The organism is Bradyrhizobium sp. AZCC 1693, assembly GCF_036924745.1.
In the GTDB taxonomy this organism is placed as follows: domain Bacteria; phylum Pseudomonadota; class Alphaproteobacteria; order Rhizobiales; family Xanthobacteraceae; genus Bradyrhizobium.
Genome location: NZ_JAZHSD010000001.1, coordinates 6,130,936 through 6,245,477 on the forward strand (window position 1 = coordinate 6,130,936; position 114,542 = coordinate 6,245,477).

Consider the following 114,542-nt stretch of genomic DNA (forward strand, 5'->3'; position numbering starts at 1 on the left):
GGACATCAGGTCGTCTGTATCGACAGCAACGCGGAGAAGGTCGACCGCCTCAACAACGGCGAGATGCCGATTCACGAGCCGGGATTGGCCGAACTGGTCGCGCGAAATGTCGGCCAGGGCCGCCTTTCATTCGCAAGCGATCTGAAGTCGGCGGTCAGCGAAGCGGAAGTGGTGTTCATTGCGGTGGGCACGCCGTCGCGCCGCGGCGACGGCCACGCCGATCTGTCCTACGTCTACGCGGCGGCGCGCGAGATCGCGAGCGTGCTCCCCGAGCGAGCGGTGGTGGTCACCAAGTCGACGGTTCCGGTCGGCACCGGCGACGAGGTTGAGCGCATCATCCGTGAGGAGAATCCCTCAGCCACAGTTGCCGTCGTGTCGAATCCGGAGTTCCTGCGCGAGGGGGCGGCGATCCGCGACTTCAAGCATCCCGACCGGATCGTGATCGGAACGGAAGACGCACGCGCCCGCGGCGTCATGGCCGAGGTGTACCGGCCGCTTCACCTCAACGCCTCGCCGATCCTCTATACGGATCGCCGCACCGCGGAGCTGACGAAATATGCCGCCAACTCCTTTCTTGCCACCAAGATAGCCTTCATCAACGAGATCGCCGATCTTGCCGAGAAGGTCGGCGCCAATGTGCAGGAAGTCGCGCGCGGCATCGGCCTCGACAACCGGATTGGCCAGAAGTTCCTGCACGCAGGCCCGGGCTTCGGCGGCTCCTGCTTTCCAAAGGATGCGATGGCGCTGATCAAGACCGGCCAGGACCATGAATCGCCGGTGCGGATCGTGGAAACGGTGGTTGCCGTCAACGACCAGCGCAAGCGGGCGATGGCGCGCAAGGTCGCGAACGCATTCGGCGGCAATCTGCGCGGAAAATCGATCGCCGTGCTCGGCGTGACCTTCAAGCCCGATACCGACGACATGCGCGACGCGCCGTCGATTCCGCTGATCACCGCGCTGCAGGACATGGGCGCCGAGGTGCGGGTTTTCGATCCCGTCGGCATGGAGCAGGCGAAGAAGGTGTTCGAGAACGTCACCTTCTGCGACAACGCCTACCGTTGCGCCAAGGGATGCCATGCGCTCGTCATCGTCACGGAATGGGAACAGTTCCGGGCGCTGGATCTGAAGGAGTTGTCCACCATTATGGCCTGCCCCGTCATCGTCGATTTGCGCAACATCTACTCTCCGGAGGAGGTGGAGCGGAACGGCTTTCTGTATTGCGGCGTGGGCCGGCCGAAATCGATGGCGTACTGAAAGGATGCAGGCACAATGTCCGATCAGCCAATTTTGCTAACGGGAGCCGCGGGCTTCATCGGATTCCACGTGGCGCAGCGATTGCTTCAGTCCGGTCACCGCGTCATAGGGGTCGACAACCTGAATGCGTATTACGATCCGCAGCTGAAGGCCGCGCGGCTCGATATTCTCCGTAACGACCGGCGCTTTCAGTTCGAGCGACTGGATCTGGCGGATCGCGTTGCGGTTCCGGAATTGTTTGCGCGGCATCGGTTTCCCGTCGTGATCCACCTCGCTGCGCAAGCCGGCGTGCGGTATTCGCTCATGGATCCTCATGCCTATGTGGATGCGAACCTGGTCGGCTTTACCAACATTCTGGAGGGATGCCGGCACAATGGCTGCCGTCACCTTTTGTTTGCGTCCTCGTCGTCGGTGTACGGAGCCAACCGGAAGCTGCCGTTTTCGGTGCAGGACAACGTCGATCATCCGATCAGCCTTTATGCCGCAAGCAAGAAGGCGAACGAGTTGATGGCGCATTCGTACAGCCATCTCTACGGGATTCCCTGCACCGGCCTGCGGTTCTTTACGGTGTATGGCCCATGGTACCGGCCCGATATGGCCCTGTTCGTGTTCGCCGAGGCGATCGCCCGCGGCGATCCGATCAGATTGTTCAACGGCGGCCGGATGCTCCGTGACTTTACTTACATCGACGATGTGACGGACGCGCTGGTCCGGCTGATCGGTCGTGCGCCGCAAGGAAAGCCGCAGCGGTTGGGGGAAGCCCCGGATCCGGGATCAAGCGCCGCGCCATGGCGCATCTACAATATCGGCAACAGCAAGCCGGAGGAGTTGCTGCGCGTCGTCTCGCTGCTGGAGCAGGAACTGGGACGCACGGCGACAAAGGAACTGCTGCCGATGCAGCCGGGCGATGTGCCGGCCACCTATGCCGATGTCGATGATCTCTCGCGTGACGTGGATTTCCGTCCCGCCACCTCCATCGAGGAAGGCATCCGCAGGTTCGCTGCGTGGTATCGCAGCTATCGCGAAGATCAGTCTGACGGCGGAATTCAGGCCACTTCCAGCGCGCGCGCATAGGCGTGGCCGGAATTGGTGATGTGCACGGTCATCAGTTTCGTAAAGCCTTCGAACTTCCCCCGCTCGAACAGGTCAAGCAACTCGCGGTGTTGATCGAATGACGCCGGCGTCCGGACGTCGAGCGGCGAACTCAAATTGGTGCGCAACGCAGCGACGCGCCCTGCGATGAGCTGATAGGACTGCATCAAATAATGATTGCCGCAATGGACAAACAGGGCGTCGTGGAACGCGGTGTCCGCCGAGCCGTAGGCGAGCGTGTCCTTTGCCGCCACCGCCTGCTTCATGTCCGCGACCGCCGCCGTCAGCGCTTTCAACGCGCCGTCGCGATCATGGCCGTGAGCGAGTTCGGCTGCCTTGGGCTCGATCAGGATGCGGAACGTGCAGAGTTCAACGATGTCGGCGGCGCTCGGCGTGAAGACGAAGCTGCCGACCTGCGGCTTCACCACGACGAGCCCATGGGCCTGCAGCAGGCTCATGGCTTCGCGCACCGGCGTGCGGCTGACGCCAAAGGATTGCGCGAGCCTCTCCTCGGCGATGACGGCGCCGAGCTTCAGTTCGCCTTCGATGATCGCCTGGCGCAACCGCAGCATCACCTTCTGCGACAGCGATTTTGGCGTATCGAGTTTGAATGATTTCATGGCGTGATCGCCTGTTGCCTCTCACTGTGCCGCCTGCGACCTGCGGATCGATCAGATCACCTTTCCTGGATTGAGCAGGCCGTCGGGATCAAGGGCGGCCTTCAGCGTGCGCATCAGCGCAATCTCGGCTTCGCTGCGCGCGTAACCCAGCCATTTCTTTTTCAGCGTGCCGATGCCGTGCTCGGCCGAGACGCTGCCGCCCATCTCGCGGACCAGGCCGTAGACGATCTGGTCCATTTCTTCCTTCGGCTGCTCCTCGACGGATAGCCCCGGCACCCACGACACCAGGTGCAGATTGCCGTCGCCGATATGCCCGTAATAGACACTGTCGCAACCGGGAATGCCGGATGCCAGTGCCGCCTTGCAGCGCCGGACGAATTCGTCCATGCCGGCAACGGCGAGGCCGATATCGTAGGGGATGTGCGGGCCGAGCACCTGGCCGAATTCCGAACAGATGTCACGCACCGCCCAGAAGGCTTTCGTCTGCGCGACCGATTGCGACACCGCCGCATCGCTCAGCATCCCGCGTTCCAGCAGCTCCGCAAGCCAGGTCTCGAACCGCGGCGCATCGCGCGCTTCGTCGGTACCCTGCGCCTCGACCAGCACATAGAGGCCATGACCGGTGCCGACCGGCGAGCGAACGCCGGCACGATTGGTGATCACATCCCAATAGTCGGGCCACATCACCTCGAACGCCGACAGCAGCGGACCGAGCCCGCTGCGCGCTGCGTTCAGAAGCGCAAGCACCGCCGCATAATCCGGAACGGCGCAGAGCGCGGCCATGGTCGAGCGCGGCTTTGGAAGTAGCTTGAGCACCGCGCGGGTGATGATGCCGAGCGTGCCCTCGGACCCGACAAAGAGATGCTTCAGATCATAGCCGGCGTTGTTCTTGATCAGCTTGTTGAGGCTGGTCATGACCGTGCCGTCGGGCAATACCACTTCGAGACCGAGCACGAGTTCGCGCGTCATGCCATAGCGGATCACGCGATTGCCGCCGGCATTGGTGGAGAGGTTGCCGCCGATCGCGCAAGATCCGCGCGAACCGAGATCGAGCGGGAAAAACATGCCGCGTTCGTCGGCCGCGTTCTGAATGGTTTCGAGCGACGTTCCGGCGCGCACCGTCATGGTGGCGCCTGCCGGATCGATTTCCTCGATGCCGGTCATGCGCTCCAGCGAGATCGCAACCCAACCGGCCTCCGGGGAAGCGCCGCGGCACAGGCCGGTCAGTCCACCCTGTGGCACGTAACAAAGTCCCGCCTTTCGGCAGGCGAGAACCGCTTCCGATACGCCGCTGGCGTCGATCGGCCTTACCACCGCGAGCGGCGCCTGCGGCAGGCTGGCGCTCCAGTCATTGCCATTGCGGGCAGGTACGTCGTCGCCGAGCAGAACGGCCTGGGCGCCGAGCTTTCGCTGCAACCGGCTGAGCGCTTCCTGAACTTGGTCGCGTTTGATGGTGTGCATGGCGTGCCCGTTCTCCCAGCGCGGCCGAGCCGATAAGTGCCTGATTCCAGCCGTGGAAATCGTTTGAGTTATTCTTGTATGTAAGATACAACACAAGTCAACAGCGCGCTGGACGCAGGGACACCGGCGACGATGATGAGGGAGCAATTTGATGACTGATCCTATCCGTGGCTTCTGGGTAGCAACGCCGACGCCATTGTCGGCGGACGGCTCGGTGGATCATGTCCGGCTGACGCACCACGTGCTTCAGCTGTTCGCCAAGAGCGCCGACGGTGTGGTGTTGTTTGGCACCACCGGCGAGGGGACCTCGTTTGGCGCGGCGGAGCGGCTGGCAACCGTCGAATCGCTCCTGAAGGCAGGCATCGCTGAGCAGCGGATAGGTTTGGGCAGCGGCTTTGCGGCGGTGACCGACAGCATCGCGCTGACCCGCTCGGCGCTGGCGCTGGGGTTGCGGCACGTGTTGATGCTGCCGCCGTATTTTTATCGGGACGCGACCGCAGAAGGAATTGAGGACGCGTTCGCCGCGATTCTCGATGGCGTCGCCGACGATCGGCTGCGGGCCACGCTCTATCACATTCCGCAGACTTCCGGCGTCGGCGTGCCGCCGTCGGTGGCGGCCCGCCTGCGTGTGCGCTACGGCGCTGTCGTCGCCGGCCTCAAGGACTCTAGCGCCGACTTCAAGCAGTTTGAGGCGTTCCGTGCAGTGGCGCCGGAGCTGGCGATCACCGTGGGCAACGAAGTCGATATCGCCCGCGCAGTTGCTCAGGGCGGCGCCGGCACGATCTGCGGCCTTGGCAACATTGTCCCCCATCTGATCCGGGCCATGCTCGACGTCGGCGCGGAATCGCAGATGCGCGCGGTGCAGTCTGTTTTCGCCGATGAACCTTTTACGCCGGCGCTGAAGGCGGTCCTTGCCGCACGAAGCGGCCATGCCGGCTGGCTGCGAGTTCGCCCGCCGCTGCGTGCGGCATCCAACGGTGTCGCACTCACGGCAAGGCTGGATTCGCTGTTGCGGCCCGTTGCCGCCTGATCAAAGGCAAAGCGCTACGCTCCGCGCGCGCGAAAGTCGCGCGGCGTGGCGCCAAATCTGTTCTTGAATGTGCGGGTCGCGTGGGCGCCGTCGGCGAACCCGCACTGATGCGCAAGCCCCGCAATCGGAACGCCGGCCAGCAAAGGCTGCCGCAGCAGATTTCGAAACAGCTCGACACGCCGATGAAGAACATGCCGTTCGAATGTGGTTTCGCGGTCGGCAAAGATGCGATGAAACGTCCGCTCGGAGATGCCGAATTCGGCGGCAAGCGCCGGCGCAGACCGGGCACTGGCGATATTTGCCCTCAGATGGATGTCGATCAGGCCAAACAGCCCCGGACGGGTGAGTTGATGGCTGGCGCCGGCGGCAAGGCGCAGCAGGGCCGATAGATAGGCTGCGATATCAGGCTCGTCCCGTTTTGCCGGCCCGGATGAACTGGAGATTACGTCGCGGACCAGGGCGGCAATCGAGCGGGCCACCGTTCCGGACAATGGGATCGGTCTTGCACAAAGCCGCTCCGCCTCGGGAACGGATCGCAACAGGGACGCGGCGGGCACGGTCGCGATCAGCAATTCCGCACGCTGCTCGGGACCGAACAGCCGGTCCTCGAACGGACGCCGCGCATCGTAGAGCACGCCATATCCCGGATTGATGGTGCCTTCGTTGCCGGCCTGCACCATCGCGCTTCGCCCGCGGCGCTGGAAATCGAACATGAATTCGTCGGAGCCGGCCCGGCTGACGAGCCTGGCGTCGCGGGTGTAGCATTGCGGGCTGCTGTCGAAGCGGACAAGCTTGGCGTCGCCGATCTCGACGAACTCGAAGTGGCCACTGACGATCGCAGAGCCGAGCGGCCTGGTCTCGACATTGGCGAATGACCGGCAGATCGCCTCGGTCCAATAGGCGGTCCGCTCGGTCGGACGGATCGGGTCGGTGGAGACGCTGATGGGCATCGTGCAGACGAGGTCCGGCTTGTGATGCCCCAGCGTCGCCCAGGACCGGTAGCTCTGGCAAGGGCCTGACAAGCGTCTGACATGGCAGGCTCATTCAAGACGCCGTGCCAGCGCTGTCATAGCCTGCGCCCATAGCTCGGGAATCTGGTTTGACATGATGCGCACAAAACCTGCCGCCGGCATCGATGCCGGCCATCCGCTCGATCCGCTCAGCGAAGCCGAGGTCGCACTGGCGTCCGAGATATTGAGAACCGCCAAAAATCTCGGGCCGGATACGCGATTCACCCATGTGCAGCTCGAGGAACCGGCCAAGTCAGACGTGCTTGGATGGGAACCGACTTCAAGGCTTCCACGGTGCGCGGCCGCGACCCTGTTCGACAGCAGGACCGGCGCCGTGCACGTCGCCACCGTCGATATCGGATCGAAGACGGTGACAGCGTGGCGCGAGCAGCCGACCAGGGATCATCCGTATGGCCAGCCGCCGATCACGATCGAGGAGGTCTTCAAGGTCGGCGACATCGTCAAGGCCGACGCAGGCTGGCTTCGTGCGATGAAGCGCCGCGGACTTGATGACAAGGACATTGAGCTGGTCCAGGTCGATCCGTTCTCGGCCGGGTACTTCGACCGGGAGGCCGAGAAAGGCCGGCGGCTCGTCAGCGCCGTTTCCTATTGGCGCAAGGACCTCAAGGACAATGGCTATGCCCATCCGATCGAAGGCGTGGTCGCGCTCGTCGACCTGATCGAGAACAGGATCGTCCACCTGGTCGATGAGCCCGACATCGTTCCGATCCCGAAAAAATCGCGCAACTACGACCGCGCCTCGATCCCCCAGAAGCGCAAGGACGTCAAGCCGCTCGACGTCGTGCAGAGGGACGGCCCGAGCTTTACGGTCGATGGATGGAAGGTCGATTGGCAGAACTGGTCATTCCGCGTCGGGTGGACGGCGCGCGAGGGCCTCGTGCTGCATCAGATTGCCTTCCGCGATGGCGGGCGCGAGCGGCCGATCATCTATCGGGCCAGCGTCACCGACATGATCGTTCCCTACGCCGATCCGACCGCCAACCATTTCTGGAAATGTGCGTTCGACGCCGGCGAGTACGGGCTCGGCAAGCTCGCCAACGCGCTCGAACTCGGCTGCGACTGCCTCGGTCATATCAATTATTTCGACGTGCCGGTTGCCGACGATTACGGCAAGCCGGGCGTCATGAAGAATGCGATCTGCCTGCACGAGGAGGATTACGGCATCCTCTGGAAGCATTATGAATTCCGCAACGAGACGTTCGAGGTGCGGCGCTCACGCCGTCTCGTCATCTCGTTCTTCACGACGGTTGGAAACTACGACTACGGCTTCTTCTGGTACTTCTACCAGGACGGCACCATCCAGCTCGAAGTCAAGCTCACCGGCATCATCCAGACCGCGGCGATCGCCGCGGGCAAGCCGTATCCGTGGGGTGGCATGGTTGCTGAGAATCTCGGCGGTCCCACCCACCAGCATTTCTTCAACGCCCGGCTCCATATGATGCTGGACGGCGAGGGCAATACGGTCACCGAGCACGAGTTCCGGCCGCGGCCATGGGGCACCGACAATCCATACGGCAACGTGTTCGATACCACGTCGCGGGTTCTCTCGCGCGAGCGCGACGCCGTCCGCGAGGCTGACGGGCGGACGGGACGCTACTGGAAGATCACCAATCCCAATCAAAAGAACAGTGTCGGCGGGCCGACGGCCTACAAGCTCCTGGCGCACAGCGCGCCGGTGATGCTGGCGCAGGAGGGCTGCTACATGACCTCGCGCGGCGGCTTTGCGACCAAGCACATCTGGGTGACGCGCTACGCCGCCGACGAACGCTACGCGAGCGGCGAATTCCCGAACCAGCACGCGGGCGGCGACGGCCTGCCGAAATACGTAGCGCAGAATCGCCCGATCGAAAACCAGGACATCGTGGTCTGGCACAGCTTTGGGGCGACGCATGTCTGCCGTCCCGAGGATTTTCCGGTGATGCCGGTCGAGTATGTCGGCTTCACGCTGAAGCCGAACGGCTTCTTTGCCGAGAATCCGGCGATGGACTTGCCGCCCGACCGAAACAGCGCGAGCCGGGACAATCGCGACAGGGATTCATGCTGCGGGTGATATCCGCTCTTTCTTTCACCGAGCAAGGGAGACTGACCATGAACCGCAGAAAACTCCTCAAAGCCGCAAGCCTCGCTGTTGCCTCTACCGCCATCGCCGCGCCCGCCGTCGCGCAATCCGCGCCGGTCTTGCGCTGGCGTCTTGCCACATCCTTCCCCAAGAGCCTCGATACGCTCTATGGCGCCTGCGAGATGTTTGCGAAAGCGATCGGTGAACTCTCGGACCAGAAATTCCAGATCGGCGTGTTCGGTCCGGGCGAGATCGTGCCGGCGTTTCAGGTCTTCGATGCGGTGGCGAACAATACCGTGGAGATGGGAAACAGCGCCTCCTACTACTACATCGGCAAGGACCTGGCGTTCGCCTTCGGTACCGCTGTTCCGTTCGGCCTCAATACGCGACAGATGAATGCCTGGCTCACCTATGGCGGCGGCCTCGATATGCTCAACGAGCTCTACGGCACGTTCGGCATTTTGGGCTTTCCGTTCGGCAACACGACCGCGCAGATGGGTGGATGGTTTCGCAAGGAGATCAAGACGCTCGACGACATGAAGGGTCTCAAATTCCGGGTCGGCGGCGTGGCGGGGCAGGTGCTGAGCCGGCTCGGCGTCGTGCCGCAGCAGATCCCGCCGGGCGACATCTATCCCGCGCTCGAAAAGGGCACGATCGACGCCGCCGAATGGATCGGCCCCTATGATGATGAGAAGCTCGGCTTCCTGAAAGTGGCGCCCTATTACTATTATCCCGGCTGGTGGGAAGGCTGCGCCAACGGCTTCCTCTATATCAACAGCGCGAAATGGGCCGAGCTTCCGAAGCTGTATCAGAACATGGTGACGATCGCGGCCGGCCAGGTCGCGGCCGACCTGACGGCCAAATATGATGCCCGCAATGCGTCCGCCATCAAGCGCCTGGTCGCGGCCGGTGCGCAACTGAGGCCGTTCTCGACCGACATCCTCGACGCGTCGTTCAAGGCGACGAACGAACTCTTTGCCGAGGTTTCGGCAAAGAACGCGAAGTTCAAGGCGCTATATGAATCGACGATCGCGTTCCGGAACGAACAGTACCAGTGGCATCAGGTCTGCGAGGCCACCTACGACAACTACATGATCAGGCGGATCCGCGCCTGACCGGTCGCTGCTGCTTGCCAAACCTGGGAGCTTGACTTGGACATTCGCACCGGGCGGCCGGTTACGCTTGCGCCAAACGGCATGGTGACGTCGCCGCATTCGCTCGCCTCCGCGGCCGGCGTGGATGTGCTTCGGGCCGGCGGCTCCGCCGTCGATGCGGCGATTGCGACCAGCGCGGTGCTGTCGGTTGTCTATCCGCACATGACCGGTCTCGGCGGCGATGCCTTCTGGCTCATTCACGATGGCGCCAGTGGCGAGGTTCGTTACCTCAATGGCGGCGGCAAGGCTGCGGCCGGTGCCACGCTGTCGTCCTTTGAGAAGAAGGGACTGAACGAAATCCCGCTTCGCGGCATAGTGCCGGCGACATTGACAGTGCCGGGCGCGGTGGCGAGCTGGATCGAAGCGCACGACAAATATGGGCGGCTGCATCTCCGTCGCGTGCTGGAAAGCGCCATCGGGTATGCGCGCGACGGATTTCCGGTCACCGGCCGCCTTGCCAGCTTCATCGAGATGGCGCGCGATGATCTGGTGCGGGATCAAGAGGCCGCAGGGCTTTTCTTTCCCGATGGGGCAGCGGCGCAGCCGGGCACGAAGCTTGCCAACGCAAACCTTGTCCGGACGCTCCAATCGATTGCGGATGACGGGTGGTCTGGATTTTATGAAGGGCCGGTCGCCGCCGAGATGGCGCGCTTCTCGGAAGCGGCGGGCGGCCTGTTTCGCCTTGCCGATTTGGGCAGGCAAAAGGCCGTCTGGGGTGAGCCCGTTGTTGGCCGTTACCGCGACGTTACGGTCTTCAACACGGCCCCGCCGACGCAGGGCTTTACCGTGCTGGAAATGCTCAACCTTGTCGAGCCTCACGAACTGCACCGAATGGATTTCCTCGGGCCCGACCATGTCCATCTCCTGGTACAGGCCAAGCAGGTCGCCTACCACGATCGCGATCAGCTGCTCGCCGATCCCTCGTTTGCCGACGTGCCGGTCGAGCGGCTGATATCGAAGCCATATGCAAGCGAGCGGGGCCGGCTGATCGATCTGCAGTCCGTGCTGAAGTGGGATACCGTGCCGTCATTCGGCAGTCTCGCAGGCGATACCGTCTATGTCGCGGCGGTGGACCGTGACGGCAATGCCGCGTCGCTGATCCAGAGCCTGTATGGCGCGTTCGGCTCCTGCGTGGTTGCGGGAAACACGGGGGTGATCTTGCAGAACCGCGGCGCCTATTTCTCGCTCGACCCGGATCACCCCAATCGCCTCGAACCCGGCAAGGTCCCATTGCACACCCTGATCGCCTCCATCGCCAAGCGGGACGGCAAGCTGTGGAGCGTGCTGGGTTGCATGGGCGCGGACGGCCAGCCGCAAATCCAGCTCCAGCTCTATTCCGCCATGGTCGATTTCGGTCTCGATATCCAGGAGGCGATCGAAATGCCACGGTTCCTGTCCGGCCGCTTCGCCCTCGGCGAGGCCCGCGACACGCTGCACATCGAGAGCCGCTTTCCCGAAGGCACGATCGACGCGCTCGCGCTACGCGGCCATGCGATCAACCGCTGGGACGCCTGGAACGAAATGGCTGGTCACGCGCATGGGATTACGATCGATCGGCGGAACGGCATGTTAAGCGGCGGTTCCGACCCGCGCAGCGATGGGGCGGCGATCGGGTTTTAGCAGCTCGCCGTTCCCGCATTGGCGCGCCCTCTCATTTTGCGCTACCACTCCTCCCGACAGGAGCACGCCGATGCCGCTATGGACCTGCGAACAATGCGGCGCCCAGTTTCCCGAAAGCGCCGAGCCGCCGCAGGCCTGCCCGGTCTGCGAAGACGAGCGGCAATATGTGAACTGGAAGGGGCAAACCTGGCTCACGCGCGAGGAGCTGACGAAACGTTACAAGCTCGTCTGGCGTGACGACCTCGACATTCCCGGCATCAGCATGCAGCCGGGTTTCGCGATCGGGCAGCGCGCGCTGCTGGTGCCCGAGGCCGATGGCTGCGTGATGTGGGATTGCGTGCCGCTGGCCACCCGCGAAGCCATCGACTACGTCCGCTCGCTCGGTGGCCTGAAGGCGATCGCGGTCTCGCATCCGCATTACTATGGCGCGGTCGCCGACTGGAGCGAAGCGTTCGGCGGCGTACCCGTCTATCTGCATGGCGACGATCGCGCCTTCGTCACGCGGCCGCATCGGGCCATCGTGCCATGGACCGGCGACAGTCACCGGATATCGGACGATATCCTTCTGATCCGGACCGGCGGACATTTTGCCGGCGGCACGATCCTGCACTGGCGCGCGGGCGCGCAAGGGCGGGGCGCGCTGCTCACCGGCGATGTCGCGATGGTGGCGATGGACCGCCGCTCGCTCAGCTTCATGTACAGTTTTCCGAACTACATTCCGCTCAATGCGCCGGCGGTGCGCCGGATCTGGGCTGCGGTCGAACCGCTGGCGTTCGATCGCATCTATGGCGCGTGGTGGGGCCGCAACATCGCCGACAATGCCAAGGCGACGTTCGACATGTCCGTCCGGCGGTATATCGCGGCGATCTCCGACTGAACGGCTGGTCAATCCAAGCCGTTGGCTTCTCCCTCCGGTGCATTGTTGGCAGGCTGAATGCCAACAGGAAACGGGGGAAGCACGATGCCATTGCCGCCTTTGGCCTGCTGCTGGCTCCCGCTGCGTGACCATTGCCCGCTAGCGATTGCCGGCGCCTACCGCGGCTACGCCTCGCGGCATCGGCGCCGCCTTTCGCGCCGGTTGCGGCGGGATAGTTCCGCTTTTGGGCTCATTCAGCCAGCCGGTGAGGCGCGACATCAACCCTGACTGTTGTTCGGCGGTCCGCGGCTCCTGCACGAAGGGGTCGGTGTAGCACCTTGCGCCCGCGGCCTTTGCGATCCGCGCCACCGCATCGGTCATCGCCGGCGCGCCCGCGGTATAGACCACATCGTCCGGCGACAGCTTTGGCAGATGGTCGGTCGGCCGGCCGCTCTGAATCGCGTGCGAGATTTGCTGCGGCTCCGACACCATCGGGATCAGCCTGACATTGGGAAACAGCGCCAGCCGGCATAGCGCGGCATGCATGTAGAGCGAGCGGATGCTGCGGGCCTGCACGATGAAGACCATTTCGCGCTGCGGCTGCTCCATGATCGCGGCGACCGCGACCGACCACATCGGGGCGAAACCGGTGCCGCTGGCGACGAGAACGATACGGCCGGCATGGCCTTGCCTGAAAAAGGCGCGGCCATACGGTCCCATCAGCTTGACGCGGTGCCCGGGGCGGATTTCGCGGCCGAACGCCGAGGAAACCAGTCCGTCCGTGACCATCCGGATGTGAAAGTGCAGCAGGCGATCGTGCGGAGCGCCTTCCAGCGGAAAGGTCGGACTGTAGGACCTTGCCGGAAATCCCTGAAACTGCAGCTTGCAATACTGGCCGGGAAGGTAGTTGAGCGGCTTCGGCAACTCGATGTCGACGCCCACCACGTCGGGCGCGAGCTGAACGGTCTGCGCCACTTCCGCCGACAGCGCCACCGGCTCAGGCGCGGCCTCGATCGCGATCTCGAGGTCGGAGACGATCCGGGCCTGGCAGGCATGGATCATGTCGTCGCCCCGGCTATGGCCGCCGAACACCGTGCCGTCGACCAGGCGCACGCGGCAGGCGCCGCAGATTCCGGAGCGGCAGTCGTGCGGAAGATCGACACCGTTCATCAACGCCCAATCGAGCAGAAGCTCGCCGCGATTCGCCAGAAACGGCTCGTCGTTGATCGTGACTTTGCAAATCTTTGACATTTATTCCACCTCGATACGAATCGGCCGAACGTGCCGTGTATGTCTGATCTGGCTGTGGTCGAAAGCGGCGACCCGCATGAAGACGCCGCTTCTGATCGGCACGTCAAACTGGCTTGTGGTGTCGAGCCGGCGTTTCACCTCGAGCGCCCAAAGGCCGGAGGCCCAGCGGGCCGCACTTCGAACGTCGGCGCGATCGCCTGAAAATTCGCCGCCCACGATGACGCCCGGGATCACGGTCCCGGTCGGGATGCGGCCATCGACATCGGTCGAATAGGGCACTGAATCCTTCTCGGTCATGAACCAACGCGCGCCGTCGCTCTCGCCGTGGTTGGGATCGAGGTCGATATCGCCCAGCGCGTCCGTCGTGGCGGCGACGGCTTTGGGCAGGCGCAGCGGGGCGACCAGGCGGCTGCGGCGCGGACCGCCTGACGTGTCGGCCTCGACCGTGAAATTGTCCCGGTAGTTCGCCGTTCCCGGGTCGGGCGCGAAGCCGCCCTTGTACGGAACGACGTTGGCCGCCTGCATCGGGGTCGGATCGAGCGGCGGCCCGAAATGGGCGTCGTCCATCCATCCGGTCGCGCCGCTGGTCGCCTTCCACTGCCAGACGTCGGCGTAGCCTGTTGCCGTGTAGTGCAGTCCGCGGCCGCTCATGGTGGCCGGCGCGCCGGCGACCGGCTGCGGCCCTGGATGAAAGGTCCGGCCGCCGGCCAGCGTGACGTCCGACGTGGTCAGCAGCACCGAAAACTTGTCTTCGTTGTATTGATGCTCGTCGCCGAGCTGAAAGCCGGAATGAAGCAGGTGCCATCCGTCGGATTCCTTGACGAGCGGCAGGTGCTTCAGCGAGCGCGTCGAGTCTTCCCAGGTGAAGAGGAAATACGCATAGGTGCCGTCGTGCACCGCGCGGATCTCGATTCTGGCTTCTCCCTTGCCGTCGAAATTTCCGCCTTCTCCGGTCAAAAGCGAGAACGGCTTGACGCCGCGCCATGCCCGATCGGAAGTGTCGCCGTCGAGGATCGGTGCGTCGGCGGGATTGATGCGGCGAATCTGAACGCTGTCGACCGCCAGCCGATCGGTTGCCACGATCATCGAAGCGCCGGTGATCGCCGCGGCGGCTGCCACGACGAACGCATTGGCCTGCAGGGTCGGGTTTCGCGATCGCGCAGGTCCGGTCTTGGGTCGCGGTGCCGGATCCGGCTCGTGCGTTCGGTCGTGGCGCGCCTCGTTGCGCGGCTGCAGCGGATGGGATGAGACCTCCGGCGGTGCCTCGACATTTTCGGTCTCCGGCAAGCGCACCGACTGCTCGGCAAGCATGCCCAGCAGTTCGATGGCATCGAGCCGCGGCGGCGGCGCAGGCAGCGGGGCGGGACGAAAGATGCGCAGCAATTGCGAAGCGCCGCCGCTCTTGAACTGGGTCAGGACATGCAGGACGACAAAGGCGAGGATCACCCAGGTCCCCACCCAGTGCAGCATCGCCACGTCGTAACCGGAATAGAAACCGAAATAGAGCAGCCCGCCGCTGATCAACAGCCCCGACATCGTGACAAAGAAAATCCAGTACATCAGGGCGATCACGGCGCTCAACCTTGCCTGCCCGCGGCCGAACAGTCCGCGCAGCCGAACCTTGTCGAGCTGGACGCGGCGACCGAGGCCGGAGCGGAGCATATAGACGACGTAGCCGATCGCCACCGCGACCAGGACGATCGCGGCTTGCATATGGGCGAGCCAAACGCTGTCACGCGGCAGCACGGCATCGAACCAGTTGATCCAGGTCCGGTCGGGCGTTTCGGTCGCGATGCGCAAACCCGTGACGAGCGCAACAGCGAATGCCGCGACGAACGTCCAATGTAGAATGATGGTCCCATAGTCCGTCTTACGCTGCCTCACGCATACGCCCCGCTACTTCACTTACCGAACAGCAACCGCGCCGATTCCACCAACCGCCGATGTCGCTGCCGTACTAATGATGGTCCCCAGAGCCGTCGTTGGGGCCATCGTCTAAAGATCGTCCTTTGCGGCGCAGGCCGGCGATAACCTCTTCTCTGCACCCGCTGCGTGAGCCGGATCGGCGAACGCGTTTCTTGCTTGATGTATCGGCCTCCAGCATCCCCGGAGCATCGGGGACGCTGGAGGTCGCGCCGCGCGCCGCTATCCCCACATGTGATGCAAATGTTGCAATTCGGGCGCCGGCGAATGGTCGTGGTCCGCGACCCCGGCGGGGATGTCGGTGGTCGCAATCGTCATCGGCTCGACGCTGGCGGTCGGGGCCACGGCGTGTGGCGCGGCCGGGTCAGCCGCCGCGACGGTGGCGGCCGGGGTTTCGGGGGCGGGCGGCGTCTCCGCGACCGGTGTCCCCAGTACCCCGGCGACCGTCACGCCGTCCGTGTTGTAGGTGCCTCCGGTAGCGGGGACATTGTGGTCGCCGGCATCGGCCGCGTTTCCGTGCATCTGGTCCGCCGCCGCTGTGACCAGGGTCGCGTCGCCGGTCTGCAATCCCTTGATCATCGCGGCGATCTCAGCGCCGAGCGTGCCGGTCGCGCCGAGCAGTTCGTTGCCGCCCTCGGCCGCGCCGAAGTCGGTGACATACTTCTCGAATGCCTTGAGGTTGTCGATCAGCGTGGCAATGGCCTTGGTGTCACCGCTGCCCACGAGGTCGATGGCCTGTTGTCCATACGAATTTGAATAGGCGATGAAATTGGCCAGGAAGACCGTCTGTGCTCCGTTGTCGAGGTGTATCGGCGTCGGATTTTCGGCATCCGGAAACGGCGAGAAGCCGCTGATGCCGCCTTGCGTCGCCATATCAGCCAGATTGGCGTCGCCCTGGATGATATCGATGATGTCGAGGATGTTGTCGGTGCTGGCGTGTCCCGCATCGGGGCTGATGCTGGGGTCGTTGATATAGGTGAGTTCGAGCTGGAGCTGGCGTACGACCGCGTCGGCATGGACGCCGGTCAAGCCCTCGAACGGTTGCGGGTTGGCGTTCATCAACGCCTCCATGTCCGTGATCACGGCATTGATGTCGTCGGTGATCTCCTGCCGGTTGCCGTCATTGACGCCGCCGAGGATCTTATCGGCCGCGTCATTGAAGATCGCACCGATCTCCGCGAGATTGGCGTGCGGCGCGTTGGCCGCCGTGGTCCCCTCTGGCAGGGTGCCGGGCACCGTCGCAGGCCCGTTAGCCGCGAGGCTGCTTAGCGCGGGATCGGTCTTGACGGTATTGATGATATCGAGATGGCTGGCGCGGAGCGCCTGTTCTGCGGCAGCCATGCCGCCGACCGCGCCGCCGCCGTTCGCCGAGGCGTTGGCCACCGAAATCGCGGTGTTGATTTCGGACAGGATCGCCTGCACGTGGCCGAGTGCGGCCCCGGAAAACTGTCCGGCATTGACCTGCGCCAGCAGGCCGTTGTGCACCATGGTGAGATCGTTCGCATTGTGGTTGATGCTGCCAAGCCCTTGGCCGCTTTCCTCGACCGGGTTTTGCCCCGGGCTGACCACCGGCGCCGGGATGGCATTGTTGAGGATAGCGCCGAGGCCGGAGGAGCTCGGCACGATGGACGGTGAGGCCGAGGGCGTCTCGGTGGGCGGAGGTGTTTCCTCCGGCGGCGTCGTGGATGGAGGAGCGGGGGCGACCGGCGGGCTCGGGGCCTCGTCGATCGGCGGATCGAGATCGACGTGGCGGTGAGTGAAGCGAGCCATTATTCGTCCCCTGTTACCCTTCATGACGAGTGCTCGCACGCATCCGCCGGGAAGCAGGATGGGCGCACGATGAAGGATCAGTTAGCTTCGTGGCGTCATTCGGCCGACACCGCGACCATTGAGCGCCGAAGCAAGGTTATAGACCGACGAATCCATGACGCGCGCCGCACCGAAAAACGGCGGATTAGACGCGCTCGAAAGAAGGATATCGCAGCCGCTGTCGGCGCCAGTCGCGCGAATCCGGGACGCCGGGTCCTGGGTGCCGGAATTCTGCTGATCGCACCGGCGACAAAACGGCCTTTGCCACCGTTCTACCCTTGAGCGAACTTGAACAATCGGCATTCGTCGCATTGTTGCCGAAAAATGGTCTGCATCGCGCGTCAAGGAGACTTGCAGGGAGACCCGGTCGACGGGTCGAAGGGCAGTTCAATGAGTATCGCTCAGGGGCAGGCACAAGGCCGAGCGCGGGCAGCACCGACGCCCCGCGCGATTTCCGGCCTGTTGTCGACGCTGGCTGCCGATGATCCCGTCGCGAGCGCGATGCGCGCGAGCGCGCGCCGCATGATCGGCGTTGCTGTCTTCAGCGGCGTCATCAACATCCTGATGCTGTCGGGCTCCCTCTATATGTTGCAGGTGTACGACCGGGTGATTCCGAGCCGCAACCTCGCGACCCTGTTCGGCCTGTCCTTGATGGTGCTGATCGCCTACCTGGTGCAGGGATATTTCGATGCGATGCGGTCGCGCATGCTTTGCCGGATCGCCACGCTGTTCGACGGCGCGCTGCAAGGATCGATCCATTCGGCGCTCGCCACCTTGCCGCTGCGCGGGGTGAAGCCGGTCCTGATGCAGCAGCCGCTGCGCGATCTCGACCAGGTGCGCACCTTCATGTCGGGCATGGGGCCGACGGCGTTCCTGGACATGCCGTGGATCCCGGTCTTTCTGATCGGGCTGTTTCTGTTTCACCCGCTGATCGGCTTCACGGCGCTGCTTGGCACCGCGGCGATCGTTGCCATGACATTGGTGACCGAGCGGATCTCGCGCGGCGCGACCAAGGCGGCGATGGACCTGAACGCGCAGCGCCAGGTGCTGGCGGATGCGACGCAGCGCAACGCGGAAATCGTTCGGGCGCTCGGCATGACGGATCGGCTGACGGCGCGCTGGTCGCAGGCCAACGAGCGGTATCTGCAGGAAAACATCCGCGCGACCGACGTCTATGCCAATCTTGGCTCGAGCGCGAAGGTGCTGCGCTACATCCTGCAATCGGGAATGCTGGGGATGGGCGCCTATCTCGTCGTCGCCGACAAGGCGTCGGGCGGCATCATGATCGCGTCCTCGATCCTGATGGGGCGCGCGCTCGCGCCCGTCGAAATCGCGCTCGGCACCTGGAAGCAACTGGCCGCCGCCCGCCAGGGCCTCGCGCGCCTGCGCGACATCTTAAAGGCGACCGCACAGCCTCCGACGCCGCCGGTGATGCTGCCGCGCCCCTGCCGCGAATTGTCGGTGCAGAATCTCGCGGTGGCAGCACCCGGCTTCGACATGCCGATCGTGTCCGGTGTCACGTTTTCGCTCAAGGCCGGCTCGGGGCTGGCGCTATTGGGCGCGAGCGCGTCGGGCAAGACCTCGCTCTCCAAGGCGCTGGTTGGAATCTGGCCGGCGCATCGCGGCGCCGTGCGGCTCGACGGCGCGTCGCTCGATCAATGGCGCAACGAGGATCTCGGCCGGCACATCGGCTATCTCCCGCAGGACGTCGGCCTGTTCGACGGCACCGTGGCGGAGAACATCTGCCGCTTCGACGAACATGCGAGCTCGGATGCCATCCTGAAGGCCGCGCAGATCGCAGGTGTCCACGACATCATCCTGCGCCTGCCGGAGGGCTATGCGACGCGAATAGGGCAGGGTGGCATGTCGCTGTCGGCCGGCCAGAAGCAGCGGGTAGGGCTGGCGCGGGCGGTGTTCGGCGACCCCTTCCTGCTCGTGCTCGATGAGCCCAACGCCAATCTGGATGCCGACGGTGAGAACGCCTTGACCCGCGCCATCGGGATCATGCGCCAGAACAAATCCATCGTCGTCGTCATCTCGCACCGCCCGAGCGCGCTCTCCGCGCTGGATATGACGATGGTGCTCTACGAAGGCAAGGCGATCGCGTTCGGCCCGAGCGCAGAAGTGTTCGCGCGCGTCCGCAACGCCGGCGGCAAGGGACCGCCGGGATCGCCGCAGTCTCCGCCGCAGGCCAAGGCAGAACAGCGGGCATCACTTGCCGAGAGTGTTTCATCATGAAGAGTTTTGATCACGTGCATGCCGATGAAAGAGGTGCGCGCCACCGGATGGGCGGGACGGATGAGGACGTTGCGGCGCCGCAAGGCCAGGCGCTGATCCTCGAACTGCAGCGATTGCGGCAGGCTTTCGAGCACGACAACCGGCAGGATCAGCGGTCGCCGCTTCGCCGCCCGGCGAATGACGAACCAGGTCCGGGCGGGCGGCGTTCGCGTCAGGCCCGGCCGAAGCGGTCGAAGAAAAAGGGCAAGATGGGACGGGTGCTGGATTGGCTCGGTCCCTTCGGATCCCAGTCCGAGGTTTTCGATCCCGAGCCTCCGGCGCCGCGCGGCCGACGCAGCGCGCGTGAGCCGCAGTTCATGACCCCGCCGCCGGCGAGCGGCATGCGCGGCCCGGCCGGCAATGCTTCGGCAAACAATGCTCCCTCAGGCAATTTCTGGCGGAATGAACGGCAGGCGCGCGGTCCGATCATCGCGCCCGACGATCCGTCGCTCATGAACATGCCGAGGTCGCGGCCGGAAGTTTTGTCGATCGACGACACACGGCTGCCGCCGCGCGTCGAGGCTCCCCAACTGGCGCCGCCAAGCCCGGCGGGCCCGGTGCCGCGCGATCGTTCCGTGACGGGGGTAGTCCGCAATGGCCTCACCGCGGGGGTGGCATTCCTTGCCAATCGCGATGGATCGACGGATATGGCGGGCGCGCCCGGCGAAAGCATCGTGCTGCGGGCGGCGCGCGCCTTTGAGGGCGAATTGCGCACGGGCTTGCGGGCGCTGCTCGTCGTCGGCGGGTTGGCCGGTGGCTGGATGGCGCTGGTGCCGTTGTCGGGCGCCGTCGTGGTGCCGGGCAATCTGGTGGTGCAATCCAACGTCAAGACCATCCAGCATCCGACCGGCGGCGTGGTCGCGCAGATCCCGGTCCATAACGGCATGCGGGTCAACGCCGGCGATCTGCTGCTGCGGCTGGACGCGACGCAGGCGCAGGCCAGCCTTCAGGTGGTCAGCAAGCAACTCGACGAAGTGCGGGCGAAGATCGCGCGGCTGGTCGCCGAGCGCGACGCTCTGCCCCGGCCGGCGATCCCGCCGGAAATGTCGTCCCGGCTGGACGATCCCAACGTCAAGACGCTGCTCGCCTCCGAAGCCTCGCTGTTCAGGGCGCGGGTGACGGCACGCGACAGTCAGAAGGAGCTGCTCAAGAGCAAGGTATCGCAGCTCGGTGAGGAGATCGTGGGCCTCGAGGCGCAGGTCGCGTCCAAGGCCAAGCAACTGGAGCTGATCACGGGCGAGCTCACGGGCGTGCAGGAGCTGTTCGACAAGCGTTTGGTGCCGCTGGCGCGGCTCACGGCCCTGCAGCGTGAGAGCGCCAGGATCGAAGGCGAACGCGGCCAGTTGATCTCCACCATCGCCGAGACCAAAACCAAGGTCGACGAGGCGAAGCTTCAGACAGTCAGGCTCGACCAGGATGTCCGCACCGAGGTCGTCAAGGATCTCGGCGAGGCGCAGGGCAAGGAAGCCGAACTCAGCGAACGAAGCGTCGCGGCGCGCGACGTCCTCGAACGCATCGAGATGCGCGCGCCGACCTCGGGCGTGATCCATCAATTGAACGCGCACACCATCGGCGGCGTGATTCGCGCCGGCGACGCCGTCATGGAGGTGGTGCCGGATTCCGATGATCTGCAGATCGAGGCGCGGTTGCAGCCGAATGACATCGACCAGGTACGCAAAGGCCAGCAGGCTTTTGTCCGCTTCTCGGCCTTCAACCAGCGGGTAACCCCGCAGTTGATCGGTCAGGTGTCGTATGTCTCGCCCGACACCACCCGCGACCAGCAGACCAGCATGTCCTATTTCACGGTCCGCATCATGCTGCCGGAAGAAGAGCGCCGGCGGCTGGCCGGGCTGCAGCTCTCCTCGGGCATGCCCGCGGAAGTGTTCATGCAGACCGGCAGCCGGACCATGCTGAGCTATCTGTTCAAGCCGATCCTGGATCAATTCCAGCGCGCTTTTGTCGAGCGCTAAGGGCAGCGGGAACAGGCACTGACGTCTCAACGGGGCGTGGCAAATCTTGCCACCCCGGATGATATCGCTATATCAGGGCTTTCCTTTGGCCCTGTTCCCTGCGAGCCCCCGTATGACCACCACCACCGCCCCCGAATCCCAGCCGTTCCAGGCCGAGGTTGCCGAGCTTCTGAACCTGATGGTGCACTCGGTCTATTCGGAGACCGACATCTTTCTGCGCGAGCTGATCTCGAACGCTTCCGACGCCTGCGACAAGCTGCGCTATGAGGCGATATCGGCGCCCGAACTGATCGCCGACGGCGCGCCGCCCAAAATCCGCATCGCGCCGGACAAGAAGGCCAATACGCTTTCCGTCGTCGACAGTGGCATCGGCATGGACCGGCAGGAGCTGATCGACAATCTCGGCACCATCGCGCGATCAGGCACGAAGTCCTTTCTTTCGCGCCTCACCGAAGCCAAGGACGGCACCAATCTGATCGGCCAGTTCGGCGTCGGCTTCTATGCGGCGTTCATGGTCGCCGAGCGCATCGTGGTCACCAGCCGCCGCGCCGGCTCCGATCAGGTCTTTGTCTGGTCGTCCTCGGGCGGCAGCGGGTTTGAAATTGCGCAAGTTAGCGAGGAAGACGCCGCCCGTGTCACGCGCGGCACCGAGATCGTCTTGCATCTGAAAGAGAATGCGGCGAAATATCTCGAGACCCACGAGATCGAGCGCATCGTCCGCGCCTGGTCCGACAACATCCAGTTCCCGATCGAACTGGTGCCGGAGGAGGGCGAGCCGCGCCAGATCAATTCGGCCAGCGCGCTATGGCAGCGGCCGAAATCGGAACTCTCGCCGGAAGACTACAAGCAGGCCTACCAGCAGATCGCCGGCGCCTTCGACGAGCCGGCGATGACGCTGCATTACCGCGCCGAGGGCCGGCAGTCCTATGCGGTGATGCTGTTCGCGCCGTCGACCAAGCCGTTCGACCTGTTCGACCAGGCGCGCAAGGGCAAGGTCAAGCTCTATGTCCGCCGCGTCTTCATCGCCGACGACGCCGATGTCCTGCCGGCTTATTTGCGCTTCATCCGCGGCGTGATCGACAGCGAGGATCTGCCGCTCAACATCTCCAGAGAGATGCTGCAGAACAATCCGCAACTCACGCAGATCCGCAAAGCGGTCACCGGCCGCGTGATTTCGGAGCTGGAAAACCTCGGCGAGAAGGAGCCGGAAGCGTTCGCCAAAATCTGGGACGCGTTCGGCCCCGTGATCAAGGAAGGCATCTGGGAGGATTTTGAGCGCCGCGAGAAACTGCTGGGCTTGTCGCGCTTCACCACGACCAAGGGCGAGAAGCGCGCGCTCAAGCAATATGTCGAGGATATCAAGCCGAACCAGACCGACATCTATTACCTGACCGGCGACAGCATCGAACGGTTGAAGGCGAACCCGAAGCTGGAGTCGGCAACCGCCCGCGGCATCGAGGTGCTGCTGTTGACCGATCCGGTCGATGCGTTCTGGACCTCGGCGCCGCTCGATTTTGGCGGCAAGCCGCTGAAGTCGCTGAGTCAGGGCGATATCGATTTCGCCCTGATCCCGCTGCTGGATGACAAGGCCGAGGACAAGAAGGACGAGGCCGGCGCGGACGAGGCCACGACGATTGCGCTGATCAAGGACGCGCTCGGCGAGCGCGTCTCCGACGTGCGCGCCTCGCAGCGGCTGACCGCGAGCGCGTCGTGTCTGGTTGCCGGCGGCGACGCGCATGACCGCATGCTCGAACGCCTGCTGGCGATGCAGAACAAGGCTCCCACCACCAGGCCGATCCTGGAGATCAACATGCGCCATCCCCTGGTCGCTGTGATCGCCGGCGACAAGGATGCGGCCAAGGATCTGTCAAAGGACCTGTCGTTCCTGCTCCTGGAGCAGGCGCAGATCCTCGACGGCGAATTGCCGGAAGATCCGGCGGCGTTTGCCAACCGGCTTAACCAGCTCGTGTTGCGGGGAATCGCGAAAGGGTAGGACGTCCCGCTGCGGCGTGAACCGGATTCCAAAATCGACCGTATCTGCTAGATAAGGTGAGAACCCGGGGTAGCCCAGATCGCCATGACGACGCCCGACGGTACCGATATTTTCTACGGCGCGATCCCGGTCTTTCGCGGCTTTGGCAGCCTGATGGACCCGGCGATGTATTCGCCGTTGCCTGATGACTGGACCGTCGGCGTCGCCGACATCGTGGAATCGACCAAGGCGATCGCGAACCAGCGCTACAAGGCGGTCAACATGGCCGGCGCGGCCGTGATTGCCGCCGTCACCAACGCGCTTGACGGACGCGAATTTCCGTTCGTGTTCGGCGGCGATGGCGCCAGCTTTGCGGTGTCGCCCTCAGACCTCGCGCGCGCCCGCGACGCGCTGGCGGCGACGGCGGCATGGGTCCGCGAAGATCTCGATCTGGTGATGCGGGTGGCGCTGGTGCCGGTCAGGGATATCCGCGCGCAGGGCCTCGATATCAGGGTGGCCCGCTTCGGCCCGTCGGCCAATCTGTCCTACGCGATGTTTTCCGGCGGCGGTCTGGGGTGGGCGGATGCCGCGATGAAGCGCGGCGAGTTTGCGGTGCCGGCGGCAGCGCCGGGCACGCAGCCCGATCTGTCCGGGCTTTCTTGTCGGTTCGAGGAAATTCCCTCCACGCGCGGGCTCATTCTGTCGGTGCTGGTGGTGCCGGCCAGGGGTGCCGATCCGCGCGCCTTCCGCAAGGTGATCGAGGACATCATCAGGCTGGTTGAACAGTCGCCGGATGCCGGGCGGCCGGTGCCGCCGGGCGGGCCGCCGCTGCGTTGGCCGCCGGCCGGCGTGGAGTATGAAGCGCGCGCGGCGCGGGGCGGGCCGCTGTTGAAGCGGCGTACTGTCGTACTTGCGGTGACGCTGTGGGCCTATGTCGTGATGCGGTTCGGCATCAAGGTCGGCAATTTCGTGCCGAAGAATTACGTGCAGCAGGTGGTGGAGAATTCCGACTTCCGCAAATATGACGACGGCCTGCGCATGATCATCGATTGCACCGAGGAACTGGAGCGCGCGCTGGCGGCGCTTCTGGCGAAGGCGGCTTCAGAGCGGATCGTGCGCTATGGCCTGCACCGGCAGGACGCGGCGATGATGACCTGCTTCACGCCGTCGGTGATGCGCAGCGATCACGTCCACTTCATCGACGGCGCCCGCGGCGGATATGCGTCGGCGGCCTCCGCGCTAAAGGCGATGGCGGCATAACCGTCGTCATTGCCGGGCTTGACCCGGCAATCCATCTCGCTTCGTAAAACTCTTTCTCAAGAACGATGGATACGCGGGTCAAGCCCGCGTGTGACTTGCCTACCGTCCCACCCGCGTCCAGGTCTCCCCGCCGCACAGCGCGCCGACGCAGCCTTCGACGCGCAGCGTATCGGACCCCGCCACCGAGACGCTGCTCGCATAGGTGCCGCCGTCATCGGCATTGTAGATCTGGCCCGACCATTTGTTGGGAGCAGTGCTCTGCATGCCGCTGAACAGCGGCAGGCCGATCATCGGCCGCTTCTTTAAGCCCGGATTGGGATTCTTGTCATCGACCTGAGGCTTGCCGGTGGCCGGATCGATCGGCTCTTTCAGGCCGACGACCACGCCGCAGATACCGCCGCCGCATTTGCTGACCTTTACCCGCGCGTCGCCGGCCTGCGTCTGCCAGACGCCGGTCGGATCAGCGGCGCCTTGCGCGAAGACGGATGGGGCGGTCAGCAATGCCGCCGAAATCGCGATGATGAAAGCCGTTCTGCAAGCCATGAATCATTCCTTCGAAAAAGCAGGCTTGCATAGCAACAAATCAGATTTGTGCAACTTCACATTAAGTTCGGTTTACAACCTGGACGTTTATTTGCCCCAGCAGGTGAGGCGGATCGACAGCGCCGTGCCGAGGCCGTAAACGACCATCGCCGCGCCCACCAGCGCGAACAATGTCCATGCCGGCGCGCCCATCGAGGCCAGCCACGCGCCGCCGCCGCCGACGATCAGCAATCGCGTGGTGCCGGCCATCACGGGACCGCCGACCTTCGCCGCCCCCTGCGACGAGAAATAGAGGCAGGCGCCCATCCCGAAAAAGGCGAACGCCGGGCCTGCCCAGACCAGATAGGAAGAAGCCGCGGCGGTGACGCCGGGGTCGCTGGTGAACAGCGAAACCCAGAGCGACGGCATCGCGGCAACGATCAGTCCGATGGCGCCCACGGTGATGCCGGCAGCGGCGCCCGCGCTCCATGCCACCTGCCGCGCGCGCGTCACGAGCCCCGCGCCCATGGCCATGCCGACCATCGGCACCGAGGCGACACCAAATGCAAAGGCGATCGGCGTCAGCAAAAATTCCAGCCGCGAGCCCATGCCATAGCCGGCCAAGGTCTCGGTGCCGTAGCCGGCCAGGATCTTGGTGAAGATCAGCACCGTCAGCACGGTCTGCAGCGGCGACAGGCAGGCCACCGCGCCGACCCTGAGAATGTCGGAGAACATGTCGCACTGGAATTTGAAGCCCTTGAAGTTCAGCGTCAGACGGCTGCTGCCGCTGATGAGATACCAGGCCAGGAACATCGCACCGAGCGTGAATGCGACAAGCTGGCCAGCGGCGACGCCGCTCATGCCGAATTTCGGCAGGCCGAACAGCCCAAAGCCGAGCGCGCCGCCGACGGCAATCTGCACCAGCGCAGTGCCGATCAGCGTCACCGACGGAATCCGCATGTCGCCGGTGCCGCGCACCACCGAGGCCAGCGTGTTGACCAGCCAGATCGCGATCGCGCCGGAGAACAGCACGTGCGAATATTGCATGGCCTGCTCGAGCACGCCGCCGCGCCCGCCGAGCAGCGTGTAGAACGCGCGGCCGAACATCAGCATCGTCACGGTGAAAAAGATCCCGGCGCAGGCGCCGATCATCGCGGCATGCAGCGCCAGCGTTGCGGCGCGGTCGCGATTCCCCGCGCCGATCGCGCGGCTGATCGCGGAGGACACGCCGCCGCCCATCGCGCCCGCCGACATCATCTGCGTCAGCATGACGAAGGGAAACACCAGCGCGATGCCCGCGAGCGGCTCGGTGCCGAGCCGGCCGATATAGGAAGTCTCGGCCACCGCAACCAGCGTCGTGCCCACCATGGCGATCGCATTGGGCAGCGCGAGCTTCAACAGCGTCGGCAGAATCGGCGAGGTGAGGAGCGCGTTAGTTGGAGCTGACGGGACCGCGGCGGGGCGCATGTCGAGCGGGGCATCCATGGTCATGCGTCACGTCATCCAAATCGAATAGATTATGGATGACATATTATCCGGTTGGCCCCGCGCAAGCCACCCGCGCCCGGTGCAGGGGTCACCACGGCAGGCCGCATAGGTCGATGACACCGTCGCGCGGCTTGCGGGTGAAATCGAACACGAACGGCGCCATGGCCTCGAAACGAATCCGTCCCTGCGGCTGTTCGGCATAGACCTCGCCCTGAAAGCGGCGCCAGCCGCGCGCTTCATAGAACGCTTCATTGTGCGGCTCGCAGAACAGCATCGCAAACCTGACAGCCTCGTGATCGCGCAGGGTCCTGATGGCGGCGTTCAGCGCCAGCGTGGCGTAGCCGCGTCCCCGGCAATCCGGCCACGTCGAAACGCCGCCAATGCCGCCTATATGAACCTTGCGCCCGTCCCAGGTCGCGTCGCGGAAGAAGATGCCGACATGGCAGGCAAGGCCCGGTTTAAGCCCGTCCTCCGGCGCGTCGATCAGCACGCGCAGATCGGCATGAGCCCATTTGACGTGACCCCACGACAGCTTTTCGACCACATGCGCGGGCCAGACCGCCTGCATCAGCGGTTCGGCCCTTGGCCACGATGCGTCCCCGTTCAGGACGTCGATCTCGATGCTCATTTCATCACCCTGTTGCGCCGCTGCCGTCCTGTCATACGCCGGACGCGGAGCGGCGATACCCGGAAGCCTGCCCGTTCTTGCCAAATTGCGGTGTTTATGCGCAATGGAACCTTCTATAAGAGTTCCCGTTAGACCAGACCAAGTCTCCCATCAGTTCGGACATCACCCCATGACCTTCACGCTGCCCAATCTCCCCTATTCCCACGACGCCCTTGCGCCCCACATGTCCAAGGAAACGCTGGAATACCACCACGACAAGCATCACCAGGCTTACGTGACCAACGGAAACAACGCGATCAAGGGGACCGAATTCGAAGGCAAGTCCCTGGAGGAGATCGTCAAGGGTTCGTTCGGCAAGAATCCGGCCGTCTTCAACAATGCCGGCCAGCACTACAACCACCTGCATTTCTGGAACTGGATGAAGCCGAATGGCGGCGGCAGCAAGCTGCCCGGCCGTCTGGAAAAGAAGATCACCGAGGACCTCGGCGGTCTCGACAAGTTCAAGGCCGATTTCGCCGCCGCCGGCGTCGGTCAGTTCGGCTCCGGCTGGTGCTGGCTGTCGGTGAAGAACGGCAAGCTCGAAATCTCCAAGACCGCGAACGGCGAAAGCCCGCTGGTCCATGGCGCCACGCCGATCCTTGGCTGCGACGTCTGGGAGCACTCCTACTACATCGACTATCGCAACCGCCGTCCCGACTATCTGAAGGCGTTTTGCGATCACCTGATCAACTGGGACTACGTCGACGAGCTGTTCGGCAAGGTGTGACGCTCCGTCATGCCGGGGCGCGCATAGCGCGAGCTACGATGTGCAATTGCACATCGGAGAATCGATCGGGCCGCGTGCGCTGCCGTGAAATGGATTTCGGGTTCAGCCCTGCGGGCTGCCCCGGAATGACAGCGGAGTAAATTTCGAAGGGCGGTGGCTGTGGCCGCCGCCCTTTTTCGTTGGCCTCGCGCCGTCCCGATCCTTGCGCGGACCGCTTGCCTGCGGCACAAGCGGCATGCCGGGTGTCTCGGATGCGGCGCTGCTATGCGAGCGCGGCGAACCGGGCCTTGCCGCGCTCTACGTGGTCGGCTCGGTCGTGTTCTCGATGCCGGGCTGTTCGGCGGTCTCGCGCTGGTCCGCCACTTCACCTGAACGCCCGCAACTAGCCGGGCGGCGTGACGCTCTCGCATGGGCATGCCTGAGATGCGCATGGGTATCGTGCGAGCTTCCGTTTGCGTCGCCACAATGGCGGGACTAAGCAGGGTGGATTCGCATCACCTGCCAACCCCATCGTCTTGTCAGAACATCAGATAAAAGATCCGGCGCCTGCCGATGACGCCGCAGACACCGCGCCGCGCCCCAAGCGCAAGCCGGTCGGCTGGTCGATGATCGTGATCGGCGCGCTGGTCGCGGTTTGCGCAGGCCTGGTCTGGCGGCGCGACGGCATCGATGGCGTGCTCAAGATCCTCACCCATGATCTCTGGCTGTTCGGGGAAATCATCCCCCGCGTGCTGGCCGGCTGCCTGCTCGGCGGCTTCATTGCGGAAATTCTGCCGCACGACAAAGTCTCGCGGGCGCTGGGGCCGAACTCGGGCCTGAAGGGACTTTTGATCGGAACGGCGTTCGGCGCGATCCTGCCCGGTGGTCCCTTCACCGCCTATCCGGTGGCGGCGGCGCTGCTCACCGTCGGCGCCGATTTCGGCGCTACCATCGCCATGGTCGTAAGCTGGACGCTGATCGGCTACGGCCGCGCGGTCGCCTGGGAATTGCCGATTCTCGGCACGGATTTCACGCTGTGGCGGATCGTGATCTCGCTGCCGATTCCTGTTCTCGCAGGCGCGCTCGGCCGCATCGTCTTTGTGCGGATGTACCCGAAGGGCGAGCCGGAGCCGCCGGCATGACCCTCTCCGCGCTGATCATCGACGTCACCCTGTGGGGCTCGGTCGCCATTCTCGGCTTCATGGCCTGGCGGCGCGGCCGGGTCGTGCTGGTGTCGTCGGTCCGCGAAGGCAGCATGGACTTCATCAACATCGTGCCGCGCATCGCGCTCGGCGTGATCGGCTCGGGCTACATCGCCGCCGTCATCCCGCCGGAAGTCATCACCGGCTGGCTCGGGCCTGACAGCGGCTGGTTCGGCGTGTTGACCGCGGTGATCGCCGGCGCGGCCACGCCCGGCGGCCCGGTGGTCGGCTTCTCGATCGGCGCGGTGGCGCTGAAGGTCGGCGGCGGCACTCCTCAAGTGATCGCCTATGTCGTCGCCTGGGCGCTGTTCGCGTTCCAGCGCATGATCCTCTGGGAGATCCCGTTCATGCCGGCCCGGTTCGTCTGGTTCCGCGCGGCGGTCTCGGTGCCGTTTCCGTTTCTGGCGGCGGCGATCGCGATGCTGATCGGGAAGCCATGAGGGCCGAAGGGGGGCTCTCAAGCTATTGACAATAAAGTATTTTCCATCTCGTAGAGAATAGGCGGGGGACGAGGCGTTTTGAACTGCCCGGAGACTGCGGTTCTGGTAGAATGCTTTCTATGGACAAACAGGACATTCTAGCCCGGCTGCGCGAGCATGAAGCCGCCTTGAAGGCTCAAGGCGTGAGCCATGCCGCCCTGTTTGGCTCCCGCGCCCGCGGCGACGCCCGGCCCGACAGCGACATCGATATTCTGGTTGAGATCGCGCCAGACGTTGGGATGGATGTTTTCAAATACGTCGGTATCGTTCACAGCATCGAGGATCTGTTTCCGGTGCGTGTCGATGTTTCGAACCGCGTTACGCTCAAATCTCATGTGAAGCCGATCGCCGAGCGCGAAGCCATCTATGCGTTCTGAGTCCGTCAAGCTGGCTTTGTACGACATTCGGGACAATATCCTGCTCGCCAGCGAATTTGTCGAAGGATTGACCGCCCAGGAATTCAACGAGTCGCGTTTGCACGTCTATGCCGTGACGCGGGCGCTGGAAATCATATCGGAGGCGAGCCGCCGGTTGCCCGATGATCTGCGCGATCGGCATTCCCAATTGCCCTGGCGATCGATCCGCGACGTCGGCAATTTCTACCGGCATCAATACGATAACGTCGCCGCGTCTTATGTCTGGGAGACCGTGACGGTACATCTTCTCCCGCCGCTCGCTGCCGTTGTCGCCGAGATCAAGGCGTCGGAAGGTGAGATATGATCATGCGTGTGTAATCAACCCGCAGAGGGGAAGGCTGCTGTGACAAAAACCCTTCGGCCGATCTCTCCCGGCGATACCGAAGCGCCTTATTTTCTCACGCCTGATGAAGAGGCAGACATCGACGATTCGCTGGCCGAAGCCGCGCGTGGCGAGTTCGCGACAGACGAAGAGGTCCGCGCCGTCTGGGCGAAGCATGGGCTGTGAAGGTCCGCTACACACGTCGGGCCCTCCGCCAGCTTGCCGAAATCCTCGACTATATTGATGCTCGTTAGCCGCAGGGCACGGACAGCGTAAAACGGCGACTCCAGGCCGTGACTAGCCTACTCGCAGATCACCCCCTCGGGCGATCAGCGCCGCGAGAACGCGGACACGCAGGCACTTGTCATCACCGGCGAATGATCCAGTATTCCAGAGACGTCAATGATGGAACCGATAAGCCGCGGCGTACTGGATCCCCCGCATGCGCGAGGGATGACGATCTTCTTGCATGGCGACGGCTCGAATTGCTTCGTCGCAAGCGCTCCTCGCGGTGAAGACGGTCGACGGCGGGCCCCTGGGCGTTCGAGAATACCGATCAACGACCATGCCACTGCGTGGACTCCCGTAATGTTATATTATAACGTCCACCCCATGCCTCACGACCATTCCCAGGACCACCACCATCACGGCCACGCCCATTCCCACGGCCCGGCGACGCCGCACCCGGCGCAGGCCGCGCCCTGGTCGATCCTGCGCATGACCGTGACCGCGCGCCTTGCCGCGGCGCTGGCGGTCAGTGCCGGGCTGTGGGCTGTCGTACTGGTGGCGATGAGGTGAGCATGGCGGCGCAGCTCAAATTCCGCAACGTCACGCTCGGCTATGACCGCCACCCGGCGGTGCACCATCTCACCGGCGAGGTCGCTTCCGGCGCGCTGATGGCCGTGATCGGGCCGAACGGCGCCGGCAAGTCGACGCTGTTTCGCGGGCTCGCCGGCATTTTGAAGCCGCTCTCGGGATCGATCGATCTCGGCGGCCTCGACATCCGCGACATCGCCTATCTGCCGCAGAGCGTCGACATCGACCGAACCTTCCCGATCTCGGTGTTCGATCTGGTCGGCACCGGCCTGTGGCGCACAACCGGCTTTTTCGGCGGCATGGGCAAGTCAGCGCGGGACAAGATCACGCGAGCGCTCGCCGCCGTCGGCCTCAACGGTTTTGAAAACCGCTCGATCGGCACGCTGTCCGGTGGGCAGATGCAGCGCATGCTGTTCGCGCGCGTGCTGCTGCAGGACGCGCGGCTGATCGTGCTCGACGAGCCGTTCAACGCCATCGACGCCAAAACCTCGGCCGACCTGCTGGCGCTGGTGAAGCGCTGGCACGGCGAGGGCCGCACCGTGCTGGCCGCCCTGCACGACATGGAACTGGTGCGCGACCATTTCCCGGAAACCCTGCTGCTCGCGCGCGGGCCGGTAGCGTGGGGCGCGACCGCTGAGGTGCTGACCGCGGAAAACCTGATGGTCGCCTTGCGGATGTGCGAGGCGTTCGACGACACCGCCGCCGCCTGCGCGGACGACATGCCATCGCGGGCCGCCTGATGCTCTACGACGCGCTGATCGCGCCCTTCACCGAATTCGAATTCATGCGCCGGGCGCTTGCCGCCGTGATCGCGCTTGCTCTGGGCGCCGCGCCGATCGGCGTGTTCCTGATGCTGCGGCGGATGAGCCTCGTAGGCGACGCCATGGCGCATGCGATCCTGCCGGGGGCGGCGGTCGGCTTCCTCGTCTCCGGGCTCAATCTGTTTGCGATGACGACGGGCGGGCTGATCGCGGGCTTTACGGTCGCGCTGCTCGCAGGCCTCGTCGCGCGCAATACGGAGCTGAAGGAAGACGCCTCGCTCGCGACCTTTTATCTGGTGTCATTGGCGCTCGGCGTCACTATCGTTTCCGTGAAGGGCACCAATATCGATCTGCTGCATGTGCTGTTCGGCAACATTCTCGCGATGGACGACCAGACGCTCTTGGTGATCGCGTTCAACGCCACCGTTACGCTCCTGGTGATGGCTGTGATCTACCGGCCGCTGGTGATCGAATGCGTCGATCCGGTGTTCCTGCGCACCGTCTCGCGCGCCGGCGCGCCCGCGCATCTGGCGTTTCTGGCGCTGGTCGTGATCAACCTCGTCAACGGCTTTCACGCGCTCGGCACGCTGCTCGGCGTCGGGTTGATGATCCTGCCCGCCGGCATCGCACGGTTCTGGTCGCGCGACATCACCGGCATGATCTGCATCGCGGTCGCCAGCGCCATCGTGTCGGGCTATGCCGGGCTGGTGCTGTCGTTCCAGACCCGGATTCCCTCGGGGCCGGCGATCATACTCGTCGCCGCGGGGCTCTATCTGGCGTCGCTGTTGTTCGGCAATGTCAGCGGACTGGTGCGGCAGCTGTTTCCCGGCCGTCATCTCGAGGCGTGAAGATGCGGCGGCTGTGCTGGCTTATCTGTTTGGGATTGATTGCGGTCAGCGGCCCAGTGCGGGCGCAGGAGCGCCTGAACGTCGTCGCCAGCTTCTCGATCCTTGGCGATTTCGTCAGCAATGTCGGCGGCGATCGCGTCAACGTCACCACGCTGGTCGGCCCCAACAGCGACGCGCATGTCTATGTGCCGACGCCGGCGGATGCGAAAAAGGTGGCGGATGCGAAGCTCGTATTCGTCAACGGGCTTGGGTTCGAGGGCTGGATGCAGCGGCTGGTGCAATCATCCGGCAGCAAGGCAACGGTTGTTGTGGCAAGCACCAACATTACGCCGCTCAAGCTCGGCTCCAGTACCGACCCGCATGCATGGCAAACAGTCGCCAATGCCAAAACATACGTCTACAATATTCGTAATGCGCTCAGCGCGGCAGCTCCCGCGGATGCGGCGCTTTTCGAGGCCAATGCCGAAGCCTATCGGGTGAAGCTCGACGCCCTTGAGAGCGAGATGGGCCCGTGGGTCGAGTCAGTCCCGCCGGAGCGTCGCAAGGTGATTTCGACCCATACTGCCTTTGGCTATTTCGCAAAAGCCTACGGTATCGAGTTCATCGCGCCACGCGGCGTCTCAACCGAGTCCGAGCCGAGTGCCCGGGATATTGCCGGGATCATCACCCAAATCAAAACCAGGAAAATTCCGGCGGTTTTTCTGGAAAATATCAGCGATCCGCGCCTGATCGAGCGGATCTCCGCGGAGACTGGCGCCAGGATTGGTGGCACCCTTTACTCGGACAGTTTGACTGACGAAAAGGGCGACGCCCCCACTTACATTGATATGGTAAGGCACAATATAAGGGCCCTGAGGAACGGGATTGGGTATAGTCCTGGCCCCATACGCTGAATATCTCCGGAGCCGTTATGTCTGAACCTTCGTCCCAGAAAATTCCAGTGACCGTGCTGACGGGCTATCTCGGCGCCGGCAAGACCACGCTTTTGAACCGCATCCTGTCGGAAAACCACGGCAAGAAATACGCCGTCATCGTCAACGAATTCGGCGAGATCGGCATCGACAACGATCTGATCATCGGCGCCGATGAAGAAGTCTTCGAGATGAACAATGGCTGCGTCTGTTGCACCGTCCGCGGCGACCTCGTGCGCATTCTCGACGGCCTGATGAAGCGCAAGGGCAAGTTCGACGCCATCATCGTCGAGACCACAGGGCTTGCCGATCCGGCGCCGGTGGCGCAAACCTTTTTCGTCGATGAGGACGTGCAGAAGAACGCGCGGCTCGACGCGGTGGTTACGGTGGCCGACGCGAAATGGCTGAGCGACCGGTTGAAGGACGCCCCTGAAGCCAAGAACCAGATCGCCTTTGCCGACGTGATCGTGCTGAACAAGACCGATCTCGTTTCCAGGCCGGAGCTCGCCGAGGTCGAAGCCCGGATCCGCGGCATCAATCCGTATGCAAAATTGCACCGCACCGAACGCTGCAAGGTCGCGCTGTCGGACGTGCTGGAACGTGGCGCGTTCGATCTCGATCGCATTCTCGAGATCGAGCCGGAATTCCTCGACGCCGGCGACGGTCACGATCATGACCATGATCATCACCACGGCCATGATCACAATCACCACGATCACGGCCACAGCCATGGCGGCCTGAAGCATTACCATGACGAGGAGATGCAATCGGTGTCGCTACGATCGGACAAGCCGCTCGACCCGACTATGTTCATGCCGTGGCTGCAAAACCTCGTCGCCACCGAGGGCCAGAAGATTTTGCGCTCGAAGGGCATCCTCGCCTTCACCGACGACGACGACCGTTACGTATTCCAGGGCGTGCACATGATGCTGGAAGGCGATCACCAGCGGAAGTGGAAGGACGGCGAAACGCGCGAAAGCCGCGTCGTCTTCATCGGCCGTGAATTGCCGGAGCAGATGATCCGCGACGGCTTTGAAAGCTGTATCGTCACGTGATGAAAGAGTTTGATCCGGGCGAAATGCCCTCCATCGCTTCCCTCACCGACCAGGTGCGGGCGTTGCCGGTCGGCATGCCCGTCAGCTCGATCTATTTCCTCGGCGATGCCGCGGTGTTTGTCGGCGCCGAGGAGCACGCGGCGATGGTGAACCTGGCGGGCGAAGTCTCGAAGGTCGCCATCCATGGCGGCGCCGTCCTGTGTGCGGCGTCTGACGGCAAGCGCATCGTCACCGGTGGCGACGATGGCAAGGTCGTCGCACTGAACGCAAAGGGCGAAACGTCGGTGCTGGCGACCGACGCAAAACGGCGCTGGATCGATAACGTCGCGCTGCATCCCGATGGCGCCGCGGCCTGGTCGGCCGGCAAGACCGCGTTCGTCCGCAGCGGCAAGGGCGAGGAAAAAAGTTTCGATGCGCCCTCGACCGTCGGCGGGCTTGCCTTCGCGCCCAAGGGATTACGCGTAGCGGTCGCCCATTACAACGGCGTGACGCTGTGGTTTCCCAACATGGCGGCGAAGCCGGAGTTTCTGGAATGGGCCGGCTCGCATCTCGCCGTCACCTTCAGCCCCGACAACAAATTCCTCGTCACCGCCATGCATGAGCCGGCGCTGCACGGCTGGCGGCTTGCCGATAACAGGCACATGCGGATGAGCGGCTATCCCGGCCGCGTCCGTTCGATGTCGTGGAGCGCGGGTGGCAAGGGCCTCGCCACCTCTGGCGCCGACACCGTGATCATCTGGCCGTTCGCCAGCAAGGACGGTCCGATGGGCAAGGAGCCCGCCATGCTGGCGCCGCTGCAGGCGCGCGTCTCCATGGTCGCCTGTCATCCGAAGCAGGACATCATGGCCGCGGGCTATGGCGACGGCACCGTGCTGATCGTGCGGCTCGAGGACGGCGCGGAAATTCTGGTGCGTCGCAATGGCAGCGAGCCGGTCTCGGCGCTGGCCTGGAACGCGAAAGGCACGCTGCTCGCCTTCGGCACCGAGGATGGCGACGCCGGAATCCTCGAATTTTAGGTGTTTCGGACAGGCACTGGTTCCCCGCGGAACCATGCGCCCCGCCGGCCGTTGATCTCGCGAACAATTTCGTGGGGTTGAACGACATGCCTGCCGATGACCGCCAACGCGAATACCGACGGGAGATGCTGCTCGCGTCCGCGCTGATCGCGGCCGGTCTGGCCGTTTCAGCGCTTGCGCTGACCGCGCTCAGCGCGCGCGATCCCCAGAAAATCGCGCAGGCGACGCAGCCGACGCAATCTACGCCGGGCGCGGAAACGAAACCGCCCGCGCCGCCCGAACCGGGCACGACCGGCCAACGGCCGTCAGAGATTCCGCCGCAGCCGGCCCGTCCCGACCCGGACGCGCAGAAGCAGGGCGCTCAGCCCGCGCTGCCGCCGGCGCCGGCGGAAAAGGTGGCGCCGCCGATCCGCGAGAAGTGATCCCACTTGCGCGGTCCCGATTGTGCAATCGCAAAATCGTGGGTCGCGCGAAACCGCGGTGCGCTCTGACGCATCATTGTGCAGCCAAGTGCCGCCGTCGCCTCGTATCAATTCGTAGGAGGGGGCGCACGCGCCGCCTCCGAACGCCTTGTGTTGATCCCCAACAAGCGGTTAGGCTTGCTGCAATAACAGCCGGCAGGTCGAATAAGCGCCGGTAGCTCAGGGAGTGACGCATGCGTGAGTTAACGCCGGAAACGATCACGGACGCCGTGCTCGACCAGATGTCGACAACGCCGGACCCACGCTTGAAGACGATCATGGCGTCGGCGGTCAAGCACCTCCATGCCTTCGCCCGCGAGGTCAATCTGACGCCGGCGGAATGGATCAAGGGCATCGAATTCATGACCGCCGCCGGCAAGATGTGTTCGCCGGAGCGGCAGGAATTCATCCTGCTGTCCGACACGCTCGGCCTCTCCGCGCTCGTCAACGGCCTGCACGACGCCACTGCGCTGGAGGAAGCCACCCATACCAGCCTGCTCGGCCCGTTTTATCGCGAGGCCACGCCGACGCTTGCCGCCGGCAGTTCGATCGCCAGGAATCCGAAGCCTGAGAGCGAATGCGTGCTTTATGGCCGCGTCACCGATGCCACCGGCAAGCCGGTAGCCAACGCCACCGTTTCGATCTGGCAAACCGGCGCCGACGGCCTCTACGACATTCAGGCCAGCGCGACATCGGTCGATTATCGCGGCGTGTTCGCAACCGATGCGGACGGCCTCTATGTGCTGCGCACCGTCAAGCCGCTCGGCTATTCGATCCCGATGGATGGGCCGGTCGGCGCCATGGTGAAGGCGCAGGCGCGGCATGGCATGAGGCCGGCGCATATTCACTTCCTGGTCGGCGCGCCTGGCTACCGCGAACTGGTCACCGCGCTCTATCTGCGCGACGATCCCCATCTCGCCGATGACGTCGTGTTTGGTTCGTCCGGCGATCTCGCCGTCGACGTGGTGGCAAACGATCCGGACTGCCCGATCAAGGGTATGCCCAGTATCCGCTTCGACATGCGGCTGTCGCGCGAAAGCGCCGCCGACAAGACCAGTGGGCGCGTCGGCGCCGATCCGTCGGCGATCATGAAAAAATCGGCCAAAAACGAATCCGCGCCGGTGGGAGCCAAATAATCTCGGCCTGAACACCAACCATTCGCAGCGACCGGGCAGAGATCCGGCGGAGTCGAAATGATTGATAACAACCACAAATGAGGGGGAATCAATGAAACGCAGGACATTTCTCGGCGGCGCGATGGCCGTCGCGGTGGTTGGGCAGGGGTCGCGTGCCCTGGCGCAGCAGCCGCCGATCAAGATCGGCATGTCGATGCCGCAAACCGGCGGCCTCGCCGGTGGCGGCAAGGCTTCGCTGCTTGGCATCGAGATCTGGCGCGACGACATCAACGCCAAGGGCGGCCTGCTCGGCCGCAAGGTCGAACTGGTCGTCTACGACGACAAGTCGAGCGCATCCGAGACGCCGGCGATCTACGCCAAGCTGGTCGACGTCGACAAGGTCGATCTGCTGTTCGCGCCCTACGCAACCGTGCCGACCGCGCCGATCATGCCGTTCGTCAAGCAGCGCGGCCTGCTGCTGATGGGGAATTTCTCGTTCCAGGTGAACAGCAAGGTCGGCCACGACATGTGGTTCAACAATGCGCCCTGGGGACCGGCCGATAGCTGGGCGGCCTCGTTCCTGGATATCGCACAGAAGGCCGGCGGCAAAAACATGGCGCTGCTGACGGCGGACCAGGAATTCGCCCAGAACCTTGCGCTGACGGCGCGCGAGGTCGCCAAGAAGCGTAACCTCCCGGTTGTGTTCGACCAGTCCTATCCGCCGAACACGGTGGAATTCGCCTCCATCATCCGCGCGCTCAAGGCCGCCAAGCCCGACATCGTTTATGTCGCGTCCTATCCACCGGATTCAGCCGGCATCCTGCGCGCCGTGAACGAGATCGGGATCGGCGACGATGTCAAGATTTTCGGCGGCGGCATGGTTGGCCTGCAGTTCGCGGCCGTGATGTCCAATCTGGGTTCGCTGCTCAACGGCGTCGTCAACTACAACACCTGGCTGCCGGAACCCAGCATGTATTTCGACGGCACCAAGGAGTTTTTCGAGAAGTACACCAAGCGCGCCATCGAGGCCAAGGTCGATCCGCTCGGCTATTACCTGGCGCCGTTCGGCTATGCGATGGGCCAGATGATCGACGCGGCGGTCGGTGCGACCAAGTCGCTCGACCAGAAGGGCATCGCCAAATATCTGCGCGAGAACGAGCACAAGACCATCGTCGGGCCGATCGCGTTTTCGGCGGATGGCGAGCGCAAGGAAACCGCGACGCTGCAGGCGCAGTTCCGGGGCGTGAAGGACAAGGACATCGAACAGTTCCGCTCCTCCGGCAAGCAGGTGATCCTGTTCCCGGATAAATTGAAGACTGGAAATCTCATCAGTCCCTTCGAGGCTGCGCGCAAATAGGCTAGCGGCCTTTTTTCCGGTCCAGAACGGGCCAAGGGGGATCTGAATTGTTTTCGATGGACCTGCTGCTAGGTGCTGTCGTGCTTGGGGTGCTGCTCGGCTGCTTCTATGCAGCCGTCAGCGTCGGGTTGTCCGTCTCGTTCGGACTGCTCGACGTGCCCCACGTCGCGCATCCGGCCTTCCTGGTGCTCGCCTCCTACGGCGTGTACCAGCTCAACGAGAGCTACGACATCGATCCGCTGCTGGCGGGGCTCGCGATAACGCCGCTGTTCTTCCTGTTCGGCCTGCTTGCCTACCGCGTTTATTACGAAACCTTCGAGAAGCGCGGCAGCGACGCCGCCGTGCGCGGCATCGCGTTTTTCTTCGGCATCGCCTTCATCATCGAGGTTTTGATCATCCTTCATTTCGGCGTCGACCAGCGCTCGGTCTCGGCGACCTATATCGGCAAGTCGTGGCGGTTCGGCGAGTTCCGGATACCGATCCGGCAACTGGTGGCGTTCGCGGTGGCGCTGGGGCTGACGGTGCTGCTCGCGGTGTATCTGTCGAAAACCTTCATGGGCCGCGCGATCCGCGCCGTCGCGCAGGACGAGGAGGCGCTGCGGCTGATGGGCGCCAATCCGGTCCGCATCAAGCAATTTGCCTTCGGCATTGCCACCGCCGTGCTCGGGATCGCCGGCGCGCTGCTGATCATCGTGGCGCCGGTCGAGCCGACGCTCGACCGAGCCTATATCGGGCGCACCTTCTGCGTCGTGGTCATGGCCGGGCTCGGCAGCATCAGCGGCACGCTGATCGCCGCCATCATCCTCGGCGTCGCCGAATCGATCGTGCTGACGATGTTCGGCGCCTCCTGGGCGCCGGCGATCTCGTTCGCGATGCTGCTCGGCGTGCTCGCCGTCCGGCCGCAAGGTCTGCTCGGCCGATGACGAAGCATCGCCACACCATCGCATTCTGGGCCGGCGTGGTCGTCTTCCTCGTCGCCGTGCTGTCGATGACCCAGATCGTCCGCAACGAATATCCGTTCTTCGCCGGCTACGTCATCCTGCAATTCATCGCGCTCGCGGTCGCCTGGAGCATCCTGGGCGGTTATGCCGGTTACGTCAATTTCGGCACCAACGCCTTTTTCGGCGTCGGCGTCTACACCGCGGTCGCCCTGTTCAAGGCGACGGGAGCGCCGCTGGTGGTGCAGATCGCGGTCGCCGCGGTGGTCGGCATGGCGCTCGGTTTTGGCGTTGGCCTCCTGACCTTACGGATGCGCGGCATCTTCTTCTCGATCGCGACGATTGCGCTCGCGATCATCATCGAGACATTCGTGATGAACTGGCGGTTCGTCGGCGGCGCGGCCGGGATCCAGATCCAGCGGCCGCCGGTGATGGCGCCGTTCGACAGTTACGTGAAGATGCTGTTCTTCGTGCAGGCGCTCCTCGCGGTCACGGCCGTTGCGATCGCGCGCTACATCCAGAATTCCCGGATCGGCCGCGGCCTGCAGGCGCTGAGGGACGACGAACTCGCCGCCGAATGCACGGGTGTGCCGACCCTGAAGCTGAAACTGGTCGCCTGCATGATATCGGGCGCGCTGATTTCCGCGGCCGGCGCGCCCGCCGCCATGTACCTGCAATATGCCGATCCCTCATCGGCATTCAATTTGAGCTACTCGGTGTCGGCGCTTGCGATGGCGCTGATCGGCGGAACCGCGCACTGGATCGGCCCGGTGCTCGGCGCCATCCTGCTCGGCTCGACGCAGCAGCTTCTCGCCGTCACCATCTCCTCGGAGGTCAACGTGCTGGTGCTCGGCATCATGCTGGTGCTGTTCGTGGTCGGCGCGCCCAAGGGCATCATCGGCCTGTTGCGGCCGCGCTATCGCCTGCGCGCGGGAGGCAAGCCATGACGCCGGCCGCCGCGCCTGACACGCCCCTGCTGCAAGTGGGGACCCTTACCAAGACCTTCGGCGGTTTCACCGCGCTCGACAATATCAGCGTCGATATCAGGAAAGGCGAACGGTTCGGCCTGATCGGCCCGAACGGCTCCGGCAAGACCACGCTGATCAACTGCATTTCCGGCGCGCTGCGTCCGCAGGTCGGCAGCGTGGTGTTCTGCGGCGAGGACATTACCCAACTGCCGCCGCATTTGCGGGCACGCCGCGGCATCGCCCGCAGCTTTCAGATCCCGCGGCCGTTCAAGAGCATGACGGTGCTGGAAAACCTCATGGTCGGGCTCGACTTTGCCAAGGTCGGTTCGAGCGTGCCGGAGGAAGACGTCGCGATGTCGATCCTGACGCGGATGGGCCTCGCGTCGAAGGCCGGCGCGCCGACCGATACGCTGAGCCAGGTGGAATTGCGCAAGATGGAGCTCGCGCGTGCGATGGCGGTGCGGCCGAAGCTTTTGATCTCCGACGAGGCCATGGCGGGACTTTCCTCGTCCGAAGTCGACGAGGTGCTGGACCTCCTGATCAGCCTCGGTGAGGAGCACATCACCATCATCATGATCGAGCACATCATGCAGGCGGTGATGCGCTTTTCCGAACGGGTGATGTGCCTCGACGCCGGAAAAATCATCGCGATCGGTGCGCCGGCCGAGGTGATGGCCAACAAGCGGGTGCAGGAGGCCTATCTTGGCACTTAGCCTTGCCATCGAGGGCCTCGACGCCGGCTACGGCGCCGTCAAGGCGCTGCGCGGCGTGACGCTCCATGTCGAGGCCGGCGAAACCGTTGCCTTGCTCGGCACCAATGGCAACGGCAAAAGCACGCTGATGAAATGCATCATGGGCCTGGTCCGTCCGGATCGCGGCCGGCTGTCGCTTTCGATCGACGGCCAGGCGCACGATCTGACCAAACTCTCGCCTGAAGCGATCGTCGATCTCGGCGTGGCGCTGGTGCCGGAGGGACGGCGGCTGTTTCCCAAGCTGACGGTCACGGAAAACCTGATGCTGGGCGCCTTCCGGAAAGTGGCCCGCAGCGCTATCCGGCAAAATCTCGCGCTGGCGTTCGAGACTTTTCCGGCCCTCAAGGAGCGCCGCAACCAGCTCGCCGGAACCATGTCCGGCGGACAGCAGCAGATGCTCGCGATTGCGCGCGCGCTGATGTCCTCGCCACGCCTGTTGCTGATCGACGAACCCTCGGTCGGGCTGTCGCCGCTTCTGGTCTCGCAGACGATTACCAAGATCGGCGAACTCAAGCAGCGCGTGGGACTTACGGTCTTGATGGCCGAGCAGAATTTCAACCAGGCGATCCGGATCGCCGACCGCGGCTACATCATCGTGCATGGCGAGATCGCGGTGGCGGCCCAGTCGGTCGACGAGTTGAAGGCCAACGATATCGTCAAGCGGCTCTATCTCGGCGGCGTCGCCTGACGGATATAACGGCATCGTGACGGTGTCTGCGCCGTTCTGCCGGTTTTACAGCCTCGCCTGTTGCCGTCCGCTGCCCCATAATCTGTCATCGCGTCAGTGCAGACGACAGATGAGGCAAGCGATGAAGATCGACGATGTCAGGCGAACCGCCTATTCGATGCCGCTGACCAACCCGTCATTCCCGCCGGGGCCGTATCGTTTCTTCAACCGCGAATATTTCATCATCACCTATCGCACCGATCCCGATGCGCTTGCCGCCGTGGTGCCCGAGCCGCTCGAAGTCACTGAGGCGGTCGTGAAATACGAATTCATCCGCATGCCTGATTCAACCGGCTTCGGCGATTACACCGAAACCGGCCAGGTGATCCCGGTCCGCCTGGAGGGAGAGGAGGGCGTCTACGTTCATTCGATGTATCTGGACGACGAGGGACCGATCGCCGGCGGCCGCGAGCTCTGGGGCTTCCCGAAGAAACTGGCTTCGCCGAAAATCGCCGTCGAGAGCGACGTGCTGGTCGGCACGCTGCACTACGGCTCGGTGCTGTGCGCCTCCGCCACCATGGGCTACAAGCATCGCCCGGTTGACCACGACACGGTGTTGAAGGCGATGAAGGCGCCAAACTTCATGCTCAAGATCATCCCGCATGTCGACGGCACCCCGCAGATCTGCGAACTGGTTCGCTATTATCTGGAAGACATCACGCTGAAGGAAGCATGGACCGGCCCCGCGGCGCTCGGCCTGTTCCCGCATGCACTTTGCGACGTGGCGCGGCTGCCGGTGCGCGAAGTGGTCTCCGCGCTGCATTTCAAGGCCGATCTGACGCTCGGCCTCGGGACGGTCGCGTTTGATTACATGGCGAAGTGACGCGCGGGCTTTTGGCGGCGCTTACTGCGCGCCTCTTAGCGTGCAGGCGGTCGAGCAGGTCGTGGTCACGCCGCGCTCGCAGGCGATGCACACCGCGACGCACTGCTTGATGTCCTTGGGATTGTACTGGCTGTAAAGCTTGCGGGCGCAGTTGTCGATCGAGCCGGTGACGTCGTTATTGCTCTCAGGCGTGCACGCAGCCAGCCCCGCGGCCGACAGGACGATAGCAATAATGACGCGCATGTTGGTCGCTCCAACCGGGAGCCGTCGCTGAAAGACTGCGGCGACGGCCTGGGGCCCTCGCAGAATTTACCCCTCAGGATTGCGCGATTGGATTAATCGAGGGTTACTAGGGACCGGGTTCCTATGCGTAGTCCTACGTGGCGGGATGTGTGCAGGTGCACACATCCCGCCGGGAAGGCGTCGGGGTTACCTCAGCGCACCAGCACATTCCTGAACTGCCAGGGATCCGACGTGTCGATGTCTTCCGGAAACAGGCCCGGACGGTCCGACAGCGGCGTCCAGTCGGTGTAAAAACCCTTCACTGGGCCGAGATACGGCATCTGGATTTCGAGGCAGCGGCGGAAATCCATCTCGTCGGCCTCGACGATGCCGGCTTCCGGGTTTTCCAGCGCCCAGACCATGCCGGCCAGCACGGCCGAGGACACCTGCATGCCGGTGGCGTTCTGGTAGGGGCAGATGCGGCGGGTTTCCTCGATCGAGAGCTGCGAGCCGTACCAATAGGCGTTCTTGCCGTGGCCGTAGAGCAGCACGCCGAGCTCGTCGATGCCGTCCTCGATCTCGTTCTCGTCCAGAATGTGCCACTTCGACTGCATCTTGCCGGTCGCGCCGAAAATCTCGTGTAGCGACAGCACGGCGTCGTTGGCCGGGTGATAGGCGTAGTGGCAGGTCGGGCGATAGACCACTTTCGACCCGTCGCGCACGGTGAAATAGTCCGCAATCGAGATCGACTCGTTATGGGTGACGAGGAAGCCATATTGCGCGCCCGGTGTCGGGCACCACGAGCGCACGCGCGTGTTGGCGCCCGGCTGTAGCAGATAGATGGCGGCGCCACAGCCCTCGGTGTGCGCCCGGCCGTTCTCCGGCATCCACTTCTCATGCGTGCCCCAGCCGAGTTCGGCCGGCTGCATGCCCTCGGAAACGAAGCCCTCGACCGACCAGGTGTTGACGAACACGTTCATCAGCTTCGGCTTCTTCGACCGCTGGGTGTCGCGCTCGGCGATATGGATGCCCTTGACGCCGAGCTTTTGCGCGAGCTGGCCCCAGCCCTCGCGGCTCTGCGGCTCGTTGATCGTCAGACCTGTATCGCGGGCGATGTCGAGCAGCGCCTGCTTGACGAACCACGACACCATGCCGGGATTGGCGCCGCAGGTGGAGACCGCGGTGGTGCCGCCCGGGCTCTTGTGCTTGGCCGCCAGCAGCGTCTCGCGCAGCGCATAGTTGGAGCGCTTCTCCGGGCCGATCTTCTTGTCGAAATAGAAGCCGAGCCACGGCTCCACGACGGTGTCGATGTAGAGCGCGCCGATCTCGCGGCACAGCGTCATGATGTCGACCGACGAAGTATCGACCGAAAGGTTGACGCAAAAACCCTGGCCGCCGCCGGCGGTGAGCAGCGGCACCAGCACCTCGCGGTAGTTCTCGCGAGTGATACCCTCTTTGATGAAGCGCACGCCGTGCTGCTTGGCGAGCTCGCCGTCCTCATGCGGATCGATGATGACGAAGCGCGACTTGTCATAATCGAAGTGGCGTTCGATCAAGGGCAGCGTGCCTTTGCCGATCGAGCCGAAGCCGATCATGACAATGGGGCCGGAAATTTTCGCATGGATTGGCGCGGACGGGCTCATAAGTGGGTCTCCGGAAAGGTACGGTCTGTCGTGAAGGTGGGATCAGGCGGTGCGGCGCTTCGCGGTCACTTCGATCTCGATCTTCATCTCGGGCTTGTAGAGGCCCGCGACGACGAGAAGCGTAGCGGCGGGGCGGATGTCGCCGAGGACCTCGCCGCAAACGGCGAAATGGGCATCCGCGTCCGCATGGTCGGTGATGTAATACGTCGCGCGGACGATGTCGGCCATCGCGAAACCGCCTTCCTTCAGGGCGGCCTCGATGGTCTTGAAGCAGTTCCGTGACTGGCTCGTGACATCCGCCGGCATCGTCATGGTGGCGTAATCGTAGCCGGTGGTGCCGGCGACAAAGGCGAAGTCGCCGTCGATGACGGCGCGGCTGTAGCCGGCGGTCTTCTCGAACGGCGAGCCGGTGGAGATCAGGCGACGGGGCATCGGAACCTCGATCGTGGGAAGGACTGGGGATGATCCGGGGCGGGTTTGGCGCGGTTTAAGGGCTTTTCGCCTGTGCGCGCAACCCCTCGCGGGACTACCGGGATGGCCTGACAACATCGGAAGCCGGGGGCGCGGAGCCGCCCCAGCGGCGCACCAGGAGGTCCCGCACGATCATGACCGAGATCACGATCAGGAGCACTGTGGTGATGACGCTACGGAGGCGTGGGCGCGCGCCGGCGCCTTTCTCAGGAGGGGTCTCCGGCATGGCGCTACGCCACGCGCGGCACGAGCAGTGCCCTTCTCACCCGGGCTGCCTTCGTCTTGGGCAGCGGCGCGCCGGTCGGCGCGATCATGCCCCAGGCGCCACTGAGCGCGCCCTCACACAGCTCCAGGCCGAGCAGCCGGTCGCGCTCGAACGCACCCGGCAGCGACAGCCCGCCGGTCTTCCGGTGCGAGAAGCCGAAACGGGCGTAATAGGGCGCATCGCCCAGCAGGATTACCGCGCGATGGCCACGCGCCTTCGCCGCCGCGAGCGCGTGGTCCATCAGCGCAGCCCCGACGCCGAGCTGGCGGCAGGAAGCCTCCACCGCCAGCGGGCCGAGCATGAGCGCCGGCTGGCCGCCGGCGCTGACGTGCCACAACCGCACGGTGCCCACCAGGCGGCCCTGCGCGACCGCCGACAGGCTGAGGCCTTCGGCGGGCGCGCGTCCGTCGCGCAGGCGCTGGCAGGTGCGCATATGGCGATTTTCGCCAAAGCAGGCATCCAGCAGCGCCTCGCGCGCAGCGACGTCCGAGGCCTGCTCGCTGCGGATCGCGAACGGAGCGGCGTCAGTGGCGAGGACAGCAGTGGTCTTCCGCAAAGCAGTCATGGCACGTCAGTCCCCGCTTCCACGGCAGGCAAGCCGCGCGAAGCGTTGTCTTGAATTCGGATGTGCAGGGGAGGGAGCCGGCGCACCGGCTCCCGTTATTCGAGCCTCAAACGAGGCGTCAGATGTGGTAGGTCCGCAGCGGCGGGATGCCGTTGAACGCCACCGACGAGTAGGTCGACGTGTACGCCCCGGTGCCTTCGATCAAGAGCTTGTCGCCGATCTCGAGCGTCACCGGAAGCGGATACGGCAGCTTCTCGTACAGCACGTCGGCAGAGTCGCAGGTCGGCCCCGCGAGCACGCACGGCGTCATGTCCGCGCCGTCATGCGGCGTGCGGATGGCGTAGCGGATCGACTCGTCCATCGTCTCGGCGAGACCGCCGAACTTGCCGATGTCGAGATACACCCAGCGCACCTCGTCCTCGTCGCTCTTCTTGGAGATCAGAACGACTTCGGTCTCGATGATGCCGGCATTTCCGACCATGCCACGGCCCGGCTCGATGATGGTTTCCGGGATCTGGTTGCCGAAATGCTTGCGCAGCGCACGGAAGATCGACCGGCCGTATTGCACGACCGGAGGAACGTCCTTGAGGTACCTGGTCGGGAATCCACCGCCCATGTTGACCATGGACAGGCTGATCCCGCGCTCCGCACAGTCACGGAACACCGTCGAGGCCATCGCCAGCGCGCGGTCCCACGCCTTCACCTTGCGCTGCTGCGAGCCGACATGGAACGAGATGCCGCACGGCTCCAGGCCCAGGCGCTTGGCGAGGTCGAGCACCTCGACCGCCATCTCCGGGTCGCAGCCGAACTTCCGCGACAGCGGCCACTCGGCGCCTGCGCAGTCATACAGAATGCGGCAGAACACTTTTGCGCCGGGGGCGGCTCGCGCGATCTTTTCGACCTCTGCAGCGCAGTCGACCGCGAACAGGCGAATGCCGAGCGCGAAGGCGCGCGCGATGTCGCGCTCCTTCTTGATCGTATTGCCATAGGAGATGCGGTCCGGGGTCGCTCCTGCAGTCAGCGCCATTTCGATCTCGGCGACGGTCGCCGTGTCGAAGCACGAGCCCATCGAGGCCAGGAGCTGCAGCACTTCGGGCGCCGGGTTCGCCTTCACCGCGTAGAACACGCGGCTGTCCGGCAAGGCCTTCGCAAAGGTCTGGTAATTGTCGCGCACGACTTCGAGGTCGACCACGAGGCACGGCTCGGTGTCTTGGCCCTCGCTGCGGCGGTTACGCAGGAATTCCTGAATACGTTCGGTCATAGCACCCTCCAAACGGCCCAGCGACGGGACCCGTTCAAATTTTGATCTCGGACATGAGTGCTTCGGCGTTGTCGCACGATGGAGACGCGACGAGGCCTCGAACTCAGACCGAATTGTGCTGCCGTGGATTGGTTGGGAATGCTCCCGCCCGCACACCTGGCAATGAAGGACAAGCCTTTTCAGTAGCCCGCGCCGGCGTTGGAATGCCGGTAGAGACCAAAAAAGCCCGATCCGTCGTTGCTTTAAGTCGCGTCCCCCGTTGAGAGCGGGGTGCGCCGGTTCGCCTCCGGCTGCCAGTCACGGTTGCAAAGGATGCAGAGACCTTCAACGGCATCTCTTGAGAGAGATGCTGGCCACTCGAACAGAAGCGACCCTCGGTTCTTCATCCCTTGGCGGCTGTCCGGCCTCTTGTCCGGATACCTACCGACTGACACACGACCACAGGCACGTGCGAAATTGGGCAAGGCTGGAAATAAGACTTTTGATTCTGCTTCGCAACAATTTTTTTAGGCTGGGGACAAATTTCCCCATGCGTGCTTACAAATTGGTTCTCGGCGCGCGCAGCCGATGAACAAACATGAATGGACGTTAAGATTTCCGCGAGCGCTGCAGCGCCTGTGCCGCAGCGCTTTCTTGAACACGCGCGTCAGGCGCGCTTGAAGAACGGCTCGATGCGTTGCGCGGCGCGGATGAACGCCACCATGATCAGCACGCCGATCCCGAACAGCACCGCCTGGAGGATATGCGCGGCGGTGTCGTCGAGGCCGAACAGGATCGCGAGCGCCCAGCCGCCGGCAAACGCCGCGCCGAACACTTCGGCGCCGATCAGGATCGCCGCCGAGATGACGGTGATGACGCTCGGCCAGACGATCGCGCGGGAGGAGGTGGAAGCGGGCTGTGGGCTCATGGAAAAGGTCCTGTTCAAGGGGCGCAATCTCTCCGAAAAGCCCCCATCTATCAAGCGCAAAAAGCCCAAAAATGCCGCATCGCGTGATATAGATTGCCGCATGTTCCAGAGCGTTTTCAAGCGAAATGGCGACCGGTTCGCGCTAAAGAAAACGCGTCAAAACAAGGTTGGAGCCCGGCCCTGATCAATCAGGGCCGAGAGGGCTCCAGAGGAAAAGACGGGATTTGTGATGTCAGAAACCCTGCAGACGGCAGCCGCTCCGGAAGCTGGAGCAAATCCGCTGCTTCAGCCGTGGCAGGCGCCGTTCGAGACGCCGCCCTTCGCCGAGATCGAGCCGGAGCACTTCCTGCCCGCCTTCGAGCAGGCCTTTGCCGACCATGCCGCCGAGATCGCGGCGATCAGCCATGACCCCACCCTGCCGGACTTCGCCAACACCATCACGGCGCTGGAGCGCTCCGGCAAGCTGCTCTCCAAGGTCGCAGCCGTGTTCTACGACCTGGTCTCGGCGCACTCCAATCCGGCGATTCTCGAGATCGACAAGGAAGTCTCCTTGCGGATGGCGCGGCACTGGAACCCGATCATGATGAACGCGGTGCTGTTCGGCCGCATCGCGATGCTGCACGAGAAGCGCGCCACGCTCGGCCTGACGGCTGAGCAGATGCGGCTGCTGGAGCGCACCTACACCAACTTCTACCGCGCCGGCGCCGGCCTTGACGAGGTTGCCAAGAAGCGGCGGGCCGAGATCAACGAGCGGCTGGCCCAGCTCGGCACCTCGTTCAGCCACCACCTGCTCGGCGACGAGCAGGACTGGTTCATGGAGCTCGGCGAGGACGACCGCGCCGGGCTTCCCGAGGCGTTCGTCGCCGCGGCGAAGGCGGCGGCCGAAGAGCGGGGCATGGCAGGCAAGGCGATCGTGACGCTGTCGCGCTCCTCGGTGGAGCCGTTCCTGAAGAGCTCGTCGCGCCGCGACCTGCGCGAGAAGGTCTTCAAGGCCTTCACCGCGCGCGGCGACAATGGCAACGCCAACGACAACAACGCCACCATCGTGGAGATCCTGGAGCTCCGCGAGGAGGCCGCCAGGATCATGGGCTATCCGACCTACGCCGCCTACCGGCTGGAGGATTCCATGGCCAAGACGCCGGAAGCCGTCCGCAGCCTGCTGGAGCGGGTCTGGAAGCCCGCGCGGGCGCGGGCGCTCGCCGACCGCGACGCGTTGCAGGAGTTGATCGCGGAGGAAGGCGGCAACTTCACCCTCGCGCCGTGGGACTGGCGCTATTATTCCGAAATCCTGCGCCAGCGCCGCGCCAATTTCGACGACGCCGCGATCAAGCCCTATCTGGTTCTCGACCACATGATCGAGGCCGCCTTCGACTGCGCCACCCGCCTGTTCGGGATCACCTTCTCGGAGCGGAAGGACGTCCCGGTCTGGCATCCGGACGTCCGGGTCTGGGAGGTCAAGGACGCCGACGGCAAGCACAAGGCGCTGTTCTACGGCGATTACTTCGCCAGGCCCTCAAAGCGCTCCGGCGCCTGGATGACCTCGCTGCGCGACCAGCAGAAGCTCGACGGCGAGATCGCCCCGCTGATCATCAATGTCTGCAACTTCGCCAAGGGGGCCGGCGGTGAGCCGTCGCTGCTGTCGCCGGACGATGCGCGGACGCTATTCCACGAATTCGGCCATGGCCTGCACGGCATGCTGTCCAACGTGACCTATCCCTCGCTGTCGGGGACATCCGTGTTCACCGATTTCGTAGAGCTGCCCTCGCAGCTCTACGAGCACTGGCAGGAGCAGCCGCAGGTGCTGCGGCAGTTCGCAAAACACTACCAGACCGGCGAGCCGCTGCCGGACGACCTGCTGGCCCGCTTCCTGGCTGCCCGCAAGTTCAACCAGGGCTTTGCCACCGTGGAATTCGTCTCCTCGGCGCTGATCGACCTCGAATTCCACACCCAGCCGGCCGCGGCCAGCCGGGATGTTTCGGCATTCGAGAAGGCCGAATTGGAAAAGATCGGCATGCCCGCGGAAATCGCGCTGCGGCACCGGCCCACGCAGTTCGGTCATATTTTTTCCGGCGATCATTATGCGTCCGGCTATTACAGCTACATGTGGTCGGAAGTGATGGACGCCGACGCCTTTGGCGCCTTCGAGGAGGCCGGCGACATCTTCGATCCCTCAACCGCCAAACGCCTGCACGACGACATCTATTCGTCGGGCGGCTCGCGCGAGCCGGAGGAGGCCTATGTCGCCTTCCGCGGTCGCGAGCCGGAGGCCGACGCGCTGTTGCGGCGTCGGGGCCTGCTCGAAACAACACCGGCGGCCTGAGGTGACATCAACCATGCACCGGTTACTCGGTTCGCTCCTCCTCGCTGCCGTCATCGTGCTCGGCACGGCCACCGCCGAGGCGCATCCGCACGTCTGGATCACCGCCAGGAGCGAGGTGGTCTACGCCCCCGACGGCTCGATCACAGGCGTCCGCCACGCCTGGACCTTTGACGAGATGTTCACGACCTACGCGCTGCAGGGTCTCGAGACCAAGACCAAAGGGGTTTACACCCGCGAAGAGCTGGCGCCGCTGGCGCAGACCAATGTCGAATCGCTGAAGGAGTTCAACTTCTTCACCTTCGCCAGGGCCGACGGCAAGAAGGAGAAGTTTTCAGATCCCGTCGATTACTTCCTCGAATACAGGGACAGCGAGCTGACGCTGCATTTCACGCTGCCGGTCAAAACGCCGTTCAAGGCGAAGCAGGCGGCACTTGAAGTGTTCGATCCTTCCTACTTCATCGATTTCAAGTTCGACGACAAGGATCCGATCAAGCTCAACGGTGCGCCCGCCGCCTGCCAGATGCAGTTCCAGCGGCCGAATGACGGCACCGCCAACGCGCAACGCCTCAACGAGCAGAATTTCATGAACGGCGACAACTCCAACTACGGCGCGATGTTCGCCAATAAGATCACGGTGAATTGCCCGTGAGGTTGTTGCCCGCAGGTCTCGCGCGAGGCATCGCAATCACGGCCGCAGCGTTCGCGGCCGTCATCGTTTTCGATGCCAGCTTGCATGCGCTGATGGCGCAGAATCCGTTCGGCGGTCCGCGCCCGGCCGCCGAGCCGCAGGTCGGCGGCCTGATCGGATGGATCCTCGCCAAGCAATCCGAATTCTACCGCGAGATGTCGGCGACCATACGCGCGGCCAAGTCGGACGGCAGCGCGGTCTGGACGCTGCTTGGGATTTCCTTTGCCTACGGCATCTTTCACGCCGCCGGCCCCGGCCACGGCAAGGCGGTGATCTCGTCCTATCTCGTCGCCAACGAGGAAACCGCGCGGCGCGGCATCGTGCTGTCGTTCGCCTCGGCGCTGCTGCAGGCGCTGGTGGCGGTGGCGCTGGTTGCGGTACTCGCCTGGCTGCTCAGTTCTACCGCCAAGACGATGTGCTCTGCGGAGAAGGTGATCGAGATCGCCAGCTACGCCCTGATCGCAGCGTTCGGCGCCCGGCTGGTCTGGACCAAGGGCGGCGGTTTTATGCGGGCGTTGCAGGCGAAGCCGGCGCCTGCGATGGCGGCTGCGCATCATCACGATCACGATCATCATGATCACGGCCACGACCATGGCCATCACGATCATGGTCATCACCACGACGGTCACCATCCTCACCTTGACCATGCTCACGGCCATGACCATTCGCATGGTGATGGTCACGTTCACGATGAGCATTGCGGTCATTCCCATGGCCCGACGCCCGATCAACTCGCCGGTCCCGGCGGCTGGCAGCGCGGCCTGGGCGCGATCTTCGCCGTAGGTTTAAGGCCCTGTTCGGGCGCGATCCTGGTGCTGGTGTTTTCGCTGGCGCAGGGCCTGTTTCTGGCCGGCATCGCCGCAACCTTCGTGATGGGGCTCGGCACCGCGATCACGGTCGCGACCATCGCCGTGGTCGCCGTATCGGCAAAGGGCATTGCCCGCCGGCTCAGCGCCGGGCGCGAGGGCAGCGGCACGCTCATCATGCGCGGCATCGAATTCGGCGCCGCCGGCCTGGTGCTGCTGTTCGGCCTCGGCCTGTTGTTCGGCTATCTCGCCGCCGAACGCGCGACCTGCCTCTGACCGCCCGCCGCCGACCAAGTCGGTCCAGCAACTGTGTGCGAGGCCACTTCCGGGGGTACACTTATCGGAAATGCAGAAGCGCCTTCGCAATGTCTGCTATTGCGGATGAGCGAACCTCGTCCGACCGCCAGCTGAGAATGTCCGTTCATCAGGGGTAGAGCGGAAGTAGCCGTGGTCCGGTCAAACCGACGCGAATGACCCAAAGCGGACGTTAGTCGGACCGTGCGGCCGACTTGCCAAGAGCTTTTTGGATAAATCGGACTTGGTCGCGCAAGCCGGTTTCGGTGTCTTCGCCATGCGGCAGCGGCGGAATAGTCAGAGCCAGCGGCGAACCTCGGCCTTGTAGCGGCGGTAGTCGTCGCCGAACTTCGCTTCGAGATAGCGCTCCTCGCGGGCGATCACCTGCGTCTGGATTGCGATCAGCACCAACGGGAGCAAGGCGAAGGCGATCGGCCCGTCGAAGCCGATCGCAAGGCCGGCATAGATAAGCGCCATGCCGAGATACATGGGATTGCGGGTCCGCCGATAAGGACCGGTCGTTGCGATGAGGGTCGTTGGCTGCGACGGCGGAACGTTGGTGCCCAGCCGCCGGAACAGCCCCGCCGCCGCAAGCATCATCGCCGCGCCGGCAACGAACAGCAGCGCGCCCGTCGCGACCAGCAACCGCCAGTCGATGCCGAAAGAGCGCAGGGTGACGAACCGCTCCGCTGCCAGCCCCAACAGCAGCGCTCCCAGATAGACGAAGGGCGGAGGGAAGCGCACACCCGCGCTGTCCGGTTCGACGGCCATGCTCATCTCCAATCGGTGCTCTCAAACCAGCATCGACTGCTGGGCGAAGATACCCGCCATCGCGCCTTGCCATGATGCCGTGGTGACCGAGGGCATGAGGGGGTTGGCGAGGTCGCCGGCGGCGTAGATGCCAGGCATGCTGGTTTGGCGGCGCTCGTCGACCTTGAGGGCGATGCCGAGGGGCGTATCCACCGTGGCAAGACCCAGTGATTCATGCAGGCTTGCGGACGGCTTGTTGCGCGGATGCGCGAACAGGATGTCGACCGCGACATCGGGGCCGGTATCGAGCTTGACGGTGGCATTATGGGCCCCGTGATGGGCGATCCCGGTGATCCGGCCATCGACGACAGGTACGTTGCGGCTAGCCAGATCGGCCCGGATATCGGGCGGAATGTCGTGACCATCGGCGAAGAGCGTTAACCTGTCGGTCCAATCGTGGAACAGCCTGACCTGGTTTTGCGACTGCGGGCCGGACCAGATGAGGCCCCAATGCTGGCCGGCGACTTCAAAGCCGTCGCAATAGGGGCAAGGCACGATAGACCCGCCCCAGCCTTCGGCAAAACCCGGAACGTCAGGCATCTGGTCAACGATGCCATAGCTCAGGATTAGGCGGCACGCCCCAAGGCTTTCGCCATCGCCAGTGAGGACGGAGAATTTGTCGATGGTGCCAGAGATGCTGTCGGCCCGGGCGTTGACCAGCCTGACCGTGGGATAACGCGCCAGTTGCTGCCGCGCCTCGGCCAGAATGTCCAACGGTGGCTTGTGATCGTGGCCGAGCAGACCATGCGAGTGGTCAGCGAAGCGGTTGCGCGGCAGGCCGGTATCGAGAACGGTGACCTTGCGGCGAGCGCGGCCGAGCTGCAGCGCGGCGGCGAGACCGGCAAAGCTGCCGCCAATGATGATAACGTCATTCATGGTGATGGGCTCCGTGTTATGGATGGAGGGGGATGGGCTGGGCTGAGCGGTGGCCTGGGCGCGGGGGATTCCAACGATGGAAAGCGCGGTAAGCTTCAGCAGGGTTCGTCGTTGCATGGGGTCCCCCTTGTGTTTTAGTCGGCGCAATATCGTCAGATGATACGCGCTTGAGACGGGCAGCGAGCAGGGCTTCGGCATCGCCAACTAAGTCGCCCTTCACGGTGTTGACCGGCCGGACGATGCCGCATTCGATATCGCCGGGCGGCCTGGGGAAACTTGATCTGGAGGACAAGTTGAAAACTACCCATTGGCTTGCACATTTCAGATACTACATGGTATCGTAATGCAAGAATTAGAATACTGTCAAGTACTGGAATTGTCGTGACCGAAAACAGCCAGGGCCGGCGCGGCCGGCCCGCCAACGAGGCGCTTGGCCAAACGATCGTCGACGCCGCGCGCGAACTCTTTGTGGAGTTGGGTTTTCAAGCGACGACATTGGACAAGGTCGCCCAGCGGGCGAAGATATCCAAGCTCAGCATCTATCGGCACTTCGAGAACAAGGAGTCGCTGTTCAGCGCGGCCATGGCGGCCGGCTGCCATCAGTTGTTTGCACCACAAGCCCTTCTTGAGGGCGTCGACGGTTCGGTCGAAGACCAGCTCATGGCGGTGGGATCATTACTGCTTCGCACGTTGTTGAGATCAGACGTCCGCAGTGTCGAAGCCATGGTCATGGCCGACAAGACGAGTCAAAACTCGTTAAGCAAGCTCCATTTCGAAGCCGGCCCCGCCCATGTCATCGCCCAAATCGAGGCCCTGTTGTGTCAGTTGCACGCGAAGGCGGTTCTGAACGTGCCCGATCCTCTCCGGTCCGCCCGCTTGTTTGCCGCGCTTTTCAAAGGATCCGATCTCCTGATGATCGCACGCTTCGATCAGGCGAAAGGAGAGGACGACAACGAAATCGAATCCTATTGCCGGTCGGCCGTCGCCATGTTCATCGCCGCGCACCGTGGCAACGACCACGCGGACGGATAGCCTAGCGGTGAGAATACCCATGGTATTCGATGCGCCAGAAAGCGGCCTGGATCGGTAAGCCCAGTCTGGTCTGGAATTGTGCACCTTTGAGACATGGTGCCGCGCCCTGTGATTGTCTGCTTGCTGATGAAGACCGGAAGTAATCGGCGCTTAATTCAGAATGACGCGATTGACCCAAACAAGACTCTCGGCGCCGCCTTCTCGCATCCTTCAGAGCAGCCGTGTGCTCCGCGGAATGTCGAGCGCCGGTGGTTGCCGCGCGGCTGGCGCCTCGTCGAGTACACCATCCGCACCTGCAATCTCTTACGAAGAAACGAGCCTTAAGCCTTCAGGTCCGTGATCCTCATAATTGCGACCACGTTCCCATCATTGAACGCCTGCTCTTTTGTGTCCTTGTTGCAGGTCCAGACAAAGTTCTTCTTGGCCGTAAAGGTCTTTCCCTCCTGCTCAAGCCGAAGCTCGCCCTCGGGGATATGGCAGATCATGGCATTCATCATCGGGGGACCCATAGTCTTCGATCCCGGCTGCATAATGACATCGCGCATTGAGACAGTCTTAAAACCGGGGATGATGGATGGTGTCTCGCCATCGTAAGCGCGCACCACGACACCGGGCCACGGCGTCGTATCCTTGTAGCCCGTGGTCTGAGCGGCGGCTGGCTTTATCATGGCCGCCGAAGCCGCTGCCAACCCGATTCCCAATGCTGACCTTCGATCGATCTTGTTCATCGCTTTCTCCTGAGGTTACAGCAACGAGCCGCCGCAGAAGCGGCGCGCGCATTTCGTGGAATGTGAATGGTCGTGCGAACCGAAAAAAGCGTCGGTCTCTTAAGAGAGCGTGCCTGCCGATGGCATCAGTACTGCTCGTTCGCCCCGGACGGCGATTTCGGCTGTCCCGTTTCAAGGGCAACTAGATTATACGCGACCTGACGCGCCTGAGAAACAGCATCCAAAATGCACAATGTCTCAAACTGGTTAGAGCCAGAGACTGAAGACCGGACCCGGCGTCGGCAGCTTCACTCCGGCCAACGGATATAGCAAGTCAGCGTGACTGACCGGCCCCGCGGCTCCGGTCGGCGGTAGGTACGCTGCCAGGACCCGACTGACGTCCCGTCCGGAGGCGATGACTATAGCTTCCAGGATGTCCGGAGTTGTGCACCTTTGAGACATAGCGACCGGCCCTGACGATGTCCGTTTCCAAGGGAAGACCGCAAGTAGTCGGCCGACGACCAAAATGACGCGAATGGCCCAACGCGGACATCGATAGCCGCAAAACGAGCCTGTGAGTCCCCTTTTAGTCTGCTTGTTTGACAGCGTATGATGCCTTGGGCCTGAGTCTCGGAGGCACAAACGAGGTCTCAGCACTGACTGCGGCCGAAAGCGACTTTGACAAGTCTGGGGAGAGCAAAAATGAAAGGTGCCGTAGCGGGAGTGGTTGGAAAATGAAGGCGGCGTAATCTCCAGCTTGGACCAACAAGCGATTCCGGCGTTTCAGCGCCGGTGGAGATCACGCCATGACGAAGATTATCACGACGCCTTGCCTGCCGCAGTCCGAAATCGAGACGACTGAGCAGCTTTTCGACAACTGGTTCGACCCGATCGAAGCTGGCCTTCGCGAGCGAACCCGGGAATTCCTGCAAGCGATGTTCGAAGCTGAGCTCGACGAGGTGCTGGCGCGCTCGCGCTACGCCCGACGGGCGAGGCCGGCGAGCGGCGATTCGGGGGCGACGCCCGCCGCCACTGGTCACCGCCACGGGCATCGGCCGCGCTCGCTGCTGGGCACATTCGGGAAAGTGGAGATCGCAGTGCCGCGCGCCCGCTTGAATACGTCCGATGGCAAGACGACCGAGTGGAAAAGCGGCGCACTGCGGGCCTACCAACGCCGCACGCTGGCCGCCGACGCGCTGATCGCCGGCTGCTACCTGGCGGGCACCAACACGCGCCGTGTGCGCCGCGCGCTCTCTGCCCTGTTCGGCGGCGCGGTTGGCAAGGACACGGTGAGCCGGGTGTGGCGCAAAGTGAAGAGCGACTGGGATGCGTGGAATGGCCGCTCACTGGCCGAGGAGCCGATCGTGCGGTTGATCCTCGACGGCACCGTGGTGCGGGTGCGGCTCGACCGCAAGGCCACATCGATCTCGCTGCTGGTTGTCATCGGCGTGCGCGCGGACGGCCAGAAAATCTTGCTCGCAGTCAAGGCCATGGGCAGCGAGAGCACCGAAGCCTGGCGGGCGGTGCTCGACGATCTCATCCGGCGCGGCCTGCGGCGGCCCGAGTTCCTCATCGTGGACGGCGCGCCCGGGCTCGATAGCGCGATCGCCGCTGTGTGGGACGGCGTACCGGTGCAGCGCTGCACGGTTCACAAGCACCGCAACCTCTTGGCGCATGCGCCCGAGCGCCTGCACGAGGAGATCACCGCCGACTACAACGACATGATCTATGCGGCGACGCGCGAGGAGATCGAGGCGCGCCGCAAGGCCTTCATCCGCAAATGGCGGCTCAAGCATCGAGCAGTGGCCGACAGCCTGCAGGAAGCTGGCGGCCGGCTCTTCACCTTCACCCGGTTGCCGCCAAGTCAGTGGAAGAGCGCGCGTACCACCAATGCCATCGAGCGGCTGCACGAGGAGTTCAAGCGGCGGATCAAGACGCAGACCGTGCTGCCATCGGCTGACACGGCAGCGATGTTGTTCTGGGCGCTGCTCGCCTCCGGTCAGATCAACATGCGCAAAGTCGACGGCTGGAAAACGCTCGCCACAAAACCTATCGATCAGCCGATTGACCTCGCCGCATGATCAGATAGCTTCACGTCGCTGGAGATCGCGCCACGAATCCCAACCACATTCCGGGCGGCACCAAATGAAAACGCCAAGAAGTGTAGCGATGAGCGTCGCGCTCGCGCTGCTGTTTGCAATCGGAGTGACCTCGATGTCCGTGGCCAAGACGTTCGTCTACGTCTCGAACGCACAGGACGGCAATATCGACGCCTACATCATGGACACGAGCACCGGCACGCTGACACCGATCGGCAAGGCCGAGGCCGCCAAACTGGTCATGCCGATGACGGTGAGCCCGAGCAAAAAGTACCTCTATGCCGTCATACGCTCGCAGCCAACACGCGTATTGACCTACGCCATCGATCCCGCGACCGGCGCGCTCACGCAAAAGGCGACGGCGCCGCTCCCCGACAGCATGCCCTATGTATCGACCGATCATACCGGGCGTTACCTGTTCACCGCCTCCTATGGCGGCGACAAGCTTGCTGTAAGCCCGATCGGCGAAAATGGGCTGGCGGAGGCGGAAGCTACTCAGGTCATCGCCACCGGCCGCAATGCGCATGCGATCCTGCCCGACCGCAGCAACAAATTCGTCTATGCGACCACACTGGGCGCCAATCAAGTGCTGCAGTTCGTCTTCGATAGCAAGACCGGCAAGCTCACGGCCAACGAGCCGGCGGCGGTCAGCCCGGAAGCAGGTCACGGCCCGCGCCACATGGCGTTCTCGCCGGACAACAAGAACCTCTACGTGCTAAACGAGCTCTCGGGACACGTCACGCAATATGCGGTCGATGCCGGCAAGGGAACGCTCTCTCTCGTAGAGAGCATCAGCTCGGTGCCGGCGGAGGCCGGCCTCGTTTGGGGCGCGCCGCAGGCGCCGGCCGGCGCCGCACCGGCGCCCGCGGCAGCTGCACCGAAGGACGACAAGCCGAAAATCTGGGCGGCTGACATTCAGATCACGCCCAATGGCAAATTCCTGTATTCGACCGAGCGCACCAGCAACAAGATCGCCCTGTTCACGGTGACGGCTGAAACGGGCAAGCTTGGCTACGTCACCAATTTCGCGACGGAGGCGCAGCCGCGCGGCATCAAGATCGATCCGAGCGGCCAGTATCTCGTCGCTTCGGGTGAAAAGTCGGACCGCCTGTCGGTGTACAAGATCGATCAGAGCACCGGGAAGCTGGCCGAGCCCAGTCGCTACCCAGTCGGCAACGGCGCGAATTGGGTGGAGATTGTCGACGTCCAGTGAGAGGTGCTCGCTCGCAATGACGTTGAGAGAGCAGGATATGACGATCAGGCCTTCCCTACGCCGGTAAATACCCCCTGATCGCTGGCATGAAGAAGATCGCGACGTTGATCCCAAACCCGATGCTCCAGAGAATCGAGCGCAGCGTCGGGCGGTTGCCGAGATAGGTGAAGACATAGGCGATCCGCACGATCAGGAAGAGCACCGCGAGCTCGTCGATCAGGTGCTGCGGCGCAGTGCGGAATTCCGCCAGCAGCACGGCGACCGCAAAGAACGGAAACGCCTCGATGCCGTTCTGATGGGCGCCGAGCGCGCGGGCACGGATCGCGTCCTCGTAGAATGCGGGATCGCGTGGTCTGGCATTGTCGAAATGGCGATGCCCGGCCCATTTGACCGAGGCGATCGTCAGCAAATAGAGCATCAGCGTCCCGAAAACGCACCATTCGGCGATCGTCATGGTTCCTCCCGCCCGGAGCAATCTGTGAAGCCTATCGAACCGGCCATTATCTTGACAAGGATGGTGCAACGCGCGAAGCCATCGAAATCATGATGGCGGTCGTCCCCATTGGAAATGCGAAACCGGCGCCGGCGGCCCAGCCGCAGCGCGTCGGCGTGTTGCTGGTCAATCTCGGCACCCCCGATACGGCCGATGCCGCGGGCGTACGGGTCTACCTGAAGGAATTCCTCTCCGATCCGCGCGTGATCGAGGACCAGGGCCTCGTATGGAAGCTGATCCTCAACGGCATCATTTTGCGCGTGCGTCCCGGCCGCAAGGCACGCGACTACCGGAAGATCTGGAACACTGAGAGAGACGAATCCCCGCTCAAGACGATTACGCGCGCGCAGGCCGAGAAGCTCGCCGAGGCGATTTCAGATCACGACCACGTCGTGGTCGACTGGGCGATGCGCTACGGCAACCCGTCGATCCGCTCGCGCATCGATGCACTGGCTGCGCAAGGCTGCGATCGCCTGCTGGTGGTGCCGCTCTATCCGCAATATTCCGCGGCGACATCGGCGACTGTCTGCGACGAGGTGTTTCGCGCGCTCGCCGACATGCGCGCGCAGCCGACGCTGCGGGTGAGCCCGCCTTACTACGACGATCCCGATTATATCGAGGCGCTCGCCGTCTCGATCAATGCGCATCTCGCGGCCTTGCCGTTTCAGCCCGAGCTGATCGTGGCGTCGTTTCACGGCATGCCGCAGAAATATGTCGACAAGGGCGATCCCTATTACGCCCAGTGCGTTGCAACAACCGAAAGCTTGCGCAAGCGCATGGGCCTTGATGCCTCCAAACTGATCCTTACATTTCAGTCGCGCTTCGGCTTCGACGAGTGGCTGCAGCCCTATACGGACAAGACCATCCAAAAGCTTGCGAAAGATGGTGTGAAACGTATTGCCATCGTGACCCCCGGCTTCTCCGCCGATTGCCTGGAGACGCTGGAGGAGATCGCGCAGGAAAACGCCGAAATCTTCAAGCACAATGGCGGCGAGCAATTTTCCGCCATCCCCTGCCTCAACGACAGCGATCCCGGCATGGACGTCATCCGCCAGCTCGTTTTGCGCGAGCTTCAAGGCTGGATTTAACCACCCTGCAGAACAAGGCGGCCATCCGGATCGAATTCATCTGGTGGCCGCCAAACAATTCCCCAGCTATATAACCATAACTTGAGAACGGCCGGCTGAACCGGCGCCGCGGCGTTACTGACTCATATTGAGAGACCGCGTCCGGCAACGCTCACCCTTGCCGGCTTTGGAGGACTTTATGACTGGTTTCGACATCTTCGCGATCGCGTTTGTTCTGCTCGTCATTGTCACGCTGTTCGCGGGCGTCAAGACGGTGCCGCAGGGCTATGACTGGACCATTGAGCGATTCGGCAAATACACCCGCACGCTCGCGCCGGGGTTGAACCTCATCATTCCCTATTTCGACCGCGTCGGCCGCAAGATGAACATGATGGAGCAGGTGATCAGCATTCCCGAGCAGGAGGTGATCACCAAGGACAACGCCACCGTGACGGTGGACGGCGTCGCCTTCTATCAGGTGTTCGATGCCGCCAAGGCGAGTTACGAAGTGTCCAATCTCGATCAGGCGATCATCGTGCTGACCATGACCAATATCCGTTCGGTGATGGGCGCGATGGACCTCGACCAGGTGCTGTCGCATCGCGACGAGATCAACGAGCGCCTGTTGCGCGTGGTCGACGCCGCGGTGTCGCCGTGGGGGCTGAAGGTCAACCGCATCGAGATCAAGGACATCGTGCCGCCGGCCGATCTGGTCGAGGCGATGGGCCGGCAGATGAAGGCCGAGCGCGTCAAGCGCGCCGACATTCTGCAGGCCGAGGGCCAGCGCCAGTCGGAAATCCTGCGCGCGGAAGGCGCCAAGCAGGGCCAGATCCTGCAGGCCGAAGGTCGCAAGGAGGCTGCGTTCCGCGACGCCGAAGCGCGCGAGCGCTCCGCCGAAGCCGAGGCCAAGGCGACGCAGATGGTCTCCGAGGCCATCGCCAAGGGCGACGTCGCCGCGCTGAACTATTTTATCGCCGACAAATACATCAAGGCGTTCGGACAGCTTGCGGATTCGCCGAACCAGAAGCTCGTCATGCTGCCGATCGAAGCGATGAGCATTTTGGGATCGCTTGCCGGCATCGGCGAGATCGCCAAGGCGACCTTCGGCGAAAGCGCAGCCTCCGCGGCTGCTGCCGCACGCCGGACGTCCTCGGTGCCGAACACCGGCCCGACGCCGCCGGTCGCGCCGCAACGGTGAGGTTCGATGCGGAAGTTCATTCTCGCTGATTAGAGGTTCGTGTCATGGCCGAGATGTTTTCCACCCTGGGCACCTGGAACTGGCTGATCTTCGGCTTCCTCCTGATGGCGCTGGAGCTCTTGGCGCCGGGTGTCTTCATGTTCTGGCTCGGGCTCGCGGCCCTATTGGTCGGGCTGTTGTCGTTTGCGATCAACCCGTCCTGGCAGACGCAGCTCCTGATGTTTGCGATGTTCGCGGTCGCCGCCGTGCCGGCGTGGCGGCACTTTGCGCGCAGCGAGGGTAGCCGCAGCCAAAGCAACCCGTTTCTCAACAAGCGGACCGAGGCGCTGATCGGCCGGGAATTCACCCTGGAAAAGCCGATCGTCGACGGGACGGGCACGGTGCGGATCGACGACACGATCTGGCGCGTCGCCGGCCCCGACGCACCGGCCGGCAGCCGCGTCAAGGTGGTGCAGGTCGATGGCGCGAGCCTGACGGTGGCGGCGGCTTAGCTCAAGGCTTCTCTTTTTTGACGCGTTTTCTTCACGCGAACCGGTATCCACTTCGCTCGAAAACGCTATGCCCCGCGCTTGCTCCAACGCTCGGCGAAGTGATGCAGTGGCAGGACGCTTTCCATCAGCTCCCTGCCCAGCGGCGTCAGGCGGTAACCGTCGCCGGCCAGGAGTTCGACGAGGCCGGCGTCGCGCAGCTCCGACAGCCGGGCCTGCATCACCGTCGGCGAGGCGTCGTCGCAGGCGGTGCGGAGCGCGCGCGAGGTCAGCGGGCCATCGCGCAGCTCCCAGACGATCCGCAAGGCCCAGCGCCGCCCCAGCAGATCGAGCAGGGCCATGACCGGCCGGCCCGTTCTGGAGCCGCGAACGGCAGTTTTCCTGGTGACGGCGGCCGGTTTCGGCATCGAAAGTCCTCTTGCATGTCGCTACAGATAATGTAGCGTGCTGCTACGTTATTGGTAGCACGGGGGCCCGCCGATGTCCCAGACCACGCCGCGGATCGCGCCATTGCAGCCGCCTTATGCACCTGACATTGCCGGGCAGTTCGATCGCATCATGCGCGGTGCGCCGCCGCTGGTGCTGTTTCGCGTCATGGCGGGCAATGCCCGCGCCTGGGAGAAATTCCGCGCCGGCAACCTCTTGGATCGCGGGCCGCTGTCGTTGCGCGAGCGCGAGATCGCCATAGACCGCACCTGCGCGCGAACGGGATGCGAGTACGAATGGGGCGTGCATGTCACGACGTTCGCCGAGGCCGCAAAATTGACCGATGAACAGGTCCGCGCCACCGTGCGCGGCGCCGCCACCGAGGCCTGCTGGTCGGAAGCCGAGCAGGCGCTGATCGCCGCCGTCGACGCGCTGCACGAGCGGGCGACGCTGAGCGAAACCGAATTCGCTGACCTGTCGGCGCATCATGACGAGGCGAAGATCTTCGAGATCATCCTGCTGTGCGGATTCTACCGCACCGTATCGTATCTCGCGAACGGACTGGCGCTACCGCTGGAAGGGAAGGCGGCGAGATTTCCGCGATAAGCGTCATTCCGGGGCGATGCGCAGCATCGAACTACGGTGCGCAATTGCGCACCTGAGAATCTCGAGGTTCTCAGATGTGCAATTGCACATCATAGTTCACGCTTCGCGTGCCCCGGAACGACAGGATCCTACGCCACGCCCGCGCGCAAAAAATCGTGCAGATGCACGATGCCGACCGGCTTGCCGGCATCGGTGACGATCAGCGTCGTGATCTTGGAGGAGTTGAGGATCTCCAGCGCCTCGCCGGCCAGCACGTCGCGGTCGATCGTCTTCGGATTTTTCGTCATCACCTCGTCGACGGTGGCCGCCATCAGATCAGGCCCCATGTGGCGGCGCAAATCGCCGTCGGTGACGATGCCGACGATATACCCGCGTGCGTCGACGATGCCGACGCAGCCAAAGCCCTTCGAGGTCATCTCGACCAGCGCGTCGGACATTTTGGTGCCCAGCGGCTTCAGCGGCACGGCGTCGCCCGCGTGCATGAGATCGCGGGTATATTTCAGCATCGCACCCAGCTTGCCGCCGGGATGCAGCACGCTGAAATCGATGGACGTAAATCCGCGGCCTTCCAGCAGCGCGATCGCCAAGGCATCGCCGAGCGCCAGCATCATCAGCGAGGAGGTGGTGGGCGCGAGGTTGTGCGGGCAGGCCTCGCGCGCCTTCGGCAGCGTCAGCGCGATATCGGCCGCCTTGCTGAGCGAGGATTCCCGCTCCGCCGTCATCGCGATCACGGCAATCCGGAACCGCGCGGCGTAGCTAATCAGGTTTTTCATCTCCGGCTGCTCGCCGGACCAGGACAGCGCCAGGATGACATCGTCGGCCGTGATCATGCCGAGGTCGCCATGGCTGGCTTCGGCGGCATGGACGAAGAACGCCGGCGTGCCGGTGGAGGCAAAGGTCGCGGCGATCTTGCGGCCGATATGGCCTGACTTGCCGAGCCCGGTGACGATCAGCCGTCCCTTGGCGTTGCGGATCAGGTCAGTGGCGGCGACAAACGGCGCCCGAAGGTCGGATTGCAGCGCCGCTGACAGCGCGGCGATCCCGCCGCCTTCCGCATCGAGTGTGCGCAGGGCCGACTGAACGGCGGCGTCAGCGGTTTCGGTGCCGGATGATTCTGCCATCAGCGGTTTCGGATTGGCCATGTCTGTCCCAGGGGAGGAGGGCGCTTCGCCCCCAAACCCGTCCATAGCATGGCCTGCCCGGCGATGCGACGTGCGCGGTACGGCTCTCAACGGCTCATTAACCATAATTGTTTTAACTCCATTAACGACGTGCTCTCGCGAGCGCTCGGTGCGTACCGTTCAAATATCTGTTTTTGTTGGAGTATTTCTTGTCGTGAGGGCGGGGCCAGTAACCGGCCGGAACAGCCGCGCGCGCGCCTTTCGCGCAGCCTTGCCGTGCCTTGCGCTGATCGCCTTGATGGGAACCGCAGCGCAGGCGCAAACCGTCACGCCGGACCTGTTCAGCTCGAGGCGCACCAGCCAGACGACGCCGGCGGATTCGCCACTGCGCCGGACCGCGGCGGAAGTGAACGATCCGCTCAATAGTCCGAAGCTGCAGGACAACGACAAGGACAAGCCCGCGCCGTCGCGGATCGGACAGATTCCGAAATACGGTCTGCCGGCCGCGAGCGGCGCCGCCGATTCCGGCTACGACTCGCTCAACCGCAAGCGCAAGAAGCCGAAATACTATCCGGGGCAGGCCCGACCGAAGCCGCCGGTCGGTCCTGGCAGTCCGCCGCCGCCGATTGCGTCGAACACGCGGCTGCGGCTTTCGATTCCGCCGTCGGAGTCGGCGCACAAAACGCCAATCCCGCCCGCCATGGCCGGTACGGTCGTCGGACAGCCGCCGCGCAAGCGCCTCAGGATCGATGACGATCCGTTCGGTGCCGTCGGCGATTACGCTGGCAGTTTCCTGATCAAGTCAGCGGTCGAATTCTCCGGTGGCTACGACACCAATCCCGGCCGGCTCGCCGTCGCACAAGCCAGGCCGTTCTACGTGATCGCACCGGAATTCGTCGCGTTCTCCGACTGGGAACGTCACGCGCTGGTGGCCGATCTGCGCGGCTCCTTCACCGGCTACACCAGCAACCTCACGCCGAACGCGGACGGTACGCCGCTGTCGGCGCCGCTCGATATCGATCGGCCGAGCTTCATCGGCCATGTCGACGGCCGGCTCGATGTCAGCCGCGACACCAGGCTCACTGGGCAAGGGCGGTTGTTTGTCTCGACCGACAATCCCGGCAGCCCGAACGTGCAGGCGGGCCTCGCCAGATATCCGATCTACACCACGGTAGGCGGTACCTTAGGCGTCGATCAGAACTTTAACCGGCTGCAGGTTTCCGCCGGCGCCGCCGTCGACCGCACCGACTACACCAACTCAAAGCTCACCGACGGGACGTCCAGCACCAACGACGACCGCAACTTCAGCCAGTACGGCGGCGTCGGCCGCGTCAGCTATGATCTGAGGCCCGGCCTGAAGCCGTTTGTGGAAGTGCAGGGCGACAGCCGCGTGCATGACCTCAGGCTCGACCGCAACGGTTTTGCGCGCGACTCCAACGGCGGCTATGTCAAGGGCGGCACCAGTTTCGAATTCTCGCGGCTGTTGACCGGCGAAATCGGCGTCGGCTACGCCGCGCGCGACTATGCCGATCCGAGGCTCGATCGCCTGGAAGGCCTGCTGGTCTCGTCCTCGCTGGTCTGGACCGCGACGCCGCTGACGACGGCAAAGTTCTATTCCGACACCACGATCACGGAGACCACGCTGCCCGGCACGTCCGGCGTGCTGACGCACATCTACACCGTCGAAGTCGATCACGACTTCCGCCGCTGGCTGACCGCGATCGGCAAATTCACCTGGGGGGACCTCGACTATCAGGGCAATCCCAGGCGCGACAAGATCTACACGCTGTCGGGCGAGGCGATCTACAAGATGAACCGCAACGTCTGGCTCAGAGGCACGCTGCGGCGGGACTGGCTGGATTCGAACTTGCCGGGGAACAGCACGGCGTCGACGGTGGCGATGCTGGGCGTGAGGCTGCAGCATTAGGACTGTGCTCGCGCCTCACCCGTCATGCCCCGCGCAGGCGGGGCATCCAGTACGCCGCGGCTTATCCGAATCTCACAGGAGTCTCTGGAATACTGGATCACCCGCCCCAGTGCGCAATTGCGCACAAGGCGGGTGATGACGGCGTGAGCGGTGCTGAGATCGCTTTCGATGAGCTAGCCGCCTACCTCGGCAGCGTCGTCGTCCCCATCAGATACTGATCGATCGCCCGCGCGCACAAACGTCCCTCGCGGATTGCCCAGACCACCAGCGATTGCCCGCGGCGCATGTCGCCGGCGGAGAAAACGTTGGGCAGCGAGGTCTTGTAGTCGTGTGTGTTGGCGCGGACATTGCCGCGCTGGTCGAGATCGACGCCAAGGCTCTTCAGCATGCCTTCGTGCACCGGATGCACGAAGCCCATGGCGAGCAGCACGAGCTGTGCCTCAAGTTCGAATTCGGTGCCGGCGATCGGCTTGAACTTGTCGTCGACCTGCACGCAATGCAGCTTCTGCACCTTGCCGTTCTCGCCGGAGAACTTTTGCGTCAGCACCGCGTATTCGCGCTTGGCGCCTTCGGCCTGGCTCGAAGAGGTCCGCATCTTCAAGGGCCAGTTCGGCCAGGTCACGCCCTTGTTTTCGTGTTCGGGCGGCGCCGGCATGATTTCGAGCTGGGTGACGGATTTAGCGCCCTGCCGGAATGAAGTGCCGATGCAGTCCGAACCGGTATCGCCGCCGCCGATCACGACGACATGCTTGCCTTCGGCGAGAATGTCCCTGGCATCGCCGAGCGGCTCGGCGGAGACGCGGCGGTTCTGCTGCGGCAGGAAATCCATCGCAAAGTGGATGCCGTCGAGGTCGCGGCCGGGGATCGGCAGATCGCGGCCGGCTTCGGCGCCGCCGGTTAGCGCCACTGCGTCATACTGGTTGAGCAGTTCGCGTGGATCGATCGCGCCTTGCGAGGTACCGCCGACATGGACGCCATAATGGAACGTCACGCCCTCGGCTTCCATCTGCGCCACGCGGCGGTCGATGATGTGCTTTTCCATCTTGAAGTCGGGAATGCCGTAGCGAAGCAACCCGCCTGCCTTGGCGAATTTTTCGTAGACATGCACGTCATGGCCGGCGCGCGCGAGCTGTTGCGCGGCCGCAAGGCCCGCAGGCCCGGAGCCGATGACCGCTACCTTCTTGCCGGTCCTGGCCGGTGCGATCTCGGGCTTCAGCCAGCCATTGTCCCAGGCGCGGTCCACGATGGCGCATTCGATGGTCTTGATGGTGACCGGGTTGTCGTCGATGTTGAGCGTGCAGGACGCCTCGCACGGGGCGGGGCAGATGCGGCCGGTGAACTCGGGGAAATTGTTGGTCGAGTGCAGGTTGCGCGAGGCTTCTTCCCAATTGCCCTGATAGACGAGGTCGTTGAAATCGGGGATCTGGTTGTTGACCGGGCAGCCCGGCGTGCCCGGCGCCACCGAGCCGGTGCCGTGGCAATAGGGAATGCCGCAATTCATGCAGCGCGCGGCCTGGTCGCGGGTGTCCTTCTCGCTCAGCGGAATGACGAATTCGCGATAATGCTTCAAGCGCTCGGCGACCGGCGTGTACTTGCGTTCGTTCCGGTCGATCTCGAGAAAACCTGTGATCTTGCCCATTAAACCTGATGCCCCTGCATCTCTTGTTCGCATCTATGTGTTTCCGTCACCCTCCGACATTGCGAGGAGCGTGAGCCGCGAAGCAATCCATGGTCGGCTTGTGGCGCTATGGATTGCTCGCGGCGCTCGCAATGACGGGCTCGTGCAGCTAAGCCCCGATCGCGATTTTCGGCTCGGCGTCGGCGTTCACCTTCAATTCCTTCAGCGCGCGGCGGTATTCCACCGGCATCACCTTGCGGAATTTCAGGAGCCACGTCTTCCAGTCGGCGAGGATCTCGGCCGCCTTCTTCGAGCCGGTCAGCTTGGCGTGGCGCGTGATCAGGATGTGCAGCCGCTCGATATCGGACTCCAGCAGATTGGCGAACACGTCGACCCGGCCATGCTGCTCGAGATCGCCGGAGTGGTGATAGGTGTTCTGGTTGATCATCTCTTCCGAGAGCACCGGTTCGAGTTCGACCATCGCCATGTTGCAAAGCTTGGCGAAGTCACCGGCCTCGTCCAGCACATAGGCGATGCCGCCGGACATGCCGGCCGCAAAATTGCGCCCGGTCTTGCCCAGCACCACGACAATGCCGCCGGTCATGTATTCGCAGCAGTGATCGCCGGCGCCTTCGACGACCGCGATCGCACCCGAATTACGCACCGCAAAGCGCTCGCCGGCGATGCCGCGGAAATAGCATTCGCCCTCGATCGCGCCGTACATCACCGTGTTACCGACGATGATGGATTCTTCCGGCACGATGCCGGAATTCCGCGGCGGCTTGACGATGATGCGGCCGCCGGAAAGGCCCTTGCCAACATAGTCGTTGCCTTCGCCTTCGAGATCGAAGGTGACGCCGCGCGCCAGCCAGGCGCCGAACGCTTGCCCCGCGGTGCCCTTCAGGCTGACATGGATGCTGTCATGCGGCAGCCCGGCATGGCCGTAGATCTTTGCAACCTGACCCGACAGCATCGCGCCGGCGGAGCGGTCGGTGTTGTTGATCTCCTCGTCGATCTTCACCGGCGCGCCGCGGTCGAGCGCGGCCTGCGCCTTCTCGATCAGGCGGCGGTCGAGCACCTTCTCCAGATGATGGTTCTGGGGTTCGGCGTGATAGATCTTCTGGCCGGGCAGCTCCTTCTGCCGCACGAACAGCTTTGAGAAGTCGAGCCCCTTGGCCTTCCAGTGCGCGACCAAAGTGGACTGGTCGAGCATCTGGGTCTGGCCGACCATTTCGTCGAACTTCTTGTAGCCGAGCTTCGCCATGATCTCGCGCACCTCTTCCGCAACGAAGAAGAAGTAGTTGATGACGTGCTCGGGCTGGCCGGTGAAGCGCTTGCGCAGCACCGGGTCCTGCGTCGCGACGCCGACCGGGCAGGTGTTGAGATGGCACTTGCGCATCATGATGCAGCCGGCCGCGATCAGCGGCGCGGTAGCGAAGCCGAATTCGTCGGCGCCCAAGAGTGCACCGATCACGACGTCGCGTCCGGTGCGGAAACCGCCGTCGACCTGCACCACGATGCGGCTGCGCAGCCGCTCGCGCACCAGCGTCTGGTGGGTTTCGGCAAGGCCGATTTCCCACGGAGAACCCGCATGCTTGATCGAGGTGAGGGGGGAGGCGCCGGTGCCGCCCTCGAAGCCCGCGATGGTAACGTGGTCGGCACGCGCTTTCGCGACGCCCGCGGCCACCGTGCCGACGCCGATTTCGGAGACCAGCTTGACCGAGACCTGACCGTCCGGATTGACGTTCTTGAGATCGTAGATGAGCTGCGCCAGATCCTCGATCGAATAGATGTCGTGATGCGGCGGCGGCGAGATCAGACCGACGCCGGGCGTCGAATGCCGCACGCGCGCAATCGTCGCGTCGACCTTGTGGCCAGGCAACTGTCCGCCTTCGCCGGGCTTGGCGCCCTGCGCCATCTTGATCTGCATCATGTCGGAGTTGACGAGGTACTCCGTCGTCACGCCGAAGCGGCCCGAGGCGACCTGCTTGATCGCCGAACGCATCGAATCGCCGTTCGGCATCGGCTTGAAGCGATCGGCCTCTTCGCCGCCTTCGCCGGTGTTCGACTTGCCGCCGATCCGGTTCATCGCGATCGCCAGCGTGGTGTGCGCCTCGCGCGAGATCGAGCCGAACGACATGGCTCCCGTGGCGAAGCGCTTGACGATTTCGGCGGCCGGCTCGACCTGGTCGAGCTTCACGGGCTTGCGCTTCTCGTCCTCGGCGGTCTTGAGCCGGAACAGGCCGCGCAGCGTCAACAGCCGCTCGGATTGCTCGTTGAGGATCTTCGCAAACGCCCGGTAGCGCTCGTGCGAGTTGCCGCGCACGGCGTGCTGCAGCGTCGAAACGGACTCTGCGGTCCAGGCGTGATCCTCGCCGCGGGTGCGGTAGGCATATTCGCCGCCGACATCGAGCGCGGTCTTGTAGACCTGCGCGTCGCCGAACGCATCCGTATGGCGGCGCGCGGTTTCCTCGGCGATCTCGGCAAGGCCGACGCCTTCGATCCGGGTATGGGTGCCGGCAAAATATTTCGCGACGAAATCGGCCTTCAGCCCGACGGCGTCAAAAATCTGCGCGCCGCAGTAGGACTGGTAGGTCGAGATGCCCATCTTGGACATCACCTTCAACAGGCCCTTGCCGATCGACTTGATGTAGCGCTTGACGATCTCGTAGTCGTCGAGCGCGCCCGGCAGGCGGTCCTTCATCGCGATGATGGTTTCGAACGCCAGATACGGATTGATCGCCTCGGCGCCGTAGCCGGCCAGACAGGCGAAATGATGCACTTCGCGCGGTTCGCCTGATTCGACGACGATGCCGACCGAGGTGCGCAATCCCGTGCGGATCAGATGATGATGCACGGCGGCGCAGGCCAAGAGCGAGGGGATCGGAATCCGGTCGGAGCCCGCCATGCGGTCCGACAGAATGATGATGTTGACGCCTTCGCGCACCGCGCCTTCGGCGCGCGCGCAGAGTTCATCAAGCACCTGCTCCATGCCCGCCGCGCCGAAGCCGGCGTGGAAGGTGGTGTCGAGGGTGCGCGACTTGAAATGGGTGTCCGCGACATCGGAGATCGAGCGGATCTTTTCCAGGTCCGCGTCGGTCAGGATCGGCTGGCGCACCTCGAGCCGCTTGGTCGAGGCCATGCCCTGCAGGTCGAACAGGTTCGGCCGCGGCCCGATGATCGAGACGAGGCTCATCACGAGTTCCTCGCGGATCGGATCGATCGGCGGGTTGGTGACCTGCGCGAAATTCTGCTTGAAATAGGTGAACAGCGGCTTCGGCCGGTCCGACAGCGCCGAGATTGGCGTGTCGTTGCCCATCGAGCCCGCGGCTTCTTCGCCGGTGGCCGCCATCGGCGTCATCAGGATGCTGATGTCTTCCTGCGAATAGCCGAACGCCTGCTGCCGGTCGAGCAGCGGCAGGTTGGAGCGCATGCCCTTGGTGGGCGCGTCAGGCAATTCCTCCAGCACGAGCTGGGTGCGATGCAGCCAGTCGCTGTAGGGATGGCTCTTGGCCAGCGTCGCCTTGATCTCGTCGTCGGGAATCAGGCGTCCCTGTTCGAGGTCGACCAGCAGCATCTTGCCGGGCTGCAGCCGCCACTTGGTGACGATCTGGTCCTCGGGGATCTTCAGCACGCCCATTTCGGACGCCATCACGATGCGGTCGTCCCTGGTGACGAGATAGCGCGCCGGACGCAAGCCATTGCGGTCCAGCGTGGCGCCGATCTGGCGGCCGTCGGTGAAGGCGATCGCGGCAGGGCCGTCCCACGGCTCCATCAGCGCGGCGTGATATTCGTAGAAGGCGCGGCGCTGCTCATCCATCAGCGGATTGCCGGCCCACGCCTCCGGAATCATCATCATCACGGCGTGCGGCAGCGAGTAGCCGCCCTGCACCAGGAATTCGAGCGCATTGTCGAAGCAGGCGGTGTCGCTCTGGCCTTCATAGGAGATCGGCCACAGCCGGCTGATGTCCTTGCCGTAGAGCTCCGAATGCACGGAAGCCTGGCGCGCCGCCATCCAGTTGACGTTGCCGCGCAGCGTGTTGATTTCGCCGTTGTGGGCGATCATGCGGTAGGGATGCGCCAGCGACCAGGTCGGGAAGGTGTTGGTGGAGAAGCGCTGATGCACCAGCGCCAGCGCGCTCTCGAAATCCGGCTCGTGCAAATCGGGATAATACTTGCCGAGCTGGTCGGCGAGGAACATGCCCTTGTAGATCACGGTGCGGCACGACAGCGAGACCGGATAATAGCCGGCCATGCCGCGGTCACGGCGCTGATAGATCGCCTGCGAGATCGACTTGCGCAGGATGTAGAGCCTGCGCTCGAACTCTTCCTCGGTCTTCGCCGTGCCGTTGCGGCCGATGAACACCTGCATGTGATAGGGCTCGGTCGGCTTGACGGTTGCGCCGAGCGAAGCATTGTCCGACGGCACGTCGCGCCAGCCGAGCAGCACGAGGCCCTCTTCCTTGATCTGTTCGGCGATGATGCTCTGGATCACCTTTCGCCACGCCGTCTCCTTCGGCATGAACAGCGCGCCAATCGCGTAGTCGCCTGGCTTCGGCAGCTTGAAGCCGAGCGCTGTGGCCTTGCGCGCGAAGAAGGCATGCGGGATCTGCACCAGGATGCCGGCGCCGTCGCCGGCGCGGGGATCGGCGCCGACCGCGCCGCGATGCTCGAGGTTGCAGAGAATGCTGATCGCGTCGGAGACGATCTGGTGTGACTTCTTGCCCTTGATGTTGGCGATGAAGCCGACGCCGCAGGAATCCTTCTCCATGCCGAGGTCGTACATGCCCTCGGCCGGCGGGCGCCAATCATGTTCGCGCGCGATATCGGCCGGTTTCGAAGCCGCGGTCGCCGACAGGGTTTCTGCCTCGAAATTTTCGCGCTCGAATTCCGACCCGCTCATCTCATTCCTCTCAAAAAGGCTAAGGGCCTCACCGCATCGTCGGCGCACCTTGGACGCTTGCGGCACCCACCGGGCCACCGCTCGTCCTCCGCGAGCCGCAATTTCTTAAATTCAGGCCTGGGCGTTCAACGTCCCTGAGGAACGGCCTTGCCTGCACTGCCCTGGAGCTGGTAGCGCCACGGTTTCGTTGCAATCCCCGTGCCGGGACCGCTCCGCATTTGAGACAGTGATGCTGTCCTAACTTCGACCATGCCAAATTTTTCTTTACCACACAAGCGCGTGAAAGTCCTCGCCCGCATGCGGATCGGCCGCCTGGCGACGGGGAAAAAAACCGCAAGCCGGGGTTTGCGGCAGCGGCGCCCCGATCCGGCCCAAGGACTGCCGGATTTCGCCATGAAATTCCAGTCCGGGCTAGCAGGCGAGAGCGCAAAAAAATGCTCCCGCTCAGGCCCGGTGGCTGCGGGGCTTACAGGAGCTTTCGGTGATGAAGTTGTTCACGGGATCTTTGGCGGCGGGACTGGTCCTTCTGGCGGGCAGCGCGCAGGCGCAGGTGCCCGGGCCTTACGAGAACGGACGCCCGCCATACACGGCAGCATCGGATTTCGATGCCCCCTACGCGGTGGCGCCGCACCCGGTTGCCCCGCCGCAGTACGGATCCGGACCGCACTACGGATACAGCCCAGGCCTCTTGCCGTCGACGGAAGTCTACTCCGTGCTGCGCGACAACGGATTCTTGCCGCTCGGCATCCCCAGGCTCCGCGGCTTCGTCTACACGATCGCGGCGATCGACCGCGGCGGCGAGGACGGCCGGCTGATTATAGATGCGCGCAACGGCCGGATCATCCGCTTCGTGCCGGCCCACCGGATGGACGATAATTTCGACCAGGAGCAGAGCGCCCTCCGCGGGCCCTTCATGGCTCAACCGCCGCAGGCCCAAGCGCCGGATCAGGTCCCGGCCGCGCCGCGCCCGTCGCGGCCGGCCCATGTTGCGAGCCGCGCGGTGCCGATGCCGAAGGCCAGCCCGATCGCTGCCAAGCCTGCGCCGGTCCAGCAGATGGCTGCGCCTGCCCCGAAGTCGAAGTCGGCCGAGGTGCAGGCGGCCGCCCCGGTGACAACCGGTTCGGCTCCAGCCAAGCCGGTCCCGCAGATCGCACCGACCCAGGACATGCCCACGATGCAGGGGCTGGAATGAAGGACCCGTAGCCCGGATGGAGCGCAGCGAAATCCGGGGCCTTTGCGAGTGAGTTATCCCGGATTGCGCTGCGCTCCATCCGGGCTTGTATGGGGTTGTAGTTGACAAGGGGAATGATTGATCAGGGCATGTGTTGCTCCTGGTCGTTGTCGTGGAGCGCGCTGCGCTCGCAGTGGCGGTTTCGTTCCGATGATTGATCGCTGCGCCAGGCGCGGCCGCGGTCAAGGTTGGCCACAGGCCACCGCCGGAGGCGGCGCGTAGCGACCTTGACGGCGGCACGGCTGGCGCGAGGCTTTCGGATCGGAACGTTTTGGTGCGCGTCGTGAGCGGGGCGACGCGATATCCTGGACTGGGCCGTGTCGTTGTTATGCGGCAGACACCGCATCAACTTGTATCCGGTCGGGTGTGGTGACCCGGACCCCAATCTTTCATGCACGGGTGAAGGTAAGGCCCAGAAGAGACGGGACCCATCTACGAAAGCGGAATCCGAAGACCCAAGCCCGGGTTCGGTCACGCGTCTGTCCTGGGTCACGTCGGCCGTCATTGGCGCACCGGCGTCCGTTAAAGGCTTGGGCGCATCACCGCGCCGGTCGGCACGAGGCCGGTTTCCAGATAGCGCCACAGCGCCACCATCAGCTTGCGCGCCAGCGCCACGATGGCGATCTTGCGGATGCGGCCCTTGAGGTTGCCAACCCGCTCGCGGAACCAGCGGCTCAGCTCGCTATCGGGCTGATGCGTCAGCCACAGCCAGGCGAGCTCGATGGCGGTCGTTCGCGCGCGATGGTTGCCGGCCTTGCTGATGCCCTGTTGTCGCCGGCGGGCGCCGCTGTCGTAGGGTGTGTCGGTCAGTCCGACGCAACTGCCGACCTGACGCCGGTTCTTGAAGTCACGGTAGAAGACCTCGTTGGCCAGAAGCTGGGCGATGTGCGGGCCAATCGCCTTGAGTTGGGCAAGCTGAACCGCCTTTGCCTCGACCGAGTCCTTGGCCGGTGCCCGATGCGCGGCTGCATTCGCTGCCTCGAGCGCCTTGATCTGCTTGTGCACCAAGACCAGCCGCTCATGCTCGCGATGGATCTCGTCCTTCAGCCGGGGCGGCAGAACGCGCCCATCGCCGGTACGCATCGCATCCAGACCCGACAAAAAACCCGGCTTCAAGGGCATGGCATCGCGGATGCCCTGGCCATGCAGCAGCCCCTTGATCCGGTTGCTGTGCCCGGTGCGCTCCTTCAGCAGCCGCTCGCGCTCGCGCGTGCGCCGTTTGCGATCCTCGTCCTCAGGCGTGGGAACCCGAACCATGCTGCAAACCCGCGGTTCGCCGCGCTGGTGAGCCAGAAACGAGCGCATCAACTGCGCCAGGTCGATCCGATCGGTCTTGGCACGCCGTGCCCGCCGGTTCACCTCGATGCTCGACGCATCGATCTCGTAATTGAGGACCCCGTTGTCGGCCAGCCAGCGGTGCAGCCAATGACCGTCGAGACCCGCTTCATAGCAGGACAGAATACGAACCGGCTTCCCCGCCTGCTCCGCCTTCGCCCGAGCCTTGACCAGCAAACCCGACAGCGCCGCCAGGTCGCCTCCATCAATCCGGTAACGGCTCATCTTCTCGCCGCCAGGCATCATGATGCCTAGCTGCCATTTCGCCTTGCTCAGTTCGAAAGCAATGTAAACCGTGCCATACTCGCAGCCGGCGGGTGTGTCAGTGTGATCTGTGCGCATCGTGGATCCTCTGGGTGAGTGGGTGGTTGCAAACTCAGCTTACCCCTGACCACCTGCCACCCCATAGGATCTACGAACCGAAAAACGCCCCGGTTTTCCGGGGCGTTTTCATTGTGCCGAGCTATTCGGGCTGGCCTGCGGCGGCCAGGATCAGGTCGGCGACCTTGTCCGGCTGCGACACCAGCGACAGGTGACCGGCCTCCAGTTCGACCGTCGTCGCGTTCATGCGCTTGGCGAGAAACCGCTCGAGGTCGGGATTGATGGTGTAGTCCTGCTTCGACACCGCGTACCAGCTTGGCTTGCTGCGCCAGGCGGCAGCGGTGGTGCGGCCGGCGAAGATCGAAGCCGGCGTCGGCCACTGCACGGCGTAGAGGACTTTCGCGGTCGTCGGATCGACCCCGTTGGCGAAATATTTCAGGAAGGCGTCCTCGGATAATTTGGTGAAGCCGTCATGCTCCTGCACGCCGGCTCGCACGGGGCCTGCCGGAAACTTCTGCGAAAGCGCGACGAAATCCTCGTCCGCATCGGGCGCGCGCGCCGCGACGTAGACCAGCCCGGTGACCTTCGGGTCGGTGCCTACTTCACTGATCACGGTGCCACCCCAGGAATGCGCCACCAACACTGTCGGGCCGTCCTGCTGCGCCAAAACGCGGCGTGTCTCGGCAACCGAATCTGCCAGCGAAGTCAGTGGATTCTGTACGGCAGTGACGTGAAGACCCGCCGCCTGAAGCTTTGGAATGACCTGCGCCCAGCTTGATCCGTCGGCCCACGCGCCGTGCACCAGCACGACATTCTTCGCCTTGAGCGGGCCTGCGGCCAGCGCCGGCGCGGTTTGCACACCGAGCGATCCCGCAAGGACGCCGGCAACGATTGTCAGTGTTCGTAAGATGCTCATCGGTCTGCTCCATGATCGGCTTGATAAGCGGCTCGCCCGCTCCAGTCCGAAATTCGAGGAGAGCGGCGGCATCGTTACACAACCTCACGGTGACGTGAGCCGCCGAGACCTTGCAAAATTGCGGATCAGGAATGCGCACAAAAAACGCCCCGGTTCCCGGGGCGTTTTCGCGTTCAGCCAATACCGGCCGAAAACCTGGTTGCTTACGCAGCGACCGAAGCGTCGACCACCTGCGGGGCGTTGGCGCCGGAGTTGATCGGAATGCTGCGGGGCTTCTTGGCCTCGGGGATCTCGCGGACGAGATCGACGTGGAGCAGGCCGTTCTCGAGCGAGGCGTTCTTCACCTGCACGAAATCGGCAAGCTGGAAGATGCGCTCGAAGGCGCGCGCCGCGATGCCGCGGTAGAGCACTTCGGAATTGTCCTTGCCGTTCTCGTTGGCGGTTTTCTCGCCCTTGATCGTCAGCGTGTTTTCCTTCGCGACGATCGAAAGCTCGCCTTGCGAGAAACCGGAGACCGCAACGCTGATGCGGTAGGCGTTCTCGCCGGTGCGCTCGATATTGTAGGGGGGATAACCGGGGCTGCCGTCTGAGGTCACCTGATCGAGCAGGTTGAAGAAGCGGTCGAAGCCGACGGTGGAACGATAGAACGGAGTGAGATCGTAGGTACGCATAGGGTAGTCCTCCATTGAGCGACTGTTTCAGGTAACCCGCCCGCCATCGGGCCGGGCCGTAGTCTTCGTGCAGCCTTGAGTTTCAGAGCCTTGGGTTTCAGTTCCGAAACACTGGTAGCGGCCTGCACAGGAATGATATGGGAGGGGTGAAACGGCGTTCAAGAGGGGCGAAACCAGCCCCTTTTTTGCGCCTCCGCCTTGTTTTCAAGCCCTTTTCACCTAGCCGGCTCCTCCTCATGACGCTTGTCTCTATCCCCGCCAACCCGGTTCCGGAGGATGTCGTTAGCGGCACGATCAAGACGCCCGACGGCGCGGAATTGCGGTTCGCGCGCTGGGCGCCGCCGGCGGGACGCAAGGGCACGGTCTGTGTCTTCACCGGGCGGACCGAACCGATCGAGAAATATTTCGAGACGGTGCGTGACTTGCGCGATCGCGGTTTTGCGGTGGCGATGATCGACTGGCGCGGCCAGGGGCATTCCTCGCGCCGCCTGCGCGATCCGCGCAAGGGTTATGTCCGCGACTTCTCCGATTACGAGGTCGACGTCGAAACCTTCGTGCAGCAGGTGGTGCTGCCAGATTGCCCGCCGCCCTTCTTCGCGCTGGCGCATTCGATGGGCGGGGCGGTCATGCTGCGGGTCGCGCATGCGGGAAAGCGCTGGTTCGACCGCATGGTGCTGTCGGCGCCGATGATCGACCTGCCGGGGCGCAGCACCTCGTTCCCGGCGCGGGCGCTGCTTCGGGCCATGCGGCTGATGGGGCAGGGCGGCCGCTACGTGCCCGGCGGCAGCGACGCGCTGACCGGGACGGAATCCTTCATCAACAACCCCTTCACCAGCGATCCCGTGCGCTACGCCCGCAATGCCGCGATCCTGGAAGAAGACCCGACGCTGGGGATCGGCTCGCCGACGGTGGCCTGGGCCGATACCGCCCTCCGGGCGATGAATACCTTTCGTGGCATGAATTACCCGTCCGAAATCCGCCAGCCGATCCTGATGCTGGCCGCCAGCAACGACAGCATTGTTTCCACCGCCGCGATCGAGGAATTCGCCTATCACTTACGCGCCGGTTCGCATCTGGTGATCGCGGGCTCCAGGCACGAGATCCTGCAGGAGCAGGACCGCTACCGCTCGCAATTCTGGGCGGCGTTCGACGCCTTCGTGCCGGGCACGCCGCTGTTCAAGTGATGCTCACGTACTGTCATTGCCGGGCTTGACCCGGCAATCCATCTTGCTTCGAAGTAATCATATCTGTCCGCAGGCGCGAACGATGGATGCCCGGATCAAGTCCGGGCATGACGACCGTGGACTAGGCCCCTGGCTTCGGCAGCCGCGCCGTGATCCGCTCGGGCAGCCGCCGCTCGACGAACAGTGTGCGGACTTCGGCGACGCTGAGGTAACGCTCCTCGCCTTCGCCCTTGCCGAGGATCTTCAGCAGCACAGGCCATTCGCCCTTCATGAGCATCGGGTAGTACCAGTGCGCCGCATCGCCGTCGCGCTTGATATTGGCCTTCATGAAGGTGTCGATCTCTTTCGCCGTCAGGCCGCGCTCGATGCCGCCGGCGGGATCCTTGCGGTCCTTGCCGAAGCCTGCCAGCCGGGCGATTTCGTCTTCATGGACTTTCGCATCGACGTCGAGAATGCGCGAGCCGCCGCCATGCTTGTCGAGCGGGCCATCGCGCAGTTCGTCGAGAACCGCGCCGGAGGTTGCGCTCTTCAACACGCGCAGTGGCCCGAGACCGTTCGCAATGACGGCGACCAGCCAGGTTTCCAGCCCCACCTTCTTTTTGGCAAAGCCGGTTTCGCCGCTCGCGGCCCCGATCATTTCGGAGAGCTTTGAAAGCGGCACGACGTCGCCGCCGACGTAGCCATTGGCGACCAGCGCGCGCAAGAACGGGCAGGGATTGTTGGGTGAAACGGGGATCTGCCCGGCCGGCGTGGTGCCCGGAGCAGTACCGATGGGGGTGTCCGACATGGCTTCAAGTCCTCAAAGCGCCAAGTATGAAAATCGGTCCGCTGCCAAGGCGAAGCGGATGACGGTTCTGAAAAAGGGAATTCGGTGGTGCGCTACTTCAGCGTGTAGGCAAGTTTGGCGGAATTCCACGCCATGTCAACCGACCGGCTTACACACGCTCAGGAATCTGCGGCGAGCTTTGGAGCGGATTCGACCAGCGTCAATTTACTGAAGGGGATGCCGGCCTTCACCAAGCCGTCGCGGAAATGGGCAATGTCGGCCGGGGCCTTCCAGTGAAAATTCCGCAAGTAGCGCTCGACGGTCAGGGTCGGGTAGTTGCTCAGCACAACCCCGGCCGCATTTGCCGCCTCGTCGGTTCGTCCCAATTGGGCGAGCGCCGCCGTCCGTATCGCGAGCGCCTGCAGATGATTGGGATTGGCGTACAGCGCCTCGCGCGCCCATGACAGCGAAGCGTCATATTGACCGAGCAGGTAATGGCTGAACGCGTTGAACGTCGCAAACTGGTATCGGGGATCGCTATTGCCGCGCTGCGCTGCCATCGTAAACAATTCGACGGCCGGCCGGTGTTCGCCGCTGTAGAGATGACACACGCCAAGCACGCCGCGGGCGCCCATGTCGTAGGGGTTGAGCCCGACCGCACGCTTGGCCGCATCCATCGCCGCCTCGTAATGCCCTTCCAGCGCGTGGAGATAGGCGAGAATCTGAAATGCAAAGGACGAACGAGGATCGAGCCGGACGCTGCTCTCGGCGAGGCTCATTATGTCGTCCCACGCTTCGCGCGTGCCCTTGTTCCACCCGAAATGGATGGCCTGGGTCTGGATGGTGGCGAGATAGGCGCGCGCGATCGACAGCGTCGGATCAAGCTCGATGGCTTCCTTGAACAGGCCGATTGCGGTTTCGAAATCCGCCTCGGTCTGCAGGTAGTAGTAGGACAGCCCTTTCAGGAACCGGTCCCATGCGGTGAGGTCGTTTGATGTCGAGCGGGGCGGGGCGGACGCTTCCGCCCGGTAAATTTCGGCCGCGATCGCCGCGGACAGGCTGGTGGTGAGCTCGTCCTGCATCGCGAACAGGTCGCCGATGTCGCGGTCGAACCGGCCGGTCCACAACTGCTCGCCGGTTTCGGGTGCGATCAACTCGGCGGTGACGCGAATCTTGTTGGCGGCGCGGCGTACGGAGCCCTGGATCAGGTAGCTGGCGTCGATCTCGCGCGCGATCAGGCGCGTGCTCACGCTCTTGCCCTTGAACGAGAATGTCGAATTGCGGCTCAGCACCCGATAGAACGATTGCAGCGACAGCGCGTGGATCAGATCCTCGGTGAGCCCGTCGGAAAAATACTCGTCGGCGCTCTCGCTCAGATTCGCGAACGGCAGCACGCCAACGATCGCCGTCCGGTATTGGGCCGGAAGATTGGCCGATGTTTCGGTCGCGGCTTTGGGCGCAGGGCCGCTGGCGTCGGAGCCGGCGGGTTGCCAGGTCCAGACATGGATCGGCTCTTCGATGTTCTTGAACCGGTGCGGTCCGGCATCGATGAGCGCGATGCTGAGGCGCTTGCCGGCCTCGTGACAGGCCTTGCCTGAAACCGCCACGCCGCCGGGAGCGGCGACCGATTCGAGGCGGACGGCGATATTGACGTCGTCGCCGAACACCTCGTCCTCGTCGGCCATCACATCGCCCATGTGGATGCCCATGCGGAACTGCATGATGCGGTCGGCGGGCAGGTGCTCGTTGCGCTCCGCCATCACCATCTGCATCGCCACCGCGGCCTCGATGGCGCCGACGATGGAGGGAAACTCCAGCAGGAAGCCGTCGCCGGTATTCTTCACCAGGCGGCCGCCGTGATTGAGGATGATCGGGTAGATCGCGCTGCGGTGGGCCTTGAATGTGGCGTGCGTCCCCGCCTCGTCGGCCCCCATCATGCGGGAATAGCCGGCGACGTCAGCACAGACGATGGCTGCCAGGCGTCTTTCCATATCCCCAGTATACCCCCAACGGCGCCGAAATGGGCGGGATAACCACTACGTGGTCGGCCAACCGATTCCAATGTTTATAAAATATGCGCAATCTGGTGGAAGCCCGATTTGCTCATGATAGTACTGCAATCCGTCAGGGATTGGGATGTGTACAATTGAGGCTCAGGGTGCCAGGGAACCGATCGAATGATGGCAGAGACGCTCGGCATTCACGAACTATGGCTGTTTATCCTCTCCGGTCTGCTGCTCAACGTCACCCCGGGGCCGGACACGGCCTACATTATCGGCCGCAGCATCCAGTTCGGATGGCGCGGCGGGGTGGCGGCGGCGATCGGCATCTGCTGCGGCTGTCTGGTCCATGTCTTCGGCGCCGCCATCGGCCTGTCGGCGCTGTTGATGGCGTCATCGACGGCCTTCGCGGTCCTGAAACTGGCCGGCGCGGCCTATCTCCTGTTGACGGGCATCCAGATGCTGCTGTCACGGCCGCAGCCGATCGGCGAGGCGGTGGCCGTCACCGAAACGTCACTTTCCCGCGTGTTCTGGCAGGGCGCGCTGACCAACGTGCTCAATCCGAAGGTGGCGCTGTTCTTCCTGGCCTTCCTGCCGCAATTCGTGGCGGCGGACTCGGGCCACAAGACGCTGGCCTTTCTGGCTCTGGGCATGATCTTCATCTCCACCGGCACGCTGTGGTGCCTCGGGATTGCAGCCTTCGCGGCGAGGGCGGCCGGCCGAATCAGGCAATCCGCCAATGTGATGGCCTGGATCAACCGCGTGCTCGGCGGGCTGTTCGTCTATCTCGGCATCCGCGTCGCGATGCTGGAGGCGCGCTAGGTTCTGGAGGAATTCCTCCGCAAGGAATTCGCGGGCCTTCCTGCGCGGCTTCGCGGGAAGTTACGACATCAGTTTCGCAAGCGCATTGGTGGCGAGGTAGACGCCCAGAACAATCATGCCGATCTGGAACCAGCGCCGAAAGATATCCGGTTGCAGCCGTGTCCGCACCGCCTGCCCGATAAACATGCCGGCAAAGGACGCTGCCATGGCGACCGCGCCCGGCAATGCGGTTGCAGCCGTCAGCAGACCGGCGCCGGTGAGGTTGAGGCCAAGCGCCAGGGTCGCGACCGTGAAGAACACGCCCAATGCCTGGATCAGCTCTTCCTTTTCCATGCCGATCGCCTGCAGGAACGGCACCGACGGAATGACCTGCACGCCAGTTGCCGCCGAAATCATGCCGGTGATCAGCCCGACGATGCCGCCGACCCATTTTTCGTTTCGGCGGGCAATGGTGAAATTGAATTTGCAGAGGCCGATGACGGCATTGATCGCCAGCAACAGGCCGAGCGCGATCGTGGTGTAGCGCGCATAGGGCCCGGTCAGCGACCCCGCATTCAGCCAGATGCCGGCGGCCGTGCCAGTCAGCAACGGCCATAGCCGCCGGAAAATATCGTGCAGGTAAGGACCGCCGAAGGTTTGCCAGATGTTGGTGATGATCGCCGGCACGATGACGATGGCGATGGCCTGGGCCGGCGGCATCGACACCGCAAGCAGGCCCATCGACACTGTCGGCAGGCCGAGCCCGAGTGCACCCTTCACGAAGCCCGCGAGCAGGAAGGTGGCGGTGACGAGGAGGAGCAGGGAATCGAACATGGGGCGACCTTGACCCATCGACGCATCGGGCACAATCTGGAGGTTCCGGAGATAGCCTTCGGATAGACCGAAGGCTACATGTCTCCTCGTCATTGCGAGAGCGGCTTACCCGCGAGCGACGCCGTAGGGAACCCGATGCGCTTCGATCTGGTCGATCTTCAGCTCTTCGTCGCGGTGGCCGAGACGCGCAGCATCACCAACGGCGCGGGGCGGGTTCATCTCGCGCTGGCGTCGGCGAGTGAGCGGATCAAGGGACTGGAAGAGGCGCTCGGCGTTGCGCTGCTGACGCGCGGCCGTCGCGGCGTCGACCTGACGCCGGCCGGCGAAAGCCTGCTCGATCACGCCAGGGTCGTGCTGCACAATGTGGAGGCGATGCGCGGCGATCTCCTGGCCTTTGCCCGTGGCGCGAAGGCCACTGTCCGCTTCCTCGCCAACACATCGGGGCTCTCGGAATATCTGCCGAAGACGCTGGCCGCCTTTCTGGCCGCGCATCCCCACATTTCGATCGACGTCGAGGAACGCGAAAGCTCCGACATTGCCCGCGCCATCGCCATCGGCGCCGCCGATCTCGGGCTTGCCGCCGAACACGCGCTTGCAGACAATATCGAGCGGATGCCGTTCAGCGAAGATCGTCTGGTGCTGGTCGCCGCGCGGGACGACGAACTGGCGAACCGGCGGCAGGTCGATTTCAGCGACGTGGTGAAGCGTGATTTCGTCGGCCTGATCAGCTCGATCGCGCTGCATGCCCATATCAGCGGACATGCGGCGCGCCTCGGCGCGCGTCTGCGCTTTCGTGCGCGGCTGAACAGTTTCGATGCGATCGGCCAGATGGTCGCCGCCGGCATCGGGATTGGCGTGATGCCTGAAGTCGCGGCAAAACGATGCGCGCGATCGATGAAGATCAATGTCGTCAGGATCAGGGATTCCTGGGCCAACCGGAAGCTCGTGATCTGCGCGCGGAGCTTTCGGGCGCTGCCCAAGCCCGCGCAGCAACTGGCGGAGCACCTCCGCAAATCCGCGCCACGCTGAACATGTGAGGGAGAGCGAAAATGCTGAAGGTCTGGGGACGCCGCAGTTCGTTCAACGTCCAGAAGGTGATGTGGCTGATCGGCGAGCTCGAACTGCCGCATGAACATATCGACGCCGGGGGGCAATTTGGCGGACTCGATGCGCCTGATTTCCTCGCGATGAATCCCCATGGCCGCATTCCCGTGATCCGGGACGATGCCGCCACGGTATGGGAATCGCACGCGATCCTTCGCTATCTCGCCGCGCGGCATGGTGCTGGACGCTTCTGGTCGGACGATCCCGTTGTGCGCGCCGCGGTCGATGGCTGGATGGACTGGTCGCATACCGCGCTGCAGCCCGATTTTCTCGTCGGCGTGTTCTGGGGCTTCTACCGCACGCCCGAAGACAAGCGGAACTGGCCGGCGATCAATGCCGCGCTGGCGCGGTGCGCCAGGGATTTCGGCAGGCTGGACCGGTTGCTGGAAGGCCGGTCTTTCCTGCTCGGAGAGACGCTATCGCTCGCCGACATCACCGCAGGGACATCGCTGTACCGGTATTTCGAACTCGAGATCGAGCGGCCACAGCTCGCGGGCGTAGAGCGCTGGTACCGCGCGCTAAGCGAGCGCGAAGCGTTCCGAACCCACATCATGATTCCCTTCGGGGAATTACGTGGACGCCTGCTCGATGCCTGACAGCGAAGTCCGGCGTCATTTGCCCGTGGCAAGGCCGGCAGCCTTGATGACGCGCGCCCATTTCTGGGCCTCGGCTCCGATGTAGTCGCGAAACTGCGCCGGCGTGTCGCCGGCAACCGTCAGGCCCTGATCGGCGAGCTTCTGCTTCACCTGCGGGTCGTTCATCGCCTCGTTGGCGAGGCGGTTCAGCGTGGTGACGATCGGCTCGGGCGTTCCGCCCGGCGCGATCATGCCGTACCAGTTTTCGATCAAGAGCTCCGGCATGCCGACCTCCGCGGTGGTTGGCACGTCGGGTGAGGTGGCTGCGCGTTTCGGCGCGCCGAGGGCGATCGGGCGGAGCGTGCCCGCCTTGATATGCGGCAGCAGCACCGGCAAATCGAGGAACGCCATCTGCACCTGCTGGCCGAGCAGATCGTTGATGGCGGGCGCGGCGCCCCGGTAGGGCACGTGTACGATGTCGATCCTGGCCGTCAGCTTGAGCAGCTCACCGGCAAGATGTGGCATGCCGCCAACGCCGGCAGAGGCAAAGTTGAGTTTCCCGGGTTGGGCCCTGGCGAGCGCGATCAACTCCTTCATATCGCCGGCCGGAACGTTGCTGGCGACAACAAGCATTTCCGGCACCGTGGTCACCAGCGTGACGGGCGCGAAATCCTTCGTCACGTCGTAGGGCACCTTTTCCATCGTCGGGTTGATGACCAGCGCGCTCGCGCTCACGATCCCGATTGTGTAGCCGTCGGGGGCTGCCTTTGCGATCGCATCGGTGCCGAGCACGCCGGCCTGGCCGCCGCGATTGTCGATCACAACCGGCTGCTTCGTGATTTCCGACATGCGCTGGCCGACCAGGCGCGCGATGATGTCGTTGGGGCCGCCGGGCGGAAACGGCACGATCAGCTTGATCGGTTTGCTTGGGAAATCCTGCGCTGCCGCCACGGCGGGCAGCAGCACGGACAATCCGGTGAGAAGCACGCGAAGAGCCTTCATGAAGCCTCCGGTAACTTGTCGTGGCCGGGTCGGATGTCCCGGCTGTTTATGTCTTTAGTGCACCAATAAGCCGAGACGCGGCGGTCGGCGCCGTGATGCTCACTTCGCCGTCACGACCCCTGCGTCCTTGATCACCTTCGCCCACTTCTTGATTTCGCTGTCGATGAAGCCGCGGAAATGCTCCGGGGTGTCGCCGACCAGCGTCGCGCCCTGGGCCGCGAGCTTTTCCTTCACGGTCGGATCGGCCATCGCTTCGGTCGTGATCTTGTGCAAGGCCGCGACGATCGCCGGCGGGGTGGCGGCGGGCGCCACCATGCCATACCAGTTCTCGATGATCATGCCGGGCATGCCGGCCTCGGCGGTGGTCGGCACCTCCATCGCGGTCGGCGCCCGCTCCGGCGCGCCGATCGCGATCGGCCGCAAGCTGCCTGCCTTGATCTGCGGCAACAGCACCGGCAGATCGAGGAAGGTCATCTGCACCTGCTGGCCAATCAAATCGTTCACCGCCGGCGCGGCGCCGCGATAGGGCACGTGCACGATGTCGATGTTGGCCGTCAGCTTGAGCAGTTCGCCCGCCAGATGCGGCAGGCTGCCCGGGCCGGACGAGGCGAAATTCAGTTTCCCCGGCTGTGCCTTGGCGAGTGCGATAAGTTCTTTCATGTCCCTGGCGGGGACGTTGGTCGCGACCACCAGCATCTCGGGCACGGTAGCAACCAGCGTCACTGGCGCGAAATCCTTCAGCGTATCGTAGGCGACCTTTTCCATGCTCGGGCTGATGGCGAGGGCGCCCGCGCTCGAGATCGCGATGGTGTAACCGTCGGGCGCGGCTTTTGCGACCACGTCGGTGCCGAGCACGCCGCCCTGGCCGCCGCGGTTGTCGATCAGCACCGGCTGCTTCGCAATCTCGGACATGCGCTGGCCGATCACGCGCGCGATGATGTCGTTGGGGCCGCCGGCCGGGAACGGCACGATCAGCTTGATCGGTTTTGCGGGGAAATCCTGCGCCGAGGCCAGGGCTGGCAACAATAAGGCTGGTAGCAATAGCAGCGTCAATCCAAGCAGCTTGCTCAGCAATCCCATGAGTACTCCCCGATCCGGCATCTATTGTGCACGTTGGCGGGCATCGTACGCGATGAACCGCTCGATGCAAGGTCCTGCCGGTTGCGGCGCCGGCCGAGCCTCGTCAAAGCAGGAGTTCGTCGGTGCGCGCGAGCCTGACCGATCGCTGCGTAATCAGATGGCTCCAGACCCAGTTGTGGTGACGAATGACGCTCGCCGCGTCGAGATGGGGACGGTCGTTCAAGGTGTGGGCGTCAGTTACCACTACGACGTCGTAATGGTTCGAAATGGCCGACCGGATGGTTGAATCGACGCAAAGATCGGTTGCCCATCCCGTGATGAAGACGCGCTCCGGCGCGATTTCTTTCAGGCGCGCCGCGAGGTCGGTGCCGGCAAAGGGATCGTTCAGGGTCTTGCGGATGACGACGTCGGCAGCCGCGCGATCGAGCTCCGGCAAAAGCGCCCAACCCGGCGTCCCCGGCACGAAATCGTCTTCCGCTCCGCTGCAATGCTGCACGAAAATCACCACGCCGGACCGCTCGCGGACCTTTGCGGCGAGCCGGTTGATGCGCTCGATGACGCCGCGCAGATCGTGTTTCGGCTTCCCGTTGAGGAGCCCGACCTGCATATCGACGACGATCAATGCATCCATCGGGATCCTGCGTGGCTGTGTCTCTAGCTGTTCAAGAGCTTCAGCGCCGCCTCGTGCACGCGGGCGTCGCCGGCGGCGACGATGCGGCCGCCGCTCTGGGCGGGCTTGCCTTCCCAGTTGGTGACGATGCCGCCGGCGCCGGTAACGATCGGGATCAGGGCTGCGATGTCATAGGGCTTGAGTTCGGTTTCGACCACGAGGTCGAGATGGCCGGCCGCCAGCATGCAGTAGGAATAGCAGTCGCCGCCATAGCGCGACAGCTTCACTGCCTTCTCGACCCGGCCGAAGATCTCGCGATCGGCGGCGTTCATCAGCAGCGGACTGGTGGTGAAGGAGGTCGCTTCCTTCAGCGATGCGCAGCGCCGCACCGTCAGCCGCCGCTCGCCGGATGGCCCGGAATAATGCGCCGAGCCGCTATCGCCGGAAAAGCGCTCGCCGATATAGGGCTGATGCATCATGCCGAACACCGGTGTGCCCTTGTGCAACAGCGCGATCAGGGTGCCCCAGATCGGAAATCCCGCGATGAAGGATTTTGTGCCGTCGATCGGATCGAGCACCCAGACATATTCGGCACCCTCGCGCTCGTTGCCGAATTCCTCGCCGACGATGCCGTGCTGCGGAAAGTTCGCCTTGATCAGGCGGCGCATCACCGCTTCGGCGGCGCGGTCGGCCTCGGTGACCGGATCGAAATCGCTGGCGCTCTTGTTGTCGATCGAGAGCGAGGTCCGGAAGAACGGCAGGATGGTCTCGCCGGAAGCAGTCGCAAGGCGCCCGATGAAGGCTGTGAAATCGATGACCGTCACGGCTGTCCCTTACCGGAATTGAAATGCCGCCTCTTGCCTAGCTCAATCCGCACCGTCGCGCACGGCCAACGGTGCGTTATCCCATTCGTCGTGAGAAGTGGCTTTCGAATCGGCTTTCGGAAAGGCTTCGTTTAGGCGTGGATTTTTGGTTAGTCCTGCCATCACGATATTGCGAGTTTTTGGCATACCAGCACTGCACGAAGGCCGGGGCTTGACCGATTTCTCATGCAAGTTATTGATTTTACTTATTTAAATCTCATGCGTCGGAAGTGTTGCCGATCCGCCAGCCTGTTCCACATTGGACCGGAACTATCCCGAAAACCCTTGCGTTTTGTGCAGCGCGGCCGCATATTGTTGCGGTGCGGTAGGGCCTCGCCCTATCGCTGCCCTCCTTGGGCGTTTCCTCCCTAGACTTGGGCCGCTTGTTCATTCAAGCGGCCCTTTTTTCTTTGGCCCTTCAGTATTCGCGCCCGAGCAAAAGCTAAAGATCGCAGTCGCGGCTCAATCATCTGCAAAGAAGATTCCGATTAGCCTGCCTGAGCGTTTCATCGCCAATTGCCGGTGTCCCTTGGCTGCCCAGACGAAATTAGTTCCTTCGGTATTAAAGACCATCGGACTTGCGGTGGGGCTGCTGCTGCTCGCTCTCGCATCGCCTTACCTTATACTGATCGGACACTTCATTGCTTGGGGTACCTACTACACCTTCGTGCCGGTCCATTCGGCAAGCTACCGCGTTCCCGGGACTGATACGACTGTCAAACTAGAGCTGTGGTCGACGACCGGTGACGGCGATAGCGGGAGGTATTTGACGCTGACCTCGTCACGCGGCAGCGTCAAATATAATATGCCAGGCTTCGATTGGGCCCACCGGGCTCGCACGAGCCTCTATCTTGCAGGTGATGAAAATATCTTGCAGGTGATGAAAATCTCGCCGTGCTGGGGCCGGACGATGACATCCTCATCAGCAACGAGTTAAAGATTTCCCGCGCGTTCAGAGTCCCCTCCGTGGACTGGATTTATCTTGGCGCCTTCGATTTCGTTCCGCCGGCAGTTCAGGGGCACGACAGGGATTTGGGTTTCGTTCCTGCAGGCGGGCAAAACGAACAAAAAGAGTGCATTCCGACTTATCGCGACGAGCGTTATGATTTCGAGCCCCGAAACAGCGCGCGACAGAACCGCTGTCCTTGAACGAGGTCTACTCCGCCGCCGCCTGGAACGGGCCGAGATCCCCGAGTGGCACCTGCGCCAGCGCTTCCGCCAGCGCGGCGAAATCGGCGGCCATTTGCGCAAAGCGGGGGCTGCGCTCGCGCCGCCGCTCATCCATATAGATCGCGCGGTTGAGCTCAAGCTGGACAGTGTGCAATCCGCTGGCCGGGTTGCCATAGTGCTCGGTGATGAAGCCGCCGGCATAGGGCTTGTTGCGGCCGATCGAATAGCCGAGCCCGCTCATGATCTGCTCGACGACATCGGGCAGCAGGCTGGCGCAACTGGTGCCGTAGCGGTCGCCGATCACGATGTCGGGGCGCCGCGGCTCGTCGCGCGACACGCCCACCGACGGCATCGAATGGCAATCCACCAGGATCACGGTTCCGAACGCCTGATGGGCCTTGTTGATCAGCCGCCGCAGCGCCCGGTGATACGGCTTGTAGAGCGCCTCGATCCGCCCCAGCGCGTCGTCGACGGAAAGCCGCTCGCGATAGATTTCCTGCCCGTCGCCGACCACGCGCGGGATGGTGCCGAGGCCGCCGGCAACCCGCATCGAGCGGGTGTTGGCAAAGCTCGGCAGGCGGCCGGTGAACATCCGCGGATCGAGCTCATAGGGCTCGCGGTTCACGTCGACATAGGAGCGGGGGAAATTGACCCGCACCGTCGGAAAGCCCCGTTCGCTCAGGTTTCCGATCAATTCGTCCATGAACGAATCCTCGGAGCGGCGCAGCGCGGCGAGGTCGATCCGGGAGGCGTTGAGAAATTCGAGCGGATAGACCGAGCCGGAATGGGGCGAGTTGAAGATGATCGGCGCCCGCCAATGCGCCGGCTCCACGATCTCGAACGGGGGCGACAGCTCGCCATCAAACTGGGTCATCGTCGGGCGCCGTCCCTTGAATTTCCGCATTCCCTTCGGGCCGATCGATCACGCGACCGATTCCGCCTAAGGGCAGGGCTTTGTAAGGATGTATTGTCCGTAATCGTAATCATTCTGCCAAGCGAAAAAAGCCGCCGAACTACCGGAAGGTATCGCAAACGCCCGAAAAGCGCCGCCTTGATCGATCTTGGTACATTCCGCTACGGAAAATAGCGCCGCCTGCCAATCGCCAAGACGCCGTTACCTTTTAACTGAAATTTACCCTCTGTCGGGCTTAGTGGGCGGAATGATCCTCCAAGCCGGAAGCGACGACCGACCGCCATGCACAAGATCCTGCTCGCCGAAGACGACAACGACATGCGCCGCTTCTTGGTCAAGGCGCTGGAAAACGCCGGGTTTCAGGTCTCGCCGCACGACAACGGCATGTCGGCCTATCAGCGGCTGCGCGAGGAGCCGTTCGAGATGCTGCTCACCGATATCGTGATGCCCGAAATGGACGGCATCGAGCTGGCGCGCCGCGCCTCGGAACTCGACCCCGACATCAAGATCATGTTCATCACCGGTTTTGCCGCCGTCGCCCTGAATTCCGATTCGGATGCGCCCAAGAACGCCAAGGTGCTGGCCAAGCCGGTTCACCTCCGCGAACTGGTCAGCGAAGTGAACAAGATGCTGGCGGCCTGATTCGGCCTCGATTTCGCGCTGAATCACGTCAGAAATTACTGCCAAGCGTCCTTGCGGGGGCGCTTTGGAGCCGATATACGGACCCCACCCGATACGAATAAGGCTGGAGCGGGATGATTTGGTCATCCCATTTCCAGGGCGCGTAGCTCAGCGGGAGAGCACTACCTTGACATGGTAGGGGTCACAGGTTCGATCCCTGTCGCGCCCACCAGCCTTCGCTTGCTTCGCAAGCTACGGCTCGGCAAGCCAAACCGAACTCTATCGTAGCGAAGCAAGCGAAGGCTGCCGCGGCGCAGCCCGAAGGGCGAAGCCGGGCTGCTCAATCGCAAGCTACGGCTCGGCAAGCCACGACAACTCAGCCAATACGATCGCAAAACCTCACACCGGTAGCCCGGCCTTGATTAGTCCGGTCTCATGGCGCTGGCGATCGACATCGTGCTTGTAGTGTTGCGTGGCGAGATAGCTCGTCACGGAGAAAGTCGGCTCGAGCTTCACCACTTCGGCGGCATGGGCCGCGGCGGCGACGGCGTCGCCCATTTGCGCGAAGATGGCGGCGAGAAAGGCATGATGCGTGAAGTCGGGCCGCGTGATCCGCGCGAAGGCCTCGGCGGCATCGGCGTATTTCTCGGCGCAGTAGAGGGCGCGGCCGAGGTGGTTCCAAAAACGCTCGGGATGATACGGGTTAAGGCGCATCGCCTTTCTGATCCAGTCGATGCCTTCCTCGGGCCGGCCCAGCCAGGTCAGAAACTCGCCTTGCTGTACCACCACAAGGTCGTAATTGGGATTGAGGGCCAGCGCACGCTCCTGGTGATATGCGGCGCTGTCGTGATCGTCGCGGGTCAGGTTCACCGCGGCCAGGATGCGGTGCACGTCGCTGTCGTTATCGTCGAGCGCCAGCGCAAGCTGCAACTCGGCAGCCACCTGTTGGAAGGTGGCGTCGCGATCCGCGCACCAGCCATAGACCCATGTCTGACCCAGCACGCACGCCTTCCAGGCATGGGCATGCGCATAATCCGGATCGAGCGCGATGGCGCGGTCGAGCAGGGCCTGCGCCTCGGCGTTGGCGTCTCGCTGGGAGCGGTGGTGCAGCACTTTGGCGGCGAGCACGTACTCATAGGCCGCCATGTTGTCGGTTCGCTTGCGCTTCACGCGCTCATGCGTGGCTGCCTCGACGCGGCCGGGGAGGGTGGCAACGATCGCGCCGGTCACTTCGTCCTGAATGGCGAAGATGTCCTCGAGTTTGCGGTCATAGCGTTCCGCCCACACGTGCCGGTCGGTTTGTGCGTCGATCAGCTGCACGGTGACGCGGACGCGATCGCCGACCTTGCGCACGCTTCCCTCGAGCACGTATTCGACGTCGAGCTCGCGGGCAATTTCCTGCACCTTCACCGCCTTGCCCTTGTGTACGAAGGTCGAGTTGCGCGAGATGACGAGAAGATCGCGGAAGCGTGACAGCTCGGTGATGATGTCCTCGGTGAGGCCGTCGGCAAAGAACTCCTGCTCGGGATCGCCGCTCATGTTGACCAGCGGCAGCACCGCGATGGACGGCTTCCTGGTCGTGATTGTCGCCGCCGCGCCGTCCTTGCCGCTCATCGGCGTCTCGGCTGCTTCCGGCTCGAAGCGCACCCGAAAAACGTGGATCGGGCGGGTGATGTTCTTGACGTTCTGGTTGCCGAGATCCTCGAAGGCAATGTCGTCGAGCCGGTCGCCGACCTGGTCGCGCACGGCGGCCGAGACGCAAATGCCGCCGGGATCGGCGAGCACTTCGAGACGCGCGGCGACGTTGACGCCATCGCCGAAAATATCGTTCTCCTCGATGATGATATCGCCCAGATTGATGCCGATGCGGAACTGGATCCACCGCGCCGGCGACACATCGGCATTGCGCCGCGCCATCCGCCGCTGCACCTCGGCCGCGCACGACACCGCGTCAACGACGCTGTGGAACTCCACCAGCATGCCGTCGCCGGTGGTCTTGATGATGCGGCCCCGGTTCTTGGCAATCGAGGGGTCAATGAGCTCAAGCCGGTGGGTCTTGAGGCGGGCAAGCGTCCCCGCCTCGTCGACCTCCATCAGCCGGCTATAGCCGACCATGTCGGCGGCAAGGACCGCAGCGAGCCTTCGCTCGGGTCCGGGCGCTTCCATTTTCCGCCTCGCTGAGCGGCAGTCTAGCAGATTTGACGCATGGGCCAAGGATGCATCCGGGGTTATGGCAGCTGCAGTTCAACCTCAAGCATTAGGAAGACAGGTCCTGCAATTACACCGGATCTGGCAGCGCGAGCAGAGCGGCGAGAACCGCAGGCGACTTGAGCACCGCGAACTTCTCTCGCGCGCTGAGAAAGCCCGCGGCCTCCTCGAAGGTTTCAGCATCTTCGATTTTTGCACGTGCAATCGCGAGATGCGGATCGACCTCACCGCGCTTTCGTAGCCGTTGTTCGGAAAGATTGTTGAGATGCGCTTCGCGCAGCGCGGCATCGCGGCGCAACTCGTGCAGCGGACAGTCGAGCGGCGAATGCGGCGCGCTGCCCAGCTCATTGGCCCTTGTCAGTACCGGTGGCGGCGCGGTCTGCTCCGGGGTTTTGAACAGTCCGGGCCTGCGGTTCGGGCCCGACGATGACGACAAGATTGCGATCGGAATGGAAAGCAGCAGGCCGAGAATCACCGGCGTCATCCAGAGCAGCAAGGGCAGCGAGACGGCATAGGCGGCCACCGCCATGGCGATCCCGACCAATGTCGGCACCGCATAGGTGTTGACCGTGTCACGGTGCGAGACTGCGCCGTCGTCGCGGCGCTGAACCTGCCATCCGGCGTCGCGCCCGAACAGGATTTCGCCGACGGCGGACGACTGGAAGATCATCATGACAGGCGCGGTCAGGCCCGAAAGAACCGTCTCGGCGATGATGCCCGCGAACACAACGAGGCCGCCGCCGAACTTCCTTCGCGCGTCGCTATTTCCAAGCAGCACGGCGAAGGCCAGCAGCTTCGGCGCGATCAGCATACCCATCGTGCCTGCGAACACCCAGGCCGCCAGGACCGGATCCTGTGCCGGCCAGGTCGGAAATAGCGAATATCCCTTCGGGAAATATTCGGGTCGGACGAACTGCGCCTGCAGCGAAACCAGCACGCCGAACACGAGAAAAATCAGCCAGAGCGGCGCGGTGAGATACGATCCGATTCCCGTCAGCAGATGAAGCCGCGACACCCAGTGAAAGCCGCGGGTCAGCAGCAGCGCCAGATGCTGCAGATTCCCTTGGCACCAGCGCCGGTCACGGGCGGCGAAATCCGATAGCGTGGGCGGAGATTCCTCGTAACTGCCACGAAGCGTCGGCGCCATGTGGATCGCCCAGCCGCCGCGCCGCATCAATGCCGCCTCGATGAAGTCGTGGCTCATAATGTGTCCGCCGAACGGCTTGCGTCCCCTGAGTTCGGGCAGCCCGGCATATTGCGCAAAGGCGCGGACGCGAATGATGGCGTTATGGCCCCAGTAATTGCCTTCGGAGCCGTGCCACCACGCGATCCCCGCCGCCAGCATCGGGCCGTATAATCGCCCGGCGAATTGCTGCCAGCGCGCGAACAGCGATCTCGCATTGACGATGACAGGCAGCGTCTGAATCAGCGCATCCTTCGGATGCGCCTCCATGGCGGCAACGAGGCGAATGATGCTGTCGCCGGTCATCAGACTGTCGGCGTCCAGGATCAGCATGCTCTCATAGTTGGCGCCGAAACGCCTGACCCATTCCTCGATATTGCCCGACTTGCGCGCGATGTTCTCAGGACGGTGGCGATAGAAGATCGCGGCGGCGCTGCCGACGTCCTGTCGCAGCTTCAGAAAGCATTTTTCCTCGGCGATCCAGGTCGCGGGATCGGTGGTGTCGCTCAGCACGAACCAGTCGAACCGCGCGCCGTGTCCGGTTTCTTCGACCGATTCATAAATCGCGCGCAATCTCGCCAGCACGCGATAGGGATCCTCATTGTAGGTCGGCAGCAGCATCGCGGTGCGGCTATGGATTTCGGGTAGGGGAGCGCCGGCGTCGATGCCGAGCTCATCCTTTTTCCTGGTCATCAGCACGAAGAAGCCGGCAAGCGCCGACATGAAGGAGAAGGCGATCCATGCAAACAGCAGGACGAACAACACCAGGATGAGCGACTCCAGGACCGTGACACCGCCGACCTGAAGCACCCGGTACATCTCATAACAGCCCGCCACGGTCAGGATCGCAGTGCCGGTCAGGACGAAGCCGCGCCGGAACCACAGCGGCGCAAAGCGGGGTGAGGGCGGCGGCTCGAACCGCCGCAACGCCTGCACCGCCATATCTGTCGGCGATTCCGGGGGTAGGAAATCGTTCAGCGGGATATCGCCTGGTCCGGCCGCTCCGCCGGCTTTCGCTAAGGTATCCATCGATAGACCCAGACCTCCGATACCGCCTCGTTGTCCTGCATGAGCGATGCGCGGATTTCGACGGGGGTCTTTTCCTTCAAAAGCTCGAAGCTCAATCGCCAGCCGCCGGTCGCCGGATTTTGCTGGGTGACAATGTTCTGGATTTTTGCCTTCTCGGCCGTCACGACGCCGCGCAGGATTTTCGGATCAACCGATTTCAGCCGCTCGCCGGTCACGTCGAGTACGAAGATCGTTGCGTTGTCGCCTCTTGCGCCGATGCCGGTTCGGGAAAATCGCGCGAGCGAAGCGGGCTTCGGCGTATCCGGTCCCCAGTGCAAACGATAGGTGTAGGTGTGCTCGCCCTTGGCGGCCAAGGCGGCCTTGGGAAGCCAGAACGAGGCAATGTTGTCGTGAATCTCTTCCTTGGTGGGGATTTCGAGCAGCTTCACCGCGCCTTCGCCCCAATCGCCGATCGGCTCCGCCCACAGGCTCGGCCGGCGCTCGAAATTCGATTCCAGGTCCTGGTACGCGGCAAAATCCTTCTGACGCTGCATCAGCCCGAAGCCCCGCGGGTTGAGATCGGCAAACGAAGAGACTTGCAAATCCCTCGGATTATGCAGCGGCCGCCACAGCTCCTCTCCGCGGCCGTTGAAGACGGCAAGGCCATCCGAGTCGTGGACTGCTGGACGGAAGTCCTCGACGTCCTTGCGGTCGTTCGGTCCGAAGAAGAACATGCTGGTCATCGGTGCGAGGCCGGCATGATCCAGATCCACGCGCGGATAGATCGCCATTTCAACATCGAACACGGTGGTCTCGCCGGGCCGGATGGTGAAACGATAGGCCGCGGCGGCGCTCTCGCTGTCGAGCAGCGCGTGCACGACGATGGAATTGGCGCCCGCTGCCGGCTTTTCAATCCAGAACGTCTTGAAGAACGGGAATTCTTCGCCCTTGGCTTCGCCGGTGTTGATCGACAGGCCGCGCGCCGAAAGGCCGTATAATTGGCCCTTGGCCACTGCGCGGAAATAGCTTGCACCGAGAAAGACGCAGACCTCGTCATAATAGTCGGGCTTGTTGATCGGCGCATGCAGCCGGAAGCCGGCAAAGCCGAGATCCACCGCGGGGCCGGGCGGCGTGAGCTCGCCGAATGAAAACAGGTCGGGCTGGTAGGCGACGATCGACGCCTGGCCATTCTTCACTTCGAAGATGTCGACCCGGTTCTTGTAGAAGAACCCGCGATGGAAGAACTGCGCCTCGAAGGGAAGTTTTTCGCCACGCCAGAGCGCGCGCTCGGGCAAGAACCGGATCGCCCGATAATGGTCGTAGTCGATGTTAGCGAGATTGTCGGGCAGTTTCTCGCTCGGAGCCTTGTATGTCTTGCTTGCGAGATCGCGGGCCATTTGCCGGACGATGGATCGATCGAACGGCGCCGGCTGGGCGTGGGCGGTGGATAGAAGCCCGGGCGCTACTCCGGTTACCAACGGCAACGCGGAAGCAGCGAGGAAATCCCTGCGATTCACGAAACAACCTCGCGGTTACTGACAACGACCCTCCGGCAACGCAGTGCACGCGCGGCAGTTCCTCACTTCGGAACTGAGTTGCCGTTTTTACCCGATTGCCTAAAATCCCGTCACGGGCCGGGTTACCCTCGCAGCGTGTGGCTTATCCGCGTAACCACGCTGTCCCATTGGCGCTTTTCCGTGGCGGGATAGTTGATCAGCACGCAGTTCATGGTGCCGTTGCCGCGGTTGCAGCGGTTGTACCAGATCCGGTACTTGCGAATGCTGGATACGACAAAGAAATCAGACGTGATCCGCTTGTAGATGATGTCGGCAGGCGGGCGCTGCTTGGTCAGGAACGTGGCGGGCGAATCGTTCCCGGGATTGGGAACGGATTGCACCGTCAGGTCGGCGCGGCGGTCTTCGGTGAAAAACCGTCGCCCGGTTCCGCCCTCCGGCGCTCCAGCATCGCTGCTGAAGATCGAGACCGGCATGTCGATGCTGGTGCCGGTGCTCGGGATTACGTATCGCCGCCACTCGGTGTCGCCGGCAAAGGCGAGCGGCGGAAGGACGACCAGCAGGACGAGAGCAGCAGACAAGCGCGGCGCACGCATTGAACGATCTCCGGTTCGATTCGAGACAATCGAATCGAACGACGTTCGTTCCAGCTCGAGATATTTCTAGGGCGCAGCCTCTCCCGCGATGTGCTTCCCCGCGATATACCCGAATGTCAGCGCAGGGCCGAGCGTGATGCCGGCGCCGGGATAGTTGCCGCCCATGATGCTCGCCATGTCGTTGCCGGCCGCATAAAGGCCTGCAATCGGCTGGCCGTGTTGGTCCAGCGCACGCGCATGCTCGTCGGTTTTGATGCCGGCGTAGGTGCCGAGATCGCCGATCACCATCTTGACGAGCATAGAAGGAGACGTGCAGGTTAAAGGCGATCTAAGGAGCCTTTGGATGACCGATCACTTCAATGACAGTCCAATCGAGAGTTCACAAGACGATCAATATGGCGTGGCGCCGTTTGCGGAATCGATTGCGAAAAGTATTCTCAAGATCAAGAAACCCTACGGCACTACAATTGCACTTCACGGACCTTGGGGATCAGGCAAGAGCAGTGCGGTGAACCTGGTCAGGGCGGCCCTGAAAGCATCGGAGGATCGCAAGCTCGTCGTTTCAGATTTCAAGTGCTGGTGGTACCGTGGCGAGGAAGCGCTTGCATTAGCATTCCTGCAGAATCTTCACACGATCTTGAGGGACAGTCTCGGAGACAAGATCCGGGACATGATACCTGCATTGACACAGCGCATGCTTCAGGCGGGGCCAACCATTGGTCACGCCGTCTCGTTGGCGAGCGGTGCTCCTCTAGCAGGACTCATTTCTGGAGCTACGAAATTCGCCGCGACATTTTTTCCGAAGGGAGACACCGTCGAAAGGATCTTCCAGAAGCTTTCGAAGGTTCTGGCTGAACAGGACCGCCGCTTCCTTGTCGTAATTGACGATATCGACCGCCTTACTGCAGAGGAAGCAATTGCAATTTTTCGGCTAGTAAAGTCCGTAGGGCAGCTTCCAAATTTGGTTTACCTGCTCGTATTCGACCGTGACCTGGCTGAGAAAGCTGTTGCGCATAGGTATCCGTCAGAGGGCCCGCACTTCCTGGAGAAAATAGTTCAAACTAGCTTTGAACTGCCGGCGCCCCTCCAGGTCGATCTGAATAGCGCGCTGCTGATGTCTGTCGATCAAATTTGCGGGACGCCTCCCGAAAATCAGATCGTGAGGTTCATGAATCTGTTTTATGATGCCGTTGTTCCGTATATCAAGACACCTCGCCATGTGGTTCGCTTCAAGAATGCAATAAGCGTTACTTGGCCAGCGATTGCCAATGAAGTGAATCAAGCGGACTTCGTCACTCTAGAAACATTGCGTCTGTATGAGCCTGGTCTGTTCAAGTCCATTCGAGAAGGAAAGACTCGAGTATCCGGAACGCGCCAAGACGGAGATCCCGATCAGCGGAGCGATTCGCGGTTCGATTTGTTCGTTAGCGACGTGCCTGATCAGCGTAAACAGGTTGCAAGACTTGCTTTGCAACGCCTGTTTCCGCGCCTTGAGCAGATGGGCTATGGAAGTGATTGGATGCCTGCTTGGGATGCCGAGCGTCGCGTGTGCATCGAGACACATTTTGATACCTATTTTCGGTCGTCTCTAAGCGACGAGGCACTCTCTTCCGCGAAAATAGACGAACTGATCGAGAAGGCTGATGATGAAGTATTTATCTCCGAGGCGTTGAGAAATGCCGCCCGGACCTCTCGCAAGAGCGGAAGGTCCATGGTGCCCGTGTACTTCGACGAGCTAAATACGCATGCGAGCCGCATCGATGAATCAAAGGTTCGGTCCCTTATTGCGACACTGTTCAAGATTCACGACGATATTAACCTACGGCAGGATGCCGAGCGTGGATTGCTTCGAGTTGGTGACGCCGATCTCAGGCTTCACTGGCTGATAAGGCGGCTCACGCGAGATCGCTTCTCGATAGATGAACGCACCGAGATTTACGTGGCCGCTCTCAAGGGCGCTTGTTTAGGTTGGCTGGTTGAGTTCGTGATTTCGGCGAAGGACAATTATCGCGAGAGAGAGGGCGGTCCGCGACGTGAAGAAGACTGTCTGGTTGCTGAAACCGCGATTGATTCATTGCAGAGCGACGCGCTGGAGGCCATCCGCGCGGCGGCGAAGGATGGATCATTGCTGCATCATCCTGGCATAGTATCGATATTATATCGATGGAGGGATTTTCTTGGTGACGACCCGAGCGAACCTCGAGCGTGGACAGATGGCTTGCTTGGAAATGATGAAGCAGTTGTAATTCTTGCCCGAGCAATGACTGGTGAATCATATTCGGCTGGCATAGGTGGTATGGGTAGTCTTGGGGATCGTGTGTCGAAGAGTTCAAAGACGGTCGCGTTGGACGAAACGAGCGATATCATTGACGCAAATGCTTTTCGGCAGAGCTTGAAGCGTGTACTCAATAGTCAATCGATCGATGCTGCATCTGCGCAGGATGTGCGTACGTTTCTCAATGCGTGGGACCGCAAGCAAAGGCGAGGCAGGCAAAAGTCGCCACAATGATGGCTCCGATTGCTCTAGCCGATTGTTGTCGCCGGTCGCCTCTTCTACCGGTATCTATTCTGTACCGATCGAACTGACGCTTACGGATTTTCACTTGCGATGTGCTTGCCCGCGATATACCCAAACGTCAGCGCCGGTCCCAAGGTAATGCCGGCGCCGGGATAGTTGCCGCCCATGATGCTCGCCATGTCGTTGCCGGCCGCATAAAGGCCTGCAATCGGCTGGCCGTGTTCGTCCAGCGCCCGCGCGTGCTCGTCGGTCCTGATGCCGGCATAGGTGCCGAGATCGCCGATCACCATCTTGATCGCATAAAACGGCCCGTCCTTGATCGGCGCGACGCAGGGGTTCGGGCCGTGCAGCGCATCGCCCTGGTAGCGGTTGTAGGCGCGCGATCCCTTGCCAAATGATGGATCGCGGCCTTCTGCGGCCGAGGCGTTGAACTCGGCGATCGTGGCCTCGAGCCCTTGCCGGTCGATGCCGGTGCGGTCGGCGAGTTCGGCGAGCGTGGTGCCGCGCTTGAGATAGCCGGTCGCGAGATGATGGCGCAGCGGCATCGGAAACGGCGGCACGCATCCAAGGCCGTACTTTCGCAGCGCGCGGTGATCGCACAGGAGAAACGCCGTGATCTCTTCGCCGGGCTTTGCCGCCTTCACCATCGCCTGCACGAAGTCGTGGTACGAATTGCCTTCATTGGCGAAGCGCCTGCCGTCGCGCATCACGGCAATGACGCCGGGTTTGGCGCGGTCGATGAAATGCGGCATCACGCCCTTGCTGCCGTCCTTGCGCTCGGTGATCGAGACCGGCACCCAGGCCGCGGCGTTCGGCAAATTGTCCTCGATACGGCCACCCGCGGCCTCCGCCAATCGCAAGCCGTCACCGGTGTTGCCGACGGGACCCGGCGAGAAATGTTCGGTGCCATCGCCGGCGTGCGGGAACATCGCCTTGCGCCTTGCGACGTCGTGCGGGAAGCCGCCGCAGGCCAGCACGACGCCGCGCTTGGCATTGATGCGGACCAGCTTTCCATGGCGTTCGACGACCGCGCCGCGCACCGCGCCGTCCTCGACGATCAGTTCGTGCACCGGCGATGACAGCCACAGCGGTATCTTCAGGTCGAACGCCGACTTCGCCAGACGCCCAGCGAGCGCATTGCCGTTGGTCAGCGTCATGCCGCGGCCGTGGCGCATCACGTCGATGGCATGTTTCGACAGTCGCTTCGCCACATAGATCGCCGAGGTCAGCGATTTGGTGGCGCGCATGAAATGGATGATCTCCTTGCCGGAGCCCAGCATCATGCCGAACACCGTGAGTTCGGGCAGGGGACTGCCCAGAGCCTTGATGTGCTCGCCCAGTTCGCGGCCGTCGAACGGCCGCGTCACCATTGAGCGGCCACCCTGCGCGCCGCCCGGGGCTTCCGCATGATAATCCGGAAAGGTCAGCGGCATGTCGAAGCGCACCGCAGTCTTGCTGGTGAAAAAATCCACCGCTTCAGGACCGGCGGAGAGAAACGCATCGACGCGCGCGGCATCGAAACTGTTGCCGGCCTCGTAGCGCAGATAGGTTTTCGCCTGCTCCGGGCTTTCCTCGATGCCCCAGGCCTTTGCCAACGACGTGCCGGGAATCCAGAGCCAGCCGCCGGAGCGGGCGGTGGTGCCGCCAAAACGCGGCTCCTTCTCGACGATCAGAACCTTGAGGCCGTGATGTCCCGCCGTGACCGCCGCCGACATCCCGGCGCAGCCGGAGCCGACCACCAGCACATCGCATTCGTAAGTTTCTTGTTCGGTACCGGCCACGCGATCTCGCCTCGTTTCCATATTTTCTTCGGCGGACATTTGGATGGGGAAAGATTGACCTGTCAATCATGCGCGGTTGAGCAACCGGCGACATAGGTTAACACTTCTCCCCCTGTGGGAGAAGGTGGCGCGAAGCGCCGGATGAGGGGTTCTCTCCGCGGAGCGTCAGCGCAAGCCGAGCTGATCACTGCATCGTCGGCCGCGCGGCCTCGACCTCGATCCGCGCCGAACTTGCTGACTCCATCCGCGCAATGACCGTTCAAAGACAACAACGGACCGCGCGATATCATTTGTTTAGCCGCGTTCAAAGCGAATGTGCAGCGCGCCCTTCATCAAGGGATTTCCTTTGCAAAATTCTTCCCAAACCGAGTCAGCTGATCGATTTGGCCATAGATGGTTTAGCAGATGAATATGGGGCCCGCCTGCCCAGTGATTTCTGTGTCTAGCTTGGTCACGATTATCAAAATAGAAAAAATGCCATGCACGTTCGTTCCAAAACAAATGCCCGGAAAGCATCCGCCGTTCTTCGAACGTGGCGTAAACCTTGTTGGCTGTTCTTTGTGCGGCTGGCGTGAATCGACCGACACCGTTCGCTGCAAGCGCCGCAAGGTCTGAATCCGACAAGGTTAGATGTTCTGGAACAAATTGGCGATGGTGCGATGCGTGCAGGAATGGAGCTTCTGCTGATGACCGGCACCACATGATGAGGTCTGCAAGGTCTCGCTTACACACTGTCGAATCCCGGCAATGCTTCTTCAAATCACGCAGCTTATTGATCGTGAAGATTGCGAGGAGACTATCAATGCTGGACACGGGTCTAAGATCCCGCCGCTAATCGTCAAACCGATTGTCGCGAGGTATGTCGCCACGATTCGCTCGCTCGACAAGCTGGAGGAATTGCTTAATGGCCTCCTCCACGATGTCTTCATCCTTCAGAAGCTGTTGTTTCGTGTCGGCATCTGCCCATCGCAGATTGCGGTTGAAGTCGAGCTGCGGCCTAAAAGTGCGCCGCGATAGCTCGCGCGGCTCTCGCGTGTTGAAGTATCGTTCGCCCGGCAGGAAGAGGCGATTGCCTAGGCTACGCAGTCTTAGGTCGACATCTTCAATTACGTTTGTGAAATGCTGTGTCCAGTGCGCGTGAAGCGATATGCCACCATAACGAACAACGCACTCGCTATCCCGGATTTGCGCGTCGATTGTGTAGCTGATGCTGTCGCCGACCTCGCGCGCCTTTCGCACGATTTCGTTTAGCAGTGCATTCACCTGCGGTTTGGCTGTCTGATTGATGAACGGATAATCTCGGAAGAACCGCTTCTCGTCATCGCGCAGCTCAGCTTCTGCCCTAATCCGCTTTGCGATAATCAGCGGATTCGGCTTTGAGATTTCGCCACCGTTCTCTTGGACGCGCGCCTTGATGGCTCCGACAAGCTCCTCGATTGGGTAATCCTGATTGCTGAATCGGATGTGCGTGTTCGGTAACCAAACAGGCAGCGGGCTTGTCTTATCGAGAGTGACGAACAGCAGCGAATTCCATCCTTTCGCGAGGCATCGGTCCTTGATCGCCGTCTCTTCTACGCGCGTCCACGGTGTTTCACCCCACGGCTGGCGGAACAGGATGACTGCCACCCTCGATTCGAGAAACGGTGTGCGCATCGATTCGAGGCCGTCGGTCCCTGCAAGTTCTTCCTGCTGCCGGGGGAAGAAGAACAACTTGAGTGTCTGCTCCAGCCGCGCGTGAAGCTCAGCGGCAAACGGTTCATCCTTGGCGAGGAATGAAATCGCAACGTCTAGTGAGGGGTCCATAAAACACAACCACAGTAGCCGAATCGGGAGCCTATACGGTGGCACAATGCAGGGTAGTGCTACGAGGGATTGAGGCGTTTCTCCCGCTTATTCACAGAGGGGAGCAATGGCACCTCTCGCGGATCGGCGAGCGGTGGTCGATTCCGCTGTGCCAGCAACACGGTAGCTACTTTTTACACCAGCGATACACCAACGCACTTAGCCGTTGATATCACGCCATTATTTCGGACAAGCACTTTCCCACAAGGGGAAAAGGGAAGGGCACCGCCTCAATTTCCCGTCTCGAACGAGCAACTGGCGCCGCCGCCGGCCTTCAGCCTGATCGCGGCAGGATCGAGCGTGCAGTTGAGCTTCGAGAGGCTCTCTAACACCGAACCGGCGGCGCCGTCGGCGGGAACGCCGGCCATGGCTTCGGTCGCAAAGATTTCGCTGGCTCGCCGTCCGGTGATGGTTTGCCTGGCGCCGTTGAAGGTCAGTTCGCAGGAGCGGGCGGTGATGTCGACATTGCTGACGCGGCAGACGATCTTGTCCGCGGTGACGGATATTTTCTTCGCCAGCGGCGAATATTTCGTGTCGCGAACGGCTGGCCCGATGCGCTGTGCGGTTCGGGCAGGGCGGCCCCCCAAGTTATGCGCTTGCGCCGCTCTGGCATCGGCGGCACATTTGCTGGCGCGACACCAAGATCGCCGAGACGAAAACCCGAGGAAGCTCCATGGCGGCCACGCGGATCGACTGCGACATCCATCCCGCGGTGGGCGGAACCCGCACCACGCTGCTGCCCTATCTCGACGACCACTGGAAAGAGCAGGTGGTCAGCCGCGCCATCGACGGCCTCGATCTCAACTCCTATCCCCCCAACATGCCGTTCTCGGGCCGCGCCGACTGGCGGCCGGCCCATGGAAATTCGGGTAGTGGCAAGCCGGGCAGCGAACTTGCGATGGTGCAGCGCGGCGCGTTCGACCAGCTCGGTGCGAGCCACGCGATCTGCAACGTGGTCTACGGCGCGCAGGCGGTGTTCGATTCCTATATGGCAGCCGGCTTCTGCAAGGCGATCAACGACTGGATCGCGGCCGAATGGCTGTCGAAGGATTCAAGGCTGAGCGCCTCGATCGTGGTGCCGATGCAGGCGCCGGATCTGGCGGTGGAAGAAATCGAGCGGCGCGCCGGCGACCACCGCTTCGTCTCCGTGCTGGTGCTGGCGCAGGGCGAGACGCTGCTCGGCCGCCGGCATTACTGGCCGGTGTGGCAGGCGGCTGCAAAACACAAGCTCCCGGTCGCGATCCATGCCGGCAGCGCCTACCGCACTGCGCCGAGTTCGATCGGCTGGCCGTCCTATCGCTACGAATATTATCTGGCCGAAGCGCAGGCGTTTCAGGCCCAGATATTGAGCCTGATCTATGAAGGCGTGTTCGGCAAATTCCCTGATCTCAAGGTCGTGCTGATGGAGTCGGGCGTGAGCTGGCTGCCGGCCTTCATGTGGCGCGCCAACAAGACCTGGCGCGGGGTACGCGTCGAGGTGCCATGGGTCGAGCGCGAGCCGGCCTCGATCATCCGCGACCATATCCGCGTCACCATGCAGCCGTTCGACGGCCCGCCGGATGCCGCAGGGGTCGCCGACGTGATCGAACAGATCGGCTCCGACAAGATGTTCCTGTTCGCGTCGGACTATCCGCACTGGCAGTTCGACGGCGACGATCCGATGCCGCCGCATCTGCCGGCAAGTATCGTCTCGCGCATGTGTGCCGACAATCCGCTTGAAACCTTTCCGCGGCTGAAGCTCGCTGCGTGAACTACTACTTCCAAGGAGGATCGCATGAGTGACGTCATCGACCGCCCCATCCTCGCCGAGGAAGAAGCCGCCAAGAGCCGGCTGCGCATCATCGATTGCGATGTGCATCCGAGCATTCATGCGCACACCGACCTCGATCAGTTCCTGCCAAAACGTTGGCAGGCGCATTTGCGCACCTATGGCAGCCATCTGCGCACGCCCTATATCGGCACCACGCCCTATCCGCGCTCCTCACCGCTGATCGCGCGCCGCGACGCGTGGCCGCCGACCGGCGGGCCTCCGGGCTCCGATCTCGATTTCATGCGCAAGCAGCATCTCGATCCGCTCGACATCGAGTACGGCATTTTGCAGGTGCTCGATCTCTTCATCTTCTCGCAGCAGAATCTCGAGTTCGGCGCCGCGATCCAGCGCGCCATCAACGACTGGCAGCTCGCGTTCTGGTCCGATCGCGATCCGCGGCTGAAAGCCTCGATCCTCGCCGGTCAGGACGACACAGAGTTCGCGATCGCCGAGATCGAACGCTGCGCGAAGATCGGCCGCTATGTGCAGATCAATGTCTGCCCGCGCGCCAACGAGCCGCTCGGCCGCCGCCGCTACTGGCCGATCTACGCACGCGCGCAGGAGCTCGGCCTGCCGCTCGGCATCCACGTCGGCGGCTATGGCGGGCACGCGCCGACCGGCGGCGGCTGGCCGTCCTATTATGTCGAGGAGCACCAGTCGAACGCGCACACCATGGCGGCACAGCTCACCAGCCTCGTGCTCGAAGGCGTCCCTGAACGCTTCCCGAACTTGAAGATCGTATTCATCGAAGGCGGCTTCGGCTGGATCCCGTCGGCCACCTGGCGGATGGACCGGCATTTCGACGCCTTCCGCAGCGAAGTGCCGCATCTCAACCGGCGGCCTTCGGAATATGTGAAGGAGCATTTCTGGTTCACGACGCAGCCGATCGACGAGCCCGATGAAGGCAAGCATCTGCGCTCGCTGATCGAGTGGGTCGGCGCCGATCGCCTGCTGTTCTCGTCGGATTACCCGCACTGGGATTTCGACGACCCGCGCTTCGCCTTCAAGACGCCGCTGACCGAAACCGAGCGCCGCAAGATCTTCAACGGCAACGCGCGTGCGCTCTACAGGCTCTGATCGACGACAAGGATAACATGGCCCGCCACATCGTCGCCCGCACGTCTGAGATCCCGCCCGGCGGCAACAAGGTTTTCGGCGTCGAGGGCCGCGACATCGTCGTGTTCCACGTCAACGGCGAATTCTTCGCGCTGCTCAATCGCTGCCCGCACGAAGGCGCGCCGCTGGAAAAGGCCGCCTGCGTCGCGCGGCTGACGTCGCCGGAGCCCGGTGTCTACCAGCGCTCGCGCGTTGGCGAGCTCCTGCGCTGTCCGTGGCACGGCTGGGAGTTCGACATGCGCAACGGGCAATCGTATTTTGATCCGAAGCGCGTCAAGGTCCGCTCCTATCCGGTCGCGGTCGAAAGCGGCGAGGAACTGCAGAAAGGTCCCTACGTGGCCGAGACGTTTCCGGTCCATGTCGAGGACAATTACGTGATTGTGGAGGTGTAGCCGCACTGCATCTCGGAGAGCCGGCTGCAGCGCGACATATCGGCCCGCACCTCTGGCTGAACTCCTTTTCGCAGGAGGTGGATTTGACCCATCGCATGCTGTGCCTGCCGCCCTTGAAGATTCTCGCGTGGCTCGTCGGATTGCTGTGTCTATCGGCGGCGGGAGCCGACGTCGCGCATGCCTGCGCGTGCGATTCAATCTCGCCTGCCGAGGGCTTTGCACGCACTCAATACGTCTTCATCGGCAGGGTGATGGAAGTGAAAGGTCATACCTGGACCGTAGACGTCGATCGGGTCTGGAAGGGGGCCGACAAACTGGCCGCCCGCGTCAGGCTGCTGGACGTCTACAAGGATATGGATTGCGAGTTTTACTTCGAGCCGGGCCGCGCCTACCTCTTCTTTGCGATCGTGGCGAAGAGCAGTCGCTATGTGTTCTATCAACCCGAGGTGTGCAACTGGACCAGTGCATTGCGCTCCAAGCGTGTCGCCAGCGCGCACGGCGCGGTCTGGCTCGAAGATTTGATCGTGGAGAATTTTGGTCCTGGCGAGCGTCCGAGAGCCGAGGATCCATGGAAGCGCCTGCCCGAGCACGACCGCGACATTCCCGAGTGACCGCTACGCTATCTTCGAGATCTAATTAGGCTTCCCCGCCAGCCCATCGACCATCGCGCGCACGATGGACGCAATTTCCTTCCGCAACGCCTCGACCGGCACCGCGATCAACTTCTGTTCGAGCCCGAGCAGCACCATGCCGTGAGCGGCAGAGAACAGGCTGCGTGCCGTCACGCCGAGTTCGGCCGGCGTTCGCGCCGGAAACAGTTCGGCGAGCGGACGATAGATGTGGCGGAACAGATCCATCTGTTCGCTGATCGCCCATTCCGGAACGGGCTTGCCCGGCGCCATCCGGTGTTCGAACAGTGCGCGCCATAGTTCGAGATTTTCGGCGGCGAAATCGCAATAGGCGACCGCGATGCGAACCAGCGTTTCGCGGGGGGAGGCGGGGCCATTACTCTCGGCGGCTGTCAGCGCGGCGTCGAGCCGCCCGAGCGTCCGCGACCCCACCCGCAGGATGAGCTCGTCCATATCCTCGACGAGATTGTAGACCGCGCCGTTGGCGACGCCGATGACCCGCGCCAGCTCGCGCGTCTTCAGACCGGCCAATCCGCCCGCGGCGATGCTTCGCTCCGCTGCCAGGATCAGTTCTTCTCGGAATTTTGCTCGTCTTTCCAGTGCCTTAGACATTATTTACAAGTTTCTTGAGCGCTGCTCAAAATAGTTCTTGAGCAATGCTCACGTTGGTGCTACAGCTAATTTCTGAGCAATGCTCATAACACAGGGAGGTACCAATGTTCAAAACTGTTTTGACGCTCTTCCGGGGCAGCGTGGCTGCCGCGGGGGAAGAACTGGAAGACCGCTCGGCGCTTCTCATTCTCGACCAGCAGATGCGCGACGCGGCCGCGGCCGTCGAACGCTCCAAGCGCTCGCTGGCGCTGGCGATCGCAGGCGACCAGCAGGAGGGCCGTCGTCTCGACGCCACCAATGCCCGGATCGCCGATCTCGAAATCCGCGCCACCGCCGCGCTCGATGGCGGCCGGGAAGATCTCGCCCGCGAGGCGGCGCAGTCGATCGCCAATCTCGAAGCCGACCGCGACGCCGCAATGACCGCGCGAACCCTGTTCGCATCCGAAATCGCGCGCATGAAGCGGCAGGTCGCCAATGCCGAAGCCCGGATCACCGAGCTCGACCGCGGCCGTCGCATCGCCCGCGCCTCCGAAGCGGTGCGCGCGCTTCGCAGGGGCGGCATCGAAGCCGCGCGTCCCTACGAATCCACTCTGCCGGAAGCGGAAAACACGCTGAAGCGGCTGCGCGAACGGCAGATCGAGGCCCAGGCCGCCTCCGACGCCCTGATCGAACTCGATGCCGCCACCGGACCGCAGGCGACCGCCGAAAAGCTTGCCGAACAGGGCTTTGGGCCACGACTGAAATCAACCGCGGACGACGTGCTCGCGCGGCTGAACGCCAAACGCACGCAAGCTGCCTGAAACTGAACTTGATCGATTAAACCCATATCAAACAGGAGATTGTCATGAACCAGAACGTCCAACCCCACAGCGGTGCCTGGGTCACCTTTACTTACGTTTCGTTTTCCGCCTCGGCCTTCATGGTCGCCGTCGGCGTGTTCTTCCTGCCGCTCGATCTCTGGATCAAGGGCTATCTCGCGATGGGCATCGTGATGCTCGTCCAGTCCTGCGTCACCCTGACCAAGACTGTGCGCGACATGCACGAGAGCGGCAAGATGGTGAACCGCATCGAGGACGCCAAGGCGGAGCGGCTGCTGATGGAAGTCTCCAAGGCTGCTTGATTTCCAAGGCTGCCTAGTTCCAAGGCCGCGTAACCTGTGACGCGGTGCTGGCGAGGGCAGGCGGCGGATGTTTCGGCATCCGCCGTCTGTTTCGGCAGCCAGGCGTGATCGAGAAATTGCGGCAGTCCGGCTTCGCGTCGGAAGACTTAAAGGAAGGATCGAGTTCAATGAAACGACCCGTGGTGTTTCTTCTGCTGGGGCCTTCGCTGGTCGCGCTCGCGGTGTGGATGGTTGCTGCTGCCATCGCGGGCCGGATCGACGATAGCTTCGTTGGTATATGCGCAATAACGTCCTTTCTGCTCACCTTGCCTGTTTCGTCGATCACCGGGCTGATGGACGGGTATCTTGCACGGGGTCTGCCGGCGCTCTTGAGGGCATTCCTGACCGCAGCCTTCGGCATGACGATTGCCATCGGCCTGGTTCTCGCGTTGTTCACGCTGATATTCTCACAGACGGTGCCGCCAGAGATCGTGAATGTCGCAATCTATGCCGGCCTTTTCCTGCTGCTGCCGATGGGCGTGTGCTCGCTGTTGTCGAATGAGATCGACCGGCAAGGGCATTCGATTGAACCGGCCTGCGCGTGAAGAAGCGATGTGCGGACCGCGTAACCTGTGACGCGCGGAGCGAGCGCGGACGGCGGATGTCTCCGCGTTTGCCAGAAGACCTGACCCGCGACGATAGCCGTTCCCTGTCATGAATCATTTGACGTGGCCGCTAAATGCATCGTTTACCCTGTTGCAACCTAAAGGTGCTCTACTCATAGCTCCTTAACTGGCGCGGGCGCAAAAATCCCGGGCGGATGAGGTTGCGGCGCGGTTCCGTGAAATGCATAGTCCGTCTGAGATTGATATTTCATCGCATAATCTAATTTGCAGGATGGCGCCATGAATCAGAATATCCAGCATCATAGCAACGCCTGGGTCACCTTTACCTACGGTTCGTTCGGCGCCTCGGCCTTCCTGGTCGCGATCGGTGTCTACTTTCTCCCGGTCGACCTCTGGATCAAGGGCTATCTCGCGATGGGCATCGTGATGCTCATTCAGTCCTGCGTCACCCTGACCAAGACCGTGCGTGATGTGCATGAGAGCAGCCGGCTGGTAAACCGCATCGAAGATGCGAAGGCCGAGCGACTGCTGATGGAAGTTTCCAAAACTGCTTAGTTTCCAATGCTTAGTTTCCAAGGCCGCGTAACCTGTGGCGCGGTGCTGGCGAAGTCAGGCGGCGGATGCTTCGGCATTCGCCGTTTGCCTGCCTTGCAGAATGTTTGACCTCACCAACACATCGTTTACCCTCCTGCCACCGTAACGTGTCGCACTCATGGCTCCTTAACGGGCCCGGCGCACAAATCCGGAGCGAGTGCGGGCAAGTGGCATGGCGTTTATCTCGAGCGGCAATTCGGCGATCCGTCGTGCTTTGGGCCAGGTTCGCTCCGCGGCCGGACGATTGGGCGGCTATGGCGTGTTCTGGCTGAAGGCGCTGCGCCAGCCGACCATCGATCTCACCATTCGCACCCATGCCGGGCTGATCACGCGCATTGTCGAAACCCCCGGCCTGTCGCTTTCCGAAGCCGAACTCGGCGAATTGGTATCGCGGTTGCGTGTCGTGGCCGCCAAAACGCTGCCTGAAGAAAGCCTCACCTACGGCATTTTCTCCGGCGACCGCGAACGGCTGGCGCGCGCGATCGTCACGCTGATCTGCGAGGAAGCGACCGGGCGGCCGATCGCCTTCAATGCGCTGTCGGTGATGGAGGTCGAACTCGATGGCGAACCTGCGGAGGTCACCCATCTCGGTCTCGTCATGGTCGATCCTGACGAGCGCGGGCGAGGGCTGTCCTGGGTGCTCTATGGACTGACGGCGCTGGTTCTTTTTGTCCGTGACGGGATGCGGCCGAAATGGATTTCGAACGTCACCCAGGTGCCGTCAGTCGTCGGCATGGTCAGCCAGACCTTTTCGGATGTCTTTCCGTCGCCGCATCCGGACGCCCGCCAGAGTTTTGCGCATCTGCAACTGGCGCGCGGCATCATGTCCCGTCATCGCGCCTTGTTCGGCGTGGGTGAGGAAGCCGGCTTCGATGAAGCCAGATTCGTCATCACCAATGCCTATACCGGCGGATCGGACGCGCTCAAGAAAACCTTCGAAGCCGCGCCAAAACACCGCGACGAGCAGTATAACGCGTTTTGCGCGCGCGAGCTGGACTACGCCAGGGGCGACGACGTCCTGCAGCTCGGCCGCATCGATCTCGCGGGCGCGCGCCGCTATCTCCTGAGCGAAGTGCCCTCCGGTTCGCTACCGGCGCTGCTCGGCACCGGCACCGCGCTGGCCCTGCAGCGGCTGGTGCTCCCCGCCGTTCACTGGATGGACGATACGCGGCCCTTCGGCATCTTGCGGCCGCGGACGCCGGGAAATGGGAACGGCCCATGACGCCGGAGATGATCGCCGATTCCATCGTCAACCTGTGCGGCGCGATAGGCCTTGGCGTCGCCATGGCCACGCTCTACCGGCGTGATCCCCGGAGCCCGTTGACCCGGCGCCTTTTGGTGGCGCTTGGCATCATCGCGTTGTTGTTCCTGGTGCGTGGAACGGCGTGGTGGAGCGGCAGCGGGATGCTCGACAACCTGTCGATGATCCCCGCCGCGCTGATCCCGCTCGGCGCCTTGATCGTCACTGAAGGGATCTTGCGGCGTCATGCCCCGCGCCCGGCCAAGATCGTCATTCTGACCGGCGGCATCGTGCTCGCTCTCGCCGGCGCTGTCGGATCGGAGCGTTTTGCCGCGCCCTTTGCCGTCCTGCTCGCCTTGTTCCAGCTTGGCGGCTTTGCGATCTGTGCCTGGCTGCTGGCTGTGCGCGACCGGACCACGCTGATGGCGTCCGAGAATCGCAGCATCGGTCGCCTCGCCGTCGGCGCCGTCCTCGTAATTCCCTTCATCGTCACCGATTTCAGGGTGCTGATGCCGGATATTCCGGTCAGGCTCGGGGCACTGGGGGCATTGCTTGTCGTCACCGCGATCCTGATCGCGGAACGCGGCGCGGAGACGCAGCGTCAGGCGCTTCTGATGACGGCGCTGCGGCTCTCGAGTTCGGCGCTTCTCGGTATTGCCGCGGCGTTCGTCGCGCCGGATGTCGATGCGGCGCAGATCATGCGATTTAGCGCGATTGCGATCGCCGGCGTTCTCACCATCGGCTTGATGGTGGACGCGCTGCGCGCGCACTTCGAATCGCAGGTGCCCGGCGTTCTCAATTCCGTCGCGGCGTCTCCGGCCAGAACCCGTGACGCGCTGATCGCGGAACTCGCGCGTCACCCGATCTTCGAGAGCGCCCGTCGCTATCGCGAGAGCGAACTCAGGGCCTATGATCCCGCGCTGCTGCGCGATTTTCTCTCCACCCGGCGGGTATTGCGCCGCCCCGACGCGCCGTGGGGCCTTTCATTGTCCGATCCCGCCGTCGAACGCGTCGTGTCGCTGCTGGCGGCCAGCAGCGCCACACATCTCATCGTCCTGTCGCACGATCCGATCGACATCATCGCGCTTGCGGTTCCCGTGATTTCGGCCGATCCGGCCACGGAAACGGCGCTGGCGCTGGTGCGGCGCCTGCTGGCGCTGACGCCGGAGACCATCTGACATCCCATCACGCAAATTTTCACGCCCGACTTACGAAATGCATCGTGACTGTGATAAGACCGCCGCCGTAACGGTTCATGACGGGACAGGCCGATGTCGAAGCAAGCGATGCGCGAGGAGGCCGAGCGCCTGATCCGCGAGACGATGGAAAAGAAGGCCCTCGTCGTCAAGCAGGGCAACACCAGGATCGAGGCGGTCTGCGGCAAATGCGGCGCGCCGAACCGCGTCCAGGCGGAAAAAGGTGCCACCCGCGTCAAATACGTCTGCAAGCAATGCGGCGACAAGCAGGTGACGCTGTAGGCGTCGGATACGGTCGGCTGCTTTCGACGCGTGACGTCTTCTTCCTTCTCCCCTTGTGGGAGAAGGTGGCGCGAAGCGCCGGATGAGGGGTTCTCTCCGCGTGATGGGTCTGTGTGTGCGGAGACAACCCCTCACCCGTCTCAATCGTGCTTCGCACGATTGATCCACCCTCTCCCACAAGGGGAGAGGGATACCTCGCCCGCTCATTCGCCCTTCACAAACCGCGCAAACGCTTCCGCATAATCCGGGTGCCAGCGCGACAGCGCGGGGCGATTTTCCACGATATCGCCGGCGGCCCACAGCATGCGCCGTTCGTCGAGCGGCCGGGGCACGTCATTGTCGGGGCACAGGATGTAGAAATCGCCGGCGGCGAGGCGCGCGATCATGAAGTCGACGGTCTGCTCGGCCGTCCAGGCGCCCGGCGGCTTCTCGGTGCGGCCGCGCGCGGTTAGCGGCGTGAAGACGTGACCGGGGATCATCAGATGCGCGCTGATTTTGCAGCCCGGTATGTTGCGCAACTCGTGCTGCAGCGCCTCCGTCTGCGCTTTCACGCCGGCCTTCGAGACGTTGTAGGCGGGATTGCCGGGCGGCGTCGTGATGCCCTGCTTGGAGCCGGTATTGACGATGAGACCGGGCCGCCCGCGTTCAACCATGTGAGGTGCAAACGCCTGCGTGCCGTGAACGACACCCCACAAATTAACCGCGAGAATGCGCTGCCAGTTCTCCAGCGGACCAAAACTGTTGCTGTCGGGGCCGATGCCGGCATTGTTCATCAGGATATCGGTGCCGCCGAACCGCTTCCGCACCGCGGTTTCCAGGTTGGCCAGGTCGTCGAAGCGGCTGACGTCGACGGACGCAGTCATGATATCGGCAGCGCCGCCCTTCGCGACGGATGCCAGTTGGGCGGCCGCCTCGGTGAGCCGGTCAGCTTCGATATCCGCGATGCAGACCTTCATGCCGAGGCCGGCGAAACGTCTGGCGGCGGCAAGCCCGATGCCGGACGCGCCTCCGGTGATCACGGCAACATTGTTCGGCGACATGGCGGGATGGGTCATGCAAAGTTTCCTGGACTGCTAGGGGAGGCGCGACCTCAGCGGGTCCGGTTATCGCATACTTTCCGCTTGTTATCAGCCCGCGCGTTTTTCCGCCCGGCCGATATCGGATCGCAATGGCTGAGCGAAGGATGGGGCTTGCCGTTCGGTTTCTGCATGGAAGATGTGCTCACTCGCTTCGAGGCTACACGTTGCGTCCCAAACCTTTTACGAACAAGCTGAAGCGGTTACA

106 protein-coding genes, 1 tRNA gene and 2 pseudogenes (1 of these 109 running past the window's edge) are annotated in these 114,542 nt (G+C 63.3%); 64 read left to right on the forward strand and 45 right to left on the reverse strand.

Annotated features, from left to right (window positions below):
- Both V1293_RS29080 and V1293_RS29085 read left to right on the forward strand, forming a co-directional pair.
- On the forward strand, window positions 1-1,254 hold the 3' portion of the coding sequence (locus V1293_RS29080) for a UDP-glucose dehydrogenase family protein (RefSeq protein ID WP_334514304.1). Its footprint begins 66 nt before the window's first position; the window shows 1,254 of its 1,320 coding nt (coding positions 67-1,320); its start codon lies off the left edge, out of view; it ends in the stop codon at window positions 1,252-1,254.
- Between the two features lie 15 nt (window positions 1,255-1,269).
- On the forward strand, window positions 1,270-2,328 hold the full coding sequence (locus tag V1293_RS29085; protein ID WP_334514306.1) for an NAD-dependent epimerase: 1,059 nt from the start codon (window positions 1,270-1,272) through the stop codon (window positions 2,326-2,328).
- On the opposite strand, the gene V1293_RS29090 is transcribed toward V1293_RS29085, so the two are convergent.
- The gene (locus tag V1293_RS29090; protein ID WP_334514308.1) at window positions 2,301-2,966 is read right to left on the reverse strand and encodes a GntR family transcriptional regulator; all 666 of its coding nucleotides are present in this window, start codon (window positions 2,964-2,966) and stop codon (window positions 2,301-2,303) included. The genes V1293_RS29085 and V1293_RS29090 overlap by 28 nt on opposite strands.
- Before the next feature lie 51 nt (window positions 2,967-3,017).
- Window positions 3,018-4,427 carry an FAD-binding oxidoreductase gene (locus V1293_RS29095; RefSeq protein ID WP_334514310.1) on the reverse strand — a complete coding sequence of 470 codons (1,410 nt, stop codon included), beginning with the start codon at window positions 4,425-4,427 and terminating at the stop codon, window positions 3,018-3,020.
- Between the two features lie 151 nt (window positions 4,428-4,578).
- Between V1293_RS29095 and V1293_RS29100 the strand changes: the two genes are divergently transcribed.
- Window positions 4,579-5,457 (forward strand): dihydrodipicolinate synthase family protein, encoded by an 879-nt coding sequence (locus V1293_RS29100; RefSeq protein ID WP_334514311.1) that lies wholly within the window; start codon window positions 4,579-4,581, stop codon window positions 5,455-5,457.
- Between the two features lie 14 nt (window positions 5,458-5,471).
- Here V1293_RS29100 and V1293_RS29105 read toward each other — a convergent pair whose 3' ends face one another.
- The gene (locus V1293_RS29105) at window positions 5,472-6,407 is read right to left on the reverse strand and encodes a helix-turn-helix domain-containing protein (RefSeq protein ID WP_334514313.1); all 936 of its coding nucleotides are present in this window, start codon (window positions 6,405-6,407) and stop codon (window positions 5,472-5,474) included.
- 154 nt (window positions 6,408-6,561) lie between these two features.
- Here V1293_RS29105 and V1293_RS29110 point away from each other — a divergent pair, with 154 nt between their 5' ends.
- From V1293_RS29110 to V1293_RS29125, 4 genes are all read left to right on the forward strand, one after another.
- Window positions 6,562-8,538 (forward strand): primary-amine oxidase, encoded by a 1,977-nt coding sequence (locus tag V1293_RS29110; protein ID WP_334514314.1) that lies wholly within the window; start codon window positions 6,562-6,564, stop codon window positions 8,536-8,538.
- Between the two features lie 38 nt (window positions 8,539-8,576).
- Window positions 8,577-9,662 carry a TRAP transporter substrate-binding protein gene (locus V1293_RS29115; RefSeq protein ID WP_334514316.1) on the forward strand — a complete coding sequence of 362 codons (1,086 nt, stop codon included), beginning with the start codon at window positions 8,577-8,579 and terminating at the stop codon, window positions 9,660-9,662.
- 36 nt (window positions 9,663-9,698) lie between these two features.
- Window positions 9,699-11,321 (forward strand): gamma-glutamyltransferase, encoded by a 1,623-nt coding sequence (gene ggt, locus V1293_RS29120; RefSeq protein ID WP_334514318.1) that lies wholly within the window; start codon window positions 9,699-9,701, stop codon window positions 11,319-11,321.
- Between the two features lie 70 nt (window positions 11,322-11,391).
- Entirely contained in the window at window positions 11,392-12,198 is an 807-nt protein-coding gene (locus V1293_RS29125) for an MBL fold metallo-hydrolase (RefSeq protein ID WP_334514320.1), read from the forward strand.
- A gap of 138 nt (window positions 12,199-12,336) precedes the next feature.
- On the opposite strand, the gene V1293_RS29130 is transcribed toward V1293_RS29125, so the two are convergent.
- The 3 genes from V1293_RS29130 to V1293_RS29140 all read right to left on the reverse strand — a co-directional run bounded on the left by V1293_RS29130 (window position 12,337) and on the right by V1293_RS29140 (window position 17,121).
- Window positions 12,337-13,428 carry a 2Fe-2S iron-sulfur cluster-binding protein gene (locus V1293_RS29130; protein ID WP_334514322.1) on the reverse strand — a complete coding sequence of 364 codons (1,092 nt, stop codon included), beginning with the start codon at window positions 13,426-13,428 and terminating at the stop codon, window positions 12,337-12,339.
- Window positions 13,429-15,312 carry an ethylbenzene dehydrogenase-related protein gene (locus tag V1293_RS29135; RefSeq protein ID WP_334514323.1) on the reverse strand — a complete coding sequence of 628 codons (1,884 nt, stop codon included), beginning with the start codon at window positions 15,310-15,312 and terminating at the stop codon, window positions 13,429-13,431.
- A 261-nt stretch (window positions 15,313-15,573) separates the two neighbouring features.
- Window positions 15,574-17,121, reverse strand: coding sequence for a hypothetical protein (locus V1293_RS29140; RefSeq protein WP_334514325.1), 1,548 nt, complete (start codon window positions 17,119-17,121; stop codon window positions 15,574-15,576).
- Between the two features lie 561 nt (window positions 17,122-17,682).
- Between V1293_RS29140 and V1293_RS29145 the strand changes: the two genes are divergently transcribed.
- The 4 genes from V1293_RS29145 to V1293_RS29160 all read left to right on the forward strand — a co-directional run bounded on the left by V1293_RS29145 (window position 17,683) and on the right by V1293_RS29160 (window position 24,639).
- Window positions 17,683-19,398: a type I secretion system permease/ATPase gene (locus V1293_RS29145; protein WP_334516963.1), complete on the forward strand. Its 1,716-nt coding sequence runs from the start codon at window positions 17,683-17,685 to the stop codon at window positions 19,396-19,398.
- The gene (locus V1293_RS29150) at window positions 19,395-21,407 is read left to right on the forward strand and encodes an HlyD family type I secretion periplasmic adaptor subunit (protein ID WP_334514327.1); all 2,013 of its coding nucleotides are present in this window, start codon (window positions 19,395-19,397) and stop codon (window positions 21,405-21,407) included. Before V1293_RS29145 ends, V1293_RS29150 begins: the two co-directional genes overlap by 4 nt.
- 112 nt (window positions 21,408-21,519) lie before the next feature.
- Entirely contained in the window at window positions 21,520-23,400 is a 1,881-nt protein-coding gene (htpG, locus tag V1293_RS29155; protein ID WP_334514328.1) for a molecular chaperone HtpG, read from the forward strand.
- Window positions 23,401-23,484: 84 nt separating this feature from the next.
- Entirely contained in the window at window positions 23,485-24,639 is a 1,155-nt protein-coding gene (locus V1293_RS29160; RefSeq protein ID WP_334514331.1) for a DUF3095 domain-containing protein, read from the forward strand.
- Window positions 24,640-24,738: 99 nt separating this feature from the next.
- Here V1293_RS29160 and V1293_RS29165 read toward each other — a convergent pair whose 3' ends face one another.
- The 3 genes from V1293_RS29165 to V1293_RS29175 all read right to left on the reverse strand — a co-directional run bounded on the left by V1293_RS29165 (window position 24,739) and on the right by V1293_RS29175 (window position 27,277).
- Window positions 24,739-25,182: a DUF2147 domain-containing protein gene (locus V1293_RS29165; RefSeq protein ID WP_334514333.1), complete on the reverse strand. Its 444-nt coding sequence runs from the start codon at window positions 25,180-25,182 to the stop codon at window positions 24,739-24,741.
- Between the two features lie 87 nt (window positions 25,183-25,269).
- Window positions 25,270-26,652, reverse strand: coding sequence for an MATE family efflux transporter (locus tag V1293_RS29170; RefSeq protein WP_334514335.1), 1,383 nt, complete (start codon window positions 26,650-26,652; stop codon window positions 25,270-25,272).
- An 85-nt stretch (window positions 26,653-26,737) separates the two neighbouring features.
- Window positions 26,738-27,277 (reverse strand): GNAT family N-acetyltransferase, encoded by a 540-nt coding sequence (locus tag V1293_RS29175; RefSeq protein WP_334514336.1) that lies wholly within the window; start codon window positions 27,275-27,277, stop codon window positions 26,738-26,740.
- A 169-nt stretch (window positions 27,278-27,446) separates the two neighbouring features.
- On the opposite strand from V1293_RS29175, the gene V1293_RS29180 reads away from it, so the two are divergent.
- The 20 genes from V1293_RS29180 to V1293_RS29275 all read left to right on the forward strand — a co-directional run bounded on the left by V1293_RS29180 (window position 27,447) and on the right by V1293_RS29275 (window position 42,989).
- Window positions 27,447-28,043, forward strand: a complete 597-nt coding sequence (locus tag V1293_RS29180) for a superoxide dismutase (protein WP_334357997.1) — start codon at window positions 27,447-27,449, stop codon at window positions 28,041-28,043.
- Window positions 28,044-28,558: 515 nt separating this feature from the next.
- Window positions 28,559-29,164, forward strand: a complete 606-nt coding sequence (locus V1293_RS29185) for a permease (protein WP_334514338.1) — start codon at window positions 28,559-28,561, stop codon at window positions 29,162-29,164.
- Complete coding sequence (locus V1293_RS29190) at window positions 29,161-29,664, forward strand: hypothetical protein (protein ID WP_334514340.1); 504 nt, start codon at window positions 29,161-29,163, stop codon at window positions 29,662-29,664. Before V1293_RS29185 ends, V1293_RS29190 begins: the two co-directional genes overlap by 4 nt.
- A 119-nt stretch (window positions 29,665-29,783) precedes the next feature.
- Complete coding sequence (locus V1293_RS29195; protein ID WP_334514341.1) at window positions 29,784-30,080, forward strand: nucleotidyltransferase family protein; 297 nt, start codon at window positions 29,784-29,786, stop codon at window positions 30,078-30,080.
- A complete protein-coding gene (locus tag V1293_RS29200) occupies window positions 30,070-30,423 on the forward strand; it encodes a HepT-like ribonuclease domain-containing protein (RefSeq protein WP_334514343.1) in 354 nt (117 codons plus the stop codon). The genes V1293_RS29195 and V1293_RS29200 overlap by 11 nt, the downstream gene beginning before the upstream one ends.
- A 39-nt stretch (window positions 30,424-30,462) precedes the next feature.
- Complete coding sequence (locus V1293_RS29205) at window positions 30,463-30,627, forward strand: hypothetical protein (protein ID WP_334514345.1); 165 nt, start codon at window positions 30,463-30,465, stop codon at window positions 30,625-30,627.
- A gap of 402 nt (window positions 30,628-31,029) precedes the next feature.
- Window positions 31,030-31,239 carry a hypothetical protein gene (locus V1293_RS29210; protein ID WP_334514346.1) on the forward strand — a complete coding sequence of 70 codons (210 nt, stop codon included), beginning with the start codon at window positions 31,030-31,032 and terminating at the stop codon, window positions 31,237-31,239.
- A 2-nt stretch (window positions 31,240-31,241) separates the two neighbouring features.
- A complete protein-coding gene (locus V1293_RS29215; RefSeq protein ID WP_334514348.1) occupies window positions 31,242-31,997 on the forward strand; it encodes a metal ABC transporter ATP-binding protein in 756 nt (251 codons plus the stop codon).
- The gene (locus V1293_RS29220) at window positions 31,997-32,866 is read left to right on the forward strand and encodes a metal ABC transporter permease (protein WP_334514350.1); all 870 of its coding nucleotides are present in this window, start codon (window positions 31,997-31,999) and stop codon (window positions 32,864-32,866) included. The genes V1293_RS29215 and V1293_RS29220 overlap by 1 nt, the downstream gene beginning before the upstream one ends.
- 2 nt (window positions 32,867-32,868) lie before the next feature.
- Window positions 32,869-33,759, forward strand: coding sequence for a metal ABC transporter substrate-binding protein (locus V1293_RS29225; protein WP_334514352.1), 891 nt, complete (start codon window positions 32,869-32,871; stop codon window positions 33,757-33,759).
- A 17-nt stretch (window positions 33,760-33,776) separates the two neighbouring features.
- Window positions 33,777-34,832, forward strand: coding sequence for a CobW family GTP-binding protein (locus tag V1293_RS29230; protein WP_334514353.1), 1,056 nt, complete (start codon window positions 33,777-33,779; stop codon window positions 34,830-34,832).
- Window positions 34,832-35,848, forward strand: coding sequence for a WD40 repeat domain-containing protein (locus V1293_RS29235; protein WP_334514355.1), 1,017 nt, complete (start codon window positions 34,832-34,834; stop codon window positions 35,846-35,848). Before V1293_RS29230 ends, V1293_RS29235 begins: the two co-directional genes overlap by 1 nt.
- A gap of 86 nt (window positions 35,849-35,934) precedes the next feature.
- On the forward strand, window positions 35,935-36,270 hold the full coding sequence (locus V1293_RS29240) for a hypothetical protein (RefSeq protein ID WP_334514356.1): 336 nt from the start codon (window positions 35,935-35,937) through the stop codon (window positions 36,268-36,270).
- A gap of 233 nt (window positions 36,271-36,503) precedes the next feature.
- Window positions 36,504-37,445: a dioxygenase family protein gene (locus V1293_RS29245; RefSeq protein WP_334514358.1), complete on the forward strand. Its 942-nt coding sequence runs from the start codon at window positions 36,504-36,506 to the stop codon at window positions 37,443-37,445.
- A gap of 91 nt (window positions 37,446-37,536) precedes the next feature.
- Window positions 37,537-38,781: an amino acid ABC transporter substrate-binding protein gene (locus tag V1293_RS29250; protein ID WP_334514361.1), complete on the forward strand. Its 1,245-nt coding sequence runs from the start codon at window positions 37,537-37,539 to the stop codon at window positions 38,779-38,781.
- A gap of 56 nt (window positions 38,782-38,837) precedes the next feature.
- Entirely contained in the window at window positions 38,838-39,704 is an 867-nt protein-coding gene (locus tag V1293_RS29255; RefSeq protein ID WP_334514362.1) for a branched-chain amino acid ABC transporter permease, read from the forward strand.
- Window positions 39,701-40,666, forward strand: a complete 966-nt coding sequence (locus tag V1293_RS29260) for a branched-chain amino acid ABC transporter permease (protein ID WP_334514363.1) — start codon at window positions 39,701-39,703, stop codon at window positions 40,664-40,666. The genes V1293_RS29255 and V1293_RS29260 overlap by 4 nt, the downstream gene beginning before the upstream one ends.
- Entirely contained in the window at window positions 40,663-41,400 is a 738-nt protein-coding gene (locus V1293_RS29265) for an ABC transporter ATP-binding protein (protein WP_334514365.1), read from the forward strand. Before V1293_RS29260 ends, V1293_RS29265 begins: the two co-directional genes overlap by 4 nt.
- Window positions 41,390-42,127, forward strand: coding sequence for an ABC transporter ATP-binding protein (locus V1293_RS29270; RefSeq protein WP_334514367.1), 738 nt, complete (start codon window positions 41,390-41,392; stop codon window positions 42,125-42,127). The genes V1293_RS29265 and V1293_RS29270 overlap by 11 nt, the downstream gene beginning before the upstream one ends.
- 121 nt (window positions 42,128-42,248) lie before the next feature.
- Window positions 42,249-42,989, forward strand: a complete 741-nt coding sequence (locus V1293_RS29275) for an acetoacetate decarboxylase (RefSeq protein ID WP_334514369.1) — start codon at window positions 42,249-42,251, stop codon at window positions 42,987-42,989.
- Between the two features lie 21 nt (window positions 42,990-43,010).
- Here the strand turns inward: V1293_RS29275 and V1293_RS29280 are convergent, their stop codons facing one another.
- The 6 genes from V1293_RS29280 to V1293_RS29305 all read right to left on the reverse strand — a co-directional run bounded on the left by V1293_RS29280 (window position 43,011) and on the right by V1293_RS29305 (window position 48,323).
- Entirely contained in the window at window positions 43,011-43,232 is a 222-nt protein-coding gene (locus tag V1293_RS29280; RefSeq protein ID WP_334514370.1) for a hypothetical protein, read from the reverse strand.
- A gap of 191 nt (window positions 43,233-43,423) precedes the next feature.
- Window positions 43,424-44,854 (reverse strand): homospermidine synthase, encoded by a 1,431-nt coding sequence (locus tag V1293_RS29285; RefSeq protein ID WP_334514372.1) that lies wholly within the window; start codon window positions 44,852-44,854, stop codon window positions 43,424-43,426.
- Window positions 44,855-44,896: 42 nt separating this feature from the next.
- Window positions 44,897-45,286 (reverse strand): RidA family protein, encoded by a 390-nt coding sequence (locus V1293_RS29290; protein ID WP_334514373.1) that lies wholly within the window; start codon window positions 45,284-45,286, stop codon window positions 44,897-44,899.
- Window positions 45,287-45,555: 269 nt separating this feature from the next.
- Entirely contained in the window at window positions 45,556-46,155 is a 600-nt protein-coding gene (locus tag V1293_RS29295; protein ID WP_334514374.1) for a GNAT family N-acetyltransferase, read from the reverse strand.
- A gap of 118 nt (window positions 46,156-46,273) precedes the next feature.
- Window positions 46,274-47,416 carry a type III PLP-dependent enzyme gene (locus tag V1293_RS29300; protein WP_334514376.1) on the reverse strand — a complete coding sequence of 381 codons (1,143 nt, stop codon included), beginning with the start codon at window positions 47,414-47,416 and terminating at the stop codon, window positions 46,274-46,276.
- 646 nt (window positions 47,417-48,062) lie between these two features.
- Window positions 48,063-48,323 (reverse strand): hypothetical protein, encoded by a 261-nt coding sequence (locus tag V1293_RS29305; protein ID WP_108521008.1) that lies wholly within the window; start codon window positions 48,321-48,323, stop codon window positions 48,063-48,065.
- On the opposite strand from V1293_RS29305, the gene V1293_RS29310 reads away from it, so the two are divergent.
- From V1293_RS29310 to V1293_RS29325, 4 genes are read left to right on the forward strand one after another with little or no spacing between them, the layout of a single operon-like run.
- Window positions 48,322-48,507 (forward strand): hypothetical protein, encoded by a 186-nt coding sequence (locus V1293_RS29310; RefSeq protein WP_334514378.1) that lies wholly within the window; start codon window positions 48,322-48,324, stop codon window positions 48,505-48,507. The genes V1293_RS29305 and V1293_RS29310 overlap by 2 nt on opposite strands.
- A gap of 45 nt (window positions 48,508-48,552) precedes the next feature.
- Window positions 48,553-50,643, forward strand: coding sequence for a M3 family metallopeptidase (locus V1293_RS29315; protein ID WP_334514380.1), 2,091 nt, complete (start codon window positions 48,553-48,555; stop codon window positions 50,641-50,643).
- A 13-nt stretch (window positions 50,644-50,656) separates the two neighbouring features.
- On the forward strand, window positions 50,657-51,292 hold the full coding sequence (locus V1293_RS29320; RefSeq protein WP_334514382.1) for a DUF1007 family protein: 636 nt from the start codon (window positions 50,657-50,659) through the stop codon (window positions 51,290-51,292).
- On the forward strand, window positions 51,283-52,413 hold the full coding sequence (locus V1293_RS29325; protein WP_334514385.1) for a nickel/cobalt transporter: 1,131 nt from the start codon (window positions 51,283-51,285) through the stop codon (window positions 52,411-52,413). The genes V1293_RS29320 and V1293_RS29325 overlap by 10 nt, the downstream gene beginning before the upstream one ends.
- Window positions 52,414-52,728: 315 nt before the next feature.
- On the opposite strand, the gene V1293_RS29330 is transcribed toward V1293_RS29325, so the two are convergent.
- Together V1293_RS29330 and V1293_RS29335 are read right to left on the reverse strand one after the other, a co-directional pair.
- On the reverse strand, window positions 52,729-53,202 hold the full coding sequence (locus tag V1293_RS29330) for a methyltransferase family protein (RefSeq protein WP_334514386.1): 474 nt from the start codon (window positions 53,200-53,202) through the stop codon (window positions 52,729-52,731).
- A gap of 21 nt (window positions 53,203-53,223) precedes the next feature.
- Entirely contained in the window at window positions 53,224-54,117 is an 894-nt protein-coding gene (locus V1293_RS29335; RefSeq protein ID WP_334516964.1) for an NAD(P)/FAD-dependent oxidoreductase, read from the reverse strand.
- Between the two features lie 381 nt (window positions 54,118-54,498).
- On the opposite strand from V1293_RS29335, the gene V1293_RS29340 reads away from it, so the two are divergent.
- Window positions 54,499-55,149, forward strand: coding sequence for a TetR/AcrR family transcriptional regulator (locus tag V1293_RS29340; RefSeq protein WP_334514387.1), 651 nt, complete (start codon window positions 54,499-54,501; stop codon window positions 55,147-55,149).
- Between the two features lie 320 nt (window positions 55,150-55,469).
- Here V1293_RS29340 and V1293_RS29345 read toward each other — a convergent pair whose 3' ends face one another.
- Window positions 55,470-55,877 carry a hypothetical protein gene (locus tag V1293_RS29345; protein WP_283032868.1) on the reverse strand — a complete coding sequence of 136 codons (408 nt, stop codon included), beginning with the start codon at window positions 55,875-55,877 and terminating at the stop codon, window positions 55,470-55,472.
- Window positions 55,878-56,662: 785 nt separating this feature from the next.
- Here V1293_RS29345 and V1293_RS29350 point away from each other — a divergent pair.
- On the forward strand, window positions 56,663-57,937 hold the full coding sequence (locus V1293_RS29350) for an IS256 family transposase (RefSeq protein WP_334508869.1): 1,275 nt from the start codon (window positions 56,663-56,665) through the stop codon (window positions 57,935-57,937).
- 88 nt (window positions 57,938-58,025) lie between these two features.
- Window positions 58,026-59,168, forward strand: coding sequence for a lactonase family protein (locus V1293_RS29355; RefSeq protein WP_334514390.1), 1,143 nt, complete (start codon window positions 58,026-58,028; stop codon window positions 59,166-59,168).
- A 55-nt stretch (window positions 59,169-59,223) separates the two neighbouring features.
- Here V1293_RS29355 and V1293_RS29360 read toward each other — a convergent pair whose 3' ends face one another.
- Window positions 59,224-59,622 (reverse strand): MAPEG family protein, encoded by a 399-nt coding sequence (locus V1293_RS29360; RefSeq protein ID WP_334514392.1) that lies wholly within the window; start codon window positions 59,620-59,622, stop codon window positions 59,224-59,226.
- Between the two features lie 89 nt (window positions 59,623-59,711).
- Between V1293_RS29360 and hemH the strand changes: the two genes are divergently transcribed.
- From hemH to V1293_RS29375, 3 genes are all read left to right on the forward strand, one after another.
- Entirely contained in the window at window positions 59,712-60,749 is a 1,038-nt protein-coding gene (hemH, locus tag V1293_RS29365) for a ferrochelatase (RefSeq protein ID WP_334514394.1), read from the forward strand.
- Between the two features lie 178 nt (window positions 60,750-60,927).
- Entirely contained in the window at window positions 60,928-61,926 is a 999-nt protein-coding gene (locus V1293_RS29370) for an SPFH domain-containing protein (RefSeq protein WP_334514396.1), read from the forward strand.
- A gap of 44 nt (window positions 61,927-61,970) precedes the next feature.
- Window positions 61,971-62,417 (forward strand): NfeD family protein, encoded by a 447-nt coding sequence (locus V1293_RS29375; protein ID WP_334514398.1) that lies wholly within the window; start codon window positions 61,971-61,973, stop codon window positions 62,415-62,417.
- A 65-nt stretch (window positions 62,418-62,482) separates the two neighbouring features.
- Here V1293_RS29375 and V1293_RS29380 read toward each other — a convergent pair whose 3' ends face one another.
- Window positions 62,483-62,821 (reverse strand): winged helix-turn-helix transcriptional regulator, encoded by a 339-nt coding sequence (locus tag V1293_RS29380; RefSeq protein ID WP_334514400.1) that lies wholly within the window; start codon window positions 62,819-62,821, stop codon window positions 62,483-62,485.
- A 73-nt stretch (window positions 62,822-62,894) separates the two neighbouring features.
- Here V1293_RS29380 and V1293_RS29385 point away from each other — a divergent pair, with 73 nt between their 5' ends.
- On the forward strand, window positions 62,895-63,446 hold the full coding sequence (locus V1293_RS29385; protein ID WP_334514402.1) for a carboxymuconolactone decarboxylase family protein: 552 nt from the start codon (window positions 62,895-62,897) through the stop codon (window positions 63,444-63,446).
- A gap of 128 nt (window positions 63,447-63,574) precedes the next feature.
- Here V1293_RS29385 and V1293_RS29390 read toward each other — a convergent pair whose 3' ends face one another.
- Window positions 63,575-64,588, reverse strand: a complete 1,014-nt coding sequence (locus V1293_RS29390) for a KpsF/GutQ family sugar-phosphate isomerase (protein WP_334514404.1) — start codon at window positions 64,586-64,588, stop codon at window positions 63,575-63,577.
- Between the two features lie 193 nt (window positions 64,589-64,781).
- Between V1293_RS29390 and V1293_RS29395 the strand changes: the two genes are divergently transcribed.
- Entirely contained in the window at window positions 64,782-66,494 is a 1,713-nt protein-coding gene (locus V1293_RS29395; RefSeq protein ID WP_334514406.1) for an outer membrane beta-barrel protein, read from the forward strand.
- A gap of 181 nt (window positions 66,495-66,675) precedes the next feature.
- On the opposite strand, the gene V1293_RS29400 is transcribed toward V1293_RS29395, so the two are convergent.
- Complete coding sequence (locus V1293_RS29400) at window positions 66,676-68,133, reverse strand: glutamate synthase subunit beta (protein WP_334514409.1); 1,458 nt, start codon at window positions 68,131-68,133, stop codon at window positions 66,676-66,678.
- A gap of 148 nt (window positions 68,134-68,281) precedes the next feature.
- Window positions 68,282-73,015, reverse strand: coding sequence for a glutamate synthase large subunit (gene gltB / locus V1293_RS29405; protein ID WP_334514411.1), 4,734 nt, complete (start codon window positions 73,013-73,015; stop codon window positions 68,282-68,284).
- Between the two features lie 484 nt (window positions 73,016-73,499).
- Here gltB and V1293_RS29410 point away from each other — a divergent pair, with 484 nt between their 5' ends.
- On the forward strand, window positions 73,500-74,207 hold the full coding sequence (locus tag V1293_RS29410) for a hypothetical protein (RefSeq protein ID WP_334516965.1): 708 nt from the start codon (window positions 73,500-73,502) through the stop codon (window positions 74,205-74,207).
- A 561-nt stretch (window positions 74,208-74,768) separates the two neighbouring features.
- Here the strand turns inward: V1293_RS29410 and V1293_RS29415 are convergent.
- The 3 genes from V1293_RS29415 to V1293_RS29425 form a co-directional block, all read right to left on the reverse strand.
- The gene (locus V1293_RS29415) at window positions 74,769-75,923 is read right to left on the reverse strand and encodes an IS110 family transposase (protein WP_334508062.1); all 1,155 of its coding nucleotides are present in this window, start codon (window positions 75,921-75,923) and stop codon (window positions 74,769-74,771) included.
- A gap of 121 nt (window positions 75,924-76,044) precedes the next feature.
- Window positions 76,045-76,818: an alpha/beta fold hydrolase gene (locus tag V1293_RS29420; RefSeq protein ID WP_334514413.1), complete on the reverse strand. Its 774-nt coding sequence runs from the start codon at window positions 76,816-76,818 to the stop codon at window positions 76,045-76,047.
- Between the two features lie 203 nt (window positions 76,819-77,021).
- On the reverse strand, window positions 77,022-77,489 hold the full coding sequence (locus V1293_RS29425; protein WP_334514415.1) for an Hsp20 family protein: 468 nt from the start codon (window positions 77,487-77,489) through the stop codon (window positions 77,022-77,024).
- 236 nt (window positions 77,490-77,725) lie between these two features.
- Here V1293_RS29425 and V1293_RS29430 point away from each other — a divergent pair, with 236 nt between their 5' ends.
- Window positions 77,726-78,673 (forward strand): alpha/beta hydrolase, encoded by a 948-nt coding sequence (locus tag V1293_RS29430; protein WP_334514417.1) that lies wholly within the window; start codon window positions 77,726-77,728, stop codon window positions 78,671-78,673.
- Between the two features lie 130 nt (window positions 78,674-78,803).
- On the opposite strand, the pseudogene V1293_RS29435 reads toward V1293_RS29430, so the two are convergent.
- Window positions 78,804-79,460: pseudogene (locus V1293_RS29435) on the reverse strand (di-heme-cytochrome C peroxidase); the annotation flags it as partial.
- Window positions 79,461-79,618: 158 nt separating this feature from the next.
- Complete coding sequence (locus V1293_RS29440; protein WP_334514419.1) at window positions 79,619-81,430, reverse strand: adenylate/guanylate cyclase domain-containing protein; 1,812 nt, start codon at window positions 81,428-81,430, stop codon at window positions 79,619-79,621.
- Between the two features lie 186 nt (window positions 81,431-81,616).
- Here V1293_RS29440 and V1293_RS29445 point away from each other — a divergent pair, with 186 nt between their 5' ends.
- Complete coding sequence (locus V1293_RS29445) at window positions 81,617-82,261, forward strand: LysE family translocator (RefSeq protein WP_334514420.1); 645 nt, start codon at window positions 81,617-81,619, stop codon at window positions 82,259-82,261.
- A 60-nt stretch (window positions 82,262-82,321) separates the two neighbouring features.
- Here the strand turns inward: V1293_RS29445 and V1293_RS29450 are convergent, their stop codons facing one another.
- Window positions 82,322-83,074 carry a sulfite exporter TauE/SafE family protein gene (locus tag V1293_RS29450; protein ID WP_334514422.1) on the reverse strand — a complete coding sequence of 251 codons (753 nt, stop codon included), beginning with the start codon at window positions 83,072-83,074 and terminating at the stop codon, window positions 82,322-82,324.
- A 135-nt stretch (window positions 83,075-83,209) separates the two neighbouring features.
- On the opposite strand from V1293_RS29450, the gene V1293_RS29455 reads away from it, so the two are divergent.
- Complete coding sequence (locus V1293_RS29455; protein WP_334514424.1) at window positions 83,210-84,103, forward strand: LysR family transcriptional regulator; 894 nt, start codon at window positions 83,210-83,212, stop codon at window positions 84,101-84,103.
- 20 nt (window positions 84,104-84,123) lie between these two features.
- A complete protein-coding gene (locus V1293_RS29460; protein ID WP_334514427.1) occupies window positions 84,124-84,774 on the forward strand; it encodes a glutathione S-transferase family protein in 651 nt (216 codons plus the stop codon).
- A gap of 15 nt (window positions 84,775-84,789) precedes the next feature.
- Here V1293_RS29460 and V1293_RS29465 read toward each other — a convergent pair whose 3' ends face one another.
- The 4 genes from V1293_RS29465 to hisN form a co-directional block, all read right to left on the reverse strand.
- On the reverse strand, window positions 84,790-85,755 hold the full coding sequence (locus tag V1293_RS29465) for a Bug family tripartite tricarboxylate transporter substrate binding protein (RefSeq protein ID WP_334514429.1): 966 nt from the start codon (window positions 85,753-85,755) through the stop codon (window positions 84,790-84,792).
- A gap of 99 nt (window positions 85,756-85,854) precedes the next feature.
- A complete protein-coding gene (locus V1293_RS29470) occupies window positions 85,855-86,835 on the reverse strand; it encodes a tripartite tricarboxylate transporter substrate binding protein (RefSeq protein ID WP_334514431.1) in 981 nt (326 codons plus the stop codon).
- Window positions 86,836-86,938: 103 nt separating this feature from the next.
- Entirely contained in the window at window positions 86,939-87,466 is a 528-nt protein-coding gene (locus tag V1293_RS29475; protein ID WP_334514433.1) for an isochorismatase family protein, read from the reverse strand.
- Window positions 87,467-87,489: 23 nt separating this feature from the next.
- Entirely contained in the window at window positions 87,490-88,269 is a 780-nt protein-coding gene (gene hisN, locus V1293_RS29480; protein WP_334514435.1) for a histidinol-phosphatase, read from the reverse strand.
- Between the two features lie 568 nt (window positions 88,270-88,837).
- On the opposite strand from hisN, the gene V1293_RS29485 reads away from it, so the two are divergent.
- Together V1293_RS29485 and V1293_RS29490 are read left to right on the forward strand one after the other, a co-directional pair.
- Entirely contained in the window at window positions 88,838-89,245 is a 408-nt protein-coding gene (locus V1293_RS29485) for a hypothetical protein (protein WP_334514436.1), read from the forward strand.
- A gap of 29 nt (window positions 89,246-89,274) precedes the next feature.
- Window positions 89,275-89,457 carry a hypothetical protein gene (locus tag V1293_RS29490; RefSeq protein WP_334514438.1) on the forward strand — a complete coding sequence of 61 codons (183 nt, stop codon included), beginning with the start codon at window positions 89,275-89,277 and terminating at the stop codon, window positions 89,455-89,457.
- A 7-nt stretch (window positions 89,458-89,464) separates the two neighbouring features.
- Here V1293_RS29490 and V1293_RS29495 read toward each other — a convergent pair whose 3' ends face one another.
- Window positions 89,465-90,352 (reverse strand): N-formylglutamate amidohydrolase, encoded by an 888-nt coding sequence (locus tag V1293_RS29495; RefSeq protein ID WP_334514439.1) that lies wholly within the window; start codon window positions 90,350-90,352, stop codon window positions 89,465-89,467.
- Window positions 90,353-90,673: 321 nt separating this feature from the next.
- Here V1293_RS29495 and cpdR point away from each other — a divergent pair, with 321 nt between their 5' ends.
- Both cpdR and V1293_RS29505 read left to right on the forward strand, forming a co-directional pair.
- Window positions 90,674-91,033, forward strand: a complete 360-nt coding sequence (gene cpdR, locus V1293_RS29500; RefSeq protein WP_057852005.1) for a cell cycle two-component system response regulator CpdR — start codon at window positions 90,674-90,676, stop codon at window positions 91,031-91,033.
- Between the two features lie 136 nt (window positions 91,034-91,169).
- Window positions 91,170-91,244 (forward strand) — tRNA-Val (locus V1293_RS29505).
- 167 nt (window positions 91,245-91,411) lie between these two features.
- On the opposite strand, the gene V1293_RS29510 is transcribed toward V1293_RS29505, so the two are convergent.
- From V1293_RS29510 to V1293_RS29530, 5 genes and pseudogenes are all read right to left on the reverse strand, one after another.
- On the reverse strand, window positions 91,412-93,178 hold the full coding sequence (locus tag V1293_RS29510; RefSeq protein ID WP_334514444.1) for an adenylate/guanylate cyclase domain-containing protein: 1,767 nt from the start codon (window positions 93,176-93,178) through the stop codon (window positions 91,412-91,414).
- Between the two features lie 112 nt (window positions 93,179-93,290).
- Complete coding sequence (gene mdoH / locus V1293_RS29515; protein WP_334514445.1) at window positions 93,291-95,432, reverse strand: glucans biosynthesis glucosyltransferase MdoH; 2,142 nt, start codon at window positions 95,430-95,432, stop codon at window positions 93,291-93,293.
- Window positions 95,420-96,928 (reverse strand): glucan biosynthesis protein G, encoded by a 1,509-nt coding sequence (locus V1293_RS29520; protein ID WP_334514447.1) that lies wholly within the window; start codon window positions 96,926-96,928, stop codon window positions 95,420-95,422. Before V1293_RS29520 ends, mdoH begins: the two co-directional genes overlap by 13 nt.
- A gap of 122 nt (window positions 96,929-97,050) precedes the next feature.
- Window positions 97,051-97,521: a hypothetical protein gene (locus V1293_RS29525; protein WP_334514450.1), complete on the reverse strand. Its 471-nt coding sequence runs from the start codon at window positions 97,519-97,521 to the stop codon at window positions 97,051-97,053.
- Window positions 97,522-97,587: 66 nt separating this feature from the next.
- A pseudogene (locus V1293_RS29530) lies at window positions 97,588-97,818 on the reverse strand (FAD-binding protein); the annotation flags it as partial.
- A 46-nt stretch (window positions 97,819-97,864) separates the two neighbouring features.
- On the opposite strand from V1293_RS29530, the gene V1293_RS29535 reads away from it, so the two are divergent.
- Entirely contained in the window at window positions 97,865-100,030 is a 2,166-nt protein-coding gene (locus V1293_RS29535; RefSeq protein ID WP_334514453.1) for a KAP family P-loop NTPase fold protein, read from the forward strand.
- An 80-nt stretch (window positions 100,031-100,110) separates the two neighbouring features.
- Here V1293_RS29535 and V1293_RS29540 read toward each other — a convergent pair whose 3' ends face one another.
- From V1293_RS29540 to V1293_RS29555, 4 genes are all read right to left on the reverse strand, one after another.
- A complete protein-coding gene (locus tag V1293_RS29540; protein WP_334514455.1) occupies window positions 100,111-101,820 on the reverse strand; it encodes an FAD-dependent oxidoreductase in 1,710 nt (569 codons plus the stop codon).
- A gap of 294 nt (window positions 101,821-102,114) precedes the next feature.
- Window positions 102,115-102,633 (reverse strand): hypothetical protein, encoded by a 519-nt coding sequence (locus tag V1293_RS29545; protein WP_334358061.1) that lies wholly within the window; start codon window positions 102,631-102,633, stop codon window positions 102,115-102,117.
- Window positions 102,634-102,651: 18 nt separating this feature from the next.
- The gene (locus V1293_RS29550) at window positions 102,652-103,623 is read right to left on the reverse strand and encodes a hypothetical protein (protein WP_334514457.1); all 972 of its coding nucleotides are present in this window, start codon (window positions 103,621-103,623) and stop codon (window positions 102,652-102,654) included.
- 269 nt (window positions 103,624-103,892) lie between these two features.
- The gene (locus V1293_RS29555) at window positions 103,893-104,249 is read right to left on the reverse strand and encodes a hypothetical protein (RefSeq protein ID WP_334514459.1); all 357 of its coding nucleotides are present in this window, start codon (window positions 104,247-104,249) and stop codon (window positions 103,893-103,895) included.
- 86 nt (window positions 104,250-104,335) lie between these two features.
- Here V1293_RS29555 and V1293_RS29560 point away from each other — a divergent pair, with 86 nt between their 5' ends.
- The 4 genes from V1293_RS29560 to V1293_RS29575 all read left to right on the forward strand — a co-directional run bounded on the left by V1293_RS29560 (window position 104,336) and on the right by V1293_RS29575 (window position 107,591).
- On the forward strand, window positions 104,336-105,412 hold the full coding sequence (locus tag V1293_RS29560; protein WP_334514461.1) for an amidohydrolase family protein: 1,077 nt from the start codon (window positions 104,336-104,338) through the stop codon (window positions 105,410-105,412).
- 24 nt (window positions 105,413-105,436) lie between these two features.
- Complete coding sequence (locus V1293_RS29565) at window positions 105,437-106,549, forward strand: amidohydrolase family protein (protein WP_334514463.1); 1,113 nt, start codon at window positions 105,437-105,439, stop codon at window positions 106,547-106,549.
- Window positions 106,550-106,566: 17 nt separating this feature from the next.
- On the forward strand, window positions 106,567-106,980 hold the full coding sequence (locus V1293_RS29570) for a Rieske (2Fe-2S) protein (protein WP_334514465.1): 414 nt from the start codon (window positions 106,567-106,569) through the stop codon (window positions 106,978-106,980).
- A 95-nt stretch (window positions 106,981-107,075) separates the two neighbouring features.
- Complete coding sequence (locus V1293_RS29575; protein ID WP_334514467.1) at window positions 107,076-107,591, forward strand: hypothetical protein; 516 nt, start codon at window positions 107,076-107,078, stop codon at window positions 107,589-107,591.
- 21 nt (window positions 107,592-107,612) lie between these two features.
- Here the strand turns inward: V1293_RS29575 and V1293_RS29580 are convergent, their stop codons facing one another.
- A complete protein-coding gene (locus tag V1293_RS29580; RefSeq protein ID WP_334514469.1) occupies window positions 107,613-108,221 on the reverse strand; it encodes a TetR/AcrR family transcriptional regulator in 609 nt (202 codons plus the stop codon).
- A gap of 104 nt (window positions 108,222-108,325) precedes the next feature.
- Here V1293_RS29580 and V1293_RS29585 point away from each other — a divergent pair, with 104 nt between their 5' ends.
- From V1293_RS29585 to V1293_RS29615, 7 genes are all read left to right on the forward strand, one after another.
- Window positions 108,326-109,021, forward strand: a complete 696-nt coding sequence (locus tag V1293_RS29585) for a PspA/IM30 family protein (protein ID WP_334514471.1) — start codon at window positions 108,326-108,328, stop codon at window positions 109,019-109,021.
- A 44-nt stretch (window positions 109,022-109,065) separates the two neighbouring features.
- On the forward strand, window positions 109,066-109,341 hold the full coding sequence (locus V1293_RS29590) for a YiaA/YiaB family inner membrane protein (RefSeq protein ID WP_247781242.1): 276 nt from the start codon (window positions 109,066-109,068) through the stop codon (window positions 109,339-109,341).
- Window positions 109,342-109,445: 104 nt separating this feature from the next.
- Window positions 109,446-109,925 (forward strand): hypothetical protein, encoded by a 480-nt coding sequence (locus V1293_RS29595; RefSeq protein WP_334514473.1) that lies wholly within the window; start codon window positions 109,446-109,448, stop codon window positions 109,923-109,925.
- 300 nt (window positions 109,926-110,225) lie between these two features.
- Window positions 110,226-110,501 carry a YiaA/YiaB family inner membrane protein gene (locus tag V1293_RS29600; RefSeq protein ID WP_334514475.1) on the forward strand — a complete coding sequence of 92 codons (276 nt, stop codon included), beginning with the start codon at window positions 110,226-110,228 and terminating at the stop codon, window positions 110,499-110,501.
- A 211-nt stretch (window positions 110,502-110,712) separates the two neighbouring features.
- Entirely contained in the window at window positions 110,713-111,762 is a 1,050-nt protein-coding gene (locus V1293_RS29605) for a hypothetical protein (RefSeq protein ID WP_334514477.1), read from the forward strand.
- On the forward strand, window positions 111,759-112,958 hold the full coding sequence (locus V1293_RS29610) for a hypothetical protein (protein WP_334514479.1): 1,200 nt from the start codon (window positions 111,759-111,761) through the stop codon (window positions 112,956-112,958). Before V1293_RS29605 ends, V1293_RS29610 begins: the two co-directional genes overlap by 4 nt.
- A gap of 93 nt (window positions 112,959-113,051) precedes the next feature.
- A complete protein-coding gene (locus V1293_RS29615) occupies window positions 113,052-113,258 on the forward strand; it encodes a hypothetical protein (protein ID WP_108519872.1) in 207 nt (68 codons plus the stop codon).
- A 203-nt stretch (window positions 113,259-113,461) separates the two neighbouring features.
- Here V1293_RS29615 and V1293_RS29620 read toward each other — a convergent pair whose 3' ends face one another.
- Window positions 113,462-114,313, reverse strand: a complete 852-nt coding sequence (locus V1293_RS29620; RefSeq protein WP_334514481.1) for an SDR family NAD(P)-dependent oxidoreductase — start codon at window positions 114,311-114,313, stop codon at window positions 113,462-113,464.
- Window positions 114,314-114,542: the final 229 nt, after the last annotated feature.

Coding starts and splice junctions, on each gene's coding strand:
- V1293_RS29085 (WP_334514306.1), top strand. CDS start 1,270: ATGTCCGATCAGCCAATTTTGCTAACGGGAGCCGCGGGCTTCATCGGA.
- V1293_RS29090 (WP_334514308.1), bottom strand. CDS start 2,966: ATGAAATCATTCAAACTCGATACGCCAAAATCGCTGTCGCAGAAGGTG.
- V1293_RS29095 (WP_334514310.1), bottom strand. CDS start 4,427: ATGCACACCATCAAACGCGACCAAGTTCAGGAAGCGCTCAGCCGGTTG.
- V1293_RS29100 (WP_334514311.1), top strand. CDS start 4,579: ATGACTGATCCTATCCGTGGCTTCTGGGTAGCAACGCCGACGCCATTG.
- V1293_RS29105 (WP_334514313.1), bottom strand. CDS start 6,407: ATGCCCATCAGCGTCTCCACCGACCCGATCCGTCCGACCGAGCGGACC.
- V1293_RS29110 (WP_334514314.1), top strand. CDS start 6,562: ATGATGCGCACAAAACCTGCCGCCGGCATCGATGCCGGCCATCCGCTC.
- V1293_RS29115 (WP_334514316.1), top strand. CDS start 8,577: ATGAACCGCAGAAAACTCCTCAAAGCCGCAAGCCTCGCTGTTGCCTCT.
- V1293_RS29125 (WP_334514320.1), top strand. CDS start 11,392: ATGCCGCTATGGACCTGCGAACAATGCGGCGCCCAGTTTCCCGAAAGC.
- V1293_RS29130 (WP_334514322.1), bottom strand. CDS start 13,428: ATGTCAAAGATTTGCAAAGTCACGATCAACGACGAGCCGTTTCTGGCG.
- V1293_RS29140 (WP_334514325.1), bottom strand. CDS start 17,121: ATGGCTCGCTTCACTCACCGCCACGTCGATCTCGATCCGCCGATCGAC.
- V1293_RS29145 (WP_334516963.1), top strand. CDS start 17,683: ATGATCGGCGTTGCTGTCTTCAGCGGCGTCATCAACATCCTGATGCTG.
- V1293_RS29150 (WP_334514327.1), top strand. CDS start 19,395: ATGAAGAGTTTTGATCACGTGCATGCCGATGAAAGAGGTGCGCGCCAC.
- htpG (WP_334514328.1), top strand. CDS start 21,520: ATGACCACCACCACCGCCCCCGAATCCCAGCCGTTCCAGGCCGAGGTT.
- V1293_RS29160 (WP_334514331.1), top strand. CDS start 23,485: ATGACGACGCCCGACGGTACCGATATTTTCTACGGCGCGATCCCGGTC.
- V1293_RS29165 (WP_334514333.1), bottom strand. CDS start 25,182: ATGGCTTGCAGAACGGCTTTCATCATCGCGATTTCGGCGGCATTGCTG.
- V1293_RS29170 (WP_334514335.1), bottom strand. CDS start 26,652: ATGACCATGGATGCCCCGCTCGACATGCGCCCCGCCGCGGTCCCGTCA.
- V1293_RS29175 (WP_334514336.1), bottom strand. CDS start 27,277: ATGAGCATCGAGATCGACGTCCTGAACGGGGACGCATCGTGGCCAAGG.
- V1293_RS29180 (WP_334357997.1), top strand. CDS start 27,447: ATGACCTTCACGCTGCCCAATCTCCCCTATTCCCACGACGCCCTTGCG.
- V1293_RS29190 (WP_334514340.1), top strand. CDS start 29,161: ATGACCCTCTCCGCGCTGATCATCGACGTCACCCTGTGGGGCTCGGTC.
- V1293_RS29195 (WP_334514341.1), top strand. CDS start 29,784: ATGGACAAACAGGACATTCTAGCCCGGCTGCGCGAGCATGAAGCCGCC.
- V1293_RS29200 (WP_334514343.1), top strand. CDS start 30,070: ATGCGTTCTGAGTCCGTCAAGCTGGCTTTGTACGACATTCGGGACAAT.
- V1293_RS29210 (WP_334514346.1), top strand. CDS start 31,030: ATGTTATATTATAACGTCCACCCCATGCCTCACGACCATTCCCAGGAC.
- V1293_RS29215 (WP_334514348.1), top strand. CDS start 31,242: ATGGCGGCGCAGCTCAAATTCCGCAACGTCACGCTCGGCTATGACCGC.
- V1293_RS29220 (WP_334514350.1), top strand. CDS start 31,997: ATGCTCTACGACGCGCTGATCGCGCCCTTCACCGAATTCGAATTCATG.
- V1293_RS29225 (WP_334514352.1), top strand. CDS start 32,869: ATGCGGCGGCTGTGCTGGCTTATCTGTTTGGGATTGATTGCGGTCAGC.
- V1293_RS29230 (WP_334514353.1), top strand. CDS start 33,777: ATGTCTGAACCTTCGTCCCAGAAAATTCCAGTGACCGTGCTGACGGGC.
- V1293_RS29235 (WP_334514355.1), top strand. CDS start 34,832: ATGAAAGAGTTTGATCCGGGCGAAATGCCCTCCATCGCTTCCCTCACC.
- V1293_RS29240 (WP_334514356.1), top strand. CDS start 35,935: ATGCCTGCCGATGACCGCCAACGCGAATACCGACGGGAGATGCTGCTC.
- V1293_RS29245 (WP_334514358.1), top strand. CDS start 36,504: ATGCGTGAGTTAACGCCGGAAACGATCACGGACGCCGTGCTCGACCAG.
- V1293_RS29250 (WP_334514361.1), top strand. CDS start 37,537: ATGAAACGCAGGACATTTCTCGGCGGCGCGATGGCCGTCGCGGTGGTT.
- V1293_RS29255 (WP_334514362.1), top strand. CDS start 38,838: ATGGACCTGCTGCTAGGTGCTGTCGTGCTTGGGGTGCTGCTCGGCTGC.
- V1293_RS29260 (WP_334514363.1), top strand. CDS start 39,701: ATGACGAAGCATCGCCACACCATCGCATTCTGGGCCGGCGTGGTCGTC.
- V1293_RS29265 (WP_334514365.1), top strand. CDS start 40,663: ATGACGCCGGCCGCCGCGCCTGACACGCCCCTGCTGCAAGTGGGGACC.
- V1293_RS29275 (WP_334514369.1), top strand. CDS start 42,249: ATGAAGATCGACGATGTCAGGCGAACCGCCTATTCGATGCCGCTGACC.
- V1293_RS29280 (WP_334514370.1), bottom strand. CDS start 43,232: ATGCGCGTCATTATTGCTATCGTCCTGTCGGCCGCGGGGCTGGCTGCG.
- V1293_RS29285 (WP_334514372.1), bottom strand. CDS start 44,854: ATGAGCCCGTCCGCGCCAATCCATGCGAAAATTTCCGGCCCCATTGTC.
- V1293_RS29290 (WP_334514373.1), bottom strand. CDS start 45,286: ATGCCCCGTCGCCTGATCTCCACCGGCTCGCCGTTCGAGAAGACCGCC.
- V1293_RS29295 (WP_334514374.1), bottom strand. CDS start 46,155: ATGACTGCTTTGCGGAAGACCACTGCTGTCCTCGCCACTGACGCCGCT.
- V1293_RS29300 (WP_334514376.1), bottom strand. CDS start 47,416: ATGACCGAACGTATTCAGGAATTCCTGCGTAACCGCCGCAGCGAGGGC.
- V1293_RS29310 (WP_334514378.1), top strand. CDS start 48,322: ATGGAAAAGGTCCTGTTCAAGGGGCGCAATCTCTCCGAAAAGCCCCCA.
- V1293_RS29305 (WP_108521008.1), bottom strand. CDS start 48,323: ATGAGCCCACAGCCCGCTTCCACCTCCTCCCGCGCGATCGTCTGGCCG.
- V1293_RS29315 (WP_334514380.1), top strand. CDS start 48,553: ATGTCAGAAACCCTGCAGACGGCAGCCGCTCCGGAAGCTGGAGCAAAT.
- V1293_RS29320 (WP_334514382.1), top strand. CDS start 50,657: ATGCACCGGTTACTCGGTTCGCTCCTCCTCGCTGCCGTCATCGTGCTC.
- V1293_RS29330 (WP_334514386.1), bottom strand. CDS start 53,202: ATGGCCGTCGAACCGGACAGCGCGGGTGTGCGCTTCCCTCCGCCCTTC.
- V1293_RS29335 (WP_334516964.1), bottom strand. CDS start 54,117: ATGAATGACGTTATCATCATTGGCGGCAGCTTTGCCGGTCTCGCCGCC.
- V1293_RS29345 (WP_283032868.1), bottom strand. CDS start 55,877: ATGAACAAGATCGATCGAAGGTCAGCATTGGGAATCGGGTTGGCAGCG.
- V1293_RS29350 (WP_334508869.1), top strand. CDS start 56,663: ATGACGAAGATTATCACGACGCCTTGCCTGCCGCAGTCCGAAATCGAG.
- V1293_RS29355 (WP_334514390.1), top strand. CDS start 58,026: ATGAGCGTCGCGCTCGCGCTGCTGTTTGCAATCGGAGTGACCTCGATG.
- V1293_RS29360 (WP_334514392.1), bottom strand. CDS start 59,622: ATGACGATCGCCGAATGGTGCGTTTTCGGGACGCTGATGCTCTATTTG.
- hemH (WP_334514394.1), top strand. CDS start 59,712: ATGATGGCGGTCGTCCCCATTGGAAATGCGAAACCGGCGCCGGCGGCC.
- V1293_RS29370 (WP_334514396.1), top strand. CDS start 60,928: ATGACTGGTTTCGACATCTTCGCGATCGCGTTTGTTCTGCTCGTCATT.
- V1293_RS29375 (WP_334514398.1), top strand. CDS start 61,971: ATGGCCGAGATGTTTTCCACCCTGGGCACCTGGAACTGGCTGATCTTC.
- V1293_RS29380 (WP_334514400.1), bottom strand. CDS start 62,821: ATGCCGAAACCGGCCGCCGTCACCAGGAAAACTGCCGTTCGCGGCTCC.
- V1293_RS29385 (WP_334514402.1), top strand. CDS start 62,895: ATGTCCCAGACCACGCCGCGGATCGCGCCATTGCAGCCGCCTTATGCA.
- V1293_RS29390 (WP_334514404.1), bottom strand. CDS start 64,588: ATGGCCAATCCGAAACCGCTGATGGCAGAATCATCCGGCACCGAAACC.
- V1293_RS29400 (WP_334514409.1), bottom strand. CDS start 68,133: ATGGGCAAGATCACAGGTTTTCTCGAGATCGACCGGAACGAACGCAAG.
- gltB (WP_334514411.1), bottom strand. CDS start 73,015: ATGAGCGGGTCGGAATTCGAGCGCGAAAATTTCGAGGCAGAAACCCTG.
- V1293_RS29410 (WP_334516965.1), top strand. CDS start 73,500: ATGAAGTTGTTCACGGGATCTTTGGCGGCGGGACTGGTCCTTCTGGCG.
- V1293_RS29415 (WP_334508062.1), bottom strand. CDS start 75,923: ATGCGCACAGATCACACTGACACACCCGCCGGCTGCGAGTATGGCACG.
- V1293_RS29420 (WP_334514413.1), bottom strand. CDS start 76,818: ATGAGCATCTTACGAACACTGACAATCGTTGCCGGCGTCCTTGCGGGA.
- V1293_RS29425 (WP_334514415.1), bottom strand. CDS start 77,489: ATGCGTACCTACGATCTCACTCCGTTCTATCGTTCCACCGTCGGCTTC.
- V1293_RS29430 (WP_334514417.1), top strand. CDS start 77,726: ATGACGCTTGTCTCTATCCCCGCCAACCCGGTTCCGGAGGATGTCGTT.
- V1293_RS29440 (WP_334514419.1), bottom strand. CDS start 81,430: ATGGAAAGACGCCTGGCAGCCATCGTCTGTGCTGACGTCGCCGGCTAT.
- V1293_RS29445 (WP_334514420.1), top strand. CDS start 81,617: ATGATGGCAGAGACGCTCGGCATTCACGAACTATGGCTGTTTATCCTC.
- V1293_RS29450 (WP_334514422.1), bottom strand. CDS start 83,074: ATGTTCGATTCCCTGCTCCTCCTCGTCACCGCCACCTTCCTGCTCGCG.
- V1293_RS29455 (WP_334514424.1), top strand. CDS start 83,210: ATGCGCTTCGATCTGGTCGATCTTCAGCTCTTCGTCGCGGTGGCCGAG.
- V1293_RS29460 (WP_334514427.1), top strand. CDS start 84,124: ATGCTGAAGGTCTGGGGACGCCGCAGTTCGTTCAACGTCCAGAAGGTG.
- V1293_RS29465 (WP_334514429.1), bottom strand. CDS start 85,755: ATGAAGGCTCTTCGCGTGCTTCTCACCGGATTGTCCGTGCTGCTGCCC.
- V1293_RS29470 (WP_334514431.1), bottom strand. CDS start 86,835: ATGGGATTGCTGAGCAAGCTGCTTGGATTGACGCTGCTATTGCTACCA.
- V1293_RS29475 (WP_334514433.1), bottom strand. CDS start 87,466: ATGGATGCATTGATCGTCGTCGATATGCAGGTCGGGCTCCTCAACGGG.
- V1293_RS29495 (WP_334514439.1), bottom strand. CDS start 90,352: ATGACCCAGTTTGATGGCGAGCTGTCGCCCCCGTTCGAGATCGTGGAG.
- cpdR (WP_057852005.1), top strand. CDS start 90,674: ATGCACAAGATCCTGCTCGCCGAAGACGACAACGACATGCGCCGCTTC.
- V1293_RS29510 (WP_334514444.1), bottom strand. CDS start 93,178: ATGGAAGCGCCCGGACCCGAGCGAAGGCTCGCTGCGGTCCTTGCCGCC.
- mdoH (WP_334514445.1), bottom strand. CDS start 95,432: ATGGATACCTTAGCGAAAGCCGGCGGAGCGGCCGGACCAGGCGATATC.
- V1293_RS29525 (WP_334514450.1), bottom strand. CDS start 97,521: ATGCGTGCGCCGCGCTTGTCTGCTGCTCTCGTCCTGCTGGTCGTCCTT.
- V1293_RS29535 (WP_334514453.1), top strand. CDS start 97,865: ATGACCGATCACTTCAATGACAGTCCAATCGAGAGTTCACAAGACGAT.
- V1293_RS29550 (WP_334514457.1), bottom strand. CDS start 103,623: ATGGACCCCTCACTAGACGTTGCGATTTCATTCCTCGCCAAGGATGAA.
- V1293_RS29560 (WP_334514461.1), top strand. CDS start 104,336: ATGGCGGCCACGCGGATCGACTGCGACATCCATCCCGCGGTGGGCGGA.
- V1293_RS29565 (WP_334514463.1), top strand. CDS start 105,437: ATGAGTGACGTCATCGACCGCCCCATCCTCGCCGAGGAAGAAGCCGCC.
- V1293_RS29570 (WP_334514465.1), top strand. CDS start 106,567: ATGGCCCGCCACATCGTCGCCCGCACGTCTGAGATCCCGCCCGGCGGC.
- V1293_RS29575 (WP_334514467.1), top strand. CDS start 107,076: ATGCTGTGCCTGCCGCCCTTGAAGATTCTCGCGTGGCTCGTCGGATTG.
- V1293_RS29580 (WP_334514469.1), bottom strand. CDS start 108,221: ATGTCTAAGGCACTGGAAAGACGAGCAAAATTCCGAGAAGAACTGATC.
- V1293_RS29585 (WP_334514471.1), top strand. CDS start 108,326: ATGTTCAAAACTGTTTTGACGCTCTTCCGGGGCAGCGTGGCTGCCGCG.
- V1293_RS29590 (WP_247781242.1), top strand. CDS start 109,066: ATGAACCAGAACGTCCAACCCCACAGCGGTGCCTGGGTCACCTTTACT.
- V1293_RS29600 (WP_334514475.1), top strand. CDS start 110,226: ATGAATCAGAATATCCAGCATCATAGCAACGCCTGGGTCACCTTTACC.
- V1293_RS29605 (WP_334514477.1), top strand. CDS start 110,713: ATGGCGTTTATCTCGAGCGGCAATTCGGCGATCCGTCGTGCTTTGGGC.
- V1293_RS29610 (WP_334514479.1), top strand. CDS start 111,759: ATGACGCCGGAGATGATCGCCGATTCCATCGTCAACCTGTGCGGCGCG.
- V1293_RS29615 (WP_108519872.1), top strand. CDS start 113,052: ATGTCGAAGCAAGCGATGCGCGAGGAGGCCGAGCGCCTGATCCGCGAG.
- V1293_RS29620 (WP_334514481.1), bottom strand. CDS start 114,313: ATGACCCATCCCGCCATGTCGCCGAACAATGTTGCCGTGATCACCGGA.